General features: G+C 62.5%; 110 protein-coding genes and 1 tRNA gene (2 of these 111 only partly in view). 43 read left to right on the top strand and 68 right to left on the bottom strand.

Annotated features, from left to right (window positions below):
* The 3 genes from atpA to R1T45_RS08765 all read right to left on the bottom strand — a co-directional run.
* Positions 1-73 carry the start of a F0F1 ATP synthase subunit alpha gene (gene atpA, locus R1T45_RS08775; protein ID WP_132444279.1) on the bottom strand. 1,466 nt of this gene lie to the left of the window's left edge, so 73 of the gene's 1,539 nt are visible here — the first part of the coding sequence; it begins with the start codon at positions 71-73; its stop codon lies beyond the left edge, outside the window.
* A complete protein-coding gene (locus R1T45_RS08770) occupies positions 74-634 on the bottom strand; it encodes a F0F1 ATP synthase subunit delta (protein WP_206054286.1) in 561 nt (186 codons plus the stop codon).
* Positions 635-920: 286 nt separating this feature from the next.
* Positions 921-1,667: a methyltransferase domain-containing protein gene (locus R1T45_RS08765; protein ID WP_317390618.1), complete on the bottom strand. Its 747-nt coding sequence runs from the start codon at positions 1,665-1,667 to the stop codon at positions 921-923.
* Between the two features lie 63 nt (positions 1,668-1,730).
* Between R1T45_RS08765 and gloB the strand changes: the two genes are divergently transcribed.
* From gloB to R1T45_RS08750, 3 genes are all read left to right on the top strand, one after another.
* The gene (gloB, locus tag R1T45_RS08760) at positions 1,731-2,498 is read left to right on the top strand and encodes a hydroxyacylglutathione hydrolase (RefSeq protein ID WP_317390617.1); all 768 of its coding nucleotides are present in this window, start codon (positions 1,731-1,733) and stop codon (positions 2,496-2,498) included.
* A 175-nt stretch (positions 2,499-2,673) separates the two neighbouring features.
* Positions 2,674-4,995 (top strand): ATP-dependent Clp protease ATP-binding subunit ClpA, encoded by a 2,322-nt coding sequence (clpA, locus tag R1T45_RS08755; RefSeq protein WP_067629557.1) that lies wholly within the window; start codon positions 2,674-2,676, stop codon positions 4,993-4,995.
* On the top strand, positions 4,992-5,942 hold the full coding sequence (locus tag R1T45_RS08750) for a M23 family metallopeptidase (protein WP_120351734.1): 951 nt from the start codon (positions 4,992-4,994) through the stop codon (positions 5,940-5,942). The genes clpA and R1T45_RS08750 overlap by 4 nt, the downstream gene beginning before the upstream one ends.
* 16 nt (positions 5,943-5,958) lie before the next feature.
* On the opposite strand, the gene R1T45_RS08745 is transcribed toward R1T45_RS08750, so the two are convergent.
* From R1T45_RS08745 to R1T45_RS08735, 3 genes are all read right to left on the bottom strand, one after another.
* Entirely contained in the window at positions 5,959-7,896 is a 1,938-nt protein-coding gene (locus R1T45_RS08745) for a peptidoglycan -binding protein (RefSeq protein ID WP_317390616.1), read from the bottom strand.
* A complete protein-coding gene (locus tag R1T45_RS08740; RefSeq protein ID WP_317390615.1) occupies positions 7,896-9,095 on the bottom strand; it encodes a biopolymer transporter ExbB in 1,200 nt (399 codons plus the stop codon). The genes R1T45_RS08745 and R1T45_RS08740 overlap by 1 nt, the downstream gene beginning before the upstream one ends.
* Positions 9,096-9,166: 71 nt before the next feature.
* A complete protein-coding gene (locus R1T45_RS08735; protein ID WP_067629545.1) occupies positions 9,167-9,697 on the bottom strand; it encodes a gamma-glutamylcyclotransferase in 531 nt (176 codons plus the stop codon).
* A gap of 66 nt (positions 9,698-9,763) precedes the next feature.
* Between R1T45_RS08735 and R1T45_RS08730 the strand changes: the two genes are divergently transcribed.
* A complete protein-coding gene (locus R1T45_RS08730; RefSeq protein ID WP_317390614.1) occupies positions 9,764-10,771 on the top strand; it encodes a DUF2125 domain-containing protein in 1,008 nt (335 codons plus the stop codon).
* Between the two features lie 7 nt (positions 10,772-10,778).
* Here the strand turns inward: R1T45_RS08730 and R1T45_RS08725 are convergent, their stop codons facing one another.
* From R1T45_RS08725 to R1T45_RS08705, 5 genes are all read right to left on the bottom strand, one after another.
* Positions 10,779-11,573: an extensin family protein gene (locus R1T45_RS08725; protein WP_317390613.1), complete on the bottom strand. Its 795-nt coding sequence runs from the start codon at positions 11,571-11,573 to the stop codon at positions 10,779-10,781.
* Positions 11,570-12,490 (bottom strand): prephenate/arogenate dehydrogenase family protein, encoded by a 921-nt coding sequence (locus R1T45_RS08720; protein WP_317390612.1) that lies wholly within the window; start codon positions 12,488-12,490, stop codon positions 11,570-11,572. The genes R1T45_RS08725 and R1T45_RS08720 overlap by 4 nt, the downstream gene beginning before the upstream one ends.
* Complete coding sequence (hisC, locus tag R1T45_RS08715) at positions 12,490-13,572, bottom strand: histidinol-phosphate transaminase (protein ID WP_120351740.1); 1,083 nt, start codon at positions 13,570-13,572, stop codon at positions 12,490-12,492. The genes R1T45_RS08720 and hisC overlap by 1 nt, the downstream gene beginning before the upstream one ends.
* Before the next feature lie 187 nt (positions 13,573-13,759).
* Positions 13,760-14,380 carry a 30S ribosomal protein S4 gene (gene rpsD / locus R1T45_RS08710; protein ID WP_007118979.1) on the bottom strand — a complete coding sequence of 207 codons (621 nt, stop codon included), beginning with the start codon at positions 14,378-14,380 and terminating at the stop codon, positions 13,760-13,762.
* 168 nt (positions 14,381-14,548) lie between these two features.
* Positions 14,549-15,118, bottom strand: a complete 570-nt coding sequence (locus tag R1T45_RS08705; protein WP_317390611.1) for a DNA-3-methyladenine glycosylase I — start codon at positions 15,116-15,118, stop codon at positions 14,549-14,551.
* A gap of 106 nt (positions 15,119-15,224) precedes the next feature.
* On the opposite strand from R1T45_RS08705, the gene R1T45_RS08700 reads away from it, so the two are divergent.
* The 3 genes from R1T45_RS08700 (at position 15,225) to phbB (ending at position 18,206) form a co-directional block, all read left to right on the top strand.
* Positions 15,225-16,067: an EAL domain-containing protein gene (locus R1T45_RS08700; protein ID WP_120351742.1), complete on the top strand. Its 843-nt coding sequence runs from the start codon at positions 15,225-15,227 to the stop codon at positions 16,065-16,067.
* Between the two features lie 164 nt (positions 16,068-16,231).
* Complete coding sequence (locus R1T45_RS08695) at positions 16,232-17,407, top strand: acetyl-CoA C-acetyltransferase (protein WP_120352275.1); 1,176 nt, start codon at positions 16,232-16,234, stop codon at positions 17,405-17,407.
* A 76-nt stretch (positions 17,408-17,483) separates the two neighbouring features.
* Positions 17,484-18,206: an acetoacetyl-CoA reductase gene (gene phbB / locus R1T45_RS08690; protein WP_067629533.1), complete on the top strand. Its 723-nt coding sequence runs from the start codon at positions 17,484-17,486 to the stop codon at positions 18,204-18,206.
* A 188-nt stretch (positions 18,207-18,394) separates the two neighbouring features.
* Here the strand turns inward: phbB and R1T45_RS08685 are convergent, their stop codons facing one another.
* The 3 genes from R1T45_RS08685 to R1T45_RS08675 form a co-directional block, all read right to left on the bottom strand.
* The gene (locus R1T45_RS08685) at positions 18,395-18,559 is read right to left on the bottom strand and encodes a YdcH family protein (RefSeq protein WP_082849498.1); all 165 of its coding nucleotides are present in this window, start codon (positions 18,557-18,559) and stop codon (positions 18,395-18,397) included.
* A gap of 100 nt (positions 18,560-18,659) precedes the next feature.
* Positions 18,660-19,427, bottom strand: coding sequence for a tRNA1(Val) (adenine(37)-N6)-methyltransferase (locus R1T45_RS08680; protein WP_317390610.1), 768 nt, complete (start codon positions 19,425-19,427; stop codon positions 18,660-18,662).
* The gene (locus R1T45_RS08675; protein WP_040700850.1) at positions 19,424-19,639 is read right to left on the bottom strand and encodes a DUF2007 domain-containing protein; all 216 of its coding nucleotides are present in this window, start codon (positions 19,637-19,639) and stop codon (positions 19,424-19,426) included. Before R1T45_RS08675 ends, R1T45_RS08680 begins: the two co-directional genes overlap by 4 nt.
* A 55-nt stretch (positions 19,640-19,694) precedes the next feature.
* Between R1T45_RS08675 and R1T45_RS08670 the strand changes: the two genes are divergently transcribed.
* The gene (locus R1T45_RS08670) at positions 19,695-20,693 is read left to right on the top strand and encodes a polyprenyl synthetase family protein (RefSeq protein WP_132444265.1); all 999 of its coding nucleotides are present in this window, start codon (positions 19,695-19,697) and stop codon (positions 20,691-20,693) included.
* On the opposite strand, the gene R1T45_RS08665 is transcribed toward R1T45_RS08670, so the two are convergent.
* The 4 genes from R1T45_RS08665 to soxR form a co-directional block, all read right to left on the bottom strand.
* The gene (locus tag R1T45_RS08665) at positions 20,690-21,562 is read right to left on the bottom strand and encodes a 4-(cytidine 5'-diphospho)-2-C-methyl-D-erythritol kinase (RefSeq protein ID WP_317390609.1); all 873 of its coding nucleotides are present in this window, start codon (positions 21,560-21,562) and stop codon (positions 20,690-20,692) included. The genes R1T45_RS08670 and R1T45_RS08665 overlap by 4 nt on opposite strands.
* The gene (locus tag R1T45_RS08660) at positions 21,559-23,268 is read right to left on the bottom strand and encodes a tetratricopeptide repeat protein (protein ID WP_067916233.1); all 1,710 of its coding nucleotides are present in this window, start codon (positions 23,266-23,268) and stop codon (positions 21,559-21,561) included. Before R1T45_RS08660 ends, R1T45_RS08665 begins: the two co-directional genes overlap by 4 nt.
* A 168-nt stretch (positions 23,269-23,436) precedes the next feature.
* Positions 23,437-25,089, bottom strand: a complete 1,653-nt coding sequence (locus R1T45_RS08655) for an electron transfer flavoprotein-ubiquinone oxidoreductase (protein ID WP_317390608.1) — start codon at positions 25,087-25,089, stop codon at positions 23,437-23,439.
* A 126-nt stretch (positions 25,090-25,215) separates the two neighbouring features.
* Positions 25,216-25,671: a redox-sensitive transcriptional activator SoxR gene (gene soxR, locus R1T45_RS08650; protein WP_132444262.1), complete on the bottom strand. Its 456-nt coding sequence runs from the start codon at positions 25,669-25,671 to the stop codon at positions 25,216-25,218.
* An 84-nt stretch (positions 25,672-25,755) separates the two neighbouring features.
* On the opposite strand from soxR, the gene R1T45_RS08645 reads away from it, so the two are divergent.
* The 3 genes from R1T45_RS08645 to R1T45_RS08635 all read left to right on the top strand — a co-directional run bounded on the left by R1T45_RS08645 (position 25,756) and on the right by R1T45_RS08635 (position 27,831).
* The gene (locus tag R1T45_RS08645) at positions 25,756-26,136 is read left to right on the top strand and encodes a VOC family protein (protein ID WP_317390607.1); all 381 of its coding nucleotides are present in this window, start codon (positions 25,756-25,758) and stop codon (positions 26,134-26,136) included.
* 142 nt (positions 26,137-26,278) lie between these two features.
* Positions 26,279-26,749 (top strand): transcription elongation factor GreA, encoded by a 471-nt coding sequence (gene greA / locus R1T45_RS08640; protein ID WP_067624274.1) that lies wholly within the window; start codon positions 26,279-26,281, stop codon positions 26,747-26,749.
* 14 nt (positions 26,750-26,763) lie between these two features.
* Positions 26,764-27,831, top strand: a complete 1,068-nt coding sequence (locus R1T45_RS08635; protein WP_411041382.1) for a hypothetical protein — start codon at positions 26,764-26,766, stop codon at positions 27,829-27,831.
* Positions 27,832-27,840: 9 nt separating this feature from the next.
* Here the strand turns inward: R1T45_RS08635 and R1T45_RS08630 are convergent, their stop codons facing one another.
* The 3 genes from R1T45_RS08630 to R1T45_RS08620 are packed head-to-tail and all read right to left on the bottom strand — an operon-like array spanning position 27,841 to position 31,098.
* Complete coding sequence (locus R1T45_RS08630) at positions 27,841-29,604, bottom strand: bifunctional molybdopterin-guanine dinucleotide biosynthesis adaptor protein MobB/molybdopterin molybdotransferase MoeA (protein ID WP_317390606.1); 1,764 nt, start codon at positions 29,602-29,604, stop codon at positions 27,841-27,843.
* Positions 29,601-30,203 (bottom strand): molybdenum cofactor guanylyltransferase MobA, encoded by a 603-nt coding sequence (gene mobA / locus R1T45_RS08625; RefSeq protein ID WP_271693039.1) that lies wholly within the window; start codon positions 30,201-30,203, stop codon positions 29,601-29,603. The genes R1T45_RS08630 and mobA overlap by 4 nt, the downstream gene beginning before the upstream one ends.
* Before the next feature lie 4 nt (positions 30,204-30,207).
* Positions 30,208-31,098 (bottom strand): formate dehydrogenase accessory sulfurtransferase FdhD, encoded by an 891-nt coding sequence (locus R1T45_RS08620; protein WP_067625048.1) that lies wholly within the window; start codon positions 31,096-31,098, stop codon positions 30,208-30,210.
* Positions 31,099-31,147: 49 nt separating this feature from the next.
* Between R1T45_RS08620 and R1T45_RS08615 the strand changes: the two genes are divergently transcribed.
* Positions 31,148-31,870, top strand: coding sequence for an AzlC family ABC transporter permease (locus R1T45_RS08615; RefSeq protein WP_132444257.1), 723 nt, complete (start codon positions 31,148-31,150; stop codon positions 31,868-31,870).
* Positions 31,870-32,196: an AzlD domain-containing protein gene (locus R1T45_RS08610; RefSeq protein ID WP_067625053.1), complete on the top strand. Its 327-nt coding sequence runs from the start codon at positions 31,870-31,872 to the stop codon at positions 32,194-32,196. Before R1T45_RS08615 ends, R1T45_RS08610 begins: the two co-directional genes overlap by 1 nt.
* A 9-nt stretch (positions 32,197-32,205) precedes the next feature.
* On the opposite strand, the gene R1T45_RS08605 is transcribed toward R1T45_RS08610, so the two are convergent.
* From R1T45_RS08605 to R1T45_RS08585, 5 genes are all read right to left on the bottom strand, one after another.
* Entirely contained in the window at positions 32,206-32,814 is a 609-nt protein-coding gene (locus R1T45_RS08605; protein ID WP_120351752.1) for a hypothetical protein, read from the bottom strand.
* A gap of 33 nt (positions 32,815-32,847) precedes the next feature.
* Positions 32,848-32,982, bottom strand: coding sequence for an aa3-type cytochrome c oxidase subunit IV (locus R1T45_RS08600; protein WP_067625061.1), 135 nt, complete (start codon positions 32,980-32,982; stop codon positions 32,848-32,850).
* 155 nt (positions 32,983-33,137) lie between these two features.
* Positions 33,138-33,596: a DUF6173 family protein gene (locus R1T45_RS08595; RefSeq protein WP_317390605.1), complete on the bottom strand. Its 459-nt coding sequence runs from the start codon at positions 33,594-33,596 to the stop codon at positions 33,138-33,140.
* Between the two features lie 3 nt (positions 33,597-33,599).
* On the bottom strand, positions 33,600-34,676 hold the full coding sequence (locus R1T45_RS08590) for an MBL fold metallo-hydrolase (RefSeq protein ID WP_067625068.1): 1,077 nt from the start codon (positions 34,674-34,676) through the stop codon (positions 33,600-33,602).
* Positions 34,676-36,403, bottom strand: coding sequence for an acyl-CoA dehydrogenase (locus R1T45_RS08585; protein ID WP_317390604.1), 1,728 nt, complete (start codon positions 36,401-36,403; stop codon positions 34,676-34,678). The genes R1T45_RS08590 and R1T45_RS08585 overlap by 1 nt, the downstream gene beginning before the upstream one ends.
* Before the next feature lie 158 nt (positions 36,404-36,561).
* On the opposite strand from R1T45_RS08585, the gene R1T45_RS08580 reads away from it, so the two are divergent.
* The gene (locus tag R1T45_RS08580; RefSeq protein ID WP_120351755.1) at positions 36,562-37,494 is read left to right on the top strand and encodes an L-threonylcarbamoyladenylate synthase; all 933 of its coding nucleotides are present in this window, start codon (positions 36,562-36,564) and stop codon (positions 37,492-37,494) included.
* Here the strand turns inward: R1T45_RS08580 and R1T45_RS08575 are convergent.
* On the bottom strand, positions 37,491-38,045 hold the full coding sequence (locus R1T45_RS08575; protein ID WP_317391056.1) for a YqgE/AlgH family protein: 555 nt from the start codon (positions 38,043-38,045) through the stop codon (positions 37,491-37,493). The two genes, R1T45_RS08580 and R1T45_RS08575, sit on opposite strands and share 4 nt — an antisense overlap.
* A gap of 164 nt (positions 38,046-38,209) precedes the next feature.
* Between R1T45_RS08575 and R1T45_RS08570 the strand changes: the two genes are divergently transcribed.
* Positions 38,210-39,022: a protein-disulfide reductase DsbD domain-containing protein gene (locus tag R1T45_RS08570; RefSeq protein WP_120351757.1), complete on the top strand. Its 813-nt coding sequence runs from the start codon at positions 38,210-38,212 to the stop codon at positions 39,020-39,022.
* A gap of 9 nt (positions 39,023-39,031) precedes the next feature.
* Here R1T45_RS08570 and moaB read toward each other — a convergent pair whose 3' ends face one another.
* Genes moaB through R1T45_RS08555 form a run of 3 tightly spaced genes read right to left on the bottom strand, consistent with a single transcriptional unit; the run spans position 39,032 to position 40,942 of the window.
* Positions 39,032-39,574, bottom strand: coding sequence for a molybdenum cofactor biosynthesis protein B (gene moaB / locus R1T45_RS08565; protein WP_120351758.1), 543 nt, complete (start codon positions 39,572-39,574; stop codon positions 39,032-39,034).
* Positions 39,571-40,185, bottom strand: coding sequence for a LysE family translocator (locus tag R1T45_RS08560; protein ID WP_067938287.1), 615 nt, complete (start codon positions 40,183-40,185; stop codon positions 39,571-39,573). The genes moaB and R1T45_RS08560 overlap by 4 nt, the downstream gene beginning before the upstream one ends.
* Positions 40,178-40,942 (bottom strand): uracil-DNA glycosylase, encoded by a 765-nt coding sequence (locus R1T45_RS08555; protein WP_317390603.1) that lies wholly within the window; start codon positions 40,940-40,942, stop codon positions 40,178-40,180. The genes R1T45_RS08560 and R1T45_RS08555 overlap by 8 nt, the downstream gene beginning before the upstream one ends.
* A 108-nt stretch (positions 40,943-41,050) precedes the next feature.
* Between R1T45_RS08555 and R1T45_RS08550 the strand changes: the two genes are divergently transcribed.
* The 4 genes from R1T45_RS08550 (at position 41,051) to plsY (ending at position 44,728) form a co-directional block, all read left to right on the top strand.
* Complete coding sequence (locus tag R1T45_RS08550; protein ID WP_067265620.1) at positions 41,051-41,998, top strand: aspartate carbamoyltransferase catalytic subunit; 948 nt, start codon at positions 41,051-41,053, stop codon at positions 41,996-41,998.
* Between the two features lie 56 nt (positions 41,999-42,054).
* The gene (locus tag R1T45_RS08545; RefSeq protein ID WP_120351760.1) at positions 42,055-42,588 is read left to right on the top strand and encodes a hypothetical protein; all 534 of its coding nucleotides are present in this window, start codon (positions 42,055-42,057) and stop codon (positions 42,586-42,588) included.
* A 251-nt stretch (positions 42,589-42,839) separates the two neighbouring features.
* Positions 42,840-44,120: a dihydroorotase gene (gene pyrC, locus R1T45_RS08540; RefSeq protein WP_317390602.1), complete on the top strand. Its 1,281-nt coding sequence runs from the start codon at positions 42,840-42,842 to the stop codon at positions 44,118-44,120.
* Positions 44,120-44,728, top strand: coding sequence for a glycerol-3-phosphate 1-O-acyltransferase PlsY (plsY, locus tag R1T45_RS08535; protein WP_132444247.1), 609 nt, complete (start codon positions 44,120-44,122; stop codon positions 44,726-44,728). Before pyrC ends, plsY begins: the two co-directional genes overlap by 1 nt.
* 34 nt (positions 44,729-44,762) lie before the next feature.
* Here plsY and R1T45_RS08530 read toward each other — a convergent pair whose 3' ends face one another.
* From R1T45_RS08530 to R1T45_RS08520, 3 genes are all read right to left on the bottom strand, one after another.
* Entirely contained in the window at positions 44,763-46,133 is a 1,371-nt protein-coding gene (locus tag R1T45_RS08530; protein WP_260010253.1) for a glutamate--cysteine ligase, read from the bottom strand.
* A 96-nt stretch (positions 46,134-46,229) separates the two neighbouring features.
* Positions 46,230-46,760 carry a hypothetical protein gene (locus R1T45_RS08525; protein WP_317390601.1) on the bottom strand — a complete coding sequence of 177 codons (531 nt, stop codon included), beginning with the start codon at positions 46,758-46,760 and terminating at the stop codon, positions 46,230-46,232.
* Between the two features lie 16 nt (positions 46,761-46,776).
* Positions 46,777-47,496 (bottom strand): 16S rRNA (uracil(1498)-N(3))-methyltransferase, encoded by a 720-nt coding sequence (locus R1T45_RS08520; RefSeq protein WP_317390600.1) that lies wholly within the window; start codon positions 47,494-47,496, stop codon positions 46,777-46,779.
* 12 nt (positions 47,497-47,508) lie between these two features.
* Between R1T45_RS08520 and ubiA the strand changes: the two genes are divergently transcribed.
* Genes ubiA through R1T45_RS08500 form a run of 4 tightly spaced genes read left to right on the top strand, consistent with a single transcriptional unit; the run spans position 47,509 to position 51,198 of the window.
* Entirely contained in the window at positions 47,509-48,483 is a 975-nt protein-coding gene (gene ubiA, locus R1T45_RS08515) for a 4-hydroxybenzoate octaprenyltransferase (protein WP_317390599.1), read from the top strand.
* A gap of 59 nt (positions 48,484-48,542) precedes the next feature.
* Positions 48,543-50,468 carry an OmpA family protein gene (locus tag R1T45_RS08510; protein ID WP_120351767.1) on the top strand — a complete coding sequence of 642 codons (1,926 nt, stop codon included), beginning with the start codon at positions 48,543-48,545 and terminating at the stop codon, positions 50,466-50,468.
* A complete protein-coding gene (locus tag R1T45_RS08505; RefSeq protein WP_007118939.1) occupies positions 50,455-50,778 on the top strand; it encodes a hypothetical protein in 324 nt (107 codons plus the stop codon). The genes R1T45_RS08510 and R1T45_RS08505 overlap by 14 nt, the downstream gene beginning before the upstream one ends.
* A 24-nt stretch (positions 50,779-50,802) precedes the next feature.
* A complete protein-coding gene (locus R1T45_RS08500; RefSeq protein WP_317390598.1) occupies positions 50,803-51,198 on the top strand; it encodes a VOC family protein in 396 nt (131 codons plus the stop codon).
* A 9-nt stretch (positions 51,199-51,207) separates the two neighbouring features.
* On the opposite strand, the gene R1T45_RS08495 is transcribed toward R1T45_RS08500, so the two are convergent.
* From R1T45_RS08495 to R1T45_RS08450, 10 genes are all read right to left on the bottom strand, one after another.
* Positions 51,208-51,651 (bottom strand): molybdenum cofactor biosynthesis protein MoaE, encoded by a 444-nt coding sequence (locus R1T45_RS08495; protein ID WP_317390597.1) that lies wholly within the window; start codon positions 51,649-51,651, stop codon positions 51,208-51,210.
* Between the two features lie 3 nt (positions 51,652-51,654).
* The gene (moaD, locus tag R1T45_RS08490; protein WP_317391055.1) at positions 51,655-51,903 is read right to left on the bottom strand and encodes a molybdopterin converting factor subunit 1; all 249 of its coding nucleotides are present in this window, start codon (positions 51,901-51,903) and stop codon (positions 51,655-51,657) included.
* The gene (pgsA, locus tag R1T45_RS08485; RefSeq protein WP_317390596.1) at positions 51,900-52,565 is read right to left on the bottom strand and encodes a CDP-diacylglycerol--glycerol-3-phosphate 3-phosphatidyltransferase; all 666 of its coding nucleotides are present in this window, start codon (positions 52,563-52,565) and stop codon (positions 51,900-51,902) included. The genes moaD and pgsA overlap by 4 nt, the downstream gene beginning before the upstream one ends.
* Positions 52,566-52,643: 78 nt before the next feature.
* Positions 52,644-54,512, bottom strand: coding sequence for an excinuclease ABC subunit UvrC (gene uvrC, locus R1T45_RS08480; protein WP_067628891.1), 1,869 nt, complete (start codon positions 54,510-54,512; stop codon positions 52,644-52,646).
* 285 nt (positions 54,513-54,797) lie between these two features.
* A complete protein-coding gene (locus R1T45_RS08475) occupies positions 54,798-55,577 on the bottom strand; it encodes an SDR family oxidoreductase (RefSeq protein WP_317390595.1) in 780 nt (259 codons plus the stop codon).
* Between the two features lie 12 nt (positions 55,578-55,589).
* Complete coding sequence (locus R1T45_RS08470; RefSeq protein ID WP_317390594.1) at positions 55,590-56,549, bottom strand: calcium/sodium antiporter; 960 nt, start codon at positions 56,547-56,549, stop codon at positions 55,590-55,592.
* A gap of 167 nt (positions 56,550-56,716) precedes the next feature.
* Positions 56,717-57,514, bottom strand: a complete 798-nt coding sequence (locus tag R1T45_RS08465; protein ID WP_317390593.1) for a S49 family peptidase — start codon at positions 57,512-57,514, stop codon at positions 56,717-56,719.
* Positions 57,515-57,574: 60 nt separating this feature from the next.
* Complete coding sequence (locus R1T45_RS08460) at positions 57,575-58,336, bottom strand: ABC transporter permease (protein ID WP_067629772.1); 762 nt, start codon at positions 58,334-58,336, stop codon at positions 57,575-57,577.
* On the bottom strand, positions 58,333-59,262 hold the full coding sequence (locus R1T45_RS08455) for an ABC transporter ATP-binding protein (RefSeq protein WP_317390592.1): 930 nt from the start codon (positions 59,260-59,262) through the stop codon (positions 58,333-58,335). The genes R1T45_RS08460 and R1T45_RS08455 overlap by 4 nt, the downstream gene beginning before the upstream one ends.
* Positions 59,263-59,325: 63 nt before the next feature.
* Positions 59,326-59,847, bottom strand: a complete 522-nt coding sequence (locus R1T45_RS08450; protein WP_120351776.1) for a CoxG family protein — start codon at positions 59,845-59,847, stop codon at positions 59,326-59,328.
* Positions 59,848-59,950: 103 nt separating this feature from the next.
* On the opposite strand from R1T45_RS08450, the gene R1T45_RS08445 reads away from it, so the two are divergent.
* Entirely contained in the window at positions 59,951-60,931 is a 981-nt protein-coding gene (locus tag R1T45_RS08445) for a DMT family transporter (RefSeq protein ID WP_317390591.1), read from the top strand.
* On the opposite strand, the gene R1T45_RS08440 is transcribed toward R1T45_RS08445, so the two are convergent.
* From R1T45_RS08440 to R1T45_RS08415, 6 genes are all read right to left on the bottom strand, one after another.
* Positions 60,928-61,893, bottom strand: a complete 966-nt coding sequence (locus tag R1T45_RS08440; protein WP_317390590.1) for an NADPH:quinone oxidoreductase family protein — start codon at positions 61,891-61,893, stop codon at positions 60,928-60,930. The two genes, R1T45_RS08445 and R1T45_RS08440, sit on opposite strands and share 4 nt — an antisense overlap.
* A gap of 83 nt (positions 61,894-61,976) precedes the next feature.
* The gene (locus tag R1T45_RS08435) at positions 61,977-62,087 is read right to left on the bottom strand and encodes a DUF2474 family protein (RefSeq protein WP_082849496.1); all 111 of its coding nucleotides are present in this window, start codon (positions 62,085-62,087) and stop codon (positions 61,977-61,979) included.
* A complete protein-coding gene (gene cydB / locus R1T45_RS08430; RefSeq protein ID WP_067629754.1) occupies positions 62,087-63,094 on the bottom strand; it encodes a cytochrome d ubiquinol oxidase subunit II in 1,008 nt (335 codons plus the stop codon). The genes R1T45_RS08435 and cydB overlap by 1 nt, the downstream gene beginning before the upstream one ends.
* Position 63,095: 1 nt before the next feature.
* Complete coding sequence (locus R1T45_RS08425) at positions 63,096-64,544, bottom strand: cytochrome ubiquinol oxidase subunit I (RefSeq protein ID WP_317390589.1); 1,449 nt, start codon at positions 64,542-64,544, stop codon at positions 63,096-63,098.
* A gap of 88 nt (positions 64,545-64,632) precedes the next feature.
* A complete protein-coding gene (locus R1T45_RS08420; RefSeq protein ID WP_317390588.1) occupies positions 64,633-65,982 on the bottom strand; it encodes a HAMP domain-containing sensor histidine kinase in 1,350 nt (449 codons plus the stop codon).
* Positions 65,979-66,650 (bottom strand): response regulator transcription factor, encoded by a 672-nt coding sequence (locus R1T45_RS08415; protein WP_259946160.1) that lies wholly within the window; start codon positions 66,648-66,650, stop codon positions 65,979-65,981. The genes R1T45_RS08420 and R1T45_RS08415 overlap by 4 nt, the downstream gene beginning before the upstream one ends.
* 162 nt (positions 66,651-66,812) lie before the next feature.
* Between R1T45_RS08415 and R1T45_RS08410 the strand changes: the two genes are divergently transcribed.
* Entirely contained in the window at positions 66,813-67,934 is a 1,122-nt protein-coding gene (locus tag R1T45_RS08410) for a Do family serine endopeptidase (RefSeq protein ID WP_317390587.1), read from the top strand.
* 103 nt (positions 67,935-68,037) lie between these two features.
* On the opposite strand, the gene R1T45_RS08405 is transcribed toward R1T45_RS08410, so the two are convergent.
* Together R1T45_RS08405 and R1T45_RS08400 are read right to left on the bottom strand one after the other, a co-directional pair.
* Complete coding sequence (locus R1T45_RS08405; protein WP_317390586.1) at positions 68,038-68,676, bottom strand: response regulator transcription factor; 639 nt, start codon at positions 68,674-68,676, stop codon at positions 68,038-68,040.
* Between the two features lies 1 nt (position 68,677).
* On the bottom strand, positions 68,678-71,194 hold the full coding sequence (locus tag R1T45_RS08400) for a PAS domain-containing protein (protein WP_317390585.1): 2,517 nt from the start codon (positions 71,192-71,194) through the stop codon (positions 68,678-68,680).
* Between the two features lie 284 nt (positions 71,195-71,478).
* Here R1T45_RS08400 and R1T45_RS08395 point away from each other — a divergent pair, with 284 nt between their 5' ends.
* A complete protein-coding gene (locus tag R1T45_RS08395; RefSeq protein WP_317390584.1) occupies positions 71,479-71,700 on the top strand; it encodes a hypothetical protein in 222 nt (73 codons plus the stop codon).
* 12 nt (positions 71,701-71,712) lie between these two features.
* Here R1T45_RS08395 and R1T45_RS08390 read toward each other — a convergent pair whose 3' ends face one another.
* Complete coding sequence (locus R1T45_RS08390; RefSeq protein WP_317390583.1) at positions 71,713-72,318, bottom strand: LuxR C-terminal-related transcriptional regulator; 606 nt, start codon at positions 72,316-72,318, stop codon at positions 71,713-71,715.
* Positions 72,319-72,429: 111 nt separating this feature from the next.
* Between R1T45_RS08390 and R1T45_RS08385 the strand changes: the two genes are divergently transcribed.
* The 3 genes from R1T45_RS08385 to R1T45_RS08375 all read left to right on the top strand — a co-directional run bounded on the left by R1T45_RS08385 (position 72,430) and on the right by R1T45_RS08375 (position 75,669).
* On the top strand, positions 72,430-72,567 hold the full coding sequence (locus R1T45_RS08385) for a hypothetical protein (RefSeq protein ID WP_162931873.1): 138 nt from the start codon (positions 72,430-72,432) through the stop codon (positions 72,565-72,567).
* Positions 72,564-73,427 (top strand): alpha/beta hydrolase, encoded by an 864-nt coding sequence (locus tag R1T45_RS08380; protein ID WP_317390582.1) that lies wholly within the window; start codon positions 72,564-72,566, stop codon positions 73,425-73,427. The genes R1T45_RS08385 and R1T45_RS08380 overlap by 4 nt, the downstream gene beginning before the upstream one ends.
* Positions 73,428-73,596: 169 nt before the next feature.
* Positions 73,597-75,669: an ATP-binding protein gene (locus R1T45_RS08375; RefSeq protein ID WP_260010290.1), complete on the top strand. Its 2,073-nt coding sequence runs from the start codon at positions 73,597-73,599 to the stop codon at positions 75,667-75,669.
* Positions 75,670-75,729: 60 nt separating this feature from the next.
* Here the strand turns inward: R1T45_RS08375 and R1T45_RS08370 are convergent, their stop codons facing one another.
* Positions 75,730-76,584 carry a fumarylacetoacetate hydrolase family protein gene (locus tag R1T45_RS08370; RefSeq protein WP_067622831.1) on the bottom strand — a complete coding sequence of 285 codons (855 nt, stop codon included), beginning with the start codon at positions 76,582-76,584 and terminating at the stop codon, positions 75,730-75,732.
* A 293-nt stretch (positions 76,585-76,877) separates the two neighbouring features.
* On the opposite strand from R1T45_RS08370, the gene R1T45_RS08365 reads away from it, so the two are divergent.
* Positions 76,878-78,467, top strand: a complete 1,590-nt coding sequence (locus tag R1T45_RS08365) for an ATP-binding protein (RefSeq protein ID WP_120351788.1) — start codon at positions 76,878-76,880, stop codon at positions 78,465-78,467.
* A 484-nt stretch (positions 78,468-78,951) separates the two neighbouring features.
* Here R1T45_RS08365 and R1T45_RS08360 read toward each other — a convergent pair whose 3' ends face one another.
* Positions 78,952-79,839, bottom strand: coding sequence for a LysR substrate-binding domain-containing protein (locus R1T45_RS08360; RefSeq protein ID WP_317390581.1), 888 nt, complete (start codon positions 79,837-79,839; stop codon positions 78,952-78,954).
* Between the two features lie 118 nt (positions 79,840-79,957).
* Between R1T45_RS08360 and R1T45_RS08355 the strand changes: the two genes are divergently transcribed.
* From R1T45_RS08355 to htpX, 3 genes are all read left to right on the top strand, one after another.
* A complete protein-coding gene (locus tag R1T45_RS08355) occupies positions 79,958-80,662 on the top strand; it encodes an SDR family oxidoreductase (protein ID WP_120351790.1) in 705 nt (234 codons plus the stop codon).
* The gene (locus R1T45_RS08350; protein WP_317390580.1) at positions 80,652-80,900 is read left to right on the top strand and encodes a DUF6552 family protein; all 249 of its coding nucleotides are present in this window, start codon (positions 80,652-80,654) and stop codon (positions 80,898-80,900) included. The genes R1T45_RS08355 and R1T45_RS08350 overlap by 11 nt, the downstream gene beginning before the upstream one ends.
* A 175-nt stretch (positions 80,901-81,075) precedes the next feature.
* Positions 81,076-81,999 carry a zinc metalloprotease HtpX gene (htpX, locus tag R1T45_RS08345; protein WP_132444224.1) on the top strand — a complete coding sequence of 308 codons (924 nt, stop codon included), beginning with the start codon at positions 81,076-81,078 and terminating at the stop codon, positions 81,997-81,999.
* Between the two features lie 7 nt (positions 82,000-82,006).
* On the opposite strand, the gene R1T45_RS08340 is transcribed toward htpX, so the two are convergent.
* From R1T45_RS08340 to R1T45_RS08305, 8 genes are all read right to left on the bottom strand, one after another.
* Entirely contained in the window at positions 82,007-83,050 is a 1,044-nt protein-coding gene (locus R1T45_RS08340; protein WP_317390579.1) for a siderophore-interacting protein, read from the bottom strand.
* Between the two features lie 60 nt (positions 83,051-83,110).
* Complete coding sequence (locus R1T45_RS08335; RefSeq protein WP_317390578.1) at positions 83,111-85,207, bottom strand: TonB-dependent siderophore receptor; 2,097 nt, start codon at positions 85,205-85,207, stop codon at positions 83,111-83,113.
* Between the two features lie 97 nt (positions 85,208-85,304).
* Positions 85,305-86,129, bottom strand: a complete 825-nt coding sequence (locus tag R1T45_RS08330) for an ABC transporter ATP-binding protein (protein ID WP_317390577.1) — start codon at positions 86,127-86,129, stop codon at positions 85,305-85,307.
* On the bottom strand, positions 86,126-87,157 hold the full coding sequence (locus tag R1T45_RS08325) for a FecCD family ABC transporter permease (RefSeq protein ID WP_317390576.1): 1,032 nt from the start codon (positions 87,155-87,157) through the stop codon (positions 86,126-86,128). Before R1T45_RS08325 ends, R1T45_RS08330 begins: the two co-directional genes overlap by 4 nt.
* Entirely contained in the window at positions 87,154-88,155 is a 1,002-nt protein-coding gene (locus tag R1T45_RS08320) for an iron ABC transporter permease (protein WP_317390575.1), read from the bottom strand. The genes R1T45_RS08325 and R1T45_RS08320 overlap by 4 nt, the downstream gene beginning before the upstream one ends.
* Positions 88,155-89,123 (bottom strand): iron-siderophore ABC transporter substrate-binding protein, encoded by a 969-nt coding sequence (locus R1T45_RS08315; protein ID WP_317390574.1) that lies wholly within the window; start codon positions 89,121-89,123, stop codon positions 88,155-88,157. Before R1T45_RS08315 ends, R1T45_RS08320 begins: the two co-directional genes overlap by 1 nt.
* A gap of 534 nt (positions 89,124-89,657) precedes the next feature.
* Positions 89,658-92,195 (bottom strand): ATP-binding protein, encoded by a 2,538-nt coding sequence (locus R1T45_RS08310; RefSeq protein ID WP_317391054.1) that lies wholly within the window; start codon positions 92,193-92,195, stop codon positions 89,658-89,660.
* A 78-nt stretch (positions 92,196-92,273) separates the two neighbouring features.
* Complete coding sequence (locus R1T45_RS08305; RefSeq protein WP_260010313.1) at positions 92,274-92,756, bottom strand: molybdopterin-dependent oxidoreductase; 483 nt, start codon at positions 92,754-92,756, stop codon at positions 92,274-92,276.
* Between the two features lie 251 nt (positions 92,757-93,007).
* Here R1T45_RS08305 and R1T45_RS08300 point away from each other — a divergent pair, with 251 nt between their 5' ends.
* The 5 genes from R1T45_RS08300 (at position 93,008) to R1T45_RS08280 (ending at position 104,063) form a co-directional block, all read left to right on the top strand.
* Positions 93,008-93,628, top strand: a complete 621-nt coding sequence (locus R1T45_RS08300; RefSeq protein WP_067624320.1) for a response regulator transcription factor — start codon at positions 93,008-93,010, stop codon at positions 93,626-93,628.
* Between the two features lie 419 nt (positions 93,629-94,047).
* Complete coding sequence (locus R1T45_RS08295; RefSeq protein WP_132444215.1) at positions 94,048-94,560, top strand: hypothetical protein; 513 nt, start codon at positions 94,048-94,050, stop codon at positions 94,558-94,560.
* A gap of 60 nt (positions 94,561-94,620) precedes the next feature.
* Entirely contained in the window at positions 94,621-97,254 is a 2,634-nt protein-coding gene (locus R1T45_RS08290) for a beta strand repeat-containing protein (RefSeq protein ID WP_132444214.1), read from the top strand.
* A gap of 119 nt (positions 97,255-97,373) precedes the next feature.
* Positions 97,374-103,115 (top strand): hypothetical protein, encoded by a 5,742-nt coding sequence (locus R1T45_RS08285; RefSeq protein ID WP_317390573.1) that lies wholly within the window; start codon positions 97,374-97,376, stop codon positions 103,113-103,115.
* Positions 103,116-103,340: 225 nt separating this feature from the next.
* The gene (locus R1T45_RS08280; protein ID WP_317390572.1) at positions 103,341-104,063 is read left to right on the top strand and encodes a hypothetical protein; all 723 of its coding nucleotides are present in this window, start codon (positions 103,341-103,343) and stop codon (positions 104,061-104,063) included.
* A 98-nt stretch (positions 104,064-104,161) separates the two neighbouring features.
* Here R1T45_RS08280 and R1T45_RS08275 read toward each other — a convergent pair whose 3' ends face one another.
* Positions 104,162-104,287 carry a hypothetical protein gene (locus R1T45_RS08275; protein WP_260010321.1) on the bottom strand — a complete coding sequence of 42 codons (126 nt, stop codon included), beginning with the start codon at positions 104,285-104,287 and terminating at the stop codon, positions 104,162-104,164.
* Positions 104,284-104,457: a M24 family metallopeptidase gene (locus R1T45_RS08270; protein ID WP_317390571.1), complete on the bottom strand. Its 174-nt coding sequence runs from the start codon at positions 104,455-104,457 to the stop codon at positions 104,284-104,286. The genes R1T45_RS08275 and R1T45_RS08270 overlap by 4 nt, the downstream gene beginning before the upstream one ends.
* A gap of 439 nt (positions 104,458-104,896) precedes the next feature.
* Here R1T45_RS08270 and R1T45_RS08265 point away from each other — a divergent pair, with 439 nt between their 5' ends.
* Entirely contained in the window at positions 104,897-105,538 is a 642-nt protein-coding gene (locus R1T45_RS08265; RefSeq protein ID WP_120351806.1) for a 2-hydroxychromene-2-carboxylate isomerase, read from the top strand.
* A 38-nt stretch (positions 105,539-105,576) separates the two neighbouring features.
* Here the strand turns inward: R1T45_RS08265 and R1T45_RS08260 are convergent.
* The 4 genes from R1T45_RS08260 to R1T45_RS08245 form a co-directional block, all read right to left on the bottom strand.
* Positions 105,577-105,653 (bottom strand) — tRNA-Arg (locus tag R1T45_RS08260).
* A 76-nt stretch (positions 105,654-105,729) separates the two neighbouring features.
* The gene (locus R1T45_RS08255; RefSeq protein ID WP_067941528.1) at positions 105,730-107,115 is read right to left on the bottom strand and encodes a sensor histidine kinase; all 1,386 of its coding nucleotides are present in this window, start codon (positions 107,113-107,115) and stop codon (positions 105,730-105,732) included.
* 8 nt (positions 107,116-107,123) lie between these two features.
* Complete coding sequence (locus R1T45_RS08250; protein WP_317390570.1) at positions 107,124-108,545, bottom strand: dihydrolipoyl dehydrogenase family protein; 1,422 nt, start codon at positions 108,543-108,545, stop codon at positions 107,124-107,126.
* Complete coding sequence (locus tag R1T45_RS08245; RefSeq protein WP_317390569.1) at positions 108,542-109,276, bottom strand: TVP38/TMEM64 family protein; 735 nt, start codon at positions 109,274-109,276, stop codon at positions 108,542-108,544. The genes R1T45_RS08250 and R1T45_RS08245 overlap by 4 nt, the downstream gene beginning before the upstream one ends.
* Positions 109,277-109,594: 318 nt before the next feature.
* Here R1T45_RS08245 and rpmH point away from each other — a divergent pair, with 318 nt between their 5' ends.
* The 4 genes from rpmH to ttcA form a co-directional block, all read left to right on the top strand.
* Positions 109,595-109,729 (top strand): 50S ribosomal protein L34, encoded by a 135-nt coding sequence (gene rpmH / locus R1T45_RS08240; protein ID WP_007118882.1) that lies wholly within the window; start codon positions 109,595-109,597, stop codon positions 109,727-109,729.
* 26 nt (positions 109,730-109,755) lie between these two features.
* Positions 109,756-110,178, top strand: coding sequence for a ribonuclease P protein component (gene rnpA, locus R1T45_RS08235; protein WP_317390568.1), 423 nt, complete (start codon positions 109,756-109,758; stop codon positions 110,176-110,178).
* Positions 110,175-110,396: a membrane protein insertion efficiency factor YidD gene (gene yidD / locus R1T45_RS08230; protein WP_067626496.1), complete on the top strand. Its 222-nt coding sequence runs from the start codon at positions 110,175-110,177 to the stop codon at positions 110,394-110,396. The genes rnpA and yidD overlap by 4 nt, the downstream gene beginning before the upstream one ends.
* 66 nt (positions 110,397-110,462) lie before the next feature.
* Positions 110,463-110,919 carry the 5' portion of a tRNA 2-thiocytidine(32) synthetase TtcA gene (ttcA, locus tag R1T45_RS08225; RefSeq protein ID WP_317390567.1) on the top strand. 398 nt of this gene lie beyond the right edge of the window, so the window shows 457 of its 855 coding nt (coding positions 1-457); its start codon is at positions 110,463-110,465; the stop codon falls past the right edge of the window.

Raw genomic sequence — 110,919 nt, 5'->3', positions numbered from 1 at the left:
CTTCGGTTTCCTGACCGAAATCCTTGATCTGGTCTTTCAGGATCGCAGAAATCTCTGCTGCTTGGATACCCATTTATCCGACCTCTTTCATTACATTCTGGAGGGAATTGAGCTTGGAACGGATCGACGTATCGATCATTTTCGAGCCCACTTTGACGACAAGACCGCCGATGAGGCTTTCATCAACGGTCGCATGAAGTGATACTTTTTTGCCGGTGGAGGCATTGAGCGACTTGGTCAGCTTGTCTGCCTGCGTCTTGGTCAGCGCCTTGGCCGTGGTGACATCAGCGGTGATCTCGCCCTTGGCTTCGGCAATCGTCTCGCGCAGCGATTTAACCAGCGCGGGCAGCACAAACAGACGACGCTTTTGCGCCATCAGCGCCAGCGTGTTCGCCATGGTCTTGGTCAGGCCCATCTTGTCGGCCAGCACTTTGATCGCCCCGGCCTGCTGATCGCGGGTATAGAGCGGCGAAGAGATCAGGCGCTGAAAGTCATCGCTGTCGGTCAAGGCCGCTTCAAGCGCGTCAAGATCGCCCTCGATGGCATCGACCTGATTGGCCTCGCGGGCCAGATCATACACGGCTGTCGCGTAGCGTTCCGCGATGCCGGTGGAAATGGAAGCAGGTTCGGACACGTCCATCCTCTCGTTCAATAAGCGCCGGATATGCGAAGATGTCGCGTCACCAGCAGTTGGCGCGGCTTGAAGTTACCCAAGACGTCTAAATCAGGGGCGATGTAGCAGACAGGTTCGCGCCCGGCAACACAGTATAGGCAGGTAATGTTCCCACGCGCGGCAATATTACAAGGGCTGCTGCATGAAACGGCTTTTTGACGCAGGAAAATGCTGCCGTTGTGGGCGCGCCCGCGGGCCGAGGGCGAATCCATGGTCCCAATACGAGCTTAGCCCAGAGCGGCAAGGCCTAGACCGGCTTTGCCTGCGGCTCGCCGATGCCCTCCAACACCCCAATCGCGCGCCGCGCGGTGCTGCGCTGCGGACGACCCCGCGGCGGGTAGACCAGTTTCGTCGCCTCCACCAAGATCGCACCACCGCCCATCATCGTTGGCATTTGGCGACCGATTTTCTCAAACAAAGGGGCTGATTTCATCCAGATTCGCTGCTGTGAAGGGAACTGGAACAGCGCGCCAAGGTGCCGTTCGGGCAGAAACTGATGTTTGCGGAGCTGTGTTTCCAACTGCCCCGGCGAATAGGGTCGCCCATAGCCGAATGGCGTTCGATCCCGCCGCGCCCACATGCCCGCCCGGTTCGGCACGATGAACAGCGCCTTGCCCCCCGGCCCCAGCACGCGCCAGCATTCATCCAACAATTCACTGGGCCGCTCTGACGTCTCGAGCCCGTGCATCAGCACCAGTTTGTCCACCGCCCCCGTCTCGACCGGCCAGAGCGTCTCTTCGGTCAAGACAGAGGTATTGGGCATCCCCGCAGGCCAAGGCATCACGCCCTGCGGGCCAGGCATCAACACCATCACGCGCCGGGCATCGGCCAGATAGGGCCGCAGCAGGGGGGCTGCAAAGCCAAAGCCGACGACGGTTTGCCCCTTCGCCTCTGGCCAAAGCTCCAACAACCGCCCGCGCAAGGATTTCTGCGCGGCACGCCCCAACGCGCTGCGATAATAGAAATTGCGCAGATCCTGTACATCAAGATGCATTGCAGCCCGCCTTGGTGAGTGTCACTCTGACCCGACCATAACAACACAGCGAGGTAAGACGCCATGGCCTTTGATCTGGTCACGATTCCATGTCTGTCGGACAATTACGCTTTCCTGCTGCGCGACCATGACAGCGGCGCGGTAGCGCTGGTCGATGTACCCGAAGCCGCCCCGATCATGGCAGAGCTTAACCGCCGGGGCTGGACGCTGAGCCAAGTCTGGTTGAGCCACCACCACCCCGACCATGTCCAAGGGCTGGCCGAGGTCCTGACCCGCTTCCCCGCCGAGGTGATCGGGGCCAAGGCCGACGCTCACCGCCTGCCCCCGCTAGACCGCGACGTGGCAGAGGGCGACACCGTTGAACTTGGCGCGCTAAAGGCCGAGGTGCTGGATGTCTCGGGCCACACCGTCGGCCATATCGCCTTTCACGTGCCGGATGCCAAAGCGGCCTTTACCGCCGACAGCCTCATGGCGCTTGGCTGTGGCCGCCTGTTCGAAGGCACGCCCGCGCAGATGTGGGACAGTCTGCAAAAGCTGGCCGCCCTGCCCGGCGATACGACGATCTGCTCCGGCCACGAATACACCGCCACCAACGCAAAATTCGCCCTGACCGTTGATCCGGATAATCCCGCCCTTATATCAAGGGCCAAGGACATCGACAGCGCTCGCGCCAAGGGGCAGCCGACCGTCCCCTCGCCGCTTTCACTGGAACTAGAAACCAATCCCTTCCTGCGCCCTGCCGACCAGGCCATTCGCGCGACATTGGGGATGCCAGACGCCACCGACACAGAAGTGTTCACCGAAATCCGCAGGCGCAAAGACCAGTTCTGAATGCCTGCAATCATGGCCCAAAGTCCTCGCTCACGGCAAATGTGACCGATTCGGACCAGAATCTTCTTGAAGATGGGCGATGATCAACCAAACTCTAATACTATGAGGCCATGGTCGGACCGGGGCCTGAGATATCTCAGCACCTCACCGACCCCGATCGAAAAGGAGCACGCCCGTGCCTTCATTCTCGACTACACTTGAGCAGGCAATCCACGCGGCCCTCGCGCTGGCAAACGCCCGCCGCCACGAATTTGCAACGCTCGAACATCTGCTGCTGGCCTTGCTCGACGAACCCGACGCCGTGCAGGTCATGAAAGCCTGTTCCGTTGATGTCTCTGACCTGCGCGAAACACTGGTCGAATTCGTCGACGATGATCTGAGCAACCTGATCACCGACATTGACGGTTCCGAAGCGGTGCCCACGGCGGCCTTCCAGCGCGTGATCCAGCGCGCCGCGATCCACGTGCAATCCTCGGGCCGGACCGAAGTGACGGGCGCGAACGTGCTGGTCGCCATCTTCGCCGAACGTGAAAGCAACGCCGCCTACTTCCTGCAAGAACAGGATATGACCCGCTATGACGCGGTGAACTTCATCGCCCATGGCGTCGCCAAAGACCCGGCATATGGTGAATCCCGCCCGGTCACAGGCGCACCAGAAGCCGAAGAAGAGGCCCAAGGCGTCACCGATGGCGACAAGAAGGAATCCGCGCTGGCGAAATACTGCGTGGACCTCAACGCCAAGTCCCGCGAGGGCGATATCGACCCGCTGATCGGCCGCGAGGGTGAGGTTGAGCGCTGCATTCAAGTGCTCTGCCGCCGCCGCAAGAACAACCCGCTGCTGGTGGGTGATCCGGGCGTGGGCAAAACCGCCATCGCCGAGGGGTTGGCACGCAAGATCGTCGCCGGTGAAACGCCCGAGGTTTTGGCCAACACCACGATCTACTCGCTCGACATGGGCGCGTTGCTGGCTGGCACCCGCTACCGCGGTGATTTCGAGGAACGGCTCAAAGCTGTCGTGACCGAGCTGGAAGAACATAAAGACGCAGTGCTGTTCATCGACGAGATCCACACCGTGATCGGTGCCGGTGCTACCTCGGGTGGCGCGATGGATGCCTCCAACCTGCTGAAGCCTGCGCTTCAGGGCGGCAAGCTGCGTACCATGGGCTCCACCACCTATAAGGAGTTCCGCCAGCACTTTGAGAAAGACCGCGCGCTGTCGCGCCGGTTCCAGAAAATCGACGTGAGCGAGCCTTCGGTCGAAGACGCCACCAAGATCCTCAAGGGTCTGAAACCCTATTTCGAGGAGCATCACAGCGTCAAATACACCTCCGACGCGATCAAGACCTCTGTCGAACTGGCGCACCGCTATATCAACGACCGCAAGCTGCCTGACTCAGCGATCGACGTGATCGACGAAGCGGGTGCCGCACAGCATCTCGTGGCCGCCTCCAAGCGCCGCAAGACCATCGGTACCAAGGAGGTCGAAGCCGTGGTGGCCAAGATCGCCCGCATCCCGCCGAAAAACGTCTCCAAGGACGACGTGGTGGTGCTGAAGGATCTGGAAAGCTCGCTCAAGCGGGTGGTCTTTGGGCAGGACGATGCCATCGTGGCGCTGTCTTCGGCCATCAAACTGTCCCGCGCGGGCCTGCGCGAGCCGGACAAACCCATCGGCAACTACCTCTTCGCCGGACCAACCGGTGTGGGTAAAACCGAGGTGGCCAAGCAACTGGCCGACACGCTGGGCGTGGAACTGCTGCGCTTCGACATGTCGGAGTATATGGAGAAACACGCCGTCTCTCGTCTGATCGGTGCCCCTCCGGGCTATGTCGGTTTTGATCAGGGTGGCATGCTGACCGATGGCGTGGACCAGCATCCGCACTGCGTGCTGCTGCTCGACGAGATGGAGAAGGCGCATCCGGATGTCTACAACATCCTGTTGCAGGTAATGGACCACGGCAAGCTCACGGATCACAACGGCCGCACGGTGGATTTCCGTAATGTGGTGCTGATCATGACCTCCAACGCTGGCGCTTCCGAGCAGGCGAAAGAGGCTGTGGGCTTTGGCCGCGAACGTCGCACCGGTGAAGACACCGCCGCGATCGAGCGGACCTTCACGCCGGAGTTCCGCAACCGTCTCGATGCTGTCATCAGCTTTGCGCCGCTGCCGAAATCGGTGATCCTGCGGGTGGTCGAAAAGTTCGTGCTGCAACTCGAAGCGCAACTGATGGACCGCAACGTGACCATCGAACTCAGCAAGAAGGCCGCCGAATGGCTTGCCGACAAGGGCTACGACGACAAGATGGGCGCCCGCCCCTTGGGCCGCGTGATCCAGGAGCACATCAAAAAGCCGCTGGCCGAGGAACTGCTCTTTGGCAAACTGGCCAAAGGCGGTGTGGTCAAGGTTGGCGTCAAGGACGACGCGCTGACGCTCAAGGTCTTGGGCACCGAAAGCAAGCGCCTGTCAGGTGATCGGCCCCCGCTGCTCACCGCGGAATGATCACACGGGCCGCGCTGGCCCTGATCCTCTCCTCCGCCAGCCCTGCGCTGGCGGAGGATGTGCAACTGGCCTTTCCGCTGGATTGCACCCTCGGGCAGGATTGCCACATCCAACAATATATGGACCAAGACCCAAGTGCCGCGGCGCACGATTACCGCTGTTCGAGGCTGACCTATGACGGACACAAGGGCACCGATTTCGCCCTGCCCGACCGCGCAGCGATGGCGGCAGGTGTCACCGTTCGCGCAGCGGCGGCTGGCGTGGTCAAAGGGCTACGAGACGGCATGGCCGATGGCGCGCCACTCTCGGAAGTCCAAGGGCGCGAATGCGGCAACGGCGTGGTGATCGACCTCGGCCGCGGGTGGGAAACACAGTACTGCCACCTGAAACGCGGCTCACTGCGCGTGACGGACGGGCAAGAGGTCGCTGTCGGCGACGCTCTCGGGCTGGTCGGCCAGTCCGGCAAGGCCGCCTTCCCGCATCTTCACCTTTCGTTGCGCCACAATGGCAATCCGGTTGATCCATTCGCCCCCGAAGGCAACGGCTGCGAGGAACCAGCTGTGTCTCTCTGGCAAGACACCCCGCCCTACCGCCCCGGTGGGCTGATCGCGCTCGGCTTTGCGGACCGCATTCCCAGCTATGATGAAATCAAGGCGGGCGATGCCAATCACGACACCCTCCCCAAGGATGCGCCTGCCTTGGTCATCTACGGTTACAGCTATGGCACCCAAAAGAACGACGTGCTGCGCCTCAGCCTTGCGGGGCCAAGCGGCACCGTGATCGAAAGGGATGTGGTGCTAGAGAAACCGCAGGCGCAGTCGTTTCGTGCCATCGGCAAACGCGCCGCCGCCGGAACATGGCCCGCCGGGCGCTATCGCGGCACGGTTACCCTGCTGCGCGATGGCCGGGTGATTGACGAAAAGACCGGCGCGTTGACGCTGCAATAGACCGGCTTTCCCCCGCTCACTTTTCGGTAAATTTAAGCTCGATCCGCCGGTTCTGCGCCCGCGCGGCTTCGGTATTGCCCTCGGCCACGGGCTGGTACTGGCCAAAGCCATTGGCCGCCAAACGATCCGGCGCGATGCCAAGGAAGTTGACCATATATTTGACCACCGACAGCGCCCGCGCTTGGCTCAGTTCCCAATTGTCCGCGAACGCCCCAAAGCCGGAAAGCGGCACATTATCGGTATGGCCATCGACACGGATCACCCAGTCGATCTCTGCCGGGATCTCGTCTACCACGCTGCGCAGAATGCCCGCCACCTTGGCAATCTCGCCCTGCCCGTCTTGGCTCAGCACCGCACTGCCCGGCCCGAAAAGCACCTCGGAAGAGAAGACAAAGCGGTCGCCTTCGATCCGCACGCCCTCCTGATTGCCCAGAAGGTCACGCAACCGGCCAAAGAATTCCGAGCGGTACTGGGCGAGGTTCTTGCTCTCCTCCTCCAGCCGCTTGCGCTCTGCCGCTTCGAGCTCGGCGCGACGCCGTTCCTCTGCCGCCACCCGTGCCAGCGCGGTGTTCAACTCGGACCCGAGCGATTGCAACTCAACCGATCTTGCCGCATCCCGCGCCACGGCATCGTCGAGCAGCGCCTGTAGGTTGCCCAGTTGCGCGCGCAGTTCCGCGACCTGCTGGTTCAGCAATTCGGTCTGACGCTGCGCCTCGGCGCTGACCGCCTTCTCGTCGGCCAAGGTCGCTTCGGCCTGCGCCAGTAGGGCGGCGCGGCGCTCGGCGGCGGTGGTCTTGTCCTCGGCCAGCGTTTCAGCGGCAAGCTTTGCCGCCAGCGCCTGCGCCAGACGTTCGCGCAGATCCGACTGCGAGCCGCTCAGCGCTTCGCCCTCTTGTTCAAGGCTCTGCACGCGGGCCAGCGCCTCGGCCAAGCGGGCATTCAACGCCTGCTCGGTCACCTCTGCCTGTGCTAGTTGTGTGCGCAAGTCCTCTTCGGTGCCCTCTGCCGCGTCCAACTCTTCGGCCAGCGCGGCACGCTCGGCCTCCAGACCTGCACCGCTTTGTTCAGCCGTCTCCAACCTCAGCAGAGCTGCGGCGAGTTCACTGTCCAGATCGCTTCGCGCCGCGCGCGCGGCGGCCAGCAAGGTCAAGGTGTCTTCGGCCTTCTTGCGCTGCGCCTCAAGCGAGAGGGTCATGGCCGTCAATTCCGCATCCGCATCCTCAAGCCGGTCGCGCAATGCCTGCGCCGCTGCGGTTTCGGCCAGACGGGCGGCTTCCTCGGCGCTGAGCGCCTCTTCAGCCTCTAACACCTCGGCATTGAGGGCCGCGACCTCAGCCTCGGTTTCAGCGTTCTGGGCACGCAGATCGGCCACCAGCGCATCCAACGCCTCGCGCTTTGCCGCGGCCAGCCGGGCCGTTTCCGCCTGCGCGTCGATCTCTTCCCGCGCGGTGCTCAGCGCGAGGTTCAACGCCTCTTGCTCATCCAGCAACGCGGCTTCGCGGTCTTCCAAGCTTCCGATGCGCGCCTGATCTTCGGCCTGCGAAGCCAGAAGGGCCGCCACCCGCGCCTCGAACCCAGTGATCTCGGCCTCGGCGGCCTGCAACGCGGCCTCTTGGGCGTCGCGTTCAGAGGTCAGCCCGGCGATCACCGCTTCTTGGCGCGAGACCTCATCGCGGGCATCGTTCAGTGAGGCATTCAGTGCCCCAAGCCGGGCCTCCAGCCGCGCAGTGGTGCGTTCCTCGACGCCAAGCGCTTGGGCAAGGGCCGCGACCTCTCCGGCCAATTCGTTCAACTCGCTCTCTTGGCCGCTGATGCGTTCGGTCAGGACGAATTGCACGACCATAAAGATCGTCAGCACGAACATCAGAACCAGCAAAAGCCCGGTCATCGCATCGACGAACCCCGGCCAGATCGAGCCCTGAAACCGTGCGCCTGTCCGCCGGGAAAGTGCCATTACTGGTCCCCGCCACCGGGGACATCGCCGGCCCGCAGGCGACGGGCCTCAGGCGCGCGCTGCCCGGAAAGCGCCTTGGCCAGCAGTGAGATATCCTTGCGGAATTCGGCCATCGTCTCTTGCCGCCCGGCAGAAATCTCTTCGAGAATGCGCAGCATCTGCACGTCGATTGAGCGCAGCCGCATCCGGCTCTCCGCGTCGATCCCTTCGCCCGCCACTTGCCCTTCGAGCACGGCAATCAACCGGTCTTGCCCGTCGGCCACCCGATCAAGCGCGTTGTTCGTCGTCGTGTCATGCTCCATCCGCGTGGTCATCCGGTCAACGGCATCGGCAAGCTTGCCCAGCTTGTCGTCGACCATGGCGCGGCTGACGTCGGACTGGGTGAACATCTGCTGCATCTCGGCCATCTGTTCGACCATCTGGTCCATCACGCTGGCCATGATATTTTGGTCGCCCACATCGTCGCCCGAGGTCAGCCCGACCCGCGTGATGGAGCTCAGCCAATCTTCCAACTCTTGGTAGAAACGGTTCTGACCGTGGCCCGCAAAAAGCTCCAACAGCCCGACGACGAGAGAACCCGCAAGCCCCAAAAGCGATGAGCCAAAGGCCACGCCCATGCCGCCCAACTGCGCTTCAAGCCCGGTCATCAGGCGGCCAAAGACATCAACCCCCGCCTCCCCTTCGCCGGGGGCGAGCGAGCGGATCGTGTCGACCACAGCAGGCACGGTCGTGGCAAGCCCGTAGAAGGTACCGAGAAGACCAAGGAAAATCAGCATGTTGACGATATAGCGCGTGATCTCGCGCACCTCGTCGATACGTGAGGCGACAGAGTTGAGGATCGACCGGGTCGAGGCTGTGCTGACCTGCATCCGCGCACCGCGCTGGCGCAACAGCGACGCCAAAGGCGCCAGCAGCTGTGGCGGTTGCGCGTCGGGTTCGGCATTGTCGGCGGCAAAATCCTCAATCCAGCGGACCGAGCCGATCAGCTGCGTCACCTGATAGAAACAGGCCAGTACGCCGACGACGAAAACAAAGATTATTACCCCATTAAGCCATGGGTTCGCGGCAAAGATCGGCAGCACACTGGGCAGGGCCAAAAAAGCGCCCACGCCGGTCAATGCCAATACGATCAGCATCAGAGAAATCTGACGCACCGGTTGTGAAAACTGCGGTTTTGCCTTGCGGTCTGGCTGTGCCATGCGGCCTTTCCTGACCCTCTATTCTGCTCTTGGCGCAGCTTACACTGAAACGGCGCGGAGTTGCCAAGTTTTTATGAGGCTAAAGCCTTTACGCGATCATGCAACCACTCCAATGCGGGGTCATGCAAGCCCACTTCGGAAAGATGCACGGCAGTGTTGATTAAATACTCGGTATTTGGCCCGCGGCCGCCTACGGCGCGTGCAATGATCTGGGCCTGTTCTTCCAGTGGCAAGCCGCCGCAATATTGGTCATGCGCCGCGTCGATCACATAGGTCACCGCCTCCACGTCGCGGCCATCGGTCAGATGCACGGTGAGGTTTTTCTCGACATAGGCCGAGGAGATCAGCTCACGTTCGCGCAGATAGTCCAGCGTCTGCGCCTCCTGCCCCGGAGCCACGCGCATCGCCATGCCTTCGCAGGCCGAGCGGACAGATTCGTCGAGCGCCAGCACCAGCCCCGGCTGCTCCACCGTGCCGCGGTGGTGGATCGAGCGCATGCAGAACGACCGCGCATAGCCCGGCAGCGTGGCGATCACGCTTTCCGCCACCTCAAAACCCGGGTTCCACAAAAGGCTGCCATAGCCAAATACCCACATTGTCATCCTGCTGGTCCTTTCTGCTGGCCTTCGGTAAACCGCATCTGAAGCACGATTTGAAGGGCTATCGAAATGCGGAAACTGGTTTGGCTGCTGATTGTGCTCGCCGTACTTTGGGGCGCGTGGTGGGCCACTGCGACGACGCAGATGCAAAGCACCCTGACCGGGCTGCTCGACACCCGCCGCGCGGCGGGGTGGGAGGTTACGCTCAAGGACATCAGCAAATCGGGATTCCCCCTCTCCTTGCAAAACCGGCTGAGCGGGCTTGCCGTGGCGGCCCCCGCCCGCGGCTTGGCATTTGAGGCCCCGCAGCTTGATCTTTCCGCCCCGGTCTGGTGGCCCGGCGACCTTTCTGCGCGCGCCTCGGTCGCAAGCGCCGCGCTGCCTGCAGGCGCGCTGCCCTTGACGCTGAACATACGTGACCTGCGTGCCGATCTGGCGCTGCACCCCGGGACCACGCTGCAACTCGAAGCGATTGAGTTCCGCAGCACGCATCTTGAGGTCAATGGCCCCGACGGGCTGTTGCTGGAAGCCGAAGAGCCCCGGATGCGGGTCACGCAGTCTTCGGGCGCGGCGCGGGACTATGACATTGCCTTGCTGCCCGGCGGAATCACCCCCGGCCCGCTGCTGCGCAAGGTTCTGGGGGACGGCGCGGTGCAGCCCGGCGGGCAGCCGATCCTGTCTGCGCGGATGGCCGTGACCTTTGCCCGCCCGCTGGATCGTCACAGCGCGGTGGCGGGCACCCTGCCGCAGATCGATGCGCTGACGGTTGAGAATGTCGATGCCGCATGGGGCGACGTGGCTCTGGGCGCCGAAGGCGCGCTGACCTTTGATGCCGAGGGCATTCCCGACGGGGTGCTGAGCCTGCGGGTCACCAATTGGACCAAACTGCTTGATGCGGGCGAACGTGGGGGTTTCCTGCCGCCCTCCATGCGCGGGCAGGTGAATACCATGCTGCGGCTGTTGGAGGCGCGGGGCGGCACGCCGGGCGGTCTGGATCTTGATCTGGTCATTGCCGATGGGCAGATGGTCCTTGCGGGCCTTCCGCTTGGCCCGGCACCGCGATTGATCCAGCCCTAAGCGGCCCTTAGCGGCAGTAGCTGCCGCTGCGATACCGCGCCGTGTCGAAATGGAAATGGTCTTGGTGATAGCGGTCTGCTTCTGGCCCAAGCACCGTGCCGAACGGCCCGCAAGCACCCCGGTGCATCCGCCGCATCGCCTTGCTGCTGCGGCGGGCGCGCCAGCCTTTTAACACGGTGATCAAGCTGCCGTCCGCCAGTTCAAACCCGGAGATATCAATCGCGCGGCCCTTACCGTGCTCGGATATCTTGCCGCCTTTGCGGTTGTTCCGCGTCCGGCAAGCGTAATGCGCCGCGACCCTTAGCTCTTTCAGCCCGCCGCCCTGCCCCGCCAAAGCGGGCACCGCCGACTGGCGCACCCATGTGTCCAGCGCCTTGGCCGTGGTGCAATCCATCACCGCGGCATTGCTGAGCTTGATGCCTGAGACGGAGCGCACTTTGACCGCGTTCTCGACCCCGCAACCGTTGATCTTGCCGGGCACCCGGCCCACCGGCGTGCCCTGTATTGCCAAGTCTCCGCAGACCGCGCCCTTGGCCAACATCTGCCGACGTGCGCGGGCGGCTTTCTCGATCTTGCGGCTGCGCAGCGCGGGGCGAAGCGAGGTTTCCATCCCCCGCCCCCCTTCAGCGGCAGCACGGGCGGCGGGGTCACGCTTGGGCTGTTCAATCGCGCCCGAGGGCACGACGATCAGCGGCAAGGTATCCCCATTGTCCCGCGGGACCGGGCGTTGCGAACTGTCCGGCCCCGCAGCGAGGGCGACTTGCCCCAGCACAATCAGCGGCAGGACAGCCCCGCCCTTCATGACTTGCGTGCCCCCCGGCCAAAGTCGGGCGCATCGGTGTCCTGCCCCGCCTCGATAATGCCGCGCCGGATCGCGCGGGTGCGGGTGAAATAGGCGTGCAGATGATCGCCGTCGCCGGTGCGGATCGCGCGTTGCAGGGCAAAAAGTTCTTCGGTGAAGCGGCCAAGGATCTCCAGCGTGGCGTCCTTGTTGGTCAGGAACACATCGCGCCACATGGTCGGATCGCTTGCCGCGATGCGGGTGAAGTCCCGAAAACCGGCGGCGGAATATTTGATGACTTCGCTGTCGGTCACCCGGCGCAGGTCGTCGGCCACGCCCACCATCGTATAGGCGATGAGGTGCGGCGCATGAGAGGTGACCGCAAGCACCAGATCGTGATGCTCGGCGTCCATCTCTTCGACATTGGCGCCCGCCCCTTCCCAAAGCGCGCGCAGCCGGGCGATGGCGTCCGCGTCGGTGCCTTCGACCGGGACCAGCAGACACCAACGGTTGTCGAAAAGCTCGGCAAAGCCGCTGCGCGGGCCGGAATGCTCGGTCCCTGCCAGCGGGTGCGCGGGGATGAAATGCGCGCCTTCGGGCAGATGCGGCCCCACCTGCGCGATCACATCGGCCTTGACCGAGCCCACATCCGTCACCGTGGCACCGGGGGCCAGATGCGGCGCGATTTCGGCGGCGACGGCCCCCATGACGCCGACCGGTACGCAGAGCACCACCAGACCGGCCCCCTTAACGGCTTCGGCGGCGCTGTCGCAGACGCGGTCGCAGAGGCCGATCTCGCGCGCCGTGGCGCGGGTCTCGTCGCTGCGGGCATAGCCTGTGACTTCGCCCGCCAGCCCGCCGCGTTTCATTGCCCAGAAAAGCGAGGAAGCGATCAGCCCCAGCCCGATCAGAGCGACCCTGTCATAGACCTGAGCCATCAGCTGCCCCCCTTGAACTGCCGCACCGCATGGACCACCCGGCGGCAGGCGCTTTCGTCGCCTACGGTGATGCGCAGGCAGTTGGGCAGGTTGTAGCCCGCCACCCGGCGCACGATCAGCCCTTGGGACTTGAGGTAGTCGTCGCAGGCCTCCGCCTCGGCCTGATTGGCGAAACGGGCCAACACAAAATTGGCAAGCGAGACATCCGAGGCCACGCCGATCTCGGCCAGCGCATCGGCGAGCCATGTGCGCCAGCGGGCGTTCTCGGCCCGGCAGTGGTCGGTATAGGCCCGATCACGCATCGCCGCTTCGGCGGCGTTGAGTGCGGCCTGCGAGAGGTTGAACGGCCCCCGCACGCGGTTGAGGACGTCGATCACATGGGCGGGTCCATAGCCCCAACCGATGCGCAGACCGCCCAGCCCGTAGAGCTTGGAAAAGGTGCGCGTCATCACCACGTTATCGCGCCGGTCCACCAGTGCGGCTCCGCCGTCGTAGCCCTCGACATATTCGGCATAGGCCCCGTCGAGCACCAAAAGCGCCTGCGGCGGCAGCCCCTCGGCCAGCCGCTCGATCTCGGCCAGACCGATCATCGTACCGGTCGGGTTGTTGGGGTTGGCGATGAACACCAGCCGCGTGGCGTCGGTACAGGCGGCGAGGATGGCATCTACATCGGTCACCCGCTCACGCTCGGGCACCTCTACGGGCGTGGCGCCCGCGGCGAGGGCAGAGATGCGGTACATGGCAAAGCCGTGTTCGGTGTGCACCACTTCGGTCCCCGGTCCGGCATAGGCTTGGCAAAGGAAGGCGATGATTTCATCCGAGCCCGCGCCGCAGATGATCCGCCCCGCATCAAGGCCCAGCACCTCGGCGATGGCGGCGCGCAGCGCGCTATGATCGGAAGACGGGTAGCGATGCAGATCATAGGCCGCGCGGCGGTAGGCTTCGACGGCGGCAGGGCTGGGCCCCAGCGGGTTTTCGTTCGAGCTGAGTTTGACCACATTATCAAGGCCCGCGACATGCGCCGCACCCCCTTGATAAAGGTCAATCTCCATAATGCCCGGTTGCGGTGCGATCTGTGTCATCTCGCTCTTTCCTCACGCTACTGCCGCCCTTCTATCGGGGCCGCAGCGGTGATGCCAGAATCATTCTGCATCCGCGCCTGCCCCGGACAGGCTGTTGCATTGCTGCGCCCCGGCCCGGCCCCGCGCAAAGAAAAAGGCCGCGCGGTGTGCACCACGCGGCCTTTCGATTGTCGACTGGCGAAGAAACTTAGTTCTTCGCGTAGAATTCCACGACGAGGTTCGGCTCCATCACAACCGGGTATGGCACGTCGGACAGACCGGGTGTGCGCACGAAGGTTGCTGTCAGTTTGGAGTGATCCGTCTCAAGGTAGTCAGGCACGTCACGCTCGGGCAGCTGAACCGCTTCGAGAACGGAAGCCAACTGCTTGGAACGGTCACGCACTTCGATGACGTCACCCTCTTTCACGCGGTAGGAGGGGATGTTCACTTTTTTGCCGTTCACACGAACGTGGCCGTGGTTCACGAACTGGCGCGCTGCGAAAACGGTTGCAACGAACTTGGCGCGGTACACAACGGCGTCCAGACGACGCTCAAGCAGACCGATCAGGTTTTCACCAGTATCGCCTTTAACACGCTCGGCTTCGCCGTAGATGCGGCGGAACTGCTTTTCGGTCAGGTCGCCGTAGTAGCCCTTGAGCTTCTGCTTGGCGCGCAGCTGGATACCGAAATCGGAAATCTTGCCTTTACGGCGCTGACCGTGCTGGCCGGGGCCGTATTCACGACGGTTCACCGGGGACTTCGGACGACCCCAGATGTTTTCGCCCATGCGGCGGTCTAGTTTGTGCTTGGCAGCTGTGCGTTTTGTCACGGCTGTTCTCCTTTATAAGGCCCCGAGGGGCGGTAAAGGGCGTTGTCCTTTGGCCGAAGCCCGACAGGCTTCCCCTTGCGGGGTCCACCAACACCAATGAAGGGGCGCTTATACGGTGCCATGGCCGGGAGTCAACGGGGGATTTCAGCAGGGGCAATACGCCCCGCCCTACCGCGCCATCGCCGCACAGGGGCCGTGGCGGTGGCAGGTCAGAATATGATCGTTCACCAGCCCGCAGGCCTCCATCCACGCATAGGTGATCGTCGGCCCACAGAACTTGAAACCGGCTTTCTTCAGGTCTTTGCTCACCTGTTCTGACAGCGCGGTTTTCGGCGGGACCTCAGCCTGTGTGGCAAAGCCGGGCTGCAACGGCACCCCATCCACATAGCGCCACATGAAGCTGTCAAAGCCCTCGCGTGCCTCAAGCTCCTGCCAAGCACGGGCATTGGTAATCGCGGCCTCGATCTTGCCCCGATGGCGGATGATGCCCGGATCGCCCAGCAGGCGCGTGACATCCGCCTCGCCCCACTCCGCGATCTGATGCGGATCGAACCCGGCAAAAGCCGCCCGAAAATTATCGCGTTTTTTAAGGATCGTGATCCAGCTTAGCCCGGCCTGAAATCCGTCGAGGATCAGTTTTTCCCAAAGCGCGCGACTGTCATATTCGGGCACGCCCCATTCGGTGTCATGGTAGGCTTGGTAAATCGGGTCCTCCCCGGCCCAGTCACAGCGCTGCATCTTTGCGTCTCCTGCCCGTGATCCACCGCGGAAAACGCCGCTGATTAAGACCGTGTTATCACCTTTGCGCCCATACCCACGGCAGGACAGAAAGAAGAGTACCGCCGTGCCCCGTCGATTCCAACGCCCTATCGCCGATATCCCCCCCGGAGGGGACAGCCCGCTTAACCATGCGGTAACGCAGCGCGATGCCGCGACCCTAGAAATGGTGCGCGACGCCGTGGCGCACCGTCAGACCCTGCTGGCCTTTCAGCCGGTCATGCGGGCCAGCGATCCGACGTCCATCGCCTTTCACGAGGGGTTGATCCGCCTGCTGGATCCCACTGGCCGCGTGATCCCGGCCAAGGATTTCATGCCAGCGATTGAGGATACGGAAACCGGGCGGCAGGTGGATGTTCTGGCCCTGCGCCTTGGCCTGAACGCGCTGCACCACCACCCCGGATTGCGGCTGTCGATCAATATGTCGGCCCGTTCCATCGGGTATCAGGAATGGACCCGCGTCTTGCGCCACTGGCTGGCCCGCGACGCGACCTTGGGCGAACGGCTGATTCTAGAGATTACCGAAAGCTCGGCCATGATGGTGCCGGAACTGGTGGCGAACTTTATGGATCAATTGCAGCCCTATGGCATTTGCTTTGCCATGGATGATTTCGGCGCGGGGCAAACCGCGATCCGCTATTTCAAGGATTTCTACTTCGACATCCTGAAACTTGACGGACAGTTCATTCGGGGCATCGCGACGAACCCCGACAACCGCGCCCTGACCGCCGCGCTGATGTCGATCGCCACACATTTCGACATGCTCACCGTGGCCGAATGCGTGGAGAACGCGGCCGACGCAGCGGTCCTGGTCGAGATGGGTGTCGACTGTTTGCAGGGCTACCATTTTGCCGCCCCCACGACCCGGCCCGCCTGGCTTGGGTTCGACCGCATGCGCGCCACAGGCTGACCGGGTAAAGAGGGTAACGCCATGTCGGCAGCGTGGCGCTGCCTGCTCAGTTGCCGCATTGCAGCGCATCCGCTATCACTACCTTAGAGGGACGGGAGCGCCCACGCCCGACGACGGCGCGTGTCGGTGTGCCCCCGCCCAACAAGGTAGAGGAAAGTCACATCATGACCAATGTCGTCATCGCATCCGCCGCCCGTACCGCCGTGGGCAGTTTCGGCGGGGCGTTTGCCAATACACCCGCCCATGATCTGGGTGCCGCCGTTCTAAAAGAACTGGTGGCCCGCGCCGGGGTCGACCCGTCCGAAGTCTCTGAGACCATTTTGGGGCAGGTGCTGACCGCCGCTCAAGGCCAGAACCCTGCGCGTCAGGCACATATCAATGCGGGCCTGCCGAAAGAAAGCGCCGCTTGGGGCATCAACCAAGTCTGTGGCTCGGGCCTGCGCGCCGTGGCATTGGCGGCCCAGCACATCCAACTGGGGGATGCGAACATCGTCGCCGCTGGCGGTCAGGAGAACATGACCCTCAGCCCCCACGCGCAGAACCTGCGTGCGGGTCAGAAGATGGGCGATCTGCAGTTCATCGACACGATGATCCGCGACGGTCTGTGGGATGCGTTCAACGGCTACCACATGGGCCAAACTGCCGAAAACGTCGCCGAAAAATGGCAGATTTCCCGCGACCAGCAGGATGAATTCGCCGTCGCTTCGCAAAACAAGGCCGAGGCCGCGCAGAAAGCTGGCAAATTCGCGGATGAGATCGTCGCCTACACGATCAAAACCCGCAAAGGCGAGACTGTCGTTGATCAGGACGAATACATCCGCCATGGGGCCACCATGGAAGCCATGCAAAAGCTGCGCCCTGCCTTTACCAAAGACGGCTCGGTCACTGCGGCCAACGCCTCGGGCCTGAACGACGGTGCAGCCGGGGCCCTGCTGATGAGCGCGAATGACGCCGAAAAGCGCGGCATCACCCCATTGGCGCGCATCGCCTCCTATGCCACGGCAGGTCTCGACCCGTCGATCATGGGCGTCGGCCCCGTCTATGCTTCGCGCAAGGCGCTGGAGAAAGCCGGTTGGAAACCAGAAGACCTCGACCTTGTGGAAGCCAACGAAGCCTTCGCCGCGCAGGCCTGCGCCGTGAACAAGGAAATGGGCTGGGATCCGGAAATCGTGAACGTCAACGGCGGTGCAATCGCGATCGGGCACCCAATCGGCGCCTCCGGCGCGCGCGTGCTCAACACTCTGCTGTTCGAAATGCAGCGCCGCGGAGCCAAAAAAGGTTTGGCGACGCTGTGTATCGGCGGCGGTATGGGTGTTGCCATGTGTCTTGAGCGCCCCTAAAACTACAATTGGCGCGCAATTTTGTTGCGCGCCAAAACATGCAATTGCAAGAACATTACCTTGAGGGAGGAGCTACATGTCACGCATCGCTTTGGTCACCGGGGGCAGCCGCGGCATTGGCGCGGCCATTTCCACCGCGCTGAAAGACAAAGGCTATACCGTCGCCGCCACCTATGCGGGCAATGACGAAGCCGCCGCAAAATTCACCGAAGAGACCGGCATCAAGACCTATAAATGGAACGTGGCAGATTACGACGCCTCCAAAGCCGGTATCGAACAGGTCGAGGCCGATCTGGGCCCCATCGAGGTGGTTGTCGCCAACGCAGGCATCACCCGCGATGCGCCTTTCCACAAGATGACCCCCGATCAGTGGAACGAGGTCATCGCCACCAACCTCACCGGGGTGTTCAACACGATCCACCCGGTCTGGCCCGGCATGCGTGAGCGGAAGTTCGGCCGTGTCGTCGTGATCTCTTCGATCAACGGCCAGAAAGGTCAGTTCGCCCAAGTGAACTATGCCGCGACCAAGGCGGGCGATTTGGGCATTGTGAAGTCATTGGCCCAAGAAGGCGCGCGCGCAGGCATCACCGCCAATGCGATCTGCCCCGGCTATATCGCGACTGATATGGTCATGGCCGTGCCCGAGAAGGTCCGCGAAAGCATCATCGCGCAGATCCCCGCGGGGCGTCTGGGGGAGCCTGAGGAAATCGCCCGCGCGGTGGCCTTCCTCGTCTCTGACGACGCGGGCTTCATCAATGGTTCGACCATCTCAGCCAATGGCGCGCAATTCGTCGTTTGATCGACGCCAGCATGGAATCGAAAAGGCCAGCCCCTCGACGGGCTGGCCTTTTTCATTGCGGCGGGAGGGGCCGTTCACCCATCACGCTCAGTATCGCTTCTGGCATCCCCCTGCCCTAGGCAAAGGCTGCCGCCCCGCCCCAGCGAAACGACAGCCCTCGAATGAAAATCTCAGTTCACGGGGTGAGGTCAGCTCGACAGGCGGCTAATCTCCTCCTTCAGGCGCAGTTTTTCCTTCTTCATGGAAGCCACTTGTAAATCGTCCATACCGGGGGCGCGTTGCGCGGTTTCCACCGCCTCACTCATCGCCTGATGCTTGCGCTTCAGGGTGTCCAGATGTGCGTTCAAAGCCATACAATCCTCCATGATTGGTGTGTGGAATTTCAGTGGACCACAGCGCGACCCACAAGTCACGCAGCACCGCAGCATAGGGGTGAAGTTGGTAAAAAAACGCTTAAGAAGTAGGATAAGTCAGCGGCGCGCCGCGACGCAGGACCGCTTCGATTTCCGGCACATAGCTTTTGCCATCCGATTCATGCCGCGCGCCAAGGTGCATAGCGTAGCTGTGATAGAGCCGGAAAGCACCGCGGCCATTCTTGCGGGCACGCAAAAGAATCAACTCCGGCATCCGCCCCGCGCGCGAGGCCAGAGGCAGCACTTCGACCGATCCCATCTCATGCGGGAGGGCGGCCAGAATCTCGGGCAGCCGTTCTGCGCGGTGGATAAAATGTGCCTGCCCTTTGGGTTTGAGCCGCCGCGCCGCGGTGCGAACCCATTGCCGCAGGGGCGTGGCTTCGCCCAAGGCGGTCTCTCGCCCCGGATCGCGGGACTGAACCGAGGCGGCCCGGTCGAAATAGGGCGGATTGGCCAGAACGTGGTCAAATTGTCGCTGCCGCAGATGCAGGGGCATGTCGGTCAGATCGGCCTCGACCACCTCCAGCGCCGCGCCGCCATTACGCCGCGCGAGTTCGGCATAGGCAGGTTGCAGCTCACACCCCGTCAGCGCCAGCCCCGGCACCCGCGCGCCCAGACAAAGCACCGCCGCACCGACCCCACAGCCCAATTCCAGCACGCTTTGCCCCGCCGTGGCCTCAATGCTCGCGGCCAGCAAAACAGGGTCCACCCCGGCGCGGTAGCCCCGCCCCCGGCGCGGCTGCCAGAGGTGCAGCTTGCCGCCCAGAAAGGCGTCACAGGTCAGGTCATCTTCGGCGAAACGGGTCACAGCCCCAGCGGAATCTCATTGTCGCGCATCACCCGCAAAGCGGCGTCATGGTCATCGGGGTGCACCATCAAGCGGCGCGGGAAAATCCCGATGCCGCCTTCGAGCACGCTCATGTTTACGTCCATTTCAAAGCAGTCTATATCCTCCCCCCTGAGAAGGGCGGTGGCAAAGGCGATGATGGTCATATCGGTGCTGCGCAAAAGTTCCTTCATATCAAAGATGTAGAGCCGGATCACCGGCATGTCGAGCGGGACGCGGGAAATGATGATGAAAAGTGATGCAACGGCCAAACCGCACGACCGCATGGCGGCCTATCTAAGCGATGATATGGCGGCGGTCAGCGCCCTGATCCGTGAGCGGATGGCGTCGAAGCACGCCCCCCGCATTCCCGAAGTCACCGCCCATCTGGTCGAAGCTGGCGGCAAGCGCCTGCGCCCGATGCTGACACTGGCCGCAGCGCGGATGTGCGGCTACGGCGGCCCCTATCACGTCCATCTCGCGGCGACGGTGGAGTTCATCCACACCGCGACCCTGCTGCATGACGATGTAGTGGACGAAAGCGCGCAGCGCCGCGGGCGGCCCACGGCGAACCTTTTGTGGGACAATCAGTCCTCGGTGCTGGTGGGCGATTACCTTTTCGCGCGCAGCTTTCAGTTGATGACCGAACCGGGCTCAATGCCCGTCATGCGAATCCTGTCGAACGCCGCCGCGACAATTGCCGAGGGGGAGGTCTTGCAACTGACCGCCGCGCAGAACCTTGCCACGGATGAACAGGTCTACCTGCAAGTCGTGCGTGGCAAGACGGCGGCGCTGTTCTCGGCCGCGACCGAGGTGGGCGGCGTAATTGCCGACGCGCCAGAGGATCAGGTCAAAGCGCTTTACGACTATGGGGACGCGCTTGGCATCGCCTTCCAGATCGTTGACGATCTTTTGGATTATCAAGGCGATACAGGGGCCACGGGCAAAAACGTCGGCGACGATTTCCGCGAGCGCAAGCTGACCCTGCCAGTGATCAAGGCCGTTGCCAAAGCCGATGAGACCGAGCGCGCGTTTTGGGTGCGCACCATTGAAAAGGGCAAACAGGAAGAGGGCGATCTCGACCATGCGCTGATGCTCTTGGGCAAACACGATACGCTGACGGCAACACAGCGCGATGCGCGGGACTGGGCAGAAAAGGCCCAATCGGCCCTTGCCCCCCTGCCCGACCATGAGTTGAAAGACATGTTGATCGATCTGGCCGACTACGTCGTCAGCCGGATCAGCTAAGCGGCCAAGATCGGCGCGGCGGCGACCCACCACTGGGGCGCGGCACGGCTGATGCGGTGGGCCGCGTTCTCGGCCTGCGACGCGGTGGCGTAGAGACCGAAACAAGTCGCGCCCGATCCGGACATCCGCGCCAGCGCCGCATCGCTCAGCGCCTCCAGACAGGCCCCGATGATCGGCTCCCGCGCGATGGCGGGCGCGGCGAGGTCATTGCGCTGTTCGCCCAGAAAATCGATGAATTCAGTAAAGCCCGTGAAGGTCGGGATCACCTCCGGCATCGGCGGTTGGTTCTTATCGGTCAGGGCCGAAAAAACGGCAGGCGTCGGCACATCGACGCCGGGATTCACCAACACCATATGGCAGGGCGGCAGTGGCGAAAGCGGCGTGAGGATCTCCCCCACCCCCTGCATCCGCTGCGGGCCGCGTGTCAGGCAGACCGGCACATCCGCCCCGAGCCGCGCCGTGTCTGCGGGCAATGGGACGCCCCAATGCGCGGCAAGCAGGTCCAAAGCCGCCGCCGCATCGGCAGAGCCGCCGCCGATCCCTGCCGCCGCGGGCAGATGTTTCTCCAGATGCAACGCGGCACAACGGCCCGCGCCCGCATCCAGCATTTCTGCCGCGCGCAGGACGAGGTTGCGCGCATCGGTTGGCACCCCTTCAGCACGCGGGCCGCTCACGCTGAGGGTCAGGGCGTCGGCAGCCGCCACATGCAGCGCATCGCCCACGCCCGCCCGCACCACCAGCGAATCCAGCAGGTGATAGCCGTCAGCGCGCTGGCCGGTGCAATGCAGGGTCAGGTTCACCTTGGCCCAAGCCATCCGCGACGCCGCAGCGCCGGGACCAGCGGGTGCCCCATTGTTCGGAAGGCTCATTCGTCTGCAGCAACCTTCAGCGGGGCCGCGCCCTCTTCGGACAGCACGGCATCAAGCCCGACTTCCAGCTTGCGGCGCATCCGCTCAGGGTCGGCCTCGGAATCCGCATCCGTCAGGTCCACGAAAGACAGCGCCCGACGCCACTGGAACTCGGCCTCGCGCTGGCGGCCCACGGCCCAGTAGACATCGCCGAGGTGGTCGTTCACCACCGGATCCACCGGCTCCAGCTCCACCGCGCGCTCCATCTGCTCGACCGCCTCTTCGTAGCGGTCCAAACGGTAGAACACCCACCCTAGCGAATCGACGATATAGCCACTGTCGGGGCTAGCCGCGACGGCGCGTTCGATCATGTCCAACGCCTCGTCCAGGTTGCGCTGTTGTTCAACCAGCGAGTAGCCGAGGTAGTTCAACACCTGCGGCTGCTCGGGATTCAGCTCAAGTGCTGCGCGGAAATCGGATTCTGACCCTTCCCAATCGCCGCTGCGCTCTTTGGCAATGGCACGGGCGTAGAACAGCACCCAGCGGGCGCGGGCGGTTTCAGGCGTAAGCGCCAGCGCTTCGTCGTAGGACGCGATGGCCGCCTCATAGTCTTCCTCCGCGCGCAGCATGTCGCCCAGCGTGGAATGCACCACCGCCAGTTCCCCATGACTGCGGGCGAGTTGCTCCAGCACTTCGATGGCCTGCGCCGTCTTGCCCGAGCGCCGCAGCGCATCGGCGCGGCCCAATTCCGCAGCGTGATAGGCGGGGCTGTCGGCAGGCAGAGATTTGTACTCGGCAATCGCCAGATCATGCTCGCCGAGGTTTTCCAAAAGGCTGGCCGTCAGCAAAAGCGCATCGACATGATCGGGGCGCAGATAGCGCGCGATGCGCGAGTAGAGCAGCACATAGTAGTCCCCCGCCGCTTCGTTGCGCAGCACGGCGGCAAAGGTGAAAAACACCTCGGCCATACCCGCTTGGGCGTCGGGCATATGGCTGAAGGGGGCCGGTGCCTCTTGCTGCAGGGCCTCGATCAACCGCGCGATTTCGGGATCGGTATCTGCGCCAAAGCCGTCCGAGAGCACAGCCAGCGCATCGTCGCTACGCCCCAGTTGGCCAAGGATCTCGGCATGGGCCATGACCCCGCGCCGGGTCTGGCCCGCAGCGCCCGCTTCGCCACTGTCAAAGATCGCCTCTGCCCCTTCGAAGTCACCCACACTCGCCAGCGCGAGGGCCTTGTGATACATCACAAAGCCCTGCATCCCGGCCTCTTCGCTGAGGCCGTCAAATGCAGCCATGGCGGCGGTGACATCGCCTGCGCCCATATGCGCCCAAGCCTGCACCAACCCGCCGACCCAAGGGCCGATGGAAGATGTGTCCCGCTCTAACAGGGCCTTGTAATCACCCTCTTTCGCCATCGCGGCCACGAGGGTCATCTCGGCCACTTGGCTCTTGGTGCCGAGGGTGATCATGTTGCGCGCCAGCGGCAGCGCCTTATCCACCCGCCCAAGCGAGAGATAGGACAGCACCGCGCTTTCCATCAGTTCGATGTTCTTGGGATCACGGGCCAGCGCCTCGGTGTAGTAGCGCGCGGCTTCGGGGTAATCGCTGTTCACGGCGGCATGCCGCCCCGCCAGATAGGGGCCCGCGATCGACTGCGCCATCAGTGGCGCAGAAAGGCCGATGCAAAGCGCCGCAACGCTGGTGAAACCTAGGACATTCCGAAACATGCAAACCGCCTCATATCGCTTTGCGCTCAGGCTATCATCTCTGTGCCCGGGCGCAATGGCGGGGCCGCGATGAGGCATGCAGCCGACAGGATTTCGCCGATTCAGACAAAGAAAGGACCGACACGCCCTCGCATGCCGGTCCTTTGATTGTGCCTGTTGGCGACCCGTTTACATGTTTGGATAGTTTGGCCCGTCGCCGCCCTGCGGGGTGGTCCAGACGATATTCTGCGTCGGGTCCTTGATGTCGCAGGTCTTGCAATGGACGCAGTTCTGGAAGTTGATCTGGAACCGCGTCTCGCCGGTTTTCTCATCCTCGACGAACTCATAGACCCCCGCCGGACAATAGCGGGCCGAGGGGCCGGCGTATTTCGGCAGGTTCACCTCGACCGGAATGCTCGGGTCTTTCAGCTTGAGGTGCGCAGGCTGGCTTTCCTCGTGATTGGTGAACGAGAAGGCCACGTTGGTCAGACGGTCAAAGCTGAGCTTCCCGTCGGGCTTGGGGTAGTCGATCTTCTTGTGCTTATCCGCAGGCTCGGTCGCCTCGGCGTCCGATTTGCCATGGCTCAGCGTGCCCAAAAGCGAGAAGCCGAGCGTGTTGGTCCACATGTCAAAGCCACCAAGCGCCAGCGAAGCGGTGAGCCCGTATTTCGACCACAGCGGTTTGACGTTGCGCACTTTCTTGAGGTCTTCGGCAATCGGGCCTTCGCGCACATCCGTCTCATATTCGGTCAGCACATCACCGCCCCGCCCTGCTTGGATCGCGGCATAGGCGGCCTCAGCCGCTGCCTTGCCCGAGAGCATGGCGTTGTGGTTGCCCTTGATGCGCGGCACGTTGACCATGCCGACCGAGCAGCCCAGCATCGCCACGCCGGGGGCCACCATCTTGGGCATCGACTGATAGCCGCCTTCGGTGATTGCCCGCGCGCCGTAGGCCACACGTTTCCCCCCCTCGAGCAACTCGGCCACCATCGGGTGATGCTTGAAGCGCTGGAATTCCATGTAAGGGAAGACATGCGGGTTTTTGTAGCCAAGGTGAACGACGAAGCCGACGTAAACCTGATTGTTCTCAAGGTGATAGATGAAAGACCCGCCGCCCGCGTTGCTGTTCAGCGGCCAGCCCATCGTGTGGGTGACGGTGCCTTCTTTGTGCTTGGCGGGGTCGATCTCCCAGATTTCTTTCATGCCAAGACCGTATTTCTGCGGCTCTTTGCCCTCATCCAGCCCGTATTTCGCGATCACCTGTTTGCTCAGGCTGCCGCGCACGCCTTCGGAGAGGAAGACATATTTGCCGTGCAACTCCATGCCCGGCTCATAGCTTGGGCCGGGGGTGCCATCGGCCTGACGGCCCATCTCACCGGCGACAACGCCTTTGACTTCGCCATTCTCGCCGAACACAAGTTCAGAGCAGGCCATGCCGGGGAAGACTTCGACGCCCAGTTCCTCGGCCTGTTCGGCCATCCAACGGCAGACATTCCCCATGGAGACGATGTAGTTGCCGTGGTTTTTCATCAGCGGGGGCATGGGGAATTCGGGGATACGCAGCTTGCCCGCCTCACCCAGCAGGTAAAAGTTGTCTTCTTTCACCGGCACATTGATCGGCGCGCCTTTTTCTTTCCAATCGGGGATCAGCGCGTCCAGCCCGCAGGGGTCAAGCACCGCGCCCGAGAGGATATGCGCGCCCACTTCCGAGCCCTTCTCCAGCACCACGACATTGCAATCGGCGTCCAACTGCTTGAGCCGGATCGCAGCCGACAGGCCAGCAGGCCCGGCGCCGACGATCACAACGTCATATTCCATCGCTTCGCGTTCAATCTCGGCCATTTTGGTGCTCCCTCACGGCAAATTCGGTTTGGATTTGGCTAAACCACCGCCGCGCGCAATGCAATCGCGACCCTGCGTTTATTGCGCAAAACATGGCCTCAGCGACATAACATGACGCGCGACCTGTCAGGCCGCCGGTTCGTCCCCCATCAGATAGCGCGGTCCGGGGCCTTTTTCACCTGCTTGGTCGATAGGATTGTAAAGCGCGCAGGCTTCGAGACTCAGACAGCCGCAGCCGATGCAGCCGTCAAGATTGTCACGCAGCTTGTTTAGGGTGGCGATGCGCACGTCGAGGGCGGCGCGAAAGCCTTCGGAAATGCGGGTCCAATCGGCCTTGGTGGGCGTCCGCCCGCCCGGCAAGCGGTCCAACTCAGCCTTGATCTGTGGCAGGGTGAAACCGAATTGCTGGGCGATCATGACGAAACTCAGCCGCCGCAGATCGGCCCGATCAAACCGCCGCTGCCCGCCCGCATTGCGCCACGGCGCGATCAACCCCTGCGCCTCATAGTAGCGAATGGCCGAAACGGCGAGCCCGGTGCGCTTGGCCAAAGCCCCGATCGACAGCCCCTCATTCACCGCCATTTCGCCCTCACAAATCTCTTGACCTAAAGTTAGGTTTAACAATTACGCTCAGATGGCACAAGCGATCACAAAAGGATAAACGCCATGCCCGCGCAACTTGAACATGCCAATTTCACCGTCTCTGACCCCGCCGCCACCGCCGATTGGATGCGCGAAGTCTTTGGCTGGCACCTGAGATGGGAGGGCGACGCCATGGCCGGGGGCCACACCAAACATGTCGGCACCGAGGCGCATTACGTCGCGCTCTACAATCCCGGCAATGCGGGCACTCTTACGAACACCAGCTACGAAACTATCGGTGCGCTCAACCACATCGCGGTCGTGGTGGATGACCTCGACGCCACCGAAAATGCCGTGCTGGCGCAGGGCTTCACCTCCGGAAACCACGCCGACTATGAGCCCGGACGGCGGTTTTATTTCCACGATGCGGACGGGATCGAATATGAGGTCGTGCAATACGATTGACGGCAGTCAACCGCCGACCCTGAGGCCGTTAGGCACTTGCAATTGGCGGGCAGTTTGGGTCAGGTATCTGCCAAGTTAACACGCAATTGGCCGCCCCCCGGCGAAAACCCGGGTGCGGCCCTCATTATGTAGGCACACCGCCATGGAAAAGATCCCGATGACCCGCGACGGTCACACCGCGCTCGAAGTCGAACTCAAGCAGCTCAAGTCGGTTGAACGGCCCGCCATCATCAAGGCCATCGCCGAAGCGCGCGAACATGGTGACCTGTCGGAAAATGCCGAGTATCATTCCGCCAAGGAAAAGCAGTCTTTCATCGAAGGCCGCATCAAAGAGCTTGAGGGCGTGATCTCGCTCGCCGATGTGATTGACCCCAAGAAACTGTCGGGGTCGATCAAATTCGGGGCCACGGTAACGCTGGTGGACGAGGACACCGACGAAGAGAAGACCTATCAGATCGTTGGTGAATATGAGGCCAATATCGAAAAGGGCCTTTTGAACATCAAGTCGCCCATCGCCCGCGCGCTGATCGGCAAAGACGAAGGTGATTCCGTCGAGGTGCGCACCCCCGGGGGGCAAAAATCCTATGAGGTTCTCAAGATCGTTTACGCTTGACCGGGAAGGCTGACATGGCAGAGCCCGACGCTTCGACACCCCAAGATCAAGCCCCCCGCGCCCCGCGCGGCGGGAAAGGCGCCGCGCGGCCTACGTCGATGGGCGTATACGACCGCCCAAAACCCAACAGCATCACCGAGATAGAGATCATCGCGGGCGCGCTTTCAGCGCTTTGGCTGCTTGGCACGGCGATCTATTTCACCTTCATTGCCGCAGAGGTGCCCGAAGGGGCCAATGACGGGGGGCTGCGCGGGCTGCTGATCCTGTTGGTGGTGATCTTGCCGGTCGCGATGATCTGGGTCGGGGCCACCGCCGCCCGTGCCGGGCGGGTCATGCGCGAGGAAATCCAACGCCTACAAGCCGCGATTGATGCCATCCGGTATTCCTATATCTCGCAACAGCAGGGCAACAAACCTGCGGGCGACAGCAACATCGCGCGCAAGCTCGATGAACTTGCCGCCAGCGCCCGCAAGACCGAGATCGCGCTGGCCGGGCTTCAGGGCCGCGACGAGACTGCGCGCCCCGTCACCCCAGCCCCCGCGCCCACACCGCCCGCCGCCGAAGACCAGCCGACGCTGGCGCTTGGCACGCAGGCGGGCGACAAGACACAGCCGCTCTCGGCCGAGGATTTCACCCGCGCGCTTAACTTCCCCGAAACGGCGGAAGACCAAGCCGGGTTCGACGCGCTGCGCCGTGCGTTGAAAGACCGCTCCGCCTCGCAACTGGTGCAGGCCGCGCAGGACGTGCTGACCCTGCTCAGCCAAGACGGCATCTATATGGACGACCTGCGCCCCGATCGCGCCCGCCCCGAGATCTGGCGTCAGTTCGCCAGCGGTGCGCGGGGCCGTACAATCGCGCCTTTGGGTGGCATCCGCGACCGCTCTTCACTGGCGCTGGCCAATGCGCGTATGCGGCAAGACCCGATCTTTCGCGATGCCGCGCATCACTTCCTGCGCCGGTTTGACCGGACCTTTGCCGAGTTCGAGAAACAGGCAACCGATGAGGAAATCTCATCGCTGGCTGACACCCGCACTGCCCGCGCCTTTATGCTGCTGGGCCGCTGTGCGGGCACCTTCGACTGACGCGCGGCCTTAGCTGGTAAAACTGCCGTAAGGAATGAAACGGACGAGATCGCCGGGCGCAATGTCGCGCGCGGTCTCGTCCAACTCGACCAGCCCTTCGGCCCAGCTTAGCCCGCTGATACGGCCCGATCCTTCGGAGGCGAAAACCTCGGCCCGGCCATCGCGCATCCGGGCGCGCAGGTATTCGCGCCGCCCGGCCTTTTTACGTTTCTCGAAGGCGGCAGGCACATCAAAGCCCTGCGGTTCCTGCCAGCCGCCCCCGGCAAGCAGCGCCATGGCGGGCCGCGCGAAAATCAACGAACAGACCATCGCCGCCACCGGATTGCCTGGCAGCCCGAACACCGGCACGCCTTGCCACAGGCCAAGCGCCAAAGGCCGCCCCGGCTTCACCGCGATCCGCCAAAGCTGCATCGCTCCCGCCTCGGTCAACAGGGCCGAGACGTGGTCTTCGTCCCCCGCCGAAGCGCCGCCGCTGGTCAGGATCACATCCACCTGCCCCGCCGCCGCGTCGAGCCTTGCGCGCAGCGCCGCGCGGTCGTCGGCCACGCGGCCCAGATCGACGGTCTCGTGCCCAAAGTCCGTCGCGAGTTGCAGCAACATGGGGCGGTTGGCGTCGTAAATCTGCCCGTCGCGGGCCGTTTCGCCCATCTCGACCAACTCGTCGCCGGTTGAGATCACGCCGACCTTCAATCGCTTGCGTAGGCGCACCTCTGCCACACCTGCTGCCGCCATCAATGCCAGTTCCGCCGGACCAACGCGCGTGCCTGCGGCGAGGATCACATCGCCGGCTTGTACATCCTCTCCGGCTTTGCGGGTGTTCGCCCCCTGTTTCACCGGCCCGTGAAACCGCAACATGCCGCCCTCGGCGGTCACGTCTTCTTGCAGGATCACGGTATCTACGCCCTCAGGCAGCGCCGCGCCGGTCAGCACGCGGATCGCTTGGCCCGCAGGCACTGCGCCGGGGCGATCCCCCGCCGCTGCACGGCCCGGCACCAGCGGAAGCTCATGCAACCCTTCGCCGCGCCCACCGGCAAAACCGTAGCCATCGACCGCCGTGTTCGGCAGCGGCGGGTTCGCGCGGAGGGCTGTGACATCTTCGGCCACGATACGCCCCCCGGCATCGGCGGCGGGAAAGGTTTCCGCCCCCGTCACAGGGTGGAGGCGCTCTTTCAACAGCGCCAGCGCATCATCCACCGGGGTCCAATGCACGCCGGGTGGGAGGGCAAAGCAATCGTTGCGCAGGGGCGGGGGTGCGGTGGTGGCAGGTGCCGTTGGGGCGGCGATCAGCCCCACTTCGCGCAGGATGAAATCGGCAATCGCACGGGTGTCGTTCAGGTCAAAAACAGGCCGGTCCATCTCAAGCGCCACGTCGCTGGCCACCGCCCGCACCGTCGGGTCATCCGGCGCGATCAGCGCGTTTCCGGTCTCGGCCCGGTGCGCTTCGACCTTGGGATGGCCATCGCGTTTGTAGCCTTCGATCAGCACCAGATCGACAGGCGAAAGCCGCGCCAGATGCGCGTCGAGCGGTGGCTCTTCGGCCCCGCGCAACTCATGCATCAAGGCAAAGCGCGCGCCGGAGGCCAGCAGCACCTCGCGCGCGCCCGCGACGCGGTGGCGGTGGCTGTCCTTGCCGGGGTGGTCCACGTCGAAAGTGTGATGCGCATGTTTGACGGTCGAGACGGTGAAGCCGCGCCCGGTGATCTCGGCCACCAACCGCTCCATCAATCCGGTCTTGCCCGCGTTCTTCCAACCGACGACACCGTAAACCCTCATGCCATCGCCTCTGCTTTCGCCAAATCCTCGGGCGTGTTCACGTTGAAGAAAGCGGCCTCATCGGGGAACAGCGCCTCGCGCCCGTCGTGCTGTTCGGTCCAGAGCACCACCTTGCGCAGCCCGCCCGCCAAAGCGCTGCGCAGATCGTCGCGCAGCGCCACGGGCCAGAGGCCAAAGGTCGGATGCCGCGCCGTGCCGCGTTTGGCATCCGGCGTCGCGGCCAAGGCGAGCGGATGGGCCATATCATCAGCGGCGAGTAGCAGACGGGGAACCAGATCACAGGGGAAGAAAGGCGTATCGGCAGCGGCGGTCACAATCGTATCGGCCCCCTGTTCGGCGGCCCAGTCGAGCCCGGCCAGCACGCCCGCAAGCGGCCCGGCGAAACCCTCGATACTATCCGCCAGCACCGGCAGGCCCAGATCCGCAAAGCGCGCCGCATCGCCATTGGCATTGAGCGCAAGTCCCGCGACCTGCGGCTCCAGCCGGTCGATCACCGAGGACAGCAGCGTGCCCTGCCCCAGCGGCAGCAAGCCCTTGTCACCGCCGCCCATACGAGTCGCCTGCCCGCCCGCCAGAATGACGCCAAGTGGTTGTTTCATCGCTTTATTCCTTCGCGCCTTTGCGCCCGCTTTTGCGCGGCTCCTCGGCCACGGTGGTCGGATCCGCGTCGCGGATCAACCGCCCCTCGCCCGCCAGACAGGTAAATCGCTGCCCGCGCATCCGCCCGATCAATGTGAGATTAACCTGCTGCGCGATTTCTACCCCCCAAGCGGTGAAGCCTGAGCGTGACGCCAGCACCGGAATGCCCATCATCGCCGTCTTGATCACCATCTCAGATGTCAGCCGCCCGGTGGTATAGAGCACCTTATCCTCGGCCCCGACCCCTTCGGAGAGCATCCATCCGGCGATTTTGTCGACCGCGTTGTGACGGCCCACATCCTCCATATAGACCAGCGGTCGGTCGCCTTGGCACAGCACGGTGCCGTGGATCGCCCCGGCCTCCAAATAAAGGCTCGGCGTGCGGTTGATCTTGGCCGCGAGCGCGTAAAGGTCCGAGGTGCGCACCGGCGTATCAGGAAGGCGCACATCGGCCAGCCCCTCCATCATATCACCAAAGACCGTGCCCACGGCGCAACCGCTGGTGCGGGTCTTGCGCTGCATCTTGTCTTCGTAATCGGTGGCGCGTTTGGTGCGCACGACGACGGTCTCAAGCTCTTCGTCATAGTCGACGCCGGTGATCTCTTCGTCCGGGCGCAGCATCCCCTGATTGCGCAGAAAGCCGAGCGCCAGATAGGCCGGGTAATCGCCAATGGTCATGGCGGTCACGATCTCTTGTCGGTTGAGGAATATCGTCAGGGGGCGTTCTTCGACCACATTGATCGCCACCTCCGCGCCGGTGTGATCCACGCCAGAGACATTCCGCGTCAGTCGAACAGCAGTGGGATCGGGGGCGATCAGATAATTGCTAAGTTCATTGTCGCGGGCCAATTGTATCCCCTTCCGGTTAGGTCTAAGCCTTTGACATTATATTTAAGAGTTCGTCATGGCCATCACCACCACCAAATCCGCCTATCGCAAAGGTATCGTTGACGCATTGCCTTTCGTGCTGGTGATCATCCCCTTCGCCTCTCTCTTTGGTCTATTGGCGACAGAGGCCGGGTTGAACGTATTCGAGACGCTGACATTCTCGATCGTGGTGATCGCCGGGGCCGCGCAGTTCACGGCGCTGCAACTGTTGCAAGAAGACGTACCCACGGCCATCGTGCTGGCCTCGGCGCTGGCGGTGAACCTGCGTATGGCCATGTATTCGGCCTCTCTCACCCCGTGGATCGGGGGCGCGCCGCTGTGGCAGCGGGCGCTGGCGGCCTATATGACGGTCGATCAATCCTATGTGGCGGCGATGACCCAATATGAGCGGGAACCGCAGATGACGGTGCCGCAGCGGATGGCCTATTTCTTTGGGACCGTGACGCCGGTGGTGCCGCTTTGGTATATCTTCACGCTGATTGGCGCGATGGTTGGCTCCAGCGTGCCGGACAGTTGGGCGCTGGACTTTGCCATCCCGATCACCTTTCTGGCCATGATCGCGCCGATGTTTCGCACACTGGCCCATGTGGCGGCGGCGCTTGTTGCGGTGATCGTGAGCCTCATCGCTGTCGATGTGCCCTATGCGCTTGGGCTGATCATCGCGGGGCTTGCTGGCATGATCACCGGCGCGCAGGTCGAGGCGTGGATGGAACGGCGCAAACCGGGGAGCACGGCATGATGATCGACAGAACCTCACTTTGGATCGTGATCATCGGTCTTGGGCTGGGCAGCTTTTTCCTGCGCTTTGTCTTTACCGGATTGGTCGGCAACAAGCAGATGCCCGCGTGGCTGTTGCGGCATCTGCGCTATACCGCCGTGGCGATTCTGCCCGCGCTGGTGGCACCGCAGGTGCTTTGGCCCTCGGGCACGGACGGGCAGTTCGACCTGCCGCGTGTGACTGCGGCGGTGGTCACGCTGGGTGTGGGACTGGCGAGCAAGAACGTGCTCGCCGCGATCCTGTCAGGGGCCGCGGCGCTCTATGGGATGCTCTATCTGGTGGGGTAAGCGCGGGCGCTACTGGCGGGCCAGTTGCGCCGCACGCAGGGCGTCGATCACATCGCCCTCATCATCTTCGTAATATTTCGTCGTGGTGACACCCGGCAGAGTCTCAAACCGCTCTTGCAGCTTGACGGGGTAGAACGTCGACCCAACGCTTTGGAAGCCGGGGATTTGGCTGAGAATGCCGCTGGTGGCATTGGCGCAAAATGCACCGGGCACCGCTCCGTTGGAGGTTACCAACCGAAGCGCCCGTTCGGCCACTTCGGGGCTGACCGGGATTTCCTGACTGACCACATGAAAGGTGCTGCGGGCATGGGCGGATTTATAGGCCTGCAGCCACGCGGGCGTCACCCCGTAGAGCACATCGCCCCGCTCGGCCATCCGCGCGTCCCGGAACGATCCGGCGGGGTCAAAGATCACCCGCTGCGAGCCGTTTACCATCAGGGCAGTATGTCCGCCGCTGCCGGTACGGTTGTTCACCATGGTCATCAATGTGAGGGAGGGCGGCTCGGGTGAGCGATAGGCCGCACGCGCCACGACATCGGGCGGGCTATCGGGGCTTTGATCCACCGAACAGCCAGCCAGAACGCCTACCAAGGCAATCGTCGTCAAGAGAGTTTTCAAAGGGTTACCCTCTCACGCAGGGATAGGGCGTGATCAACCGGCAAAGATCGCCAGCAGAACCAGGATCGCCAGGATGACAACGGCGCTGCGCGTCACGAAGGTCATGAACCCGTCAAAGGTCTTTTGCTGTGGTTCGTAATTCATGCTGCCGTGTTCGTGTTCAGCCATTTTCGTCTCCCTAAGACAATCTGTTGGCGCTGATTAACCTATTCGTAACACCCTGTCACGGGGGGATGATAATCAGAAAACCATACTAGCGTTACGCGAAATTACGCGCTAGAGGGGAAGCTTACACTTGCGCGCACACGAAAGAGTCGTGCAGGTCAGGTCTCTTCCAGATCGGCGGCCAAACGAAAGCCGATCCTTTGCGGTGCGGCATCGGGCACTTTCTTTGGCAGGGCCCGCAACATCACGTTTAACTGCCCCACATGCTGCACCAATTGCGCCCGCGCCCCTGCCGGATCGACGCCGTAAAAAGTGATGATGTCGGGGTCGAAATACCCCATGCCTTCGATCCGCAGCACCCCGGCGTCGCCCCCGGCAAAGCCAATCGCCGCCTCATGGTCATTGTCGAGCTTTTCTTCAAAATTCTTGAGATAAAGCACGACCCGCTCATAGGCCCATTGCGCGGGCGACTTCTGTTTCACCGGTTTGTCGGTTACCGATTTGGGCAGCGGCTGGTCGCCTGACTTGGGCTGATCCGCGCCTGTATGCACCTCATGCATACGCGGCAGTGCGGCCTCCTCATAGGCTTCGGCCGCCGTTTTCACCTCATCGCCCATCGCTCACCCCTTGCGCTGATACACCCATGCGCCGTCTGCCTCACGCAGCACGCGTGTGGCCTCTCCGGCTTGGTAAAGGTGGCTCAGATGGGCGACGGCTTCAACCAGCGCTAGGCCATATTCCGCCTCGCCGATGCTGCGCTTGAACAGCGGCGCGAAGCATTCCGAGGCCGATTTCGGCGTGTCAATATAGGCCAGCAGGCGGCGCAGGGCGCTGTGGTGGTTCTCGATCAACTGTTTAAGTCGCGTCGGCAGGCCGGTGAAGGGCAGTTTGTGCCCGCCAAGTACCAGATGATCCTCGCGCGCCAAGGGTAGGAAACGCTCGCAAGCCTCCAGCCATTCGCCGATGGGGTCGGCCATGGGCTCCGTCGGGTAGACGCCGATGTTGGGGCTGATGGAGGGCAGGATTTGATCCCCCGCGATCACCAAATTGTCATCCCGGCTCCAGAAGGTGGCGTGTTCGGGCGCATGACCATTGCCGATATGCACATCCCAATCGCGCCCGCCCATACGGATCACGTCATCCTGCCGGATCCGGGTGAAGCCTAGCGGCAGCGGGGCCACCACGTCGGAAAAATTGAAAGGTCGTTCGTTGGCGCGTTTGTCGTAGAGCTCCGCCGCCATGCCCGCTTTACGATAAAACGACAGGGATTCGGCGACCGGCACCTCTTGCACGTCCAGCGTCAGCATCCGCGCGGTGAGCCATGCTGTCCGTGTGGTGACCAGTTCCGCGCCATGCTCCGTCTGCAACCAACCGGCAAGGCCGATGTGATCGGGGTGATGATGGGTGACGACCACGCGCGAGATCGGTTTGCGGCCCAGCGGTCCGGCCATCAGCCCCTGCCAGATGTCCTTTGCCCGGCGCGAAGCGAAACCGGTGTCGATCACCGTCCAGCTGTCACCTTCGTCCAGCGCATAGACGTTGACGTGATCCAGCTTCATCGGCAGCGGCAGGCGGAACCAAAGCACCCCCGGCGCCACTTCTATCGCCTCCCCCTCGGCGGGGGGCACGTCCCATGGATAGCGCAGCCCCTTGGGCGGTTTCGGCGTGGTGGCGGAGAGGGTGGCCTGTTCTGTCATCAGCTTCTCAGGTCTTCGACATCAAGCGCATAGAGGTCTTCGGCCCCCGCCTGCGCATGGGCCAGCAGCCCCTGATGCTCGGGCAAGAGGCGTTGGATGTAAAATCGCGCCAGCTTTTCACGTGCACCGCTGCCGCCTGCGGCTTTCTCGGCCATGGCGGCTTGCAAATGCAGATGCCCGCCCAGCACACGGGCAAAGGCGCGCAGGTAAGGCACGGCCCCGGCGAAGCGTTCGTTCATGTCCTTTTGCGCGGTCATCCATTCGGTCGCTTCGCGCAGGGTCTCGCTGGCTTGCCAGACGGCATCGGCCATGCGCGGGAACGGGTCGCGTGCGGTCTCGGCATCGGCTTCGATTTCGTCCAGCAGCCGGTTCGCTGCCTCACCGCCGTCCATCATTTTGCGGGCGACAAGGTCCATCGCCTGAATGCCGTTGGTGCCCTCATAAATCGCCGTGACGCGTACATCGCGGCTGAACTGCGCAGCGCCGGTTTCTTCGATAAAGCCCATGCCGCCATGCACCTGCACGCCCATCTCGGCAACGCTCATGCCTACGTCAGTGCCGAAAGCCTTGGTGATCGGCGTCAGGAACGCCGCCCGCGCCGCCCATTCGTCGCCCTGCCCGGCGCGCGCCATGTCGCTGGCATAGGCGCAGCTCAGCGCGATGGCACGAGAGGCAAAGATATCGGCCTTCATGCTCAGCAGCATCCGGCGTACGTCGGCGTGATCGACAATGGTGCCCGTGCCACCCTCGACAGGCGACCGGCCCTGTTTGCGGTCCCGCGCATAGTCCAGCGCCAGTTGATAGGCGCCTTCGGCGGCACCAATGCCCTGTTCGCCCACGCCAAGCCGGGCGTTGTTCATCATGGTGAACATTGCCGCCATGCCGCCACCCTCGCGGCCGATGATCCAGCCGGTGGCATTGTCATATTGCATCACCGCGGTGGGCGAGCCGTGCAGCCCCATCTTATGCTCAAGGCTGACCACGCTCACGCCGTTGCGCTGGCCCGGCTCCCCCTTCTCATCCGGGATGAACTTTGGCACGAGGAACAGGCTGATCCCCTTGGTGCCCGCAGGCGCCCCCGGCAGGCGGGCAAGAACCAGATGGCAGACATTGCCCGCGAAATCATTATCGCCCCAAGAGATATAGATTTTCTGGCCCGAGACCGCGTAGGTCCCGTCGGCATTGTCCTCCGCCCGGCTGCTCAGCGCGCCCACGTCCGACCCGGCCTGCGGCTCGGTCAGGTTCATCGTGCCGGTCCATTCGCCCGAGATCAGCTTGGGCAGGTAGAGGGTCTTGATCGCGTCGCTTGCGTGATGCTCCAGCGCTTCGATCTGGCCTTGGCTCATCAAAGGTGCGAGTTGCAGCGACAGGCAAGCGCCGCTCATCATCTCGTTGACTGCGCTGGTCAGGGTCATCGGCAGGCCCATGCCGCCGAACTCAGGGTCGGCCGACATGCCGATCCAACCGCCCTCGGCAATCGCGGCAAAGCCTTCGGCAAAACCGGGAGAGGTGCGCACGATGCCGTTCTCCAACTTCGCGGGGTGCAGATCACCGCCGCGTTGCAGCGGGGCCAGCACATCATCGCAAAGCCGCCCCGCCTCGGACAGGATCGCCCCGGTGACGTCTTCACTGGCTTCAGAAAAACGGTCGGTGGCACGGAGCGTTGCGAAATCCAGTACGTCCTCGATCAGAAAACGGTAGTCATCCACGGCGGCGCGGTACGGCATATCATATCCTCCTGAAAGGCGCGCTTGATCTGGCAAGCCTGACATGGCCCTGATAAAGGCTGGTTTATGTTGCCGCCAGCATGAAATGCCCGGCCGCCCCCCGCAACCCAAACGCGGCGTCACGGGATGCTGCAGGATTAGACAGGATTAGCCCTGCTATGACCGAGACGCTGACCCCCACGCCCCAAGGCATCGCCCGCGCGGCGAAGCTGCTGCAAGACGGTGCGCTGGTCGCTCTGCCGACCGAGACGGTCTATGGCCTTGGCGCGGATGCCCGCAATGGGGAAGCCGTGGCGGGCATTTATGCCGCCAAGGGGCGGCCCAGCTTCAATCCGCTGATCGTGCATTTGCCGGATATCGAGACGGCCAAACGATACGTTGAGTGGACGGACGAGGCCGACCGGTTGGCGCAGGCCTTTTGGCCCGGCGCGCTGACATTGGTCTTACCGCTCAAACCCGACAGCGGGCTGTCGTCACTGGTCACGGCGGGATTGCCCAGCCTTGCGGTGCGCGTGCCAGCCCACCCCGCCATGCGGCAGGTCTTGCAGGCACTCGATGGTCCCGTGGCCGCGCCCTCGGCCAACCCATCGGGCAAAATCAGCGCCACCACGGCTGCGCATGTGCTGGCGGGCCTAGACGGTAAGATCGCGGCGGTACTGGATGACGGCGCCTGCACTGTTGGTTTGGAAAGCACGATCCTCGGTCTGACCGGTCCCCGCCCTGCCCTGCTCCGCGCAGGCGGCCTGCCGAGTGAGGCGATAGAGGCGGCGCTCGGGCAACCGCTAGAGATCGTCGATGGGGCAGAGATCATCGCGCCGGGGCAGTTGGCCTCTCACTACGCCCCTGGCGCGGCGGTGCGGTTGAACGCGGAAACGGCTGGGCCGGGCGAAGTGCTGCTTGGCTTTGGAACGATGGTTTGCGACCTCAACCTCTCGCCCTCCGGCGACCTGACCGAGGCTGCGGCGAAGCTTTTTGACCATCTGCACCAGTTGGACGCCACCGGACAGAGCATCGCCGTAGCGCCGATCCCCGATCACGGCTTGGGCCGCGCGATCAACGACCGTTTGGCCCGCGCCGCCGCCCCGCGCTAGGCGTGGCCGGCTGAGGCCGAAAGCCCCAAGGGGTCGATGCCCAGCGTTTTGAGCGCTGCCGCCCATTTCTCTACATCCGGCAGGTCAAAGATCACCTCTGGCGAGGCCTCGCAGGTCAGCCAGCCGTTCTGCGCAATCTCGCCCTCCAACTGCCCCGGCCCCCAGCCCGCATAGCCCAGCATCAACTGCGCGCGCTCTGGCCCCTTGCCGGTGGCGATGTCTTCTAGGATGTCGCGCGTGGCGGTCAGCGCAATGCCATCGCCGACCCGCAGCGTTTCAAGGGCAGAGCGGTATTCATCGGAATGCAGCACAAAGCCGCGCCCCGTCTCGACCGGGCCGCCGAAATGCACCGCCAGAGATTTCGCCTGCGGCGGCGTGTCATCGACCAATTGATCCAGCACATCCGACAGGCGCAGTTCCGGGGCGGGTTTGTTGACCATCAGCCCCATGGCGCCCTGTTCTGAATGCGCGGAAAGATAGATCACGGAATGGGCGAAACGTGGATCGCCCATGCCCGGCATCGCGACCAGTAGTTTGCCCGTCAGTTCCATTGTCTGACCCGTCAACGCCCACCTCCTGAAGGTAACCTTTCTTTGAACATGGCCGCTTGCGCCCTACAAAACAAGAGATGCCGCCCGCCGCCCGCCCCATCGGCGAAACATGGATGATGCAAATGTGACTTGGCAGGCGCGGATGGATACCGCATCAAGACCCCATGAATATATCGCGCCTCTTCTCCGCCGTTCTTTCCTGCCTTGCCCTTGCCCTGCCCGCCGCCGCACAGGACGGTGTCGGCACGCCGTTGCAGGGTGATCTGCTCACTGGTTGGCAACAGTCTGACGGGCGGCGGGTGGCGGCGATCCGGCTGCGCATGGCACCGGGGTGGAAGACCTATTGGCGCAGCCCCGGTGACGCAGGCATTCCGCCAGAGTTCGACTGGTCCGGCTCTGACAACCTGCGCGATGTGCAGATCACATGGCCCGCGCCCAAGGTCTTTGACCAAGGGGGCGTGAACTCCATCGGCTATGCCCGCGAAGTGATCCTGCCGCTGACCATCACCCCGCGCCGCCCCGGTGCCCCGGTAAGCTTGGACGCCAGCATCGACCTTGGCGTGTGCAGTGACATCTGCCTGCCACAAACCATCCGCCTGCGCGCCCTGCTCGACACCCGTGACAGCAAGCCCACCCCGGCCATCGCCGCCGCCTTTGCAGCGCGGCCCTATTCGGGGGCCGAGGCTGGATTGAAAAGCGCCCAATGCAGCCTGCGCCCCACCGCGCGGGGGCTGGAGATCGAAACCCGGCTTGCCCTGCCCTCTGCCGGGGGTAAGGAGACCGTGGTGATTGAGCCCGGCAACCCCAACATGTGGATGAGCGAGATGGACAGCCAGCGGTCGGGCAATACACTTGTCGCCAGCGGAGAGATGATCGCCGAGAACGGCACGGCGCTGGCATTAGACCGCTCTGCCATTCGGATCACCGTCATCGGGCAGGATCATAGTGTCGAGATCACGGGCTGCACCTCTGGCTAAGTCACGGCGCTACTTGCGGCGCTGATGCTCGTCCAGCCGGGGCATGATCTCAACGAAATTGCAGGGCATATGGCGGTAGTCCAACTGCTTGAGCAGTATGCCGTCCCATGCGTCTTTGCAGGCCCCCGGGCTGCCGGGCAACGCGAAGAGATACGTCCCCTGCGCCACCCCGCCCGTCGCACGGCTTTGCACGGCGCTGGTGCCGATCTTCTCCATTGAAATCATGGTGAAGACTGTGCCGAAAGCGTCGATCTCTTTCTCATAGACATCGCGGTGCGCCTCGACGGTCACGTCGCGCCCGGTGAGGCCGGTGCCGCCGGTGCTGATCACTACATCGATTTCAGGGTCCGCGCACCAGTCGCGCAATTGCGCCGCGATGGCGGGGCGGTCGTCGGTCACGATTTCGCGCGCCGCCAGCACATGGCCCGCCGCTTCAATCCGTCCGACCAGCACATCACCCGAACGGTCCTCGGCCAAGCTGCGGCTGTCCGAAACGGTCAGCACGGCAATTCTCACGGGGATGAACTCCCGGCTGTCGTCGATCCTGCTCATGTCCGCTCCATCATTGCCAAACGCGCGGCCAGTGCCACGAAAATGCCGCTGCTGATCCAACCGAGCACACGCCCGCCCCCGGCCAGCCGTCGCCCGATTCCGGCAGCGAAGACTCCCACCGCGCCGTTGATGACGAAACCGCCCAAGGCCAGCACCGCGCCAAAGGTCAAGAACTGCGCCAAGACCGGCCCAGCCTCTGGCACCACGAATTGCGGCAGAAAGGCCAGCACGAAAAGGATCACCTTAGGGTTGGTCAGATTGACGATAAACCCGGTGTTAAACGCCCGCCAGCCGCCCATGCCAGGCGTCGTATCCCGCGGTTTTCCGGCCTGTCGCAACGTCTGCACCGCAAGCCACAGCAAATAGGCCACGCCGAGCCAGCGGATCAGATCAAGCGCCCAAGGCAGCGCCGCCACCAGCGCACCAAGGCCAAGCCCCGCCAGCGTCACATGCACCAAAGCGCCCGCGGAAATCCCCGCGCTCGCCGCCAATGCGGCACGCGGACCTGACCGCAGCCCCTGCCCGAGGCAGAACATCATATCCGCCCCCGGCGTGAGGTTCAGCGCAAGGGCTGCGGGCACAAAGGCCAAAAGGGTCAGCGCATCAACCATCGCGCAGCTTCGCCCGAACACTCAACAGATCGGCCCAAGCCTCACGCTTGGCCTCGGGATTGCGCAGAAGGTAGGCGGGATGCACCATCGGCATGCAGGACAAATCCGCGGCCTTGGTCCAATTGCCCCGCAACCGCATGATGCTGCGCTTTTCCAGCAGCGACTGGCAGGACCAATTGCCAAAGAGCACCAGTACCTTGGGCTTGGCCAACTCGATATGACGCTGCACAAAGGGGCGCATCATCGCAATCTCATCCGGTTTCGGGTCGCGCCCCTGCGGCGTGCGCCACGGCAGGATATTCGACAGATAGACATTGCGGTCCCGCCCCATGTCGATCGCGGCCAGCATCCGGTCAAGCATCTGGCCTGTGCGCCCCACGAAAGGCTTGCCCGCGCGGTCTTCGTCGCGGTCGGGCGCTTCGCCAAAGATCATCAAAGGCGCGCCCGGCACCCCATCGGCAAAGACCAGATTGCGCGCACCCTTGTGAAGCTCGCAAAGTTCGAACCCTTGGACCGCGGCACGCAACTCTTCCAAGGTCTGCGCGCCCCGCGCGGCGCGGCGGGCCAAGGCGACGGGGTCGGGCGTTTCCGACGCCTGCAAAGGCTGGGGGCCCTTGCCGATCTTGGCACTGGCTTTGGGCGGGCTTGCGGGCACCTCATAGCGGTTGACCGGCGCGTCGCAAATCGCCTCGGTCGCGCCAAGCTCAACCTGCCACGCCAGCATCTCTGCCGCCTGATGATAATCGAATGATTCCATGGCCGCAGCTTACGCCCTGTGGGCGGGGGGCGAAATGCCCTATCGCTGCGCTTTACGCGCCAACCCACCCGCGCCTATAAGGCGGCAACAGCAGAAGGGATCGCCACCATGTCATTCGCCCATCGCCACCTGCTTGGCATCGAACAGCTCTCGCAGTCCGACATCACCACCCTGCTGGATTTGGCCGACACCTATGCCGACCGAAACCGCCAGCCGAACAAGCATTCGGACGCGCTGCGCGGGCTGACGCAGATCAACATGTTTTTTGAGAACTCCACCCGAACGCAGGCGAGTTTCGAGATCGCGGGCAAGCGTCTGGGCGCGGATGTGATGAACATGGCAATGCAGGCCAGCTCGATCAAAAAAGGCGAAACGCTGATCGACACGGCGATGACGCTGAACGCAATGCACCCCGACCTGTTGGTCGTGCGCCACCCGCAGTCGGGCGCGGTAGACCTGCTGGCGCAGAAGGTGAACTGCGCCGTGCTCAACGCGGGCGACGGGCGGCATGAGCATCCCACGCAGGCGCTGCTGGATGCGTTGACGATCCGCCGCGCCAAGGGTAGGCTGCACCGCCTCAGCATCGCGATCTGCGGCGATATCGCGCACAGCCGGGTGGCGCGGTCGAACATCCTACTGCTTGGCAAGATGGAGAACCGCATCCGCCTTGTCGGCCCGCCGACCCTGATGCCGAGCCAGATCGACCAATTTGGCGTCGAAGTCTTTGACGACATGAAAAAAGGCCTCGAAGGCGTCGACGTGGTGATGATGCTGCGCCTCCAGAAAGAGCGGATGGACGGCGGCTTTATCCCGTCCGAACGCGAGTATTACCACCGCTACGGGCTGGACGCCGAAAAGCTCGCCCATGCCAGCCCCGACGCCATCGTCATGCACCCCGGCCCGATGAACCGCGGGGTCGAGATTGACGGCACCTTGGCCGACGACATCAACCGTTCCGTCATTCAAGATCAGGTCGAGATGGGCGTCGCCGTGCGCATGGCCGCGATGGACCTGCTGGCGCGCAACCACATCGCCGCCCAGCCCGGCGCGGCCTGACCGGAACCCTGAAGGGCCGCGCGGCGTTTTCCTGAGAACAGTTAAAGGAAGCCGTCATGCCCCATACAGAAGTCGCCCCGCAAGAAGCCGGCAAAGTCCGGGTCTACACCCTCTCGCTCTCGGATGACGAGGCGCGGGCCATGCGTGATGATGAGACCGCACAGGCCGCCGCCCTTGGGGTCGAGCGGATTGACGCGGCCTATACAGAGGTCTTCCGGGTTGCCGACCTCGATCAACTGGGGCTTGCCGGCTATCTGCGCGACGGCAATGGCGTGAACCCCAACCAGATCGAGACGGACCGCAGCAAGCTTGCCGCGCTCGACGGCTGGGTAATGATCGTCTACTCCCGCGCTTTCGCCGGGCAGTCGCTGCAACTGGCTCCGATCCCGGCGCTGACCCATATCGGCACCTATACCGAAGGCGGCCCCGACACGCCCGTGCAAGCGATGGAAGCCGAAGCCGCCCAGCCCTACACCGGCATCCCCCGCGTCTCTCCGGCTGAGCCTGCAAAGGGCGGTGGCGGCAAGACGATGGTGATCGTGGCCGTTGTCGCGCTGATCCTGCTGGTCATCTGGTGGCTGCTGGCCTAAGGCGAAAACCGCTGGCACCCTTGGTGCTGGCGGGTTACATCTGGCCCATGCAAGAACCTGAACACGATCCCAAGATGTCTGGCCGTATTGCGATGGTCGCCCTTCTGGTGGCTTTTGGCGTGGTCGGTATGATGATTTGGATCGGCGGTTAAGGGCGACACCTGCCTCAGAAAACCGCGAAAACCGCTTGGTCTGGGGGGCGATTTGGGGCATGACAGCGGCGCATCCGCTATCGCATCAAAGGCCCGCCCATGACCCAGTTCTTCACCAACCTGCGCCTTCTAGACCCCGAAGCCGGCACGCTTGAGCCAGCCGCTGTTTTGGTCCGCGATGGGGTGATTGCCGAGGTTCTGGACGGTGGCGCCACAGCGCCCGACGGCGCAGAGGTGATGGATTGCGGCGGTCATATCCTCGCCCCCGGCATCGTCGATATTGGCGTGAAAGTTTGCGAACCGGGCGAGCGGCATAAAGAAAGCTACCGCTCTGCCGGGCTGGCCGCAGCAGCGGGCGGGGTGACAACGATGGTCACACGCCCTGATACCGATCCGGCCATCGACAGCCCCGAAACACTCGAATTCGTCACCCGCCGCGCCAATGAGGCCGCCCCAGTGAATGTGGTCCCCATGGCCGCGCTCACCAAAGGCCGCGACGGGCGCGAGATGACCGAGATTGGCTTCCTGATGGATGCAGGCGCCGCCGCCTTTACCGATTGCGATCGCGTGGTGACGAATACCAAAGTCTTCTCCCGCGCGCTGACCTATGCGCGCAGCCTTGGTGCACTCGTCATCGCCCACCCGCAGGATCCGGGGCTGAGCAAGGGGGCGGCTGTCACCTCCGGCAAATTCGCCTCGCTGCGCGGCCTGCCTGCCGTGTCGCCCATGGCCGAACGCATGGGACTGGACCGCGACATTGCCCTGATCGAGATGACCGGCGCGCGGTATCACGCAGACCAGATCACCACCGCACGCGCCCTGCCCGCGCTGGAACGCGCCAAGCGCAACGGGCTCGACATCACCGCGGGCGTGGGCATCCACCATCTGACGCTGAATGCGCTCGACGTGGCCGATTATCGGACCTTCTTTAAGGTGAAACCGCCACTGCGCGACGAGGAAGACCGCATCGCCGTGGTCGAAGCCGTCGCCAGCGGCCTGATCGATATCATCTGCTCTATGCACACCCCGCAGGACGAAGAAAGCAAACGCCTGCCCTTCGAGGAAGCCGCCAGCGGCGCGGTCGGGCTGGAAACGCTGCTGCCCGCCGCCCTGCGATTGGTCCATGCCGAGATGATGGACCTGCCGACGCTCTGGCGCGCGCTGTCGCTGAACCCGGCCAAACGGCTCGGCCTGCCCGGTGGGCGGATTGCCGTGGGGGCGCCTGCGGATCTCGTGCTGTTCAACCCCGACGCCCCCTTCGTGTTGGACCGCGCGACGCTGCGGTCAAAATCCCGCAACACGCCCTTTGACGGGATGCGGATGCAGGGTAAGGTCGTGGCAACTTATGTTGCAGGCTCCTGCGTTTACGAGGCGAATTGATGCCCCCTATCGACACTTCTATTGAAATGATCCTCTTTTGGGCGCTGGCGGGCTACGTCATCGGCTCTATCGCCTTTGGCATGCTGCTGGCGCGGCTGATGGGGCTGGGCAACCTGCGCGATATCGGGTCGGGCAACATCGGCGCGACCAATGTGCTGCGCACCGGCAACAAAAAAGCCGCGGCGCTGACGCTGTTGCTGGACGGGGCCAAGGGGGCCGTTGCGGTGCTGCTGGCCCGGGCCTTCGCGGGCGAAGATGCCGCGCAGGCGGCGGCGCTCGGCGCGATGATCGGCCATTGCTATCCGGTCTGGCTTGGCTTTCGCGGCGGCAAGGGCGTGGCGACCTTTTTGGGCCTCATGCTGGCGCTGGCATGGCCTGTCGGGCTGGCATGCTGTGCGGTCTGGCTGATTACGGCGGCAGTCTCGCGCATCTCGTCCCTGTCGGCGCTGGCAGCAGCGGCAAGCTCAACCTTTTTGCTGGTGTTCCTCGGCTATGGAGAAATGCTGCTTTTGGGCATCGCCCTGACGCTGCTGATCTTTTGGCGGCACCGCGACAACATTCGCCGCATTCGAAGCGGTACGGAATCGCGGATTGGTCAGAAGGGCTGACACCGCCCGAAGGCGGCATCAGCCAATTCATGTTTCAGTAGGAATATTCGGCGTAGATACGGCTCAGATCGCCGTTCCATGGGCCATGATAATCCGCCAGCAGATCATCCGCAGGCACGCGGCCCGTCTCGATACTATCGCGCAGGGCGTTGAGGAAATGCGTCTCATCCGGGACCAGCCCGCCTGCGCCGGGACGGGCGCGGGCTTTCAAACCGGCCTCTGACAGGGCCACCGCCTCGCGGGCCAGATCATGCATCTTTAGCCCGCCAACCTCGGCCTGAAGGCCGTGGGTCGAGGCCGCGATACGCAGCTCTTCTCGGGTGTCGGCATCCCAATCCTTGACCAAATCCCAAGCGCCATCCAACGCGCTCTGGTCATACATCAGCCCGACCCAGAAGGCCGGAAGGGCGCAAAGACGCCGCCACGGGCCGCCATCGGCACCGCGCATTTCGATGAATTTCTTCACCCGCGCCTCGGGGAAGAGCGTGGTCAGATGATCGGCCCAATCGCTCAGCGTCGGCTTCTCGCCGGGCAGCGCAGGCAGCTCGCCCTTCAGAAAATCGCGGAAGGACTGGCCGAGCGCGTCGATATATTTGCCATCGCGGTAGACAAAATACATCGGCACATCGAGCGCATATTGCACCCAAGCCTCAAACCCAAAACCCTCGTCAAAGACGAAAGGCACCATCCCAGTGCGGGCATCATCCAGATTGCGCCACACCAACCCGCGGGTGGATTTCACGCCATTGGGCTTGCCGTCGAGGAAGGGTGAATTGGCAAAAAGCGCATTGGCGATGGGCTGCATTGCCACGGCGACGCGCATCTTTTGCACCATGTCGGCTTCCGTCGCGAAATCGAGGTTCACCTGAACGGTGCAGGTGCGGCGCATCATGGTGGTGCCCATGGTGCCGACCTTTTGCATATAGCCGTCCATCAACTTGTAGCGGCCCTTGGGCATCAAATCCATCTGCTCATGCGACCACTCGGGCGCGGCGCCCAGACCGATGAAGCCCACGCCGATCTCATCGGCCACATCTTTGACCTCGCGCAGGTGGGTGTTCACCTCATCGCAAGTTTCATGGATGGTTTCGACTGGCGCGCCCGACAGCTCCAACTGCCCGCCCGGCTCAAGACTGATGTTCGCACCCTCTTTTTCCAGCCCGATAAGCTTGCCACCCTCTTCGACCGGCGCCCAGCCGTGACGGTCACGCAGCCCTTCCAGCATCACCCGGATTGAGCGGTCGCCCTCATAGGGCAGCGGCTTATGAGTATCAGTGCAATAGCCGAATTTCTCGTGTTCTGTGCCGATGCGCCAATCTTCTTTTGGCTTGCAGCCGTCGGCCAGATACTGTGCCATTTGGTCATGATGTTCGATCGGGCCGCCGCCGGATTGAGGAATGGACATTTGCGAGGGCTCCGTTTTGAAGGGTCGTCTTGTGTGTCTTCTAAGGTGACGACTTGGCGTCGTGTTTAGCAGGGATGGGCGGATTTGCCGGGGCTGTCAATGCAGCAAGACATGCGCCGGGCGCAGCGGCGCGCGCTCCCAGATCACAACGGCGTCATGGCGGGTCTTGCGCAACTCAAAGAGCATCCGCTCGGTGCGCAGGCCCGGCAGGGCGGCGAAAGCGTCAAAAAGCGCCTCGGAGCCAGCGGCATTCACCGGGATCAGCAGGGGCGCTTTATCGTCGCGCGGCTCAAGCCGCCAATGGGCTGGAAACATCTGTCGATCAAGGCTGAGCCGCTGCAGTTCGCGCAGAGCGACCGTGCCGCCGGTCAGCGGGCCGAAATAGGTGATCTGCCCCTCGACAACCTGAACGGCCCCCGCCCCGTCACCTTCACCGCGAAAACGGGCACGTTGTACGCCGATCCAGATCAGCGCCGCGCCCCCGGCAAGCGCCGCATAGCCCGGGACCGCCAGCAAAAAGCCCGGCCCGGCCACCAGCCAGAGCCCAAAGAGCATCAGCCCGCCGCCGACGATCGCTTCGCGCAAGCGCCAAAGCTGGTCGCGGGCCCCTTGGCGCAGGAAACTCATTGGGCCATCCTTTGCATCACCAGTCTCCCAAAGCCTGCTGCCACATCGTCATCGCCGCCACCGCCGCCGTATCGGCCCGCAGGATGCGCGGCCCCAGTGTGACGGCGTGGGCATGATCAAACCCGTGCAAGCGCTTGCGTTCTCCTTCCGAAAACCCACCTTCGGGGCCGATGAGAATGGCCCATGGCCCGCCTGCACCCGTGGGAAGCGCGCCGCTCTCGCCAGCCAAAGCCTCATCGCAGAACATGATCTGACGGTTGCTGTCCCATTGATCCAGCAGCCGTCCTAGCTTCACCGCCTCGGCCACCTCGGGCACATAGGTGCCGCCGCATTGCTCTGCCGCCTCGACCGCATGGGCCTGAAGGCGCGGCTGCTGCACGCGACCTGCGTTGGTAAATTCAGTCATCACCGGGACAATGCGCGACGCGCCCATCTCGGCGGCCTTTTCAACAATAAAGTCGGTGCGGGTCTTTTTGATCGGCGCGAAAAGCAGCCACAGGTCAGGCGGCATCTGCAAAGGTTTGATCTGCTCGACGCAGGTCAGAACACCGCCGCGCTTGCCCGCCTCGGCCACTTCGGCCAGCCATTCGCCATCGCTCCCGTTGAACAAAAGCACCCCGGCCCCGACCGACAGCCGCATCACCCCAAAGAGGTAATGCGCCTGCTCGCGCGCCAAAGGAACCGTTTGCCCCTGCCCCAAGGGCTGATCTACATACAATCTGATTTTCGCATTCATGGGGCCAGATATATGCACAACCAGCCGCCTTCGCCAGATGCTACGCCCGATGCGCCTGTTGCCGATGCTGTGACCGACAATTGGGTCGACCGTTACGCCCCTGCCGGACTGCGCCCCTACCTGCGGCTGAGCCGCGCGGATCGGCCCATTGGCACATGGCTGTTGCTGCTGCCCTGCTGGTGGGGGCTGAGCCTTGCGATCCTTTTCGATCAGGCGCCCCGGTGGGAGGATCCGTGGATTTTCGCGGGCTGCGGCATCGGCGCTTTCCTGATGCGTGGGGCGGGCTGTACGTGGAACGACATCACCGACCGCAACATCGACGGCAAGGTCGCGCGCACCCGCTCGCGGCCGATCCCTTCGGGGGCGGTCACGGTGAAACAGGCGCTGGCGTGGATGGTGGGGCAAATGCTGCTGGCGCTGCTGATCCTGCTTTCCTTTAACCAAGCGGCCATCGCCATGGGCGTGCTGGCGCTGCTGCCGGTGGCTGTCTATCCCTTCGCCAAACGGTTCACATGGTGGCCGCAGGTCTTTCTGGGGCTCGCCTTTAACTGGGGCGCGATGCTGGCGTGGACGGCGCACGCTGGCACACTGCACGCTCCTGCGATCGTACTCTACCTCGCCGGGATCGCTTGGACTCTGTTCTATGACACGATCTATGCCCATCAGGATGCCGAGGATGACGCGCTGATCGGGGTCAAATCCACCGCCCGGCTCTTTGGAGAGAATTCTGGCAAATGGCTGCGGCGCTTCCTCATGGCGACTGTCGGTTTGATGGGGATCGCCGTGATCTATGCCGGCCTGCCAGAGGCTTCGGTGCTGGCGCTGGCGATTGCGCTTGGCGGGCCTTGGGCCATGGGATGGCATATGGCGTGGCAATTGCGCGGGCTGGACACCAAGGACAACGCCAAGCTCTTGCAGCTCTTTCGCGCCAACCGCGATACCGGCATGATCCCGCTGTTGTTTTTCGCAGCAAGTCTTCTGGCCTGATTGCACCCCCGGCAGGACGCGCGTATCAAGTCTTGAGCTTAACAACCAGAAGGCCGCCCATGCGCCTCTCCGCCATTTTCATGATCGCCCTGACCTTTGCAGCCGCAGGGGTGGTCTCTCTCGTGGCGGCAAGCTTTTCGGTGCAGTTGATCGAGGATACTTCTGAAATCGGTGTGCGTGACGCGCTGGACGATCAGGGCATGACATGGGCCGAGGTGCAGGCCGATGGTCTGCAAGTCACCCTCGCCGGGATCGCCCCGACCGAGGCCGTGCGTTTCCGCGCCCTGTCGACCGCAGGCACCGTGGTCGACGCCGCCCGCGTGATCGACGAGATGGAGGTCGAGGCCCAATCCGGCATCGCCCCGCCGCGCTTCTCTGCCGAGGTTCTGCGCAATGATGCGGGCATCTCGATCATTGGCCTGATCCCCACCAGCACCGACCGCGAGGCGGTGATCGACGCCTTTGATGACATGGCGGGTGACGCCACGGTGACTGACCTGTTGGAAGCTGCCGACTATCCAGCCCCCGAAGGCTGGGAAGACGCGCTGAACTTTGCGGTGCGTGCCATGGCGGACCTGCCCCGCGCCAAAGCCTCGGTCGATGCGGGGCGCGTGACGATCACCGCCATCGCCGACAGCGCCGCCGCCAAGGCCCAGATGGAGCGTAAACTGCAGCGCGCGGCCCCGCCCAGCCTGCGGCTAAGGCTCGACATTGCAGCACCTCGCCCGGTGATCACCCCCTTTACCCTGCGGTTTGAGATCGACGCCGAAGGCGCGCGTTTCGACGCTTGCTCTGCCGATACCGAAGCCGCCGCCAACCGCATCCTGAAAGCGGGCATCGCCGCCGGCGCGTCAGAAAGTGCCGATTGCACCATCGGTCTGGGTGTGCCCAGCCCGAACTGGGGCCGCGCCGTGGCGCTGGCCATCGAAGCGCTGAGCCGCGTGGGCCAAGGCGCCATTTCTTTCGCGGATGCAGACATTACATTGCTGGCCGCGCCCGGCACCGATTCCAACACCTTCGACCGCGTTGTGGGTGAGTTGGAAAACGCCCTTCCGGATGTTTTCGCCCTGACCGCGAAACTGCCGAAAGTCGAAGACCCCGACGCAGGCCCGCCCGAATTCACCGCCACCCTCTCTCCCGAGGGGCAGGTGCAACTGCGCGGACGGCTCTCGACCGAGGGGTTACGCGATCTGGCGGACAGCTACGCAAAATCGCATTTCGGATCGGCCAATGTCTATACCGCCGCACGTCTAGACGAGACCCTGCCGGACGATTGGGCCACCCGCGTCCTGACCGGGCTGGAGGCCATGGCCTCGCTCGCCAACGGCTCTGTCAACGTCACGCCCGACCGGCTTGAGGTCATGGGCAACACCGGCAACAAGGATGCGAACACCACCGTTGCCTCACTCTTGGCCGACAAGCTGGGCGAAGGTGCGGATTACAGCATCGACATCACCTATCAAGAAAAGCTCGACCCCATCGCGGGTCTGCCCACACCCGAAGAATGCGAAGCCGAGATTCGCGAAATCCTGAAAATCGGCAAGATCACCTTCGAGCCGGGCAGCGCCACGATCGACGCGGCCGCTTTGGGTACGATGGATGATATCGCCGAGGTGCTGAAACGCTGCGGTGACATCCCGCTGGAAATTCAGGGCTACACCGACAGCCAAGGCCGCGAATCGATGAACCTGTCGCTGTCGCAAAGCCGCGCGGAATCGGTTCTGAACGAATTGCGCGCCCGCCGGGTGCTGACCTCGTCCTTCCTTGCCAAGGGCTACGGCGAAGAAAACCCCATCGCCGACAACAAGACCGAGGATGGCCGCGAAGCCAACCGCCGCATCGAATTCCGCCTGATCCAACCCGAGGCTGAGACGCCCGAAGACGAAACAGCGCTGGAATCTGCTGAAGAAACGGGCGATACCACGGCAGAAGAGATCGGGGAATCCGACGAAACCGAAGAAGGCAGCGGTGATGAGCAGAACTGAGTTTGTCCTGGCAACAGCCATCATTCTTTTCGTGGCCTTCTGCATGGGATGGTTCGCCAACTGGCTGCTGAACCGCTTCACCCGTGTGGCCGCCGATGATGTGGCCCAGCTTGACCGGATGAGCCAAGAGCTCCACGAGGCCGAGGAAACCCGCGATCAGGCGATCACCTATCTGCAACAGCGCGAAGCTGAACTGACCAACCAGCTTGCCCAGACCGAGGCAGAGCTGCGCGCCGCGATGGACGGCCTGCGCGATGCCCGCCACGAGGCCGAAGAGATGCGCGCCTATATCGAGCGTCAGAAAGCCTAGCCCCACGCCCTTCCGGAGGCTCCCATGGCCAAACTCGCCCATTCCATGATCCGCGTCTTCAATGAGACGGCATCGGTGAAATTCTACGAAGACGTTTTCGGGCTGAAGATTGCGGACCGTTTGGATTTTGACAGCTTCACCCTGATCTACCTGCGCGACGCCTCGGGCGATTTCGAGCTGGAGCTGACGGTCAACATGGACCGCGATACGCCCTATGATCTGGGCGACGGCTATGGCCATCTGGCCTTTGTGGTCGAAGACCTTGAGGCCGCCCGCGACACCGCGTTCAAGGCTGGTGCCGCCCCGCGGGACATCGTCGATTTTCGCCCTGCCGGAGAAACGGTGGCAAAGTTCTTCTTTGTGGCGGACCCCGATGGCTATCAGATCGAAGTCATCGAAAAAGGCGGGCGCTTCGCCTGAAGCAGAGGCTTACCAGCGCTCTAGCGCAGCCTCATCATCGTCTTTTGCAGCGACCCAAGCCTCACCCTCAGCCGTGATCTCGCGCTTCCAAAACGGCGCGCGGGATTTGAGATAGTCCATCAAGAATTCAGCCGCCTCAAAGGCGCTGCGGCGATGCCGCGCGGCGCTGGCGACCATCATGATCTGCTCACCGGGCACCAGGCGCCCGTAACGGTGGATCACCAAGGCATCTTGCAGATCGAACCGCGCGACCGCCTGCTCTGCGATCTCGCGCAGCGCTTTTTCAGTCATGCCGGGATAATGCTCAATTTCCATCGCGCTCAGCGTGCCCGCATCATTGTCGCGCACAACGCCGGTAAAGGTCACAATCGCGCCGCTGCCGCCCTCGCCCTTGGCGAAACGTGCGGTTTCCTCGGCCAGATCAAAGGGCGCTTCCTGCACCAAAACGCGCATGGGTCAGCCCCCGGTCATCGGAGGGAAAAAGGCCACTTCGCGCGCGCCCTCAAGCGGCGCGTCGAAATCCGTCAATTCCTGATCCACGGCCACGCGCAGCGCGGAAAGGTCAGAAAACGCCACTTCATAGCGCTCTTCGCGCCCGCGCAATTCTTCGATCAGTTCGGCCACTGTGGTGGCTTGGCTCTCCACCCGCTCGCGGGGCAGGCCGATCCGTTCTCGGACCCAAGCGAAATACAGAACATCCATCAGCGTGGCTCCTTCAGATGTGGCAGCGCCTTGCGCAGATAGTCAAAGCCGGTGATGGCGGTCAGCACGGCGGCGACCCACAACAGCGCCAGCCCCAGCAGCCCGGCCCATTCCATCCCGGCAAGTTTCCAGCCAAGCCCCAGTGTATCTTCGACCTCGCCGTCAAGGATCGCTTCGATCATCTGCTGGTCCATCCCGAAAACGCTCATCCCAAGGTAATGCTCGAATACGCCCTGAGAAAACAGCACGGCGATGGCGATCATCTGTAATGTCGTCTTCCACTTGGCCAGTTGGGTCACCTTCAACGTGCCGGCGACATCGCCCAGATACTCACGCAGGCCCGAGACAAAGACCTCGCGAAACAGGATCAGCGTGGCGGGCAGCACCAGCCAAGGCGACCAGCTGGAAAAGGCCACGATCACCATCAGCGCGATCACGACCATCGCTTTGTCGGCAATCGGGTCGAGCATGGCGCCCAGTTTGGTTTCCTGCCCCCAAGCGCGGGCAAGATAGCCGTCAAACCAATCCGTCACCGCCGCCCCGACAAAGAGCACCAATGCGAACCAGTCGGCGTAGGGGCGCGTAAAATAGAGAAACATGACCGCCACACCGGGGGCCGCGACCAGCCTGAGCAGGGTCAGGATATTGGGCAAATTCCATTTCATGACGTTATCCTATCTTGCGCCGTTCGCGGCTGAAAGGACGAAACCGCGCCAGCGGCCTGCCCTTCGGCGGACGCATACCTAACCCTTTTCATGGAAGTAGCCATAAATTGTCTCTGCCAGCGCATCCGACACCCCTTCGACGGCCTTAAGATCGCTAAGGTTCGCGCGGCCCACCGCCTTGGCCGAGCCGAAATGCGCCAAAAGCGCCCGCTTGCGCGCAGCCCCGACGCCCGGCACATCGTCAAGCGGCGTGGCGCTGACCCCCTTGGCGCGTTTCGCACGGTGGGTGCCGATGGCGAAACGGTGCGCCTCGTCACGCAGCCGCTGCACGAAATAAAGCACCGGATCATTGTGCCGCAGCGCCATGACGCGCTTGCCGACACGGTGGAACTCTTCCTTGCCCGCATCCCGATCAATGCCCTTGGCGACGCCGACCATCGGAATGTCCTGCACCCCATGCTGCGCCATAATCGAGGCCACGGCGCTCACCTGCCCGGCCCCCCCGTCGATCAGCAGCAGATCGGGCCAAAGCCCACGACTTCGGTCTGGGTCTTCTTTAATCAGGCGTTTAAACCGGCGGTGCAGCACCTCTTTCATCATGCCAAAGTCATCACCGGGGGTCAGGTCATCGCCGCGGATGTTGAACTTGCGGTACTGGTTTTTCATCATCCCTTCGGGGCCCGCGACAATCATCGCGCCCACCGCATTGGTGCCTTGGATGTGCGAGTTGTCGTAAACCTCTATCCGATCGGGCGGTTTTGGCAGATCAAAGGCATCGGCCAGTCCCTGTAACAGCTTGGTCTGGGTCGCCGTCTCGGCCATCTTGCGGGCTAGGCTTTCGCGCGCGTTGCGCAGGGCACCGTCGACCAGTTCGGCCTTCTCGCCCCGCTGTGGCACCAACAGTTCCACCTTGCGACCAATCTTGCCACTCAGCGCCTCGGCCATGAGGTCGGGGTTCTCGATCTCGTTACTGAGGATCAACTGCCGCGGCGGCTCGCGGGTGTCGTAGAACTGGCCGATGAAAGCCTCCAGCACTTCGGCGGCGTCCACATCGGCCCCGACGCGGGGGTAGTAGTCCCGATTGCCCCAGTTCTGGTTGGCACGGATGAAGAAGACCTGCACGCAGGCCTGTCCGCCCTCCATATGGAGCGCGATGATGTCGGCCTCGTTCACCCCTTGCGGGTTAATGCCTTGGGCCGTTTGCACCTGCGTCAGCGCCTTGATCCGGTCGCGCAGAGCGGCGGCGCGTTCAAACTCCATCGCCTCAGATGCCTCGGCCATATCCTGCGCCAGACGGCCCTGAATCTCGGTCGATTTGCCACTCAGAAACCGCTCCGCATCACGGACGGTCTGGCGGTATTCCTCGGCCGAGATCTTGCCGACGCAGGGGGCCGAGCAGCGTTTGATTTGATGTTGCAGACAGGGCCGTGTACGGCTGTCGAACATCGCATTGGAACAGTCCCGCAACAGGAAGACCCGCTGCAACTGGTTGAGCGTCCGGTTCACCGCGCCCGCGCTGGCGAAGGGGCCATAATAGCTGCCCTTCTCCTTCTTCGCGCCGCGGTGTTTCTTGATCTGCGGATAGTCGTGATCGGCGGTGACAAGGATATTGGGAAAGCTCTTGTCGTCGCGCAGTAGCACGTTGAACTTGGGCTTGAGCTGCTTGATCAGGTTCTGCTCAAGAAGCAGCGCCTCGGTTTCCGTCTTCGTGGTCAAAAACATCATCGAAGCGGTATTGGCAATCATCCGCGAAATGCGGCCCGAATGCCCCGTGGGCCGCGCATAGGACGACACCCGCGCGCGCAGGTTCCGCGCCTTACCAACATAGAGCACGCGGCTCTCCGCATCGAGCATCCGGTAGACGCCCGGCGAGGAATCGAGCGACTTCAGATAGGCCTGAATCACTTGGCGGCCTTGCGGCGGAGGGCTGTCGTTTGGCGTGGTCATCTCAGGCGCTGATTCTCGTGCTTCGCTGCAATAGGACGGCAATGGGGGCAAGCTTTAACATGTCCACCAAACATGTGGATAACTCTGCCGATAACTTCTGGGCATCTTGGATTTCTCTTTGTTTTTAACATGGTTCGCTGATTTGCCTGTTTTTTAGGCACGCCCGTAATGCACTGATTTCGCTCATTTTTTTGTTTGCCGTGAAACAAGCCCCTGAAAACAAAAGGGTTTCGGTAACACTTTGGTTACATAGGTTAACGAGGTGCAAAACTTCCCGCATGGCCGTCAGTTTCGGGGGCTTTTAGGGCTTGTATCCCACTGCAAATGTTCGCCGCCATCGGTGCAGATAAGCTGCCCTGTGACGCCCGGCGAATCGATGAAATAGCCCAGTGCCGCCGTGATATCCTCTGGATTTGCCCCCCGGCCCAAAACCGTGCCGCGGCGCTGCGCGGCAAAGTCTTCGGCGTTTTGATGCCGGCCTTGCAACGTGGGGCCGGGACCGATGCCATTGACCCGGATCGCCGGGGCCAGCGCCTGCGCAGTGGTGCGCGTCATTGCCCAAAGGCCCATCTTGGCGATCGTATAGGTGGTGAATTCCGGCGTCAGGCTGCGCACCCGCTGGTCGAGCATATTGACGATCAAACCGCGCGCACGCGGCTCGCCCCCGGCGTCGACCTCGGGCATCAGCCCCTGCCCCGCCATCGCCTGCGTCAACACGAAGGGCGCCCGCAGGTTGCTGCCCATATGGCGGTCCCAGCTTTCACGGCTGGCGCTCGCGATATCGTCCTGCTCGAATATCGAGGCGTTGTTCACCAGGCAGGTGATCGGCCCGCCAAGCGCCTCTGCCGCGCGGGGCAATAGCGCCCCGGCTGCGGTGTCGTCCAAAAGGTCGGCTTGCAGGGCCACGGCGCGACGGCCCATGGCCGTGATCTCAGCGGCGGTTGCCTCGGCCCCGGCACGCGAGGTGGCGTAATGCACCGCCACGTCAAAGCCCCGCTGCCCGAGATAGAGCGCCATGGCGCGGCCCAGACGTTGCCCGGCTCCGGTCACCAATGCCCGCCGCATCTGCCGCCCTCCTCAGATCAGGATGATTAACAAATAAAGCCCGTAAAGCGCGCTGAGCGCCACACCCCAAAGCCGTGTGATGTCGCGCCCCAGATAAACGAAGGGGATCAGCAGCAGCGACGCGCCCAGCATCACCCACAGGTCGATCCGCAGGAAGGCTTCGTCGACCGAGATCGGGCCGACAAGGCTTGCGATGCCGATAATTGCCAGCAGGTTGAACATGTTCGAACCAATGACGTTCCCAAGCGCCACATCCGCTTGACGGCGCAGCGCCGCCATCACCGTGGTCGCCAGTTCCGGGAGCGACGTGCCCACCGCCACCAGCGTCAGGCCGATCACCGTGTCGCTGACACCGTAGGTCTGGGCGATGAGCGTCGCATTATCCACCAAAAGGCTCGCGCCCAAGGGCAGGCCGATCAGCCCGAGGATCAGGAACAGCGCAATCTGCCAGCCCGCCATGTCGGGGTCGGCGCCTTCGGGCTCTTCCTCTTCCTCAACCTCCCCGCTGCGGCAGGCGCGGCGGTGGTCCTTGGCATCGCTGAAGGCGTCGTAGAGCATATAGGCCAGACCGGAGAGCAGGATCAGCCCCGAGATCCAGTCGAACACACCGCGGAAGGCCAACGCGATAAAGAGCAGCGAGGCCGCGATCATCTGATTATAGGTCTTGCGCGTGCTGCATTCAGAGGTGTGCATCGTCGCCAACAGAGCGGGAATGCCCAGCACCATCAGGATGTTAGCCGTGTTCGACCCGACCACATTGCCAAGCGCCAGCCCCGGCACCCCGTCCAAGATCGCCTTGACCGAAATCAGGAGTTCCGGTGCCGAGGTGCCGAAGGCCACGATCGTCAAACTGACGATCAGCGCGGGCACGCCAAGGCGCAGCGACAGGTTCACCGCGCCTTTCACCAACGCATCCCCCGCAAACAGCAGGATCACGAGGCCAAGCCCCGAAAGTAGCCACGGCATCAGCATCAACGCCCTCCCTTACAGGCACAATCGCCTTTGCCAATGCGGTAACGTCCGCAGTCACGGCATTTGGTCCGGGATAGGCGTTTGCCCCCCAGCCAATGCATTTTTCCAAACCAAGCGAGCAGGCCCATGGCCACCAGAAAGAGCAAAACGATCTTAAAAACCATGGGCTAGAGACCAAACCGCGCATAGGCCGCGCGTTCCTCTATGCCCTGCACCGCGTCCTGCACCATCTGCACGCCAAAGCGTGACAGCAGCCCGCGTTTCACACCGTAGCGGCGCAGTTTCACCTTGTCACCAAAGCGCTCTTTCAGAAGCGGTTTCAGATGGCCGACACCGTCGATCAAGCCCAGTTCGGCGGCGCGTTTCGCCAGCCAGATTTCCCCGGTAAAGAGGTCTTGCCCCTCGGGCAGCTTGCCCGCGCGGCGGGTCTTTACGTGGTCGATAAAGTTCTCATGAATGTCTTCGAGCAGCGTTTTCAGCCGCGCGACATCTTCGGGGTCTTCCGGGCGGAAGGGGTCGAGCATGGATTTGCTCTGCCCTGCCGTATAGACGCGCCGCTCAACCCCGTGTTCGCGGATGAATTCATGCACCCCGAAAGAGGCAGAGATCACCCCGATGGAGCCCACAACCGAGCTTGGGTCGGCGTAAATCTCATCTGCCGCCGCAGCCAGCCAATAGCCGCCCGACGCGGCGACATCTTCGACGAACGCAATGACGGGGATGTTCTTTTCCTCCGCCAACCGCCGAATGCGCGCGCCGATCAGCGATGATTGCACCGGACTGCCACCGGGAGAGTTAATCTCCAACGCGACAGCGGCAGGCTTGCCCTTGGCAAAGGCCTTTTCGATGACCGGACCCATGGTGGCATCGTTCAACACGGCACGGCCCTGCGAGCCGATCATGCCGGAAAGCCGGATCACGGAAACGCTGGGCGGGGATTTTAGGAAGGGCAGCCGAATTCTCATTCTTCTCATGTAGAACGCCCACCCGGTGCAAACAAGGCGGGCGCAGAAGTTTCGCGGCCCTCAGGCCCGCAGACGCCAGCCGGTGCGGAAAATCCACCAGATCACGCCAAGGCAAAGCGCCGTGAACAGCGCGATTGCCGCAAGGCTGGTCAGGATCGGCACATCGGCAGAGCCGAAAAACGCCCAACGAAAGCCTGAGATCAGATAGACCACCGGGTTGAAGTGCGAGATCACCTGCCAGACCGGCGGCAGCATCGAGATCGAGTAGAAAGACCCGCCAAGGAAGACCAGCGGCGTGACTATTAAGAGCGGCACAAGTTGCAACTGCTCAAAATTCCCTGCCCAGATGCCGATGATGAACCCCATAAGCGCGAAGCTGATGCAGGTCAGGATCAGGAAAGCGACCATGGCGATGGGATGCTGGATGGTGATATCGACAAAGAAAAACGCCGTGATCAAGATAATCGTGCCGATGAACAGCGCCTTGGTGGCCGCCGCACCGACATAGCCGATGACGATCTCGAAAAAGTTGATCGGGGCCGAGAGCAGTTCATAGACCGTGCCGATAAATTTCGGGAAATAGATGCCGAAAGAGGCGTTTGAGATCGACTGCGTGATGACGCTGAGCATGATCAGCCCCGGCACGATAAAGGCGCCATAGCTCACGCCCTCGACCTCTTCGATACGGCTGCCGATGGCCGCGCCGAAGACGACGAAGTAAAGCGACGTCGACAGCACCGGCGAGATAATGCTTTGTGTGATGGTGCGAAAGAAACGCGCCATTTCAAAGGCGTAGATGGCTTTGATCGCGGTCCAGTTCATGCCGCATCCTCCTTGAGCAGATCGACAAAGATATCTTCCAGACTGCTCTGCCGCGTCGCCACGTCTTGCAGCACCAAACCGCTTTCGGCGACTTTGGACAGCAGCTTGGTGATCCCGGTCCGCTCGGCGTTGGTGTCATAGGTATAGATGAGAGACCGTCCATCGGCGGACAGTTCAACATCCGGCGATTGCAGCGCCAGCGGCACTTCGGCAATCGGCTCAGTGAGCTGCACTTCGAGTTGTTTCTTACCCATCCGCGCCATCAGCGCGTCTTTCTCTTCGACCAGCAGCAACTCGCCTTTGGCGATGACTCCGATACGGTCGGCAATTGCCTCGGCCTCTTCGATGTAATGGGTGGTCAGGATGATCGTCACGCCCGAGGCTTTCAGCCCCGCCACGATTTCCCACATATCCTTACGGAGCTCCACGTCGACGCCCGCTGTTGGTTCGTCCAAAAACAGCACCTGCGGGTCATGCGACAGTGCCTTGGCGATCAGCACGCGGCGCTTCATACCGCCCGAAAGCTCGCGGATCTGGCTGTCTTTCTTATCCCAGAGTGAAAGTTGACGGAGGATCTTCTCCAGAACCGCTTCATCCGCCGGACGGCCAAACAACCCCCGAGAGAAGCGCACGGTGTTCAACACGCGTTCGAAGGGTTCGAGGTTAATCTCTTGCGGGACCAGCCCGATCATCGAGCGTGCGGCTCGGAAATCGTCCTTAATGTCATGGCCACCAACGGTCACTGTGCCACTGGTCGCGGTGGTGATGCCGCAAATGGTCGAGATCAGCGTCGTCTTGCCCGCCCCGTTGGAGCCCAAAAGCGCGAGAATCTCGCCCTGTTCGATCTGTAGGTTAACCCCTTTAAGCGCCTCGAAACCGCCCGCGTAGGATTTACGCAGGTTCTGAATATCCACGATTGTCGGCATGGTCGTCTCCGCTTTGGTAAGACGGGCAACCTAACGGGCTTTGGGCTGGGTGAACAGATGCGTTCAAGTCTTGGCGCGGCCGAACCAGCCCTTTTTGGCGGGGGCGTCTTCGCCGGGGGTTTCGGGCTCAGCGCCCTTTTCCGGCGTACCTTCGAGCGAAGACTGCAGATTGTCGAAGAACTGATCCGCCATTTTCTTGGCAAAACCGTCGATGATCCGGCTGCCAAGCTGCGCCAGTTTGCCGCCAACCTTGGCCTCCACATCATAGCTCAACTCGGTGCCGCCGTCCTTTTCGGCAAGCCGCACTTCCGCGCCGCCCTTGGCGAAACCGGCAGCACCACCCTTGCCCTCGCCGGTGATCGTCAGTGCTTCGTTCGGCACCAGATCAGAGAGCTTCACATGCCCCTTAAAGGTCGCCTTCACCGGGCCGACCTTTTGCACCACCGTGGCGTCATAGCCGTCTTCGACCGAGCCGGTCACGTCTTGGGCGCCGGGCACGCAGGTTTGCAGCATCTCAGGGTCCAGAAGGGCTGCATAGACCTCGGCCGGGGTGGCGGCGATCTGGCGGGTGTCGGACATCTGCATGGCTGGCTCTCCCTTAAAGCGATGCGCCCAGCCTAGCGGGTAATTCTGCGCAAACCAATGTCAAAGCGCTGGACCTTTCCCGCCGGGCTGGTAGGTCTTTGCCATGACAACCACTCCCCATAACCGCGCCGGTCTGGCGATCGGGCTGATCCTTCTTGGCGTGGCCGCGATTTCGGTCAATGACATGCTGATCAAGCGCCTGTCGGGCGGCTATCCGCTGCATCAGATCGTTTTCACCCGCTCGGCCATCGGGATCGTGTTGGGGCTGTTGCTGGTCAAACTCGAAGGCGGGTTTCACCTGCTCAAGACGCGGCAGCCGGGGCTGCACCTACTGCGCGGGCTGCTGATCGTGATCTCGAACATGTCGTTCTTTCTGGCGCTTTCGGTCCTGCCGTTGGCCGAAGCGACGGCCCTGTTCTTTGCCGCACCCCTGTTCATCACGCTGCTGTCGATCCCGGTCTTGGGTGAAAAAGTCGGCCCGCTGCGCCTTGGCGCGGTGATCGTAGGCTTCATCGGCGTGGTCATCATGATGCGCCCGTGGGCCAGCACCGCGACGCTCGAAGTTTCCCGCTGGGTTCTGCTGCTGCCGGTGCTGGCAGCGCTGACCTATGCGTTGAACCAGTTGATGACCCGCAAGCTCGGCGTGAACTCCAAAGCCTCGGCCCTGATGGTCTATATCCAAGCCGCTTTTGTCGCCGTGTCGCTGGGGTTTTTCCTGATCGCGGGCGATGGGCGTTTCGTAAATGAAGGCAGCAATGCCTCGCTCCAGTTCCTGCTGCGCGCATGGATTTGGCCCGCTGAGGAGGATTACCTCACCTTCCTCGGCATCGGCCTCAACATCGCGCTGATCGGCTATTGCCTAAGCCAAGCCTACCGGCTGGGCGACGCCGCCACCGTGGCACCGTTCGAATATATCGGCCTGCCGCTGGCGGTGTTCTGGGGTTTCGTGGTCTTCGGTGACCTCCCGGTTTGGGAGGTCTGGGTCGGGATCGCGCTGATCCTCGCCTCTGGCCTTTTCGTTTACCTGCGCGAGCGCCAAAAGGCGCTGCGCGTAACACGTTTGCAGGGCGGGCGGCGGGCCTAGCGGGCCACCTCGACCACCACCTTGCCCGTTGCCTTGCGGTCGCGCAGCAGGGCCAGCGCTTCGTTGGCCTGCTCCAGCGGCATGACGTTGCTGACATGGGGCTTAAGCTTGCCGGCGACATACCATTCGATCAGCTCAGCGAAACTATCGGTCAGCACCGAGGGCTTAATCTTGGCATAGCCGCCCCAGTAAAAGCCCAACACGCTCAGGTTCTTGACCAGCAGGATATTCGCCGGGATCTGCGGCACCTCACCGCTGGCAAAACCTAGCGGGATCAGCCGCGCTTCGGGGTTGCAGGCGCGCATGGCGGCTTTGAACTGATCGCCGCCCACGGGGTCATAGACCACATCGGCGCCGCCCAATTCCTTGACGATCGCGCGGATGTCGTCGGTCTCGGAATTGATCAGGTGATCGGCCCCGGCCTCTTTGCAGACTGCGAGTTTATCCGCGCCGCGTGCCACGGCGATCACCTCGGCCCCCATCAGCTTGCCCAGTTCCACCGCCGTCAGGCCAATGCCGCCCGAGGCACCCAAGACCAACAGCCGCTCACCCGGTTGCAACCGCGCCTTATAGTCCAACGCGACATGGCTGGTGCCATAGGCAATCAGAAAGGCTGCCGCATCCACGGCGGTCATCTCTTCGGGGATCGGCACGCAGACCGCGGCGGGAATGGCGGCATATTCGGCCAACCCGTTAAACCCGGTATAGGCTGCCACGCGCTGACCAACTTTCAGGCCATCGACCCCTTCGCCCAAAGCGGTGATCGTGCCCGCCATCTCCATCCCCAAGGTAAACGGCAGCGGCGGCTTTTCCTGATAGGTGCTCTTGATGATCAGCAAATCGCCAAAATTCAGCCCGCAGGTATCGACTTGGATCAGCACCTCGCCCTGCCCCGGCATCGGCATCTCAAGCTCTTGCAGGGTGAGCGGTTCGTCATAGGCGGTGACTTGCATGGCGCGCATCGGGCTGTCCTTTCGTGCTGCTTTGGGCTTGAAGAGGCCAGATGCCGCCGCACTTGGCAAGGCCCGAGGCGCGCGCCGCTGCGTCAGCCGGGCATGATCACCAGCCGGATGCCATAGGCCACCACCGCCAGCAAGGCGACGCTGGCCAGCCAAAGCGCCACGAACCAGCCGCTGCGTTTCAGCCATTTTCCCATCAGTGATAGCCCTCCTCGGGGTCGATCTTGCCGCGGAACACCCAATAGGCATAGGCCGTGTAGCTGAGGATCAGCGGCAGCAGCACCAGCGTGCCGACCAGCGCAAACATCAGGCTTTCATCGGGGGCGGCGGCATCGGCGATGGTCAGGCTTGGCGGCACCATATGCGGGTAAAAGCTGATCCCGATGCCGATGAAGCCCAACACGAACAGCGCCTGCGCACAGAGGAACGGCTGAATGTCCGCCTTGCGTTGCAAGCCGCGCAGCATCCCAAAGGCCGCAAGCGCCACCAAAAGCGGCACCAAGCCGCTGAACAGCGCCGTGGGCCACGCGAACCACCGCTCGAAATAGACGGCATCGGTGAAAGGTGTCCAAAGGCTGACCATCCCCATGAAGACCAAAGTCGCCACCGCCAGCGGCCAAGCAAGGCGGCGCATGTGGGCCTGAATGCGGCCCTCCAGCTTCATGTTGAGCCACGTGGCCCCCAGCAGAGCATAGCCCACGGTCACCGCCACCCCGGTCAGGATCGAGAAAGGCGTGAGCCAATCCCACCAGCCGCCCGCATAGGCGCGGCCTTCGATCTCGATCCCCTGCACCAGCGCGCCAAGGGCGATGCCCTGACAGAAGGAGGCCACCAGCGAGCCGCCGAAAAACGCCATGTCCCACAGGGGCTTCCAACGTTTGGTGCGCCAACGGTACTCGAACGCCACGCCGCGAAAGATCAGCCCCAGCAGCATCAGGATGATCGGCATGTAAAGCGCTGGCATGACAACCGCATAGGCCAGTGGAAAGACCGCAAAAAGCCCACCGCCGCCCAGCACCAGCCAAGTCTCGTTGCCGTCCCAGATGGGGGCGACCGAGTTCATCATCACGTTGCGCTCGCCCTCGTCCTTGGTCATCGGAAAGAGCAGCCCAACCCCCAGATCGAACCCGTCGAGGACGACATAGATCAGCACGGCACCGGCGATGATCCCGGCCCAGATGAACGAAAGTTCCAGTCCAAACATCTCAGCTATCCTCGCGCTTGATTTTGACCGCTTTGTCTCTGACCGCCGCCTCTTCGCCGACAGCAAGGATCGGCCCCTCATCCTGCGCGGCGTCGTCCTGCGCCGCGTCGCGCTCGTCTTCCAGCACATGATCCACAACCGGTTTGCGCATCATCGCCACGATATACCACGTGCCCGCGCCGAAGACGAAAAAGTACACCACGATGAAAGCGATCAGCGAGGTCGCCACGGCAGGTGCCTCAATCGGAGCAAGGCTTTCAGAGGTTCGCAGCAGCCCGTAAACCGTGAAGGGCTGCCGCCCGACCTCGGTGGTGATCCAGCCCGCCAGCACCGCGACAAAGCCGGTCGGCCCCATCAGCAGCGCCAACCGGTGCAACAGCGGCGCATCGTAAAGCCGCCCCCGCAGCCGCGCGAGTGCGGCCCAAAGACCCAGACCCAACATCGCAAAACCAAGCGCGATCATGATGCGGAAAGACCAGAAAACAATCGCGACGGGCGGCTCATCCTCATCCGGGATCGTGTCCAGCCCCGGTAGCGGCGCGCTCAGATCATGCTTGAGGATCAGTGAAGAGAGCTTGGGGATCTCGACCGCGTAATCAATGCGCTTTTCCTCAGGGTTCGGGATGCCGAAAAGGATCAGCGGTGCCCCGTGATCGTGGCTGTCGTAATGCCCCTCCATCGCCATGACCTTGGCGGGCTGATGCTCCAGCGTGTTGAGGCCATGCATGTCGCCCGCGAGAATTTGCAGCGGCGTGACCAACAGAAGCATCCACATCGCCATCGAGAACATCCGCCGCGCGGCCCGGTCGGCGTGATCGCGCAGCAAGTGCAGCCCGCCAACCCCGCCCACGACCAGCGCCGTGGTCAGATAGGCCGCCAGCACCATATGCACCAAACGGTAGGGGAAGGACGGGTTGAACACGATCGCCCACCAGTCTTCGGGCACGAATTGACCGACATCATTAATGCCAAAGCCCGCCGGCGTCTGCATCCAGCTGTTGACCGACAGGATCCATGTGGCCGAAGCGAGCGTGCCCAGCGCCACAAGTGCTGTGGCAAACATATGCAGCCCGTCGCCGACCCTTTTGCGGCCAAAGAGCATGATGCCAAGGAACCCGGCTTCGAGGAAGAAAGCCGAGAGGACTTCATAGGCCATCAGCGGCCCGACAACCGGCCCTGCCTTGTCGGAAAACACCGACCAGTTTGTGCCGATCTGGTAGGACATGACGATGCCCGAGACGACCCCCATGCCAAAGGCCACGGCAAAGATTTTCTTCCAATAGTTAAAGAGCTTCAGATAGGTTTCTTCGCGTTTCCACAGCCAAAGCGCGTTCAGCACGGCCAGAAAACTCGCCAACCCGATCGAGAAAGCCGGGAAGATGATGTGAAACGAAACCGTGAATGCAAACTGCACCCGCGCTAGGATTTCGGCGGTGTAACCGTCGAGCATGAGAAGCCCTCGCGTGTTGTTTCCTGACCTATATAGGACCGGGGGGAGGGAGAGGCACAGGCTAAATTGCCGCAGTCCTTTGCGCGCGCTAACTGTCGAAGGTTATCACGACACGCAGCCCCGGCGCGTTGTCGATGAGTTCCAGCCTTGCCCCATGCAGTTTCGCCACCCCATCGACCAGCGCCAGCCCCAGCCCATGGCCCGGCGTGCCCCGGCTGCGGTCAAGCCGGTAGAGCCGCTGCAGCACTTTGTCGCGGTCCGCCGCCGGAATGCCGGGGCCGCTGTCCGCTAAAGTGAGCACGACCTGTCCTGCCGTCTGGTTCAACGATATCTCTACCGCTTCGGCATCGCCGGAATGGCGCAGAGCGTTCTCGATCAGATTGGCCAGCAGTTGGCCCAACAGCGCCCGGTCGCCGGTGACATGGGTCGGTGTCTCCGGCAGATCACAGAGCAGACGTTTGCCCTGTTCCCCCGCCGCGGGCTCATAAAGCTCAATCATGGTGCGGCAAAGCGCGGCCAGATCGACGGGGGCGAAATGGGCGCGGGCGTCGCCCTGCTCTACCTGCGCCAATTGCAGCAGGGATTGGAAAATGGCCGCGATACCGTCCAACTCGGCGCGGGCGCGGGCCAGCGGCTCGGCGCGATCTTCGCCCGTGGCCTCGGCCCGGTCGAGATCGTCCAGATGAACTGAGACGCGCTGGATCGGGGTTTTCAAATCATGCGCGATATCAAGCGAGACCTGCCGCAGTGCTGCGACGGAAGTTTCCTGCGCGCGGGCCATTTGATTCACCGCCTCACCGATGCGCAGCAGGTCATCCGACCAACGCGGCCCCGGCGACACCCTTGCTGCCAGTTCGCCCGCGGTGAGCCGATCGAGCGTGGCGCGGATCACCTCAACATGCCGTTTTGAGCGTCGGGCAAGGATCAACCCGCCCGAAAGCGCGATCAACACCGTGGGCAGCAGGCTGACGAGCAGGATATTCACGAAAACCTCGCGCAGGGCGGTGATCTCCGCCCGGCTGCGCGCGATGGTCAAAAGCCCTCCGTAAAGCGTGTCGGTCAGGGTCAGATAAACCCCGGTATACTGCGCCCGCGCCGCGCCGATTGAGACGATGTGATAGCCCTCGTTGTCCCGCGCGATGGCCCCGTTGCCGTAGATACGCCCATTCGGGCCGATATAGCTGAGGATCAGACGGTTGGGATCAGTCTCACGCGATTCCGCCTCGACCAGCCGCGCCAATGCCGAGGCGCCCGGGGCGGCGCGAAAGCCTGCCATGTCCTGCGCCAGATCGGCGCGGATGGCCTGCTCGAACGACCGCTGCGTGACCGCATAGCTTGCCGCGAGGCTTAAAAGGCTGACGATGGTGAACAAAAGCACCAGCAAAAGCGCCAGACGCAGCGGCATCGACCGCCAGAGCCCCGCCAGCCGCGCCCTCATGCGTCGATCCTATAGCCCGCGCCGCGCACGGTTTGGATCAACTCGGTGTCAAAGGGCCGGTCCACTTTGGCGCGCAACCGGCTGATGTGGGTTTCGACCACATTGGTCATCGGATCAAAAGAGATATCCCAGACGGCCTCTAGCAGCATGGTGCGCGTCTGCACCCGGCCTTTGCGGCGCATCAGATGCTCCAACAAAGCAAATTCGCGCGGCAGCAAGTCGATGTCCTGCCCGGCCCGCGTCACCCGGCGGCTGATGAGGTCCATCGTCAGATCCCCGGCGCGCAGGGTGGTCTCCTGCTCCAACGCCTGCGGACGACGCGCCAGTGCGTTCACCCGTGCCGACAGTTCGCCAAAGGCAAAGGGTTTGACCAGATAATCATCCGCCCCGGCGTTCAGCCCGTCGATCCGGTCTTCGACCGCGCCCATTGCCGTGAGCAGCAACACCGGTGTGGCATTGCCTGCCCCGCGCAGGGTTTTCAGGAGGGTCAGCCCATCAAGTTCCGGCAGCATTCGGTCGAGGATCAGCACGTCATATTGCCCGGTGGTGGCCTGCACCAACCCGTCGCGGCCATCGGCCACCACATCCACCGCATGCCCCTCTTCGCGCAGGCCGCGCGCGATATAGGTGCTGGTGGTGGTATCGTCTTCGACAACAAGCAGTTTCATCGCAGTCTCATGTAGGATCACCAAAGGTTTAGGGCAAATCCGCGGCCCACGCATCCTGCGGCCTGCATTCTCACAAATTTGTATAGCCCCTGCGACGGGGCTGTAAAACCTGCGCCCCAAATAGGGGTCCAGAAACACCGAATGCACAGCAAGGAGCATCTCATGAACCAGACCTTTTCCAAGGCCCCCCGCGCCGCCGCCCTTGCGCTGAGCGCCGCCGTCGCCGCGACCCCGATGCTGGCGCTTGCGCCCACAGCCGCGCTGGCCGTCCCGGCTGGCGGCTATGCCGACTTGGTCGAGGCCGTCTCTCCCGCCGTGGTCTTTATCGAAGTGACCGCCAAACAGCAAAGCACACAGATCCAGCAGCAACTGCCCCCCGGCATGCCCGAAGAACTGCGCCGCCGGTTTGAACATATGCTGCCCGACCAACCCGGCGCCGAAGCGACTCCGCGCCAAGGTCTGGGGTCCGGTTTCATCATCTCCGAAGATGGCCAAATCGTGACAAACCACCACGTCGTCGCAGGCGCCGAGACGGTGACCGTGAAGCTCGCCGATGGCCGCAGCTTTGACGCCGAAGTCGTGGGCAGCGACGCGATGACCGACATCGCGCTGCTAAAGGTCGCCGCGGATGTGGACCTGCCCAAAGTGGATTTCGGCACCTCCAAGACCCTGCGCGTCGGCGATGAAGTCGTGGCCGTGGGCAACCCCTTTGGTCTTGGCGGCACCGTGACTTCGGGCATCATTTCGGCCCTGTCGCGCGATATTCAGGCCGGGCCGTTCGATGATTTCATCCAGACCGACGCGGCGATCAACCGCGGCAACTCCGGCGGGCCGCTGTTTAACAACGATGGCGAAGTCGTGGGCGTGAACACCGCGATCCTGTCGCCGGGTGGCGGCTCTGTCGGGATCGGCTTCTCGGTGCCTTCTGACCTCGTGCAGACCATCGTGGCCGATCTGGCCGATGACGGCTTGGTCGAGCGTGGCTGGCTGGGTGTGCAAATCCGGCAGATGACCCCCGAGGTCGCCAATGTGCTGGGCTATGACGAGCCGCGCGGCGCGGTGATCGAAGCGGTTTCCGAGGACAGCCCCGCCGCCAAAGCGGGCCTTAAGAAAGGTGATATCATCCTGTCCTTTGGCGACACAGAGGTGGACGATCTGCGCGACCTGACCCGCGCGGTGGCAACCACCACGCCTGAGACGGCGGCAGAGGTTGTCGTGCTGCGCAAAGGATTTGAGCAGACCCTCGACGTGACCGTGGGCACGCTGGAACCCAAGCCGGCGTGATCCATGCCTTCCCGGCGCCCCTCATGCCGCCGGGAAACCCCAGCCCTTAACCCTCGCCGGGGCTGGGCAGCCTGCCCCGGTGGTCCTGCACTGCCGGGGCTTTTTACGCGCGCTCGCTGTCTTCGGCTGAGGCGGGCGGCGCATTGTGAATATGAAAGCGCACCAGTTCCGCGACCGAATTCGCCTCAAGCTTGCGCATCACCCGCGCGCGGTGCACCTCAACCGTTTTGATGGAGATATCCATCTCACTGCCGATCTCACGGTTCGAGAGCCCCGCCACCACCCGTTCAAAAACCCGATGCTCTTGCGGGGTGAGCCGGGCCAGCAGCTGCGCATTCTCTACCTCGGCCTCTTCGCCCTTGCGCCGCGCGGCATCGGCCTGAAGGGCGGTGTTGATGAGGTCGAGCATGTTCTGGTTGTCGAAGGGTTTTTCGATGAAATCCACCGCGCCTGCCTTCATCGCCGTCACGGCGGTAGAGACATCGCCGAAGGCCGTCATCAAGATCAGCGGCACTTTGATCCCCCGCGCATTCAGCGCCTTTTGCAGTTCCAGCCCGCTCATCCCCGGCATCCGCACATCGCTGACGAGGCAGCAGTTGCCACTGTCCTCATAGCTGCCGAGGAACGCGGCCGCCGATGCAAATGGAATCGCGCGCAGCCCGACAGACCCCAGCAACCACACCAGAGACTCCCGCACCGCGGCGTCATCATCAACGACGTAAACGATCCCGTTTTCTGACATTTTACTTTTGCACCTCCAGCGGCAGACGCACGCTCAGGCAGGCCCCCTCTGCATCGGATTTCGTCACGGCGATTGTCCCGCCATGCGACAGAACGATCGTTTCGCAAATCGCCAGCCCCACGCCAAGCCCCTTGTCCTTGGTCGAGCGGAAGGCGCTGAAGGCCGTCTGCGCAGGCATGTCCGGGGCAAATCCGCGGCCCGCATCGGCCACGTCGATCACGATCTCCTCCGCCTCGCACCGCGCAGAAACCGAAACTTCGGCATCAGGGCGACCCGCTTCCCGGCAGGCATCAATGCCGTTCTTGATCAGGTTGATCAAAAGCTGCTCAATCTCGATCCGGGCGCAGGTCAACTCGACCTCCCCACATTGATCGTCGATCTCCACGGCGACGCCGGTGGCCGAGCTTTCCGGCTGGATCAACAGTTGCACCGAGCGCAGGATATCTTCGAAGCGCACCGCATGGCGGTCGGCATCGTCACTGTGCAGATAGTTCGACATGGACCGCAGGATGGCGCTGGCCCGTTCCGATTGGCTTTGCATATTATTAAGCACGGCGATCATATCCTCTCTCTCAAGCTGGTCGTTCTTGGCCCGCAACACACAGCCTGCGGCAAAATTGTGAATAGCCGCTAAAGGCTGGTTCAATTCATGGGCGATGGCAGCGGTCATCTGGCCCAATGTCTCGCGCCGGTTGAGCAGTTGCAGCGCCGTTTCATGGCGGTGCAACCGCTCTTCGCGCTCGACCTTTTCGGTGATGTCGGATGCGATGGTCAAAAGCCCGCCTGCGGCCACGGGGTAATCCGTCACCTCCAACCAGCGCCCCTTGGAAGACCGCGCACGAAAGAACTTGGCCGGGGTGTTGCGCCGATCGCGCCGCTGCTCGCTCCAGCGGACCTTGCCTTCGGCGGTCGTGGCCAGTGTGCCGGTTCGCGTAAAATGCGCGAGCAACTCATCAAAGTGCTTTCCGATGATGTCGCCGTCCATCCCGGCGTAGGTCGCGCGGTATTCCTCGTTGCAATAGACCAAGCGGTCGTTGCTGTCGAAAAGCGCCACCATGGTCGAGATGGTCTCAAAAGCCAGCGCCAGCGCCTCCAGCGCGCTTTTGCGCTCAGTCTCGGCCATGGCGATTTCGGTCATGTCGAAACAGGTGCCGCGATAGCCTGCCAATTGAGCGTGGCTGTCAAAAAAGGGTTTGCCCGACATGTCGATTTGCCGCGCCCGCCCATCCCCGAGGGGCAGAACCAACCGCAAGTCCCGGAACGGCGCCCGGGCGGCCAATCTTTGCTGAAGCTGGTCGAAATCGCCTTGGTCTTGCGCCAGATCGGCCTCGGCGAGGGTCTTGCCCAGAGCGAAAATCGGGGTTTCCGCATCGGTTTGACGGCCCCCACCGGACAGGAAGGTGAACCGCCCATCGGCGTCCATCTCCCAGACCCAATCGGTCGCGCTTTCGGTGAAATCGCGAAACCGGGTTTCGCTTTCCACCAGATCGGTGAGGACGTTCTGCTGATCCGTAACATCTTGGATCGCGGCCAAAAGATGCACCTGACGCCCCCGGTTCAAGCGGCGAATGCAGGTGCGCGCTTCGATCTGACGACCGTTGGCGGCCAGAAACTTTACATTCTCGACCACGTCGCGGGGGCGGCTGCCAGCCATATGCAGGTTGTTGCGGATCGTGGCGCGGCTGCGCGGCTCGACAAAGCTTTGGCCCTGCTGCCACATCTCGCGCAGACTCTGCGCATCGCGGCCCAAGAGCGCCTCCACCTCGGGAGAGACATCAACCAGCGCGCCCTCTTGATCCCATTCCAGATAGCCCACCCCCGCCACCTCAGCCGCGAGCGCGTGTTTCGCCGCGCTGACCTCTGCGTCATGCACCGCGTCCTGCGAGGCGGAGCGGTCCATTATCATCACCAGCACCCCCACCACCTGCCCCCGGTCGGATAGGGGCTGATAGATCGCCGCCCCTTGGGAGCGGGCCAGAACCGGGCGCGAGAAATCGAAACGCCATGTGACCTGCCGCCCGGCCAGCGCCTTTTCGAGGTTGTCCGACACCTCCTCCAGCAGGTCCGGCGGGATAATCTGCGACAGGTGTTTGCCCACGATCTCATCGGCGGATCTCCCAAAGGAGGCGCTATAGGCATCATTGACGAAGGCATAGGTCATATCCGGTGTCAGAAAGGCCGCCTGCACGGGCACATCGTTCAGTAAATCGGGCAGTTTCCTGCGGGTCTCATCGGAGTTGGCGCTGCCCTGAAGCTTGCGTCGGTTGCGCATCACGCGCCAAACCTGCGCCACCAGAACGGCAAACGAGGCGACCGCAAAGACCAGTTCGACCGGGTCGCTATAGGCCCCGCCGCGCGGCGCAGACGCCAACACCACGGCGATATACATCGACAAAACCGCGATCTCGCCAGCCACGGCAAACCGGTTGACCGCATCGCCAACCTGCTTTGCGATCATCACGCCGGACAAGACGATTCCGCACAGCGCAATCAATGTGAACGCCGCGACCAAGCTCATGCGCACCTCTACTTTCTCTTGAAACCTCGGCTTTTTCCGCCGCTCTGTCTATTGGGGGAAACCCTGACAGGCGGTCATTAACCATGTCTTCGGATGCAAATACGACCGACTGAAATGATATCGTGAAAATATCTGCCCCAATTTCAGCACCTTGTTCGCCCCAGTAGGGGATAACCCTGATTTGGCTGGGGCTTTGCCCAATTGGCGTCGAAATTCGGGCTCGGTACTCTGTGCCCCACCACGGAATTGGCCGTGAGATTTAAGCTCAATATTCGGATTAGCCAGTGACAAATAGTGAAACCCCAAACTCGCATCCCTTTGAGGGAACGACGAAACAGAGCAAGGCGCCAACCAAAGCCGATCTGATGGAGATCCGCAGCCTCTACGCTCAGGCCGACGCAATGGCCGAGGCTGCCGAGAAACCCGACGATGAGGATCAGCCCCACGCGGCGGCCCCGCCCCCGGCGCAGTCAAAACTGCCCGACAGGCAGAGTGATGCGGGCTGAGCGCCGGGCGCGTCACTTAGAACTGTTGGACACCACATGATCGCTGTCGATGCCGCCCAACGAATGAAACAGGCCAGAGGTATTGCTGACGCCGAATTTCTTGAGCAGTTTCGCGCGGTACACTTCGACCGTCCGGTGCGAAATATCGAGGTTGAGCGCAATTTGCTTGCTGGTCAGCCCCTCTGCCAGATGGCTCAGGATCTCGCGCTCGCGCCGGGTAAGCGGCAGGTAGGGCCGCTCGGCGGAGAGGTCGGCAAAGCTCCAAACCGCGCGGTCGAGCGGGCGTTCGGGCGTGAAGGAATGGCCCCGCACACGGCACCAAAACAGGCTGCCATCGCGCCGCGCCATGATGCGTTCGTCCCAATAGGTATTGGTCTCGCGCAACTGGTCCACGCCCCGGTCGCGGATGTTTACGAACTCTTCATCCGAGGGGTAGAGAATGGCGAAAAGCTGGTCGCGCAGGTCGGCGCGCACATAGCCGAACATTTGCGCAAAGGCATTGTTGCAATCGCGGATGCAGCGGTTCTCGGTCACCACCAGCCCGATGGGCGCATGCACAAAGGCAAGCTCTGCAAAGCGCCCCGTCTCGAAGCAATCATCGGTACGTATTTCCACCATCTTGCTCCGTTTATTTCTTTTTCGGATGCTGAAAACTTAAGCTAGTCGACGGGGGGAGACGGCGCAACATGGCGCTGGCCCGTTTAGGGAGGATACCATGAAGACACGCAGATGGATCGCCGCCGTTCCATGACCAAGCTGGCCCCGGTCGCACAGGTGCGGAGACCGCCGCTGTCGCAATTCACCGACGGCGCGGATGGCAGCACCAACCGCGCGCTGAACCTGATACAGAAAGGCGCGCGCGGATGACCTCCCCCCGTTTCCATTTCATCCCCGTCATGGGACACGAAATCCATGTCACTGAATGGGGCGATCCCAAGAACCCTGCCTTGATGATGCTGCACGGTCTCGCCCGCACCGGGCGCGACTTTGACGAGGTGGCCGCGACCTTGTCGCAAAATTTCCACGTGCTCTGCCCCGATATGATCGGGCGGGGCCGGTCAAGTTGGGCGGCCAGCCCTGAGGCGGAGTATTCGGTCGAACATTATGCGCGCATCGCGACAGGGGTGTTGGATCACTTCCAGATTGACCGCGCCGCGTGGTTTGGCACCTCTTTGGGCGGCATGATCGGGATGCACATGGCTTCGGGCCCCGAGACCGCGCGGGTCAGCGCCTTGGTGGTGAACGACATCAGCCCCGAACTGCCCGCGACGGCGGTGAACCGGATCCTCTCCTATGTGGGCAGCCTGCCAGACTTTGGCAGCTTTGCCGAAGGTGAAGCGTGGCTGCGCCAGACCTATGCCCCCTTCGGCCCGGCGGCCGATGCCTATTGGCAGCGCATGGCGCGGTCTTCGCTGCGCCGCCGGGGGGACGGACGGCTGACCCTGCATTATGACCCGCGCATCACCGTGCAGTTCACCGCCTCAGCCCATGAGCTTTCCACTTGGGACCGTTGGGACCGGACCACCACGCCCACGCATCTTTTGCGCGGCGCCCGGTCGGACCTGTTGCTGCCCGAGGCTGCAGAGCGCATGACCCAAAGCGGCCCGCGGCCCGGGATGAGCGAATTCCCCGACTGCGGCCACGCACCCAATATGTCCAACCCTCAGGATATCGCCCTTTTGCACCGCGTTTTGGTTGAATTGCTGGGGCGATCGCCCCAAGGATAAAAGGCGTCACTTGCAAATTTGACGCTGTTGCCCAGCATTTGTCTGCATCCGGGTATTTTCCTTGCGTCAACAAAGCCCCCTGCAGTCTAATACCCCAAGGGCGTATTCGGCACTAAGAAGGCCGGAGCGCGGAGGGCGGAGGACAGAGACCGATTTGGGCAAAGCCGGCATGGAAAAAATGAGAAATGCGCTGTCTCAGCGTGCGAAACGGATTATCGTTCTGGTCGTGTTGTGCGGCGTTGTCCTGGGCTTTGGCCACCGGATCGAGACCCTGTCTTATCAGACCTACATGCAGAATCTGGAGCTTGATACCACCTTAGAGCTGATTGAAGTCCGCGAACAAATCCGCGCGGATATCTTTGACCAGATCCTGAAGCTGCGTGAGTTGGCCACGGTCATCAGTGAGAACCCCACAATCACCCAGTCCGAATTCAGCGCCCGCGCGGCCGAGTTTATGGCCGAGAACCCGGATGTGATTAACCTTGCCGTGGCCCCCGATCTCGTCGTGACGATCGTCCACCCCTATGAGGCCAATCGCGGCGTGCTGGGGCTGGACTACCGCCAAAACGCGGCGCAACTGCCCAAGGTCGAAGAGGCCCTCCGGACCGGCGAAGGGTTGGTGACCGGCCCGGTTGATCTGGTGCAAGGCGGGCGCGGGCTGATCCTGCGGCATCCGATCTTTGATTCAACCAGCACCGCCGCCGCCCCGAACGAACCTTGGGGCATCCTCTCCATGGTTGTGGATTACGACGCGCTCGTCACGCAGCTGCGCATCCCCGAACTGACCGAAAAATACGATCTGGCCATCCGCGAGCTGACCCCCGAGGGAGAGATCGAACAGACGATCATCGGCGACCCCGAGATGACTTTGATCGACCCCATTGAGCTCGACTTCAACTTTGCTTTCGGCGCTTGGCAATTGGCCGCCACCGTCAAAGGCGGCTGGCCAGAGCATCGTCCCGACTTCTGGCTGAACTGGATATTGCGTCTGCAAGGCGCCCTAGGGGTCACCATTTTTGCCTGGTATATCATCGGCTTGGCCGAGAACCGCAAACTCGCCGAAGAACGTCTGCGCACGGGCGTTGAGGCTTTGGACCATGGTTTTGTCATGTATGACGCCAAGGGCATCTTGGTGCTTTGCAATGAAAAATACCGCGAAATCCACAACTATAGCGAGGTGGTGAAGCCCGGATCATCCTATGAAAAGATTGTCCGTGACAGCATCCGCCGTGGGATCGTGCCCGATGCCATCGGCAAGGAAGAAGAGTGGATTCGCGTCTGGCTGGAAAAACGTGAGAACGGCGCTTTTGAAACCGAACAGCGCATGCCCGATGGCCGCATCATCCGCACCTCGGACCGGCGGATGGAGGACGGCAGCGTCGTGGGTTTGCGCATTGACGTAACCGATCTGAAAAAGGCGCTGCTGACCGCCGAAGACGCGAACAAGGCCAAGACCGACTTCATGGGCGTGCTGAGCCATGAGTTGCGCACGCCGCTGACGGTCATCTTGGGCCATGTCCGCCTTGCGCGGCATTTCGACCGCACCCCGGCAGCGCGCGATCTTCGTACCGCTATTGAGGAAGACCCCAAGACCCGTGAAACGCTGGCGCCCAAACTGTCCGCCACGATGGGCAAACTGGGCGATATCATGCAAACGGTGGAGCGTTCGGGCAATCACCTGCTGACCCTGATCAACGAGGTGCTCGATTTTGCCAAGATCGACGCAGGCAGCCTTTCGATCGCGATGGAACCAGTGCAGATCGACGATATCGTCACCCCTACCGCCGATCAGCTACGCCCGATGATCGAAGACAAGGGGCTGGAGCTAAACGTGAAATCGGCAACCGGCGTGATGCTGGCGGATGGCAAACGCATCCAGCAGGTGTTGATCAACCTGCTAAGCAACGCGACGAAATTCTCGGACCAAGGCACCATTTCGCTAACCTGCCGCATCCGCGGGGAAGTGGTTGAATTCCGCGTGACGGATTCGGGCATCGGCATCCCGGAAAACGAGTTGGAGCGCGTCTTCGAGCCCTTCCATCAGGTCGATTCCACCGCCACCCGCCGCTTTGGCGGCACCGGGCTGGGCCTTGCGATTTCACGCGATATCGCCACGGCCCATGGCGGCAGCCTTGTCGCCACCAGCATCATGGGCAAGGGCAGCAGCTTTTTGCTGACCCTGCCCCTGCGTCCCGCCATCGCTGTCGCCGCCGCCGAAGCGCGCGCGGCCGAGGTCGCCTAGACACCCGATCCTGTCACCCGCCATCGCCCTCGCCGGTGGCACCCGTGGCGGCTGGCCCCTTCAACGCACGGGCAGCCGCTCCACCACCTGCTCTTGCTCGCCCAACCCTTGGACGCTTAGCCGAACCCGGTCGCCGGGGCTAAGGTAGCGTGGCGGTTTGAACCCCATGCCCACGCCCGGTGGGGTGCCCGTGCAGATCAGATCGCCGGGCTCTAGCTGGATGAATTCGGACATGTAGGAAACGATCGTCGCCACATCAAAAACCATCTTCTCGGTCGTGCCGTTTTGCAGCCGTTCTCCGTTGATCTCGGCCCAGAGCGACAGTTTGCCGGGATCGCCCACCTCATCGCCCGTCACCAAAACCGGCCCTGTGGGGCAAAAGTTGGGAAAGCTCTTCCCCTTGACCCATTGCCCGCCCCGTTCGGCCTGCCAAGCGCGTTCCGACACGTCATTGACGACGCAATAGCCCAGCACATGGTCCAGCGCTTGATCACGGCTGACGTTCAACGCGGTATGGCCGATCACCACGCCCAACTCGACCTCCCAGTCAAGTTTGCTCATCTCTTTGGAGTAAAGGAGCGGATCATTCGGCCCGCAATAGGTGCGGCTGGCCTTGGTGAACAGGATCGGCTCGGTCGGCACGTCCATGCCCGATTCCGCCGCATGGTCGGAATAGTTCAACCCCACGCCCCAGATGTTGCGCGGCTGGCTGACCGGTGCAGCGATACGCTGGCCTTGGGTCTCGACCAGCGGCAGACTTTCCAGATCGACGCCATCCAACATCTTGCGCAATGTCGGAATGGTTTCGGGCGTGAAGTCTGGCACAAGGCTGCTGACATCCCGCGCCTGCCCTGCAGCATCCAGCACCACCGGCGTTTTTGCCCCGTCCCGCGCCCCGTATCGCATCAATCGCATGGTCAACTCTCCCCTTTGGCGACCCTCGTTGGCGGTACCATAGCCATAGAAACGGCGATGACCACCGCTTTGCAAAGGTCACCGGTTTCTGCCCTCCTGAGGCAGGACTTGCCGCGCTTAGCCGCCCTCTCCCGTCCGATAATCCACAATTATCTGCATTACCGGGGTGAAAAGCCCCATTCTTGCCCCAATTCACCCGCTGCGGCATTGGCAGCAGAGCGTAAGGGGGATACCTTGGGTCAAACATCTGCCTTCTCGCCAAGTCAGGTGCAAAGACCACGACAGAGGCAATAATGAACGACTTTTACAACGCTTTGGCGGATTTCGATGATCCGCTGCGGCAACTCTATATGCTTGCTGTCGAGCCTGATCTTTCCGTCGAAGACAAAATCGCCAAGCTCTTGCAACTGGGCACAGAGGCGCTTGGTCTTGAACTCGGCATCGTCTCTCGCGTGGATCATCCGGTTTACGAATGTGTCTATGTCCACGGCCCTGACTGGGCGCCTGCCCCCGGCAGCACCTTTGACATCAATGGCACCTATTGCCTGCACACGCTTGCCAATGCCGATGTGACCTCTTTCCACCACGCCGGTCAGCAAGAGATTTCGACCCATCCGTGTTATAAGAATTTCGGTCTGGAAAGCTATATCGGGGCGCCGCTGAAAACCGGGGACACGCTGTTTGGGACGTTGAACTTTTCCGGCACCGCCCCGCGCCCGGCCCCGTTCAGCAAGGCGCAGAGCCAATTCGTCCAATTCCTCGCCCGGTGGCTGAGCAGCGAGCTGTCCCTGCAATCCGAACGCCGTGCGCTGCGCGAACAGCGCGGGCTGCTCAAGGCAATGGTGGATGCCGTGCCCGAGGCCATTATCATGGCCGACCCCAACCGCCGCGTGGCGCTGGTGAACCCGGCGGTCGAAACCCTGTTCGGCTATGCCCCCGACGCGCTTTTGGGGCGGCAGACGGCCGTTCTCTATGAGACCCTTGGCAGCTATGAGCGCATAGGCGAAGAGCTGTCAAATGCCAGCACGGCCAGCACGCAGGGCGCGTTTTCCGTTGCCTGCCGCCGCGCCGATGGCTCGACCTTCGAAGGCCAAGTCGCCACTGCCAAGGTCGAGACCGATCGCGGCGAACATCTGGGCTATCTTGGGGTGGTGCGCGATGTCAGCGAACAGCGCGAATTTGAGCGCGCCAAGGACCAGCTTATCGCCACGGTGAGCCACGAGATGAAAACACCGCTGACCGCGCTTACCGGGGCGCTGCGCTTGCTTGAGGTCAGCCCCGGCGACCTGCCGCCGCAAAAGCGCAAGCTGCTGGAACTTGCGCTGCGAAACGCGCGGGCAATCGATCAGATGGTGGGGGATATTCTGGATGTGGAAACCCTGCGCAGACCGGATCAATCCGGCTTTTCTGAGCGCCCCTTGGCGCCATTGTTGGCCCAAGCCTCAGAGACCTTGGTCGCCTACGCCAAAGAGCGCGGTGTCGGTTTGGAAATGACCCCATCCGAGGCCCCCGCCCCGCTTTTGCGGCTGCACGAGGGGCGGCTCATGCGGCTGTTGTCAAACCTGTTGTCCAACGCGATCAAAGCCTCTGACGAAGGGGGCACGGTCCAGCTTGGCCTGTCGGAGGATGGCACCGGGTTTTGGGTCAAGGACCACGGCAGCGGCTTGCCGTTGGAACTGCAACCGGTCCTGTTCGACCGGTTTTCCCGCGGGTCCAGCTACCGCGTCGAAGAAGGGCATGGGCTGGGCATGAGCATCGTCAAAGCCATCGTGGATCAGCACCTCGGCGAAATCCGTTTTGAAACAGCCGAGGGTGAGGGCACGACCTTTTTCGTGGATTTCCCCACTCTCAAAGGGCGGCCCGATGCGGTGGCCGCCTCCTGACGGCAAATCGCAGGATCCCCAAACGCTAGACCAAGAGAGCCCGGAGCGCGTACCCCGTGCGGTCGGTCCCCGCGGGGGTGCTGACCACCGCCGCCAGTTGCGCCACCACATCGGCAGCCTCGATATGATCGGGCAAATCCATCATAAGACCGCCCCGCGCGGGTCCGGATCGGTCGGGCTGGCAAGGCCAGCGCCACATCCTCATCCCAATGGGCGATGATATTTTCCGCCTCTACCCAATGACCGGATCGGCAAAGTGTTAAACGTGAAACCAAAAGGTTTCGACAGACCGCTGAGCAGAAAGTGCAACGAGGGAAGGCCGTCTTCGGTGTGGGGTTGGCGCAATCAGCTGACCGAAGATGACATCGCCCCCTCACCCGCGCGGTCGAGCAATCCGAGCGCACATTGGACGCGGAGGAGAGCGAAAGCACTATGTTTTGGCAAGGGAGGACAGCTTCCTGCACCTGAAGGCCCGCGCGCCGGACTAACCCGCCTCGCGTTTTGCCACCGTGCAAAGCCAATCGCGCACGATGATCGCAGCACTTGAAACCCCTTGGCGCGGAGAAAGCAGATAGAAATCCTGCCCGACCTCCATCACATGAGGCACCGGGCACACCAACCGCCCCGCCTCAAGATCGCGCTGGACCAAAAAGCGGCTCGCCAGCGCCACCCCCTGCCCGGCGAGAGCGGCATCCAGACTAAGCGTTGTTTGGTTAAACCGAAGCCGCCGCGCTGGTTTTACAGCGCTATCAAACGCCTCTTGCGCAAAACGCGGCCAAAGATCATGCGTGTCGTGGAGCAGGGTCAGTCGCGCCAGACCCACCGCATCCAGTGGCGTGCCGTCAGCCGTCAAACTGGGCGAACAAACCGCCACAACCTCCTGCGCGAACAACAGATCAGCCCGCAGACTGGCACCGAAAGGCGGACGCGCCTGACGCACGGCAAGGTCGATCCCATCCGCATGAAAGCTCGCCACCCGCTCCGTCGCCGTGATGCGCAGGTCGATGCCGGGATGGGCTTCGGTGAAGTCTGACAAGCGGGGGATCAGCCATTTCGACGCAAAAGTCGGTGTCACGCTGACCGTCACCCGCGCGGGCGCGCTGCGCAGGGCATCCGTCGCCTCGCTCAACTGCTCAAAAGCCCGCGATACAGAGGCATGATAGGCCCGCCCTTCGTCGGTAAAGGCAAGGCCGCGCGGTTCGCGTAGAAACAGGCGCAGCCCCAGATGATCCTCCAGCCCGCGCACCTGCTGGGCGACCGCCCCTTGGGTGACGCCCAATTCATCCGCAGCGGCGCGGAAGTTCATATGACGCCCCGCCGCGGCAAAAGCGCGAAGTCCGTTCAGGGGCGGCAGTGCAAAGTCTGTGGGCACGATAGAATTCCTACAGTCATACGACAATGCATCTGGCTGGCCAGCACAGCGTGCCATGCTTAATTGAAAGACCATAACACCGCAGCGCAATCGCTGCACAGCATATGGAGTATATCCGATGACAACAGAAAAAGTAGCCCTGATCACCGCAGGCGGCAGCGGCATGGGCGCGGGGGCGGCCCGCAAACTGGCCGCTGATGGCTTTAAGGTCGGCGTGCTCTCATCCTCCGGCAAGGGAGAGGCGCTTGGCGCCGAATTGGGCGGCTTTGGCATCACCGGCTCGAACCAATCGCAAGAGGCGCTGGCCCAGTTGGTTGATGGCGCGATGGACCGCTGGGGCCGCGTTGATGTGCTGGTGAACTCCGCCGGACATGGGCCGAAAGGCGACATCCTAGAGATGACTGACGAAGACTGGCACGGCGGGTTGGATGTCTATCTGATGAACGTGATCCGCCCCACCCGTCTGGTGACACGGATCATGGCGGCGCAGGGCGGCGGCGCAATCATCAATATCTCGACATTTGCCACCTTTGAGCCGGACCCGCTTTTCCCCACCTCAGGCGTCTTCCGGGCCGGGCTCGCGGGTTTCACCAAGCTCTATGCAGATCAATACGCGGGCCAAAACATCCGCATGAACAACGTCCTCCCCGGCTTTATCGACAGCCTGCCCGAGACCGAAGACCGCCGCGCGCGCATCCCCATGGGGCGCTATGGAACCGAGGCTGAAGTCTCTTCGCTGATCGGCTGGCTCGCCTCCGAAGGCGGCGCCTATGTCACCGGGCAGAACTGGCGCATCGACGGCGGGCTGACCCGTGGCGTCTGAGGCGATCGCGCGCGCGGCCCCTGCGCAGCCGGCGTTCTGGGTCAAATGGGTGGCTTCGGTGATCCAGATCCTTGGCTATGCCGCCACTGGCTTTGGCTGGACGCCTTGGAACCTCTACCTCTTTGTGGTGGGAGTTCTGGGCTGGCTGATCGTCGGGGTGCTTTGGAATGATCGGGCGATAACGCTGGTCCATCTCGTTGCCATGGCCGCGATGCTGGCGGGGATGGCGAGCCAGTAGCGGGCCCCTTGTTCTCTGCGGGATGATCCACTCGCCTCGCAGGAACGGCCCCGGCCTAACGGCACATCGCATCCGGCGGCGGGACCGTGGGCCAAACTCTCCCGCCGCCACTTGCCTTGCACAGCGCGGAAGCTGCCCCATATTTCCTATCAAAGGACAACCGCGAGAGACCAAGATGGGCTATGTAAAGACAGCGATGCTGATGGCGGCGATGACCGCGCTTTTCATGGGGGTCGGCTACCTGATCGGCGGATCGGGCGGTGCGCTGATCGCACTTGTGGTGGCGGCGGGGATGAACGCCTTTACGTGGTGGAACTCCGACCGCATGGTGCTCAAGATGCACAACGCGCAGCCGGTTTCCCCCAATGACCGCACCGGGCTTTACGCCCTCACGGCCGAGCTTGCGCGGAACGCGGGCCTGCCCGAACCGAAGGTCTATCTGATCGACACACCGCAACCCAACGCCTTTGCCACCGGGCGCAACCCGGCCAATGCTGCCGTGGCAGTGACGAAAGGGCTGATGCAAAGCCTCAGCCGCGAGGAACTGGCGGGCGTCATCGCGCATGAACTGGCCCATATCCGCAACCATGATACCGCGATCATGACCGTGACGGCCACCTTCGCGGGTGCAATTTCGATGCTGGCGAACTTCGCCCTATTTTTTGGCGGCGCGCGTGAACGGATGGGGATGATCGGCACGCTGATGATGATGTTTCTTGCCCCCTTGGCCGCAGCGCTGGTGCAGATGGCGATCAGCCGAACGCGGGAATATGCCGCAGACAAGGCCGGGGCCGAGATCTGCGGCCACCCGCTCTGGCTGGCCTCAGCGCTTGAGAAAATCGCGATGGGCGCCGCGCGGATCGACAATCACGCCGCCGAGCGGAACCCGGCCACGGCGCATATGTTCATCATCAACCCGCTGCACGCGCATAAACATGACAGCCTCTTTGCCACACACCCGGCGACGGAAAACCGCATCGCAGCCCTGCGCGCGATGACGCCCACGGCGGCCCCGGTGCGGACCGAGAGCGCCCGCCCCACCACCAGCAGCCGTATCCCCAAGGCCGGCAGACGTGGTGACGCTGGGCCGTGGCGCTAAGCCGCGCTCAACCCCGCCGCCAGTAAGCTGTGCAAATCTGGCGTGTCTTACCCATGCCGAGGGTGGTTTTGAAATGCCCCCGCAACTGCTGGGCGTTCCGGAACTCTCCGGCGAAAAAGGCATAGCCCAAACCGTCATCCGTCAGCGCCTGCGCATGGCCTAGCACCTCGGCCTCGAACGCGGCGGGCGGCAGCGCATGGACGCGCAGCTTGGTCTTGGGCAGGTAGTCGCGATAGGACACGCCACGCGGCAGGGCCGCCACCACATCGCCCACCGCATCCTCTGGCAGGCGCGCCAAAAGCTGCGCCACAGCGGGCAGCCCCGTGCCATCTGCGGCCAGAAAATAGGAGGATGCTTCGGGCAAGGCGCTGATGCCCACCGGCCCCATTGCCCCGATCCGTTGCCCGGCATGGGCGTTCTGCGCCCATTGCGAAATCAAGCCCGATCCATGGCGCACCACGTCGATATCGACCTCTTCGCGCGCGGCGCGGATATTCTTGAGCGTGACATAGCGCGCGTGCAACTCATCCGCGCCCTTTGGCCAGACCGGCGCACCGTTGGCGCCCATCACGGGCCACACCGGCGCGCGGCTGGGATCGCGCGGCAGGATCAACCGCAGATGCAGCCCCTGCGCGGCGAGTTCGGCAATATCCGGGTAATGCAGGGTAACGCGCTGCATCCCCTCGAACAGGATTTCGCTGTTCAGCACGGTCAGCAGGCGAAAGTTCTGCGGCGTGGCACCGGCCTCTTGCGTGATGCCCTGCCAGCGGATGCGATCGGCCAGCGCGGGATCAAACTCCGCCACGTGATGCACCATGCCCTCTTTCGAGAATTGCATGGCGTTTTCGCCGGGTGCTTGAAGGCTGACTTCCAGCCCCCGCGCACAGAGATCGAACTCCACCCGGTAGCCGTCTTGCTCAAACACATGACCGGTCGCCCCCTTGGCGCGAAACGCCATGCCGTGGTCATCAACAAGATGCGACAGGATCTGCGAGAGCATCTCCTGCGGCGCGTCCATCGGGATGGTGGTCTTGGCTTTGGCGATGGTCATCTGGGGCTCCTCCCGGTCAAAGAAAAGCGCGGCACACGAGGGTGGTGCCGCGCTTTAGGCTCACCAGCTATGGGCCAGCTTCACGGTGACTTCACGGCCGGGGCTGTAGAAGTCAGCGTAGAAACCGCCGTAGGAGGTGTGCTTTTCGTCAAACAGGTTGGTGACATTGGCCGACAGGGTGGTCTGCTCGGACAGGTCATAGCTTACGGCCGCATCCACCACGACAAAGCTGCCCGTCTCACCTGTGGCGTTGCTGTCGCTGTAGTAATAGCCGCTGTTGAACCGCGCGCCCAACCCGACCGTCAGATCACCATGACCAAGGTTTTCCCATGTGCGGCTGGCCCAGATCGAGGCGACATTTTCAGGCACCAGACCGGGACGGTTGCCGACGTTGCCGGAGGTGCCGTTCTCTTTGATCTCGGCATCCAGATAGCTGTAGGCGGCGGTGAGGGTATAGGCGCCCATCTCGGCTTTGGCTTCCAGATCGATACCGCGGACACCGATTTCACCGATGGTTTCCGGCTGGTTGGTCGCCGGGTTGGTGCGGGTGATGTTGCTTTTCGACAGGTCATAGACCGAGGCCGTCAGCAGCGCATTGGTGCCCATGGGCTGCCATTTCGTGCCCAGCTCAAACTGCTCGCCCTCTTCCGGCTCGACGCCAAAGCCTGCGGGCACGACCGACTGCGCGTAGTTCCCAAAGACCGAAACGTTCGGCTTGATCTTATAGGTCAGACCCACGCGGCCTGTCGTCTCGCTGATGTCGTTGGTCTGCACCGTACCGGCGAGGTTGTTGGTTTCGGTCACGTCGATCCAGTCGTGACGCAGCCCGAAGGAGGCGATGAAACGTTCGTTCCAGTTCAGCTCTTGCTGAAGGTAAAGCGCCTTGCCTTCCGTCTCTGTGTCGAGATCGGCAAAAATCGGAACGCTGGTGGGACGGCCTGTGTAGCTTGGGTTGTCGCGGTCAACCGACGGCGCCGCGCCATAAAAGCGCTGATCGGTCTCGTCGGACCACGAGTATTCGACCCCCGCCGTGGTGGTGCTGGCCGCACTGCCAAGGAAACCCTCATAGGTCAGATGCAGGTCGGAGATCATGTTCTCGCTCGTGCCGTCGCTGGCAAAGTACGCGCGGTCCACCATGCTGTCATTCGGGGTATAGTCGCTGACATAGGCATAGCCGAAGTCATCCGCGCTGTCGCTGTAGCGCAGGGTGCCGCCAAAGCTCAGCCCGTTGCCAAAGTCATGCGCGCCCAGAACGGAAACGGTGGTCCGTTCGGTGCCGCGGTAGTTATAGGCAGGCTCACCGTAGAACACGTCGCTGCGGTCAAAATCGCCGCCCGCCGGGAAACCACCGCTGCCGGGCACGGAATCGCGGTCAAGGTGATCGACGATCACGGTCAGCTCAGACGCATCGGAGGGACGCCATGTGAGGCCACCCATCGCAAAGATCTCGTCATTCTCGGAATAGGGGTACTCAAGCTCGCCGTTGCGCAGCAGGCCGGTGAAACGGTAGCTGAGCGTGCCTTCTTCATCCAGCGTGTCGCCGAAATCCACACCGGTTTCCAAGCTGCCGTAGGAGTCCACCGAGGTGTAAACACTGCCAAACCGCTCGTCGCGCGGGCGTTTGGTGACATAGTTGACCGAGCCGCCGGGGTCGGACAGGCCAAAGGTCGAAGACGATGCGCCCCGGATGACTTCCACACGCTCAAAGGCAAAGGGCTCTTCGCGGATGGCCCCAAAGTTCGGGCCTAATGTCAGCCCATCGCGGTAGGTATAGGCCTCGAACCCGCGCAGAATGAAATAGTCGAACCGGTCGTCCGCGCCATAGCTGTCGGTACTGGCGCCGGCGGTGTAGTTCAACACCTGCTCCACACTATCCGCACCGCGCGCCTCGATCTCGCGGCTGGTGATGACAGACACGCTGGCCGGGATATCAATGATCTCTCCCGACAGCTTGCCGCCGCTGCTGAGTTCGCTGGCGACCACGGTTTCGGCATCCGCCGCGCCTGAGGTTTGCGCGCTGGTCTCTAGGATCACGTCGTCCAACTGGTAGGTCGCTTGCGCGGAAACTGCGCCGGGCACCAGCGCCGTACAGCACAAAAGCGCCGTCTTGAGAGAGCCGCGCCCTAGTTGCAGGGGAAAGAATTTAAAAGAGGACATGGCGGTCTCCGTAATAACCTAGTGAATCAGTCGGGATTTCCTTACCCCTATGATACGGAGGGCGCCAGAGTCAATCTGACTAATTTAGTAAGTTATTTTAAGCTGCGACTTCTTTGCGTGATTGCCCGATTTTATGGCGCCCGATCGGCACCATGCAGGGGGTCTGCGAAACGGGGTCGCTGACAATACGGCACGACAGGCCGAAGACGGCTTTCACCAGGTCCTCTGTCAGGACCTCAGCGGGCGGCCCCTCGGCGCGGATGCCGCCATCGCCCACGGCGATCAGGTGGTCGGCATAGCGCGCGGCGAGGTTGAGATCATGCAGCACCATGACGATTGTCGTGCCCTGTGCGGTGTTGAGATCGACAAGCAGGTCCAGCACTTCTACTTGATGCGCGACGTCCAAAAAGGTTGTCGGCTCATCCAGCAACAACAGGTCGGTCTCTTGCGCCAAGGCCATGGCGATCCACACCCGCTGGCGCTGACCACCCGACAAGGTATCAAGATCGCGCTCGGCCAGTTCTTCGGTCCCGGTCGCGGCGAGCGCGCGGGCCACGGCGCGGTCGTCCTCTGCCGACCAGCGCGAGAACAGCCCCTGATGCGGATGCCGCCCGCGCCCGACAAGGTCGGCCACGGCGATCCCCTCGGGCGCGACGGGCGATTGCGGCAACAACCCCATGACCTGCGCCAGCTTGCGCGATTTCATCTGATGCACCGACTGTCCATCGAGCAGAACCGCGCCGGATTTTGGCTGCAAAATCCGCGCCAGCGTCCGCAACAGAGTCGACTTCCCCGAGGCATTGCCGCCCACGATGGCGGTGATCTTGCCCGCAGGCAGGGAGAGAGAGACATCCTCCAAAATCACGCGCTTTTCATAGCCCGCGCCCAGATTGCGCGTTTCAAGACGGTGGTCGTGGGTCATAGCGTGCCCCCATTTCTATTGGCGCGAACGATAAGATACAAAAGGAAGGGCGCGCCGACCGCCCCGGTGACGACGCCAACAGGCAAGCGCGCGGGCAAAAGGAACTGCCCCACGAAGTCACCCGCGATGACCAGCACTGCACCCACCAGACCGGCCGCCAGAAGCAATCCGCGGGACCCCGGCAAGAGCCGCGCCGCAATGGGCCCCGCGAGGAAGGCGACAAAGGCAATCGGCCCGGTCGCAGCCGTCGCGATGGCCACAAGGCCGACGGCGGCCAGTGTCACCCGCAGCCGCGTGGCATCGGCCCGCACGCCAAGGGCTTCGGCGGTGTCATCGCCAAGGCGCAGCACCTCCAAATCGCGGGCGGTAACGGCCAGCAGCCCTCCGAACACCAACAGCGCCCCGGCCACGGGCAGGGCTTGGACAAGCTGCATACCGTTGAGGCTGCCGGTCAGCCAGCGCATCGCCTCGGCCCGGCCCCATGCGGGCGCTTCGAGCAAGACATAGGCTGTCACACTATCGAGCATGGCCGAGACGCCGATGCCAATCAGGATCAGCCGCGCCCCCGCAGCGCCGCGGCGCGAGGACAGCGCCCAGATCAGCGCCGCGACCCCAAGCCCCGCCGCCACCGCGACGAGCGACACCAACCACCCATCGAGGGCCAGAATAACGATGGCAAAGACCGCCGCCGCCCCCGCACTGGCGCTGATGCCGATGATGTCGGGGCTGGCCAGCGAATTGCGCAGCATGATCTGAAACGCCACCCCGCCCAAGCCAAAGCTGGCCCCAGCGAGCAGCCCCATGACCGCACGCGGCAAGCGCAACTCGGTCACCACGAAAGCGGCATTCGCCTCCGGCGCACCGGTCAGCGCGGCCCAGACATCGCCCGGCGGCACGCAGCCCCGTCCGCAGCTGAGCGTCAGCAGCACCAAGCCCAGCACAAGCGCCGCCAGAAACCCCAGCACCTGAAGGCGGCCCGCCGCCACGGGGCGGGTGCTGCGCGGGGCGGTGAAGGTCACATCGCTCATAGCCCACGCATCCTGTGATTGCGCACCGTCCAGATAAAGAAGGGCGCGCCAACAAAGGCCGTGACGATGCCCACGTCCAACTCATTCGGGCGCGCGATGACCCGGCCCAGCACGTCCGACAGCCCCAGCATGGAGGCCCCCGCCAAGGCCGAGAGCGGCAACACCAGCTTGTAATCAACGCCTGCGATCATCCGGCACAGATGCGGCACCACCAGCCCGACAAAGCCAATCGGCCCGCAAAGCGCCGTCGCCGTGCCGCAGAGGATCACCGCCCCCGCCGCCGCCATGACCCGGCCCAAGGCGACGCTCTGACCAAGGCCGGTGGCAAGCTCTTCGCCCAAGGCCAAAGCATTGAGCACCCGGGCCGAGGCGAGGCTTAGCGCAAACCCGACCAGCGCGAAGGGCAAGGCGGGCAAGAGCGTCTCAAAGCTCGCGCCGCCGATGCCGCCCACCTGCCAAGATTGCACAGAGCCCGCGATGTCATTGCGCGGCAGGACCACCGCGATGATAAAGGCCGACACCGCCACAGAGGTCGCCGTGCCAGCAAGGGTCAGCTTCAGCGGGGTCGCCCCGCCCTGCCCGGCGGAGCCGATCAGATAGACGAAAACCGCCGTCACCCCGGCCCCGGCGATGCCGAGCCACAGAAAGCTCTGCGCGCCGCTGATGTCGAACCAAGCGATGCCCACCACGACGAAAAGCGCCGCGCCCGCATTCACGCCCAGAATACCCGGATCGGCCAGTGGGTTGCGGCTGATGCCCTGCATCACCGCCCCCGCAAGGCCAAGCGCGCCCCCCGCGAGAATGGCCAGCGCCGTGCGCGGCATCCGCACCGCGACCGCCGCAGCGCCGATGGTCTCAATCCGGCCGGTCATGCCCGCCCAGATCTCGGCCCAAGGCACCGAACGCGCGCCCACGGTCAGCGACAGGCCGGTCATCAGCAGCAGCAGGCCCAGCAAAAGCGCGAGACCAGCCAGCCGTTGGGGGCGCTGCACCTGCATTATTCCCCGCGCGTGGCGGCCGCGCTCAGCCGTGCAAGATAATCGTCGAGCACATAGTCGATCGACAGCGGCGTCGGGTTCGCGGCGGTGCCCATCGGGTCATTCGCCAAAAGCACAACCGAGCCACGGGAGACGGCGGGGAAACGCGCGATCAGCGGGTTCTTGGCCAGTTCGTCCAACCGCGCCTGATCGCCATAGGTGACCACGACATCCACGTCTTCGAACAGATCGATCCGCTCTGCGCTGACCCGGCCCGAGTATTTCCCGGCCTCGCTGGCCTCGCGCACCGCTTGGGGCGTTGCCATGCCGATGTCGGTCAGGAACTGCACCCGCTGGTCGGCGGCGGCGTAGAAACCGATGGTGCTGAGGTCGCGCGGATCGAGGTGAGTGACGAACATCCCGGTTTTGCCAGCCAGTTCGGGATATTCTTCGCGGGCGGTGGCGATACGCTCTTCGATCTCGGCGACCATCGCGTCACCTTCTTCGGCCATGCCAAGGCCCGCCGCGTTCTGGCGGATCATCTCGCGCCATGTCGTCGTCCATGCGGCTTCGGGATAGGCGATGACCGGCGCAATGCGGCTGAGCGTTTCATAATCCGACTGCGACAGACCGGAATAGGCGGCAAGGATCACATCGGGCTGGGTGCTGGCCACGGCTTCGAAATCAATGCCATCGCCCTCGTCAAAGAGCGTGGGCACCTCTGCGTCCAATTCATCAAGCTTTTCGATCACCCAAGGCAGCAGCCCATCGCCATCGTCGTCCCCCCATGAGGCGCGGGCAAAGCCGACGGGCACGATGCCGAGCGCCAAGGGCACCTCGTGATTGGCCCAGCCGACAGACGCCACCCGTTCGGGCCGCTCTTCGATGATGGTTTCGCCAAAGGCGTGTTCAACGGTGACGGGAAAGTCCTGTGCCGAGGCGGCAGTCGCGCCAAAGGCCAAGCAAATGAATGACAATGTTCTGAGCACTGCGGCCCCCTTAATCCGATTCTTTTAGTAAACTATTGTCTGTTATGCCCCAGTGGGCGGGGATGCAACAGGGCAGTTCATCGGATCGTGGGGTTGGGCCGTGCCAAAGCGAAGGTGCGCGCGGTCGGCCCAGATGCCGCTGCGACAAGCGTGATAAACGCACAGATAGGTGAAACAGCCCCGCCAGACCGCCCGTATGCGCCCCCGGTTTCCCCCGAGGGGAGGGACAGGAAAACCGGTGGGGCGCATCGCTGCAAGTCTATCGAGGAGCCACTCCCTGGGGTAGGGGAACGGGCAGCAGCTCCCGAGAAGGCCCGCGTCGTGAAGCATATTCTCAGGCGAAACGGTCGAAATGAACCGGTTGCCAGCTTGGGACGCGGTCATTGTTCTGGTCAACGACGCCTTCGTGCAGACCCGTCTATCGGCGGGTATGTCTAACTATAGGTCGCGCTTTGCATCGCTGCATCTGGGCGGGGGTATAAACGGGCTAGTCTTAAGGATAGGTTGCCGCCCCCCCGGTCAGACACGCCCCCGTTACAGACCGACCTGCGCCTTCATTGCCGCCAGCGTCGCGTCCCAAGTTTCGGGCAAAGCCTTTGACAGCCCGCGCGCTTCGCCGTCTTTGCCGGTCTTGCAGGCGGTCTCGATCTCCTTGAGCAGGCCGTGCAGCCGGTCCGCCCCAAGCATGCCGCACATCCCGGCCATGGCATGGGCCTGCGCCTGCAAATCGGGCAAGCCATCGGCGGCCATCAATGCGGGCAGGTCATCCGCGCCCTTCTGGCCAAGCTTTTCCATCCGCTCCCGCAGCTTCTCCACGCCCAATAGGTCGATCAGGTCCGCGATCTGTTGTTCGTTCAACAATGGCCGTTTCGCGGATTTCGCCTGCACCGATGTCTGCGCGCTGGCCAAACGCTCTGGCAGGGCCTGTTCCGGCATCACCTCACGCCCCGAAAGCTCCCGCAGCTTTGCACGCAGCACTTTCATATCCAACGGCTTTTGCAAAAACCCCGACATCCCGACCGCGCTGAACTCCGCCCGTTCTTTCGGCAAGGCGTGGGCGGTCACGGCGATGATCGGCGTCTCCCGATTGGGACCATCGCCGGAGAGAATCGCCTTGGTCGCCTGAATGCCATTCACCTCGGGCATGGAGATATCCATGAGGATCGCATCGAAGGGCGCGTCTTCGGCAAGCTCGATCGCCGCGCGCCCACCGGTGGCAAGGGTGACATCATGGCCGATTTTCTCCAGCATTGCCATGATCAGTTCGCAGTTGATCTCATTGTCGTCCACCAGCAGCAGGTTGAGCCGCTTTGCTGGCAGCATCTCGACGCGTTTTTTCTGTGGGTCGGGGGCGGCGTCGCAGTCGATCTCTGCCAGATCAGCAAGTTTCACCGGCAAGCGCAGCGTGAAACATGCCCCCTCTCCCACGGTCGAGTCGCAGGTAATCTCGCCGCCCAAACGTTTGACCAAACGACGCACGATCCCAAGCCCCAAACCGGTGCCCCCAGTGCGCCGCTCATAGCGGCTGTCGAGCGAGACGAAGTCTTCGAAGATACGGTCGATATCCCCCGCCGAAATGCCGGGTCCGTCATCCTCGACCTGAAGGTGGAACTCCTCCCCCTCTGAGCCAGATTCGGCGAACCACCCGCGCAATGTCACATCACCGCCGGGGCTAAACTTGATCGCGTTGCTCAGAAGGTTGACCAAAATCTGCTGGATCGCCCGTGGGTCCGTCACGATGGCCTTGTCGTCCAACTGCGTCAAATCTAGGTGCAGCCGCGTGCCCCCGGCCTCGGCCAGAGGGTCCATCGTGTTGATGATTCCCGCCATCAGCACCGTCATGTCACAGGTCTGACGCACCTGTTCATAGGTGCCCGCCTCGCTGCGCTCGATGGCCAGCACGTCGTTGATATGGCCCAACAAAATCTCACCCGAGGTCATCCCCGCATCGAGATAGCGCTTTTGCTCATCGTCGAGCCGGTCATCTTGCAGCAGTTGCAAAGCCGAGATCACACCATTGAGGGGCGTGCGCATCTCGTGGCTCATCATGGCGAAGAAGCGCGACTTTTCCTGATAGGCAACAAGGGCTTCGTCACGCGCGGCAATAATCTCGGCCTCGCGGAGGCGTTTTTCGGTGATGTCCCGGATATAAGCGATGAACAGCGCCCCCTGCCCCATGGGCGATTGCGACACGGACATCTCGACCGGGAAAATGCGCCCGGTTTGGTCGATCATTTCAAACTCGCGGCGGCCCTTATCGGCGACCTCCGTCTCTCCAGTCTGGCGGAATTTCTCAAGCCGTTCGCGGTGCACGCTGCGGTCGGCGGGCGGGATCAACAGGCTGATATAGTCCCTGCCCTTTGCGGCCTCATGGGTGATTCCGAATATCTCTTCGGCGGAGCCGTTGAAATCTTCGATCTCGCCGTGGTCGTTGATAACGACGATGGCGTCGAGCGATGCTTGAAGGGTGGTGGCAAGGCGCAGGTGGTTTTCTTCAACCAATTGCGAGGTGCGGTTCAACCGGCTGGCCTGCCGCGACAGGCGGTAGACCGCGCCGACCAAGGCAAGGGTGACGATCAACACGATCGCCGCCATCACTTCGATCAGTCGCACGATCTCATGGCGTTCGTTCTGGGACATCTCGTTGGCGATGGCGATAGAGGTCAAGGCAATCTCACGCGGGACATCCTCGACGCTGCGCAGCATCGTATCGATATCATCCAGCGCTGCGGCCAGTTCGACGTCAGTGCCATCAATCGCCGGTAAGAACCCATCCAGCAGGATGCGCAGTTCGCGAATCTTGGGTTTGGCCTTTGCGTTATTGCGCATCCGTTCGGCCAGCAAAACGCGGCTGTAGAAGATGTCGAACCGCTTGCGGAACTCTTCCAGCGCCTCGGGCGTGGCGGATTTCGCCTGCGCCAATGCGCGGTCAGTCTTGAGGAACTCGATCTCAATCTGGGTAAAAACCCATTCGGCGTGGTCTTGTTGCGCACTGTCGAGCGCCTGAATGCGATCCCAGACGTTATAGGCCAGATAGGCGGCGATGCTCATCCCCGCCACGAGGATAAGCATCAATACCTGTCGGCTTCTGGCGCGCGCGGGTCCGAATTTTCCTGCGTCGTTCATCCAAGCCCTCTGCGCCATTGTCAGTTACTCGACACTAATGCGGTCAAGCTGCCAGATCGACCGGCTGTAGACCAGTTCAGTCTGGTAGGCGATGTCACTGTCGTAAGGGTAGACGACCCAGAGTGGCCCCTTGTCCCGGCGCGACATTTCCTCGCCATTGGTGTAGTAGGCGATGATCGGGCCGCCTTCGACGGCGTCGGACATTGGGATTTCCACAGCATAGTCATTGATGGCCGTCGCGGTGATCGTGCCGTCTTCGACGTTCAACGTGTCGAACAGATCCTTGAGGGAAACGCCTTCGAACTCCTGCGAGCCATCGGTCCAGATGGTTGTCGTTTCAAAGCTTGAGATCGGCATCGACTGCAGGTCAGACAGGGTAAAGTTATGGGTTTCACCGGCCAGCGTCACGTTGAGCACGGCCTCTTCGTCTTGGGCGGCAACCGCCGAAGCAAGGCCCATTGTGAGCGCGGCTGCGGTGATGGTCTTGCTAAGATTCTGAAAAATCATGTCTTGGTTCCTTATCTGGCGTTATGACCTGACCATACCCTGACCTAATGAGAGGCGCGAATGCGCAGAAGCGCATCCCCCCTATACCAAAGGATAGGCGCGCCTGCCCCGGAGCGCCCCGCCCTGCCATACCAAAGGATAGCGGCGCATGCCTTTGCGTCCTTTGTTCCTTGGGCTTTCATCTTTCTTTTCAAACGGGCACACTCTACCCATTAGAGAACGCCGGCCATTTGGGCTTCAGGAGATCTATTATGTCTTTGCGTATTTTAATTGCCGATGATCACGACATGGTTCGAGAGACCATTGCCATGTTCCTTGATGCCGATGGGGCGACCGTCACCGAAGCGGCATGCGATCTGGCCGGTGCCTTGGACAAGATCAAGTCTGAGCCGCCCTACGATCTGGTTCTGCTCGATTATACGATGCCCGGTATGAAGGGGTTGCAGGGCCTGCAAACCGTGCTTGGTATCAACGAGGGCCGCCCCGTCGGGCTGATTTCTGGCACCGCCACCCGGCTGATCGCCGAACAGGCGCTGGAAATGGGGGCAATCGGCTTTCTGCCCAAAACCCTGCCCGCCAAGTCACTGGTCAACGCGGTCCGCTTTATGGCCGCCGGGGAGACCTATGCCCCGGTCACCTTCATGTCGGGCAAAGACAATCCCGAAGAGACGGATTTCGAGAAAGCCTTGTCAGAGCGTGAGCGCCAAGTGCTGCGCGGATTGATGAGCGCGCAGTCGAATAAAGAGATCGCGCGCGACCTCGATCTGCAAGAAGTGACGATCAAACTGCACGTGAAAACACTTTGCCGAAAACTGGACGCAAAGAATCGTACGGATGCAGCGATCATTGCGCGCGACGCGGGCTTCGTTTGAGGCCCGTTTTCGCCGCCTGAAACGCCGCGGCCCGGACCCTGCGCGGCCCCCCGTAGCGCGCCCAATTTGCCCTCTGGCTTGTAAACCATAATCGCCCGCCCCGCGCGGGCGTTTTTGCGTTTAGCCTATGGCGTTTTGCACCGGATCAAAGATTCGGAAACTGCATTTTTCCCTGCAAAATTAACCATCTATCCGCCCCGCCCCCAGCGCCATTCCCGCGCCAAATGATAGGCCGGAGCGCGACCCGATAGGGGCGCCTATCCTTTCGACTAACCGTCTGACCAGAGGCTCAGCGAGTTAACCCTTCGCTCAGATGATATCGGTATTCGATTCCCCGAAGATGAGAACAGGACAACGCAATGAGCGTGTCCGTTCATTGCAACTGCCGGCTCTTCACCGGCCCACAAGGGAACTACTAGATGCGTATCCATATCTCCCAATTATCCAAGACACTCATTGCGAGTACGGCCTTGTCCCTCGCGGGTTTCGCGGCTGCCGCCGACGCGCTCACGAGCGAATTCTCCTTCCGCGTGGTGGAAACCAATGCCGAGGGCGAAGAAGTCCTCGTTGAGCGTGAAACGATCCGCCCGGGCGAGGTGATCTCTTATGAGCTGCGCCACCAGAACACGACCGAAGGCGCGATGGAGGGGCTCGTCATCGCCGCCCCGGTTCCTGATGGCGTCTCTCTCGCCCTTGGGGCCGAAGTGACCTCTGTCGCCGCGGTCTTTGAAGTCCAGGCCGAGATGGACCCAGAGCAGGAAGGGCTGGAATGGTCGACCGTTCCCGCCACCCGCAAGGTCGTCGATGCCAATGGCAACATGACCGAAGAGCCTCTTCCCGAAGAAGCCGTCGCCGCCGTGCGCTGGACCCTCTCGGAACCGCTCGAAGCAGGCGCCTCCGCCTTCAACAGCTACCGCGTGCGCCTGAACTAATTCCGGCGCCTCTCTCTCCACTCTCTCTCTCCAACTACTATAGAACTAGGGAATATTAACGTGAAAAACCATACAACCTTCCTGCGCTCCGTGAGCGCTGTTGCTCTGACCGCCGTGATCGGCACTGTCGCTTTCGCGGCACCCGAAGCGGGCTCGGTCATCGGCAACCAAGCCGTCGCGACCTATACCAACGCGGCGGGCGACACGATCACGGTAACCTCCAACACCGTTGAGACGATCGTTCAGCAAGTTGCCGGCGTGACATTGACCTCCGACAACTCCGAGACGATCGCCCCCGGCGGCAAGGCCTTCCTGCCGCACATCATTACCAACGATGGTAACGGCCCGGATGCCTTCGCTCTTACCGCGGTGGAAACCGACACCGGCACGCTTGATACGTCGCAACTGGTCTTCTACCCAGACGCCAATATGGACGGCGTGGCCGATAGCGCCACACCGCTGACCGAGACTCCGACCCTTGCCCCGGGTGAGCAGTTCGGCATCGTGATCGAAGCCTCCGTCGCCTCCACGGCGACCGGCTCTGACACGATCACCGTGACGGCGGCCTCGACCCTCGACGGCACCGTGCTGAGCACCAACACGGACACGCTGACAATCTCCAACGACGCGATTGTCGAGTTGGTCAAATCGATGACAGCAGACCCCTCAGGCGGCGCCAATCCAAACATCATCGACGCGGGCGACGTAGTGACCATCACGCTGACCTACTCCAGCACCGGTCTCGCTGCCGCCAACAACTACTCTGTGCAGGACGTGCTCGATGGCCGCCTGGCCTACGTTCCCGGCTCGGCCCGCTGGTCTGACTCTGCTACACCGCTGGACGATGACAACGGTTCCACCGTCGTGGACACCACAAACGGCTCCGGCGAGACAATCGCTTGGGACTATGATGACGGCCAAAACGTCAACTTCCTGATCTCCTCTGTCGGCTCTGGCCGCTCGGGTGAGGTGACCTTCCGTGCCGTGATCGCGGATACCGCCAATGCGGGCATCATCACCAACGTGGCGACCCAAGACGTTGACGGCACAGCCTTCCCGCCGTCGAACACCGCCTCTGTCACCGTGGACAACCAATATGCAGTGGCGATTGCCGATACGGCAATCAACTCCAACGGCACCGCCAATGCGGCAATCGCCTCGGGCACCGACGATGACGCCGCGAGCAACGATGTCGTCACGGAAACCGGCGATGTCTACCAAGGCGGCGTGATCCGTCAGGAATTTGTGCTGACCAACCTCTCCAACAGCCCGGACAGCCTGCAGCTCGATGTGGCCAATGTGGACTTCCCGAACGGTACCACCTTCCGCTTTGTCGGTGCGGATGGTGTCACACCGGTGGTAAGCTCTGTTGGTCCGCTGGCCATCGGGGAAAGCGCCAAAGTGACGTTGATTGCCACATTGCCATCAGACGTCACACCAACCGCGACCACCAACTACACCGCGACAATCACCACCACGTCGGACAACTCGGGCGTCTCTGACGTATCGACCGCTGAATTCTCAGGCGCGGTGCTGGCAGCTTCGGTTGACCTTGAAAACGCCGTGGTCGGTTCCGAAGGTGATGGCGCGGCCCCGACAAACGGTGGCAACCCATGGATCACCGAAACGGCGGACCCCGGTGAACCTGTCGTCTTTGACATGCTGGTCGAAAACAACGGCCCGACCTCGGACAGCTTCAACCTGTCGCTGGATCAGGCCCTGCCCGCAGGCTGGACGGTTGAGTTCCAACTGCCAGACGGGTCGATCGTGTCGAACACAGGCACCATCCCTGCAGGTGATTCGCAGGCCATCCGTGCGGTGATCACCCCGGCCGATGACGCCCTGCCCGGCGATACCTTGGTCGACATCGCGGTCGTCTCTTCCGTCTCGGGACAGGGTGACCGTATCGTCAACCAAGTCACGGTCAACGAAATCTACGACGTGAAGATCATCGACAACCAAAGCGCGCAGGCTTCGCCGGGTGGTATCGTGGACATCCTCCACACCATCTCGAACGAAGGGAACGTGGCCATCACCGAGGCGTCGATCACCGAATCCGGTCTGACCAACTTCTCCGGCGCGATCTTCTGGGACCAGAACGGCAATGGCGTGATCGATCCATCCGAGCCGGTGATCGACAACTTCGATGACCTGACCGACGGTGTTTCGCCGGGTGTCAACGGGCTTGCTCCGGGCGACAGCATCTCGCTGATCTACCGTGTGCAGACGCCATCGACAGCCACCCAAGGTGTCTCCGAAGTCGGCACGATCTCGATCAACAACACGTTGAACGGCACCGGGACCGATATCGACCAGACCAACAACGCCGTCGAAGACCGCGTGGTCATCATCTCGGGCGATGTCACACTGAGCAAGTATCAGTATATCGACGCGGGCTGCGATGGCACCGTGGGCACCTTCACCAAGACCCGTCTTGATGTCGAGCCCGGCCAGTGCATCCGCTACATGGTCGAAGCCGAGAACACGGGCGCCTCTGCGGCGGACAACGTGATCATCTCGGACGCCGCACCGGCCTATACCGCGGTCACAAACTGTGGCGGTGCCTGCCCAGAGAGCCTGTTCCCGGGCACCAGCACGGCCACCGTCACCTCGACCAACGTATCGAGCACACATGGCACGATCCTTCCCGGCGGCTTTGCCCGGGTAGAGTTCACCGTGCGGGTCGACGACTAACCGACCTCTCCGGTGCCCCCGGGCTGAGCAACGCTCACCCGGGGGCACCCCCTTCTACCCCCGTTTTCGTCTCCCCAATTATTTCATGCCCTTTCTAGGGATCGCACAGGAGCAAGCTGATGCGCAGTTTCCTTATGTCTAAAGCCCGCCCGGCTCTGGCCCTGATCAGCGCCTCCGCAATGAGCCTGAGCCTTCTGCCCCACACCGCCGCCGCCGCCCCGGCCCCCGCCGGATCTTTCATCCGCAACGTGGCAGAAGTCAGCTATTTCAATACCTCCCTTGGCATCATGGAACGTGTCTTCTCAAACCCGGTTCGGGCCGAAGTCGCCGCAGTTCCCGGGCTGGAAGTGACCGGCTACTCCGACCTTCTGCTGACCCGCGGCGCCTTTGGCCGCTACCATTTCGACGTGATCAACACCGGCAACGTGCCGCTTTCCACATCGCTCAGCATTGGCGAACAGGGCAGCGCCCAAATGATGTCCCGCCAATCGCTTTTCCCCGACCTGAACGGCAACGGCCTGATCGATGTCGAAGACCGGGCGGTCGACATGTCCGCGCCCATCATGCTCGCGGCGGGAGAGCGGCTGCAACTGATCTATGAGTTCCGCATTTCCGCAGACACCCCTGTAAGCACCCAGTTCGCCAGCATGTTGACGGCCTCTGCCGTGACCGAAGATGGCCAAAGCCTGAGCGAAGAAGCGGTGGGGGTCTCGCGCGTCGAAGAAGGCGGGCTCGAAGTTTCCAAAGAGCAGGTCGTCTCGGAAAACGACGAAGGCGCGCTCATCACCTACACCCTGCGGTTGCGCAACGACTCCGAGCGGGACGCCTTTGGCTATCCGCAGATCGACGGCCAGCCCATCGTGATCGACGGCACACCCCGGAGCGGTGTCTTGCTGCGCGATGCGATCCCGCTGAATACCGTGTTTAACACGGTGCAGGATTCGGGGACCATGACGGCCCTTGTCCATATGCGCGGCGCCCCCGCGCACCAATACCTCAGCGTGGTCCCCGCAGGGCTTTCCCACGATGTAGATGCGGTGGCCTTCTTTCATGAGGGCGACTACGCCATCGGCCATGCCACCGATCCCAGCTTTTCGGTGCGCGTGCCTGCCGCCTTGGGCAAGGTCGAGGTGCACAACACCGCCTCCGCCTTTTACAACAACCAAGAGAGCACACTGCTGCTGGCCTCCAACACCGTGATCTATGACCGCGAGTCGGAGACAGCTGGCACATTGGTGTTCGAGCACCCCGAAACCGGCGCCGATCAACCCTATGGCACACCGGGCAGCGACACCCGTCTGCGTCTCACCTCAGGCACTTGCAACGTCAGCACCGAGGTCGACAGCACAGCGGTGACGATCCGCAGCATGCTGACCGGCGACGTGGAAACGATCATCGCGACCGAGACCGGCGCGAATACCGGCATCTTCCTCACCCCCGCCCTGCCGTTGGCGCAGATGTCGCCCGCCGTCGCCGGGGATCAGGTCATGGCCACAGACTTTGGCGACAGCTTCATCGCCACGGCGACCTGCGACAGTGAGGTGCTTGAGGACGATCTGATGATCAACCCCGGCAACTTCCTGTTCAACTCCGTCTCCAACGCCCCGGTTTCCGATGTGTCTGTCGCCCTTGTCGATGCGCGTACGGGCAATGAAATGGCCCGCACGCAGACTGACCAACGCGGGTTCTTCACCTTCTCCGAAATGCCCGAAGGCGACTACCGCTATGCCGTGATGGATGCGCCCACTTGGGTCTTCCCCTCCGCCCGGCTGGACTATGCCGGGATGGGCCGCAAGGTGATGGATGCAGGTTGGGGCAACGCCTTCAACCACGCAGGCGGCGCGCTTTTTGTCTCCGATATTCCGGTGGATCCGAATTACGGCACGCCGCTGGCCTTGGACAAGGCTGCGGACCTCGACAGCGTGGGCCATGGTGAATTCGTCACCTATACGCTCAGCTTTACCAACAACATGCATCAGGCCCTGATCGGTGGCGAGATCCTCGACCGCCCGGCCTATGGTGTGAACTTTGTTCCCGGCACGGTCACCCTTAACGGCGAGCCGCTGGACGATCCGCAAGAGATCGGCAACGGCGATCTGCGCTTTGACGTGGGCATGCTTGAGCCGCTGACAAGCCATGAGCTGTCCTATGTGATGCAATTCTCTGCAGCAGCCCGCGAAGGCCGCATTGAAAACACCGCGATCCTGTCGGGCCGCCAAGCAGGCACCGGGGCGCTGCAGCAGTCGCAGACCGCCCGCGCCCTGGTACGGCTCGACAATTCGGGCGGCGTCTTTGCCCGGCAGGGCACCGTTCTGGGCGCCGTGTTCATGGATTGCAACGGCAACGGTCTGCGCGACCGCGCCGAGAATGAGCCGGGCATTCCCGGCGTGCGCATCGTGACCCAAGAAGGGCTCTTTGTTGTGACCGATATCAATGGTGCCTATTCGCTCAACGGCATGCGCCCGGTGACCCACGCTTTCCTCGTGCAGCCCGAAACCCTCCCCGCTGGGAGTGCGGTGCAAGTGACCCGCACCAACGATCTGCGCCGCGGTGGGTCGCGCGTGGTGCCACTGAAAAAGGGCGAGCTTAGAACCGAGAACTTTGCCGTGGCCCAATGCACCCCCGAAGCGCTCAAAGAAGTCAGCAAACGTCGTGATCATTTCGCCGGAAAACGTCAGACCCCGGGCGTGAATGCAACCGATCTGCCGATCGACGGCCAGCGCAGCAGCACCCGGTCGGTGCGCGGCGAGGCTGGCATCGCCACCACCACCCAGCTGACCCCCGGCATGGTCGCCGCACAAAACGAAGAGGCCGGGGTCGACGCCTCCTCTGTGGCTCAAGCCGCCCGTGCCTCGGCGCAGCGCCAAACGCTCGACAGCATGATCCCTAACCTTGATAGCGCCCCCGGCTTTGTCGACTTTGCCGAAGACACCGCCGTCACCCGCGCCACCCAGAACATCCGGATTAAGGGCAAGGCTGACTTGACGCTGACGCTTTTGGTGAATGGCCGCGAGCTTGGCGGCGACCGGGTAGGAGAGCGCACCAGTCTGGAAAAGAACAACGTGCAGGCGCTGGAATATGTGGCGGTGAAACTGGGCTCGGGCGAGAACGTGCTGACGCTGGTGGGCCGTGACGGCTTTGGCATCGAACGTGTCCGTAAGGAACTGCGCCTTACCGCGCCCGGCAAACCCGCCCGGATTGAGATCCTCTTGCCGGAAACCGCCGCGGCCAATCCCGCTTCTGTGGTGCCGGTGGTGGTGCGCGTGCTCGACGCCCGGGGTCGCCCGGTGCCCGCGTCCGGCACGGTGACCCTTTCGGCCCGCCGGTCGCTTTGGGATGTGACCGACATCCGCAGCAGCGCGCCCGGCGTGCAGGCCTATCTCGACAATGGCGAGGCGACCTTCAACCTCATCCCACCGCAGGCCTCTGGCCCCGATCTGATCACCGTACGGTCGTCCTTTGGCGAGGCTGAAGCGCGGCTGACCTTCACCCCGGATCTGAACGAACGGGTTCTGATCGGCGTGATCGAAGGCGCGGTATCGCTAAGCGGGGACGCGGGCAACGTCATCGAAGAAGACCGCATCAGCGCTTTCGAAGATACCACAACAGGCATCCGCGGTGAGCTTTACCTCAAAGGGGTGATCCGTGGCGACGCCCTGCTGACCCTGCGCTACAGCTCGGACCGTGACACCGAAGACAGCCTGTTCCGCGACATCCGCGGAGAGGAATACTACCCCGTCTATGGCGACAATTCCGAACGCGGTGCCGATGCGCAATCTTCATCCAACCTTTTCGTGAAGGTGGAGAAGGGCCGCTCTTACGTGCTCTACGGCGATATCGCCATCGAGCCTGAGGCCAGCGCGCTGAAACTGGGCGGCCTGCAACGTGTGGCCACCGGCGCCAAAGGTCACTGGGAGAACGACCGCGTATCGGTCACCGTCTTTGCGGCCCGCACCGCGCAGGAGCAGCAGGAACAGGAAATCCGCGGGCGCGGTGTTTCTGGCCCCTATGACCTTGACCTGAGCGGCTATGTGCAGGGGTCCGAGCGTGTGGAAATCCTTGTTCGGGACGAAGATGGCGGCGATATCCTGTCGGCCACGCCCCTGCTGCGCGGCACCGACTACTTGCTCGACTTCTTCCGCAACACGATCACCTTCGACACGCCGGTGCGCCAGTTCGACCTTGACGGCAACCCCGTGTCAATCCGCGTGACCTATGAGGTCGAAGCCGAGGGCGCCGAGGCCTATTGGCTCTACGGGGGCGAGGTGAACTATGCCCTGTCCGAGCGGACCTCCATCGGCGCCCGTGCGGTGCATGCCGACGCCCCCCTTGGCAACACGGCCCGCCAGCGGATGCACTCTGCCTATATCCAGCACGAAGACCGCCAAGGCGGTCTGTGGGAGGCCGAAGTCGCCCGCTCGGAAAACGCCATGGGCGAGAACGACACCGCCGCGCGCCTGTCCTATGAGTTGAAGACCGAGACCCGCCATTTCGCATTCGAGGCGATCCACACCGGGCGCGATTTCTACGCTCAGGGCGGACTGGCCCGCCCAGGTACCAGCCAAGTCCGCCTAAGCTATGGCGAAGAAATCGATCAGCGCAGCGACATCGCCTTTGGCGCGGAATACACCCGTGACCGGGTCAACGACAGCGCTCGGCTGACCGTGGATGCGATCTATTCGCGGCATCTGAGCAAGACCCTGCGCGGCGAGATTGGTCTTGAATACAGCCACGACCGCACCGCCTCCGGAAGCGAAAGCGACACGGCCTTGATCCTGGGTGCACATTGGACCCCGGCGGCCCGCCCCGGCACCGTGATCGAAGCCCAGCTGCGCGCGCCGCTCGGTGGCGACGCCCCCACTGAACTGACCCTCGGCCTCTATGACGAGCCCAAGAACGGCTGGCGCGTCTATAATGAGATCGAGCTTCAATTCGGCAGTGACGAGCTGGTCACCCGCGCCGCCTATGGTTTCACCTACACGCTGAACGAATGGGTCACTGGCCGAACCGAGATGACCAAAGCCAGCGGCACAAGCGACACCACCATGGTGCAGGGTCTGTCGGTCGATTGGGATATCAACGAAAGCACCAATCTGCGCGCCGATCTTGAGCATTCGCGCAACCTTGAGACCAACGATGGTGAGCTGACCTCCTTCGCAATCGGCACAAGCTGGGAATCGGCGGATGGCGATTGGGTCGGCGATGCCGAACTGGAGACCACATGGGAAGAGACCGGCAAAACCCATTACGCCAGCATCGGTATCGCGGGCAATGTCACCCCTGACCTGACGATCTTGGCGCGTAGCCGTGCCGCGCTTGACCGGCGCGATGGCAAAGACGCCCGCCGTATGCGCACCCGCATCGGCGCAGCCTATCGCCCCAAGGACAATGCCCGACTTGATGTGCTGGCGTGGTACGAACACCGGCTGGAAGAGAAACACGCCAGCACGGAAACGCACCTATGGTCGATCGATGCGAATTACGAGATCGATGCCGACCTGCGGATCAACGGCAAATATGCCGGCCAGTACCAAAAGATCGGCACCCATGCCGGCGCGGCGGCCAATACCACCACGCAGCTGATTCAAGGCGGTCTGAACTACGAATTTGGCGACGACCGTTTCCAACTCGGCCTCAACGCCACGCATCTGTGGGACAGCGAGGGCAACTCTTCTAACGGGATCGGCGCCGAATTCGGCTTCACCCCGCGCGAAGGTGTCCTGCTGGCACTCGGCTACAACAAGGCCCGTGGCCGGGTGGCCGGGCAAAGCGGCCTCTATGACGAAGGGTTCTATTTCCGGTTCAACTTGCTGTTGGACAACTCACTCTGGACCCAGTTCGACCAGTTCCTCGGAAGCTGACCGGGAGACTCAGCCCCGAGGGAGAGCCACGTTCCAAGCGCATCTGGAACGTGGCTCATTCCTCTTTCAGAGCGCTGCTGCGCTCCAAAGGTGACCTGGCCTATTCCTAGTGCCGGACCAACTATCCTTTCGAGACGCTAACTAGCTGTCCGCATTAATGAAATATCGATTTTAAGCGCGCATGATCAGGGTCAACGCAACATCCAACCCAGATGGGAAACCCAGATGAAAAAGCTCGCTGCCAGCACTGCCTTTTGCCTGATCGCCGCCACCCTTTCCGGTGCGGCAAATGCAAATGATTTCGCCCGTTTCGACAGCAGGAAGATCGCCGTCACCGGCTTGAATTTCGCCCTGTCACCCTCCGCTTCGGAGGACCGCATTTACCTTAACCGCAGCATGATCAAGACAACCGCCAAACGCGCACCGCGCAAGCTTGCCATTCCCACGCGCGGGGGGCCATCCGCCGCCGTGCGCCATGTCATCGCGTCGGCTGAGGCCGGGGGCAAAGGCTATGACGCGGTGCAACACGGGGCAAGGGTCAAGCCGCCGAAGCACCCCACAAGCATGACCATCGGCGAAATCTACCGCTGGATCGCGGCCACCCCCGGCCAGCCCCATGCCATTGGGCGCTACCAGTTCATCCCCAACACCTTGAAAACGCTCGTCGCCGAAGCCGGGCTGAGCAAAAGTGACGTCTTTACCCCACGGGTCCAAGACCTGTTGGCCGACCTATTGCTCGAAGATGCGGGCTTTACCCCCTTCATGAAGGGCAAGATCAGCCGCCATCGCTTTATGGAGAACCTCGCCCGCATCTGGGCCGGGCTGCCCACGTCAACGGGCCGGTCTTATTATCACGGCCATGCGGGCAACCGGGCCGTCATCACGTGGAATGAGTTCGACAGCCATATGAAAAGCATTTTTGAAAACATGGCCCGCGGCACCTCCTAACCACGCGCCCCCTTCTCTCTCTCTCTCTCTCTCTCTCTCTCTCTCTCTGTCTCCCTCCAGGCCAAAGCGTGCGTATTTTCGCCGCTTTGGCCACTTTTTTAGCTGCGGCGCTGCACCTCGCGCGGCATTTCCGAGAAGATTTCCAGACCATCGGCGCGCAGGATCACGATCTTCTCCAAGCGTACGGCGAATTTGCACTCCAGATAAATGCCCCGCTCGATCAAAAAGACATTCCCTCGGCCAGTACCGGGTCGGAATGCGCCGCGACATAACGCGGCTCATGTACGTCGATGCGAAGACCGTGGCCCGGGCGGTGCAGGACAATTGCAGCGTAGCCTGCCTGCGTGACCACATCGCTGCTCCCCCAGCCCGCCGTCGCTACGATGGCCGTCATGCGCCAGATGGCCTGATCCCTGAACAACAGTTGAACCGATAAGGCCATCCGCTGGCATGCGCCGGCGTTGTTCATTACGGCCTCGGCCAAAGACCGCCGCCTCCGGCAGGAGGGCGGAACCCAGCGAGCACAGGCGTCGTTAACCCTATGAACATGCCTTAGGAGGAATGGCTCATGTGGACGTACGAATTCCTGATACTGATCGCAGCCGCGGTGGCCTTGGTTCTCGTGGCAAAGCAGCGCCCCCAGCCCCGGCAGGCCCGCGCGATTGCGCCCCGCCCGCAGGCAAACAGCACACCCAAACGTCGGTATTGAGTGACTATCGCTGATTTAAGTGCTCTGCATTTAGCGCTTTCGCGATTCTACCCTCACCTCTCGGCCCCCGTCCTTGCCTGCACATTGGTTTCCGCCATGATGCGCGCAACAGAGGGAGCCGACGTTGGACACCATTGAATATTTCTATTCCGCCCATTCCGCTTACGCCTATCTTGGGCATCGCAAACTGCTGGAGATTTGCGCCGCCCGGGGTGCGAAGCTCATCCACCAACCATTTGATCTTTATCCGGTGATCGCAGCTGGTCGGGTGTCCCATTTTCGTGGCTTTACCCCCCATTATATCGACTATTTCTTTGGCAGAGAGATCACCCGTTGGGCTCAGTATCGCGGGCTGGACATCCTCAACCACCGCCCCACGCATCACGACAATGCGCTCGACCTTTCAAACGGTTACCTGATCGCCGCCGCGCGGGCTGGGCGCGATGTCGATGCGCTTTCCTTTGCGATTCTTCAGGCGCATTGGCGCGATGATATCGATCTCGCGAATCCCGAGCATCTGCGCCGCGCGACCGCTGCGATTGATCCCGACAGCGACGCTCTGATCGCGCAGGCGACGGATGCAGACGTTCAGACCATTCACGCCGAGAACACCGAAGAGGCGATCGCCCGCGGCATCTTCGGCTCGCCCAGCTATTTTCTGAATGGAGACATGTATTACGGCCAAGACCATCTGGAATTGATGGATCACGCCTTTGACCAACCCTACCGCGACACGGGCTTTTACAACCCGCCGAAAGACGGGTGAGACGCCCCGAAAGCGCTGCGTTCTTCAATTTTGGGTAGTGGCGGACCGAGGAGGATTCGAACCCCCGACCCCCTGATTCGTAGTCAGGTACTCTATCCAGCTGAGCTATCGGTCCACTGAGCGGGGGTTTAGTCTTAGCCCCGGGGAGTTGCAAGCCCTCGTTTTGAGGAAATGCAATTTTCTGCGAAAATCTATAGGGTGCCGTCCCCCTTGGGCAGCGTTATGTCAAAAACAGTCCCTTCCGGCCCACTGCTGCGCAGGGCCAAGGTGCCGCCGTGGCCGCGCACCAGTTCGGATGCGATCACCAGACCCAAGCCCGACCCACCTTTGCGCGCACCGCCCTGAAACGCGGTAAAAAGGTGCTCTCGCGCTTTCGGTGGCAGGCCGGGGCCGGTGTCGCTGACGGTGACGCACCACGCATCGCTCATATCCTCGGCCCGCAAATAGACTTCGCCCGGTTTGCCGGTGGCGGTAATCGCCTGCCGGGCGTTCCGCATCAGATTGGCCAGCACGCGGTACATTTGTTCGGGGTCCGCACGCACGGTCAGATTCGCGGGGATGTCGGCGGCAAAGCTGATGTCGCTTTCGGGGTCGGCAAGGCGTTCGCCGTCGATGACCTCTTCCACCAGGTCTTCCAGCAGCATGAGGGTCAGCGTCGGCCCCGGCTCTTCGGCCTTGCCGAAAGCCAGTGTCGATTCGCATAGGTGCACCGCACGGGTGATGGAACTGACGAGCTTGGGCGCCATGCGTTTGACCGTTGGGTCTTCGGACATCTCGATCCGGTCGGTGAACAGCTGCGCCGAGGTGAGGATATTGCGCAGATCATGGCTGATCTTGCTGACCGCGCTGCCCAATTGGGCCAAACGCTCTTTCTGTTTCAGCGCCTGTGTCAGGTCCGTCTGGAGCTTCTGAAGCGCCACTTCAGCCTCGCGCAATTCGGTGACACTGGCGGAGGGCTCAATGATCCGCCGGGCATCCTCGGGCGCGGCGGCGTAGCGCTGCATATGCCCTGCCACCCGCTTGATCGGCTTGAGCAGCAAAGCCCGCATGGCAAAGAACAAAAGCACCGCCGTAATGACTGAGATCACGGCCGAGAGGATGAGGATGCGAATCCCGTAGTCGAGCATGGCCACACGCATCGGCGCGGTCTCCATCGTGACTTCGATCAACAACCCCGCCTCGCGCACCGGGGCGCCGATTACGCGGACCACCTCATTGCCGGGCCGGAACAGTCGCAGCATGGCATCGCGGATCAACACCGTCGCCGAGGCATCGCGCAAATCATAGGTTTGCGACACCATCCGCGGCATCGGAGAGGCCAGCACCAATTGCCGCGCTTCGTCCCGGCGCAGTACCACGTTGAAGACCTCGGCGTTGCGCAGCAACTCCGCCTCCAACTCCGGGTCGAGCATATCGTCAGCCAAAAGCGCCAGCGACGCGATCTGCGCCCGCTCCAGCCGCGTCAGCATGTATTCTTCGCGGAACCGCGCGATGGAGGGGACAAAAATCAACACCTCGGCCAGCATCACAAAGATGGTGGTGAGGATCAGCAGACGGCCAGAGAGCGAGTGGATCATGCGTTTTCTCAGGGCAGCAGGCGCTGCACGGCGCGCACAACCGTTTTTACCAATGCGCTTTCGAAGAGGCGCGGGCTGAAATAGGCACCCGCCGCGCGTTTGTTAATTTCCGAGATCGTGGGGTAAGGGGCAACCATAGCCGCAATCTGGCTCATCTTCATGTTATTGACCAGCGCAAGCGACCACAGGGTGATCAATTCCCCTGCTTGATGGCCGACGATGCTGGCCCCCACGGGGCGCCCCTTGACCACCATGACCTTGATGAACCCTTTGGTCTGGCGCTCGGCGATGGCGCGATCATTGTGGTTGTAGTGAAAGCGCACGACCTCCAGCTTCTCCCCATGCTCCTCTCGCGCCTGCGCCTCGGTCAGCCCGACCTGCGCCAGCTCCGGCGCGGCGTAGGTGACCCAAGGGATATGGTGCAATTTGGTCTTGCTCGGCAGGCCAAAAAGGATCGAGCGGATCACCACCCCGGCGTGATAGCCCGCCACATGGGTGAATTGCAGCCCGCCTGCCACGTCGCCAATGGCATAGACGCGGCGGTTGCTGCTGCGCAGGCTGTCATCGACCTTGATGCCTGCTTTGGTGGTTTCCACTCCCGCCTTATCAAGGTCGAGACGCTCAATGTTGCTCTTGCGCCCCACGGCCATCAACAGGTGCGAGCCTTTGATGACACGGCCAACCTCAGTTTCAACCGTAATCGCGCCCGCTTCACCGCTGATCTTCGCGGCGTTGCTGCCCTCTTCAAAAGCTACGCCTTCGTCGCGCATGGTCTGAAGAACAACCTCAGCCAGCTCCGGATCATCTTTGCCAAGCGCCCGATCGCCTTCGATCACCGTCACCTTGCAGCCCATTCGCACATGGGCCTGCGCCATCTCGATGCCGATGGGGCCACCCCCGATGATGATGATATGCTCCGGCTTTTCCCGTAGATCGAAAAGGGTTTCGTTGGTCTCATAGGGCACATCATTCAGCCCCGGAATTGGCGGCACCAGCGGGGATGACCCGGTGGCCACGACGATCCGCCGCGCGGTGATGATCGTATCACCCGCCTGCACCTCTTTATCGGAAATGAAACGCCCGTATTCACGGATCACCCGCACGCCCAAGCCTTCAAAGCGCTCAACCGAATCGACCGGCGCGATTTGCGAGATGACATCGGCCACGTGATCTTTGGCCGCCGCGTAATCCACCGTACCGGCGGCATTCTCGACCCCATATTGCGCGCTGCGCTGCTGGGCATGGGCGGTCTTGCCAGTCTTGATCAGCGCCTTTGAAGGCACGCAGCCATAGTTCAGGCAATCACCGCCCATTTTATGCCCTTCAAGTAGGGTCACATCCGCGCCCATCTGGACGGCCCCCGCCGCCACCGACAACCCGCCAGAGCCTGCGCCGATGATCAGAACGTCGGTCTTGATACGGTTGGTCATTTCAGCAGATCCTTCTTGCCGGTAAATGCCTTGATCGCCACAGGCAGCAGCGACAGCACGCAAAGGCCCAGAATGGGCAGTAAAATATGGGGCTCAAAGATGATCCCGAGGTCCGGCGTCTCACCTCGGGCAAAAACCGCACCTAGCCCCGCCCCGACAGAGGTAAAGACCAGCGCCCCTGGCATGATGCCGAAAAACGTCGAGATCGCGAAGCGAAACAGCGGCACGCCAAGAAAAGCAGGCACCAGATTCGCAACGAAAAACGGCACCACCGGCACGAGCCGGATAAAGAAGAGCATCGACCACTGGTTATCGTCGATCCCTGCCTTGATCTTGCGCACCACCCCATCAGAGGCATCCATCCGCTCTTTCAGCCGGTCGCCCAGACCCCATTGCGCCGCCAGGAAGATCACGATCGCGCCGAGTGTGGCCCCACCCACGTTATAAAGGACACCGGGAAACAGCCCGAACAGAAAGCCGCCAGTTAATGTCGCCACTGTGGCCCCCGGTAGGGAGAATGCCACGATCACTACATAGGCGGCGACAAAGGCCAGCGCGGTCAGCAGGTAATTGTTGTCGCGAAAGGCGATCAGCGCCTCGCGATTCTCACGCAGGGCGTCGAAACTCAGGTAATCACGCAGGGTAAACGCGCCGATGGCGGCGACCGCTAGGATCACCGCAAGGGGCAGGTAACGCATCAGCGCGGGCTTACTTTGATCTTTGCGGCTCATTTCAACACTTTTATTAGGCCTACATCAGACCATTTTCCGTTTCCTTAATGATGGCGTGAAGCAGCGCGCAGGAACAGGCTCCTCACGCGCGCTTGATAGGACTTGTGCCCAGAGTCCCGATTTCGCAGGGTAGAAGGGCGAACTGAAACAAACCGCCCCCTTCTGACCGGCATTTTGTTGCAAAGCGCAGTTTTTCCGCCTCAGGGGGTTTGACTTGCGCGCCCCGCCGCATTAGAGGACGGGCTTGAATTGACGCTGGCCGCGGTGGAACCCTTCAAGTGATTCCGTGCCCAGCCAGCTTTAGATGGAGACGGAGCGATGAAACGCACCTTTCAACCCTCGAACCTCGTGCGCAAGCGGCGCCATGGTTTCCGCGCGCGCATGGCCACCAAAGCCGGCCGTAAGATCATCAATGCACGCCGCGCACAGGGCCGGAAATCGCTGAGCGCGTAAGCGCCCTCGATCTTCGGAACCAGAGTATGACACCGCCGGAGGCACCCTTGAATGGCACTTGCGCCACGAAGGGGAACCCTGCCCCGGCGGTTTCTCTGCGTCTGGAAACCCTGACTAAACGGGCGGACTTTCAGCGTGCCAGCCGCGCCAAACGTGTGGCGACCCCGGGATTCATCCTACAAATGCGACCCCGCCGGGAGGATGAGCCCAGCGCGGCGCCCATTCGCGTGGGATTTACCTGCTCGAAAAAGGTCGGCAACGCTGTGGCCCGCAACCGCGCCAAACGCCGCCTGCGTGAAATCGCGCGGCTGACGCTGCCTCAGGCGGGGCGCGCAGGCATGGACTATGTCTTTGTCGGGCGGCGCGAGGCGACAGCGGCCCTGCCCTTCGACCAGTTGCTAGCCGATCTCACCCGCGCGCTTGATATCCTGCACGGGGCGCGCAAATGACCCCCTTGGCGGCGCTGCTCGCCCTGCCGGTGCGCGGCTACCGGCTGCTTTTCAGCCCATGGGTTGGATACAATTGCCGCTACCAGCCCACCTGCAGCGCCTATGCGCTGGAAGCCTTGCAAAAACACGGCGGGCTGCGGGGTGGATGGCTGGCCGCACGGCGCATCGCCCGCTGCCACCCGTGGGGCCACAGCGGGATCGACAACGTCCCAGACTAGCGCCACGCTTGCGGCAAAGGGGTAAAATGCCCTAGGTGAAGCCAAGCAGATAGTGAGAGACCGACGATGCTGGACGAAACCAACGAGATTCACCCCCTCTTTGCCGGCGCACCGCAAAGCACCGAGTTCAAGAAACTGCGCAAGCGCATCGTCCGCATGACCCGCGAGGCGATTGACCAATACGGCATGGTCGAGCCGACCGCCGAGGGCGCGCCGAAACCCAAATGGCTGGTCTGCCTGTCGGGCGGCAAAGACAGCTACACCCTGCTTGCGGTCCTGCATGAATTGCAATGGCGTGGCCTGCTGCCTGTCGAGCTTCTGGCTTGCAACCTCGACCAAGGCCAGCCGAACTTTCCGGCCACCGTGCTGCCGGAATTCCTTGAAAAGATGGGCGTTCCGCATCGCATCGAATATCAAGACACCTACTCAATCGTGATGGACAAGATCCCTGCCGGACGCACTTTCTGCGCCCTTTGCAGCCGTCTGCGCCGGGGCAATCTTTACCGGATCGCGCGGGAGGAAG

It is taken from the genome of Sulfitobacter sp. LC.270.F.C4 (genome assembly GCF_032922545.1).
In the GTDB taxonomy this organism is placed as follows: domain Bacteria; phylum Pseudomonadota; class Alphaproteobacteria; order Rhodobacterales; family Rhodobacteraceae; genus Sulfitobacter; species Sulfitobacter profundi.
The sequence above is the reverse complement of the archived record's forward strand: the minus strand, read 5'-3'. Positions and strand labels throughout refer to the sequence as shown.

What these genes read in the sequence shown, in the direction of transcription:
- R1T45_RS08660 (WP_067916233.1), bottom strand. Translation starts at nt 23,268, where the DNA reads ATGTTTCGGAATGTCCTAGGTTTCACCAGCGTTGCGGCGCTTTGCATC.
- R1T45_RS08415 (WP_259946160.1), bottom strand. Translation starts at nt 66,650, where the DNA reads ATGAAACTGCTTGTTGTCGAAGACGATACCACCACCAGCACCTATATC.
- R1T45_RS08270 (WP_317390571.1), bottom strand. Translation starts at nt 104,457, where the DNA reads ATGACGGCCATCGTAGCGACGGCGGGCTGGGGGAGCAGCGATGTGGTC.
- soxR (WP_132444262.1), bottom strand. Translation starts at nt 25,671, where the DNA reads ATGGCGGTGAATGAGGGGCTGTCGATCGGGGCTTTGGCCAAGCGCACC.
- yidD (WP_067626496.1), top strand. Translation starts at nt 110,175, where the DNA reads ATGACCCCCTTGGCGGCGCTGCTCGCCCTGCCGGTGCGCGGCTACCGG.
- R1T45_RS08310 (WP_317391054.1), bottom strand. Translation starts at nt 92,195, where the DNA reads ATGCTTATCCTCGTGGCGGGGATGAGCATCGCCGCCTATCTGGCCTAT.
- cydB (WP_067629754.1), bottom strand. Translation starts at nt 63,094, where the DNA reads ATGTTTGGACTGGAACTTTCGTTCATCTGGGCCGGGATCATCGCCGGT.
- R1T45_RS08440 (WP_317390590.1), bottom strand. Translation starts at nt 61,893, where the DNA reads ATGCGCGCCATGCAAGTCACCGCCTATGACGAACCGCTCACCCTGCAA.
- R1T45_RS08380 (WP_317390582.1), top strand. Translation starts at nt 72,564, where the DNA reads ATGACCTCCCCCCGTTTCCATTTCATCCCCGTCATGGGACACGAAATC.
- R1T45_RS08280 (WP_317390572.1), top strand. Translation starts at nt 103,341, where the DNA reads ATGAAAAAGCTCGCTGCCAGCACTGCCTTTTGCCTGATCGCCGCCACC.
- mobA (WP_271693039.1), bottom strand. Translation starts at nt 30,203, where the DNA reads ATGAAACAACCACTTGGCGTCATTCTGGCGGGCGGGCAGGCGACTCGT.
- rnpA (WP_317390568.1), top strand. Translation starts at nt 109,756, where the DNA reads ATGACACCGCCGGAGGCACCCTTGAATGGCACTTGCGCCACGAAGGGG.
- R1T45_RS08385 (WP_162931873.1), top strand. Translation starts at nt 72,430, where the DNA reads ATGGATCGCCGCCGTTCCATGACCAAGCTGGCCCCGGTCGCACAGGTG.
- phbB (WP_067629533.1), top strand. Translation starts at nt 17,484, where the DNA reads ATGTCACGCATCGCTTTGGTCACCGGGGGCAGCCGCGGCATTGGCGCG.
- R1T45_RS08590 (WP_067625068.1), bottom strand. Translation starts at nt 34,676, where the DNA reads ATGACAGAACAGGCCACCCTCTCCGCCACCACGCCGAAACCGCCCAAG.
- gloB (WP_317390617.1), top strand. Translation starts at nt 1,731, where the DNA reads ATGGCCTTTGATCTGGTCACGATTCCATGTCTGTCGGACAATTACGCT.
- R1T45_RS08425 (WP_317390589.1), bottom strand. Translation starts at nt 64,544, where the DNA reads ATGCTCGACGGTTACACCGCCGAAATCCTAGCGCGGGTGCAGTTTGCA.
- R1T45_RS08550 (WP_067265620.1), top strand. Translation starts at nt 41,051, where the DNA reads ATGTCATTCGCCCATCGCCACCTGCTTGGCATCGAACAGCTCTCGCAG.
- R1T45_RS08255 (WP_067941528.1), bottom strand. Translation starts at nt 107,115, where the DNA reads ATGATCCACTCGCTCTCTGGCCGTCTGCTGATCCTCACCACCATCTTT.
- R1T45_RS08600 (WP_067625061.1), bottom strand. Translation starts at nt 32,982, where the DNA reads ATGGCTGAACACGAACACGGCAGCATGAATTACGAACCACAGCAAAAG.
- R1T45_RS08745 (WP_317390616.1), bottom strand. Translation starts at nt 7,896, where the DNA reads ATGGCACTTTCCCGGCGGACAGGCGCACGGTTTCAGGGCTCGATCTGG.
- R1T45_RS08695 (WP_120352275.1), top strand. Translation starts at nt 16,232, where the DNA reads ATGACCAATGTCGTCATCGCATCCGCCGCCCGTACCGCCGTGGGCAGT.
- R1T45_RS08390 (WP_317390583.1), bottom strand. Translation starts at nt 72,318, where the DNA reads ATGGTGGAAATACGTACCGATGATTGCTTCGAGACGGGGCGCTTTGCA.
- R1T45_RS08610 (WP_067625053.1), top strand. Translation starts at nt 31,870, where the DNA reads ATGATCGACAGAACCTCACTTTGGATCGTGATCATCGGTCTTGGGCTG.
- uvrC (WP_067628891.1), bottom strand. Translation starts at nt 54,512, where the DNA reads ATGACCACGCCAAACGACAGCCCTCCGCCGCAAGGCCGCCAAGTGATT.
- R1T45_RS08735 (WP_067629545.1), bottom strand. Translation starts at nt 9,697, where the DNA reads ATGACAATGTGGGTATTTGGCTATGGCAGCCTTTTGTGGAACCCGGGT.
- R1T45_RS08645 (WP_317390607.1), top strand. Translation starts at nt 25,756, where the DNA reads ATGCCCGCGCAACTTGAACATGCCAATTTCACCGTCTCTGACCCCGCC.
- R1T45_RS08505 (WP_007118939.1), top strand. Translation starts at nt 50,455, where the DNA reads ATGAGCAGAACTGAGTTTGTCCTGGCAACAGCCATCATTCTTTTCGTG.
- R1T45_RS08655 (WP_317390608.1), bottom strand. Translation starts at nt 25,089, where the DNA reads ATGGCCGAGATTGAACGCGAAGCGATGGAATATGACGTTGTGATCGTC.
- R1T45_RS08705 (WP_317390611.1), bottom strand. Translation starts at nt 15,118, where the DNA reads ATGCAGCGCTGTGACTGGGCCGGGGAGGACCCGATTTACCAAGCCTAC.
- R1T45_RS08320 (WP_317390575.1), bottom strand. Translation starts at nt 88,155, where the DNA reads ATGCAGGTGCAGCGCCCCCAACGGCTGGCTGGTCTCGCGCTTTTGCTG.
- pyrC (WP_317390602.1), top strand. Translation starts at nt 42,840, where the DNA reads ATGACCCAGTTCTTCACCAACCTGCGCCTTCTAGACCCCGAAGCCGGC.
- R1T45_RS08725 (WP_317390613.1), bottom strand. Translation starts at nt 11,573, where the DNA reads ATGAAGGGCGGGGCTGTCCTGCCGCTGATTGTGCTGGGGCAAGTCGCC.
- R1T45_RS08595 (WP_317390605.1), bottom strand. Translation starts at nt 33,596, where the DNA reads ATGGGCGATGAGGTGAAAACGGCGGCCGAAGCCTATGAGGAGGCCGCA.
- R1T45_RS08575 (WP_317391056.1), bottom strand. Translation starts at nt 38,045, where the DNA reads ATGGAACTGACGGGCAAACTACTGGTCGCGATGCCGGGCATGGGCGAT.
- R1T45_RS08560 (WP_067938287.1), bottom strand. Translation starts at nt 40,185, where the DNA reads ATGGTTGATGCGCTGACCCTTTTGGCCTTTGTGCCCGCAGCCCTTGCG.
- R1T45_RS08765 (WP_317390618.1), bottom strand. Translation starts at nt 1,667, where the DNA reads ATGCATCTTGATGTACAGGATCTGCGCAATTTCTATTATCGCAGCGCG.
- rpmH (WP_007118882.1), top strand. Translation starts at nt 109,595, where the DNA reads ATGAAACGCACCTTTCAACCCTCGAACCTCGTGCGCAAGCGGCGCCAT.
- R1T45_RS08580 (WP_120351755.1), top strand. Translation starts at nt 36,562, where the DNA reads ATGACCGAGACGCTGACCCCCACGCCCCAAGGCATCGCCCGCGCGGCG.
- hisC (WP_120351740.1), bottom strand. Translation starts at nt 13,572, where the DNA reads ATGACACAGATCGCACCGCAACCGGGCATTATGGAGATTGACCTTTAT.
- R1T45_RS08455 (WP_317390592.1), bottom strand. Translation starts at nt 59,262, where the DNA reads ATGCCGACAATCGTGGATATTCAGAACCTGCGTAAATCCTACGCGGGC.
- R1T45_RS08365 (WP_120351788.1), top strand. Translation starts at nt 76,878, where the DNA reads ATGAACGACTTTTACAACGCTTTGGCGGATTTCGATGATCCGCTGCGG.
- ubiA (WP_317390599.1), top strand. Translation starts at nt 47,509, where the DNA reads ATGCACAACCAGCCGCCTTCGCCAGATGCTACGCCCGATGCGCCTGTT.
- R1T45_RS08520 (WP_317390600.1), bottom strand. Translation starts at nt 47,496, where the DNA reads ATGAATGCGAAAATCAGATTGTATGTAGATCAGCCCTTGGGGCAGGGG.
- greA (WP_067624274.1), top strand. Translation starts at nt 26,279, where the DNA reads ATGGAAAAGATCCCGATGACCCGCGACGGTCACACCGCGCTCGAAGTC.
- R1T45_RS08325 (WP_317390576.1), bottom strand. Translation starts at nt 87,157, where the DNA reads ATGAGCGATGTGACCTTCACCGCCCCGCGCAGCACCCGCCCCGTGGCG.
- R1T45_RS08530 (WP_260010253.1), bottom strand. Translation starts at nt 46,133, where the DNA reads ATGTCCATTCCTCAATCCGGCGGCGGCCCGATCGAACATCATGACCAA.
- R1T45_RS08250 (WP_317390570.1), bottom strand. Translation starts at nt 108,545, where the DNA reads ATGACCAACCGTATCAAGACCGACGTTCTGATCATCGGCGCAGGCTCT.
- R1T45_RS08470 (WP_317390594.1), bottom strand. Translation starts at nt 56,549, where the DNA reads ATGCTGATGCCGTGGCTACTTTCGGGGCTTGGCCTCGTGATCCTGCTG.
- R1T45_RS08435 (WP_082849496.1), bottom strand. Translation starts at nt 62,087, where the DNA reads ATGGGAAAATGGCTGAAACGCAGCGGCTGGTTCGTGGCGCTTTGGCTG.
- R1T45_RS08510 (WP_120351767.1), top strand. Translation starts at nt 48,543, where the DNA reads ATGCGCCTCTCCGCCATTTTCATGATCGCCCTGACCTTTGCAGCCGCA.
- R1T45_RS08375 (WP_260010290.1), top strand. Translation starts at nt 73,597, where the DNA reads ATGGAAAAAATGAGAAATGCGCTGTCTCAGCGTGCGAAACGGATTATC.
- R1T45_RS08720 (WP_317390612.1), bottom strand. Translation starts at nt 12,490, where the DNA reads ATGGCTCAGGTCTATGACAGGGTCGCTCTGATCGGGCTGGGGCTGATC.
- R1T45_RS08450 (WP_120351776.1), bottom strand. Translation starts at nt 59,847, where the DNA reads ATGCAGATGTCCGACACCCGCCAGATCGCCGCCACCCCGGCCGAGGTC.
- R1T45_RS08750 (WP_120351734.1), top strand. Translation starts at nt 4,992, where the DNA reads ATGATCACACGGGCCGCGCTGGCCCTGATCCTCTCCTCCGCCAGCCCT.
- R1T45_RS08615 (WP_132444257.1), top strand. Translation starts at nt 31,148, where the DNA reads ATGGCCATCACCACCACCAAATCCGCCTATCGCAAAGGTATCGTTGAC.
- R1T45_RS08570 (WP_120351757.1), top strand. Translation starts at nt 38,210, where the DNA reads ATGAATATATCGCGCCTCTTCTCCGCCGTTCTTTCCTGCCTTGCCCTT.
- R1T45_RS08465 (WP_317390593.1), bottom strand. Translation starts at nt 57,514, where the DNA reads ATGAGAATTCGGCTGCCCTTCCTAAAATCCCCGCCCAGCGTTTCCGTG.
- R1T45_RS08525 (WP_317390601.1), bottom strand. Translation starts at nt 46,760, where the DNA reads ATGAGTTTCCTGCGCCAAGGGGCCCGCGACCAGCTTTGGCGCTTGCGC.
- R1T45_RS08635 (WP_411041382.1), top strand. Translation starts at nt 26,764, where the DNA reads ATGGCAGAGCCCGACGCTTCGACACCCCAAGATCAAGCCCCCCGCGCC.
- R1T45_RS08495 (WP_317390597.1), bottom strand. Translation starts at nt 51,651, where the DNA reads ATGCGCGTTTTGGTGCAGGAAGCGCCCTTTGATCTGGCCGAGGAAACC.
- R1T45_RS08740 (WP_317390615.1), bottom strand. Translation starts at nt 9,095, where the DNA reads ATGGCACAGCCAGACCGCAAGGCAAAACCGCAGTTTTCACAACCGGTG.
- moaB (WP_120351758.1), bottom strand. Translation starts at nt 39,574, where the DNA reads ATGAGCAGGATCGACGACAGCCGGGAGTTCATCCCCGTGAGAATTGCC.
- R1T45_RS08545 (WP_120351760.1), top strand. Translation starts at nt 42,055, where the DNA reads ATGCCCCATACAGAAGTCGCCCCGCAAGAAGCCGGCAAAGTCCGGGTC.
- R1T45_RS08730 (WP_317390614.1), top strand. Translation starts at nt 9,764, where the DNA reads ATGCGGAAACTGGTTTGGCTGCTGATTGTGCTCGCCGTACTTTGGGGC.
- R1T45_RS08370 (WP_067622831.1), bottom strand. Translation starts at nt 76,584, where the DNA reads ATGCGATTGATGCGATACGGGGCGCGGGACGGGGCAAAAACGCCGGTG.
- R1T45_RS08665 (WP_317390609.1), bottom strand. Translation starts at nt 21,562, where the DNA reads ATGAGCCTTCCGAACAATGGGGCACCCGCTGGTCCCGGCGCTGCGGCG.
- R1T45_RS08685 (WP_082849498.1), bottom strand. Translation starts at nt 18,559, where the DNA reads ATGGCTTTGAACGCACATCTGGACACCCTGAAGCGCAAGCATCAGGCG.
- R1T45_RS08585 (WP_317390604.1), bottom strand. Translation starts at nt 36,403, where the DNA reads ATGCCGTACCGCGCCGCCGTGGATGACTACCGTTTTCTGATCGAGGAC.
- R1T45_RS08555 (WP_317390603.1), bottom strand. Translation starts at nt 40,942, where the DNA reads ATGGAATCATTCGATTATCATCAGGCGGCAGAGATGCTGGCGTGGCAG.
- R1T45_RS08300 (WP_067624320.1), top strand. Translation starts at nt 93,008, where the DNA reads ATGTCTTTGCGTATTTTAATTGCCGATGATCACGACATGGTTCGAGAG.
- R1T45_RS08500 (WP_317390598.1), top strand. Translation starts at nt 50,803, where the DNA reads ATGGCCAAACTCGCCCATTCCATGATCCGCGTCTTCAATGAGACGGCA.
- R1T45_RS08675 (WP_040700850.1), bottom strand. Translation starts at nt 19,639, where the DNA reads ATGAAGGAACTTTTGCGCAGCACCGATATGACCATCATCGCCTTTGCC.
- R1T45_RS08445 (WP_317390591.1), top strand. Translation starts at nt 59,951, where the DNA reads ATGACAACCACTCCCCATAACCGCGCCGGTCTGGCGATCGGGCTGATC.
- R1T45_RS08340 (WP_317390579.1), bottom strand. Translation starts at nt 83,050, where the DNA reads ATGACCATCGCCAAAGCCAAGACCACCATCCCGATGGACGCGCCGCAG.
- R1T45_RS08630 (WP_317390606.1), bottom strand. Translation starts at nt 29,604, where the DNA reads ATGAGGGTTTACGGTGTCGTCGGTTGGAAGAACGCGGGCAAGACCGGA.
- R1T45_RS08285 (WP_317390573.1), top strand. Translation starts at nt 97,374, where the DNA reads ATGCGCAGTTTCCTTATGTCTAAAGCCCGCCCGGCTCTGGCCCTGATC.
- R1T45_RS08355 (WP_120351790.1), top strand. Translation starts at nt 79,958, where the DNA reads ATGACAACAGAAAAAGTAGCCCTGATCACCGCAGGCGGCAGCGGCATG.
- pgsA (WP_317390596.1), bottom strand. Translation starts at nt 52,565, where the DNA reads ATGAAATGGAATTTGCCCAATATCCTGACCCTGCTCAGGCTGGTCGCG.
- R1T45_RS08295 (WP_132444215.1), top strand. Translation starts at nt 94,048, where the DNA reads ATGCGTATCCATATCTCCCAATTATCCAAGACACTCATTGCGAGTACG.
- htpX (WP_132444224.1), top strand. Translation starts at nt 81,076, where the DNA reads ATGGGCTATGTAAAGACAGCGATGCTGATGGCGGCGATGACCGCGCTT.
- R1T45_RS08460 (WP_067629772.1), bottom strand. Translation starts at nt 58,336, where the DNA reads ATGAACTGGACCGCGATCAAAGCCATCTACGCCTTTGAAATGGCGCGT.
- R1T45_RS08400 (WP_317390585.1), bottom strand. Translation starts at nt 71,194, where the DNA reads ATGAGCTTGGTCGCGGCGTTCACATTGATTGCGCTGTGCGGAATCGTC.
- R1T45_RS08420 (WP_317390588.1), bottom strand. Translation starts at nt 65,982, where the DNA reads ATGAGGGCGCGGCTGGCGGGGCTCTGGCGGTCGATGCCGCTGCGTCTG.
- R1T45_RS08245 (WP_317390569.1), bottom strand. Translation starts at nt 109,276, where the DNA reads ATGAGCCGCAAAGATCAAAGTAAGCCCGCGCTGATGCGTTACCTGCCC.
- R1T45_RS08410 (WP_317390587.1), top strand. Translation starts at nt 66,813, where the DNA reads ATGAACCAGACCTTTTCCAAGGCCCCCCGCGCCGCCGCCCTTGCGCTG.
- R1T45_RS08335 (WP_317390578.1), bottom strand. Translation starts at nt 85,207, where the DNA reads ATGTCCTCTTTTAAATTCTTTCCCCTGCAACTAGGGCGCGGCTCTCTC.
- R1T45_RS08670 (WP_132444265.1), top strand. Translation starts at nt 19,695, where the DNA reads ATGAAAAGTGATGCAACGGCCAAACCGCACGACCGCATGGCGGCCTAT.
- R1T45_RS08305 (WP_260010313.1), bottom strand. Translation starts at nt 92,756, where the DNA reads ATGATTTTTCAGAATCTTAGCAAGACCATCACCGCAGCCGCGCTCACA.
- plsY (WP_132444247.1), top strand. Translation starts at nt 44,120, where the DNA reads ATGCCCCCTATCGACACTTCTATTGAAATGATCCTCTTTTGGGCGCTG.
- R1T45_RS08330 (WP_317390577.1), bottom strand. Translation starts at nt 86,129, where the DNA reads ATGACCCACGACCACCGTCTTGAAACGCGCAATCTGGGCGCGGGCTAT.
- R1T45_RS08475 (WP_317390595.1), bottom strand. Translation starts at nt 55,577, where the DNA reads ATGCGGCGGGCATTGGTGACCGGAGCCGGGCAACGTCTGGGCCGCGCC.
- R1T45_RS08405 (WP_317390586.1), bottom strand. Translation starts at nt 68,676, where the DNA reads ATGTCAGAAAACGGGATCGTTTACGTCGTTGATGATGACGCCGCGGTG.